The following is a 114,183-nucleotide window of genomic DNA, read 5'->3' as shown; positions in this document are numbered from 1 at the left end:
AATGTTGATCAGGCTCTGCTTTTCTGGTGAGAAGCCTCGGTCGATCATCTCCCTCACGGCAAACGGCAGCATCAGCGTTGCGGCGGAGGAGACGATCAGCGCGATGAGCGCGGCGATCGCGACGGCTTTATATCTCAGGACGTAGGGGCGAAGGAGTTGAAGCGGCTTCAGGCTCGCGCGGGAGCGGGGCTGACGTGCGGCAATTTCTCCCGGCTTGCGGTTTTCGCTGGCAGGGGCGGGAAGATTCGAGCGGCGATTGGCGAGGGTATGTAGGGTCACTTTGCACACTCTTCTGCGTAGCGCGCGCCTGTGTCACCGAATTTTCTCAATGAAACCAGCACGATGACGCTTAAACTTGTCACCATCTCACTTCGTCCTGTATAGCAACCCAAACCGCACAAATACAAGGCGCACATCGAAGCGCAAGAGGAAAGACCATGAAAAAGGATATTCATCCCGACTACCATAAGATAACGGTCGTCATGACGAACGGCGAGACGTTCGAAACTTATTCCACCTACGGTCAGGAAGGCGGGAAGCTCAACCTCGACATCGATCCCAACACCCACCCGGCGTGGACGGGCGGCAACCAGCAGATCCTGGATCGCGGCGGCCGCGTGTCGAAGTTCAAGAAGAAGTTCGAAGGCTTCCTGAAGTAGGCCATTCGGCCAGGCGGTTTGTGACGAGGCGACGCTTTCGCCGCCCTGTCACATAAATCGCAAAAAGCGAAAACTAGCGCTTGAGATGCGCGGCAACGCTTGTTATGTAGGGGTCATCGGCGGCGCGCTGAAGCGCTTCGCCAGTCCCATGCGGGGGTGTAGCTCAGTCGGTTAGAGTGCCGGCCTGTCACGCCGGAGGTCGCGGGTTCGAGCCCCGTCACTCCCGCCATTTTCCCGGACAGCCTCGTTGTTTCTCGACGGCTCGTCGTGGTTTTTCCGCTAATCACTGCTCCTCCAGATTTGAACATGACACGCTTCGTCGTCGCTTCGTGCTCGACAACGAGGCAGGAGCCGTCATACGCATGCCCTCATGCGCGGAACTATGAATCGAGATAGAAAAATTCCCATCCGGTCAGCGCATTAAGCCGCCCGATGTTCTCCGGCGAGAGGAAAACGACGGTCGCGTCGCCGTCGAGAAAAATCGCAAATCGCTCTTCGACGTCTCCCGGAAGCCGCTCGTTCAGTCGAAAAATGACGGACCAATCGAAATCCTTGCCATGGACAAGGTCGAAGGGAGAAACCTCGGCGTCCGCATGGATCGTGATCGAGACGGGCTTTCCGGGCTCGATCCGCTTGTGAGGATCGGATGCGTTCTGTGCCTCGACGCTTTTGACCGGCCACGTGTCGCTCGCCATCGCGATCATGACCGAAATCATCGCCGCATAATCCGACGCTGCGGCGACATCGTAGCAATGGTCGTTGAAATGGACTGCGTTTGCAAACGGCCTTGGGCCGTCCTCAGGGCCCGCCAGCGCAAAAAGCGCCCAATGCCCCGGTCCCGGCTCGCCTGCGAAGGAAATTCCGCGATTCTCATCGGCAATGGCTGCAGCCACGCCAGCGGGGTCTGCCATGGCTTCGGGCGCGAGACGCAAACCGACCTTCACGAGTTCGCTCATCGCAAACTCGATGTGGCGTGCGTCTTCCGGCACCACCACCCGGCGCGCCGTGGCCGCTCCCGGCACGACATCCGGAAGCGCTTTGCCGTTGCCCCTTTCGGGCGTATGCCTCCTGAACATGCGACGAGAAAACATCGTCTGGACTTCCGCTGAAAACATCCGGGCGTGTGTCGAGGCGGGGCGCGGCCCGGTCAAGCCTTGCGCACGAACTCCGACTTCAGGTTAAGCGCACCGATTCCGTCGATCTTGCAGGCGATATTGTGGCCGTCCGTCGCGTCGGGAATGAGGCGAATATTCTTCACCTTCGTGCCGACCTTGATCGCTCCCGACGCGCCCTTCACCTTCAGTTCCTTGATGACCGTTACGGCGTCGCCGTCTGCGAGCACGGTCCCGTTCGAATCGCGCACGCTCGCCGCGTCGGCGGTTTGCACCGTTTCGGCCGCCGCCGCCTCGCTCCATTCATGGAAGCAATCGGGGCAAACAAAGAGATTTCCGTCGAAATATGCGTTCTCGGACTGGCACTTCGGGCAATGGGATATGGCGGTCATGACTGGATATCCGATCCTGGCGGCGGCATTGGCTGCATGCGTCCAGCGATAAGCCCGCGTTCCGCGCCGTTACTACAAAAAAAGGCGCATATGGCGCGCCGCGAAAGAGTTCCGCACATGCTTTCACCGGCTGGCAGCTTGAGCGCGAACGACATTTCCCTAGCACGCCCGCTGGGGAAATGAAAATCGTTCGCCCCCTTTTGACACGACAGCCGCGCGCAAGGATCATGGGCAAAAAACAGGCTGGCGTGTCACGCCGGTCAGGCGGGATGATGGCGGTGCAGAAAACGGCGCAGATCTATTCGCTGGATGAATACAGGCACAGGCGAGCGAAGGAGCGCGCCCGGCAGACCGGCAATGCGGCATGGCCCACGATGGCGTGGTTTCCATTCGTCTACGTGCCTTTCCTGGTCTTCGCTCCCGCGTGTTTCGGCGCGCCGCAATCGGTGGCGGCTCAGGCCGGGCACGATTGACGTGAACGCAGGCGGTGAACAAACGCAGCGCGTCGCCGATCACGGCGGGCTTGAGCCGCCGGACTATCTGCTGAGCGGCCTCGGCCGGAATTTGCGCCGTCTGCGCACGCAGCGCGGCTTTTCGCTCGAACGTTTTTCAAAACAATGCGGCGTCAGCCGGGGCATGCTCGGGCAGATCGAAACCGGCAAGAGCATGCCGACGCTCGGCATTCTCTGGAAAATCGCCACGGCGCTCGACGTGCCCTTCGCAAAACTGCTCGGCAGCCGGGACGAGGATGGAACGCATGTTCTGCGGAAGGACGACACACCCGTCATCGTGTCGGACAGGGGCGGCCTTCAGTCGCGCGCCCTGTTCCCGAAGGCAGGCGACTGCCCGGAATTCTACGAACTGCGGCTTTCGCCTGCGCATCTGCACCTGTCGGAGCCGCATGCGCCCGGCACACGCGAAAATCTCGTCGTCGTTTCAGGTACGGTGGAAGTGACGGTCGGGGATTCGGCGCCTTTCCTGCTCGCGCGAGGCGACTCTATTTTCTTCGAGGCGGACGCCCCCCACTCCTATCGTAACGCTGACGACTACGAAGCGGTGCTCTATCTCGTCGTAAGCTATCTTCAAAAAACGCCTGCCGCGCTAAACGGGCATTCCTGAAACGGATCGCGCCGCCTCGAAGCTCTGGCTGCGGGGCGGCGCGTATCAGTGTAAATCCCTGGCGATACAGGTACACCCGGATTTACCGTGCCGAAACGCCTTCGGGCGTTTCATCGTCTCTGTCAATCAACTTGCAACTTCGACCGTATCTTGGCTGTTCCAGCTAGGCCATACAGCACATCGCCATACCGCCGCACATCATCATCATCGGCATACCGTTACCCATCATGGTGCACATCTGTTTGCAGCACTGCATCATCATGTCTTTCATCGCCGGGTCCATCGCCGTGATTTCGCAGGTCATCCCGTCCGCAGTCATGGTGCAGTTCATCTTGCACATCATCATCGGCATCATCATGCCGCCCATCGGCATTCCGCCCATCATCGGCATCATGCCGCCCATCGGCATTCCGCCCATCATCGGCATCATGCCACCCATCGGCATTCCACCCATCATCGGCATCATGCCACCCATCGGCATGCCGTTCATCATCGGCATCATACCGCCCATAGGCGTCATCGTGTTGGGCATCATGGTGTTCGGCATCATCGTGTTGGGCATTGTCATCGGGTTCATGGTCGTTCTCCGTTTTCTCTCGTTCTTAATTCCGCCTAAGAACGTTAACTCTGTCGCCACGGGCGAGCAAAACCAAAGCCCATAGCGGATGCCGTTTCCTCCAAAGAGGTGGAATTGCCGTCGCCATCTTGGACGGGCAGTCGACGCATTTTCCAATTCGGCGCGCCAAGGCGGCCTTAATTTTTTTCGCACAATTTTGGACCGAAACTAATTTTTCGTTCATTTCGCTATTTATAGAATTTATGCCCATAACGTCACCATGACCTGAGGTTTTGTAAAAAATATTTTCAGAGACTGCCATGCAGGCTATAATTGCCTTCGCGCAGAACAGATCAGGTGCCTCGTGAACGCTCCAATCGACGAAAACGCATCGGCCAGTCTTCGAACTGGCGGTTCGCTTCCCGCGGACGACGCCGTATGGACCGTACTTCAGGCCGAAGCCGAGCAGGCTCGCAATGGAGAGGCAGCGCTGGCCGCCCTCTTCGACAGCATTCTCGGCGCCGCCAGCTTCGAAAGCGCCCTCATCGAAACGCTGATCGCCCGGATCGGCCATAATTCCCTCGCAAGTCATACGCTTCGCGCGCAGTTCCGTGCGGCAGCGGCCGCGGACCCGACCATCGGCGCGGCGGGACGCGCGGACCTGAAGGCCGTGGTCGAACGCGACCCCGCCTCCGGTCGTCTCCTGGAACCGTTCCTTTTCTTCAAGGGCTACGCGGCAATCCAGACCCATCGCTTCGCGCACTGGATGTGGGAGAACGGGAAGCCCGATTTCGCCCGCTACCTGCAAAGCCGCTCGTCGGAGGTCTTCCAGACCGATATCCACCCGGGGGCGGTCATCGGGCGCGGCTTTTTCCTCGACCACGCGACCGGATTCGTCGCGGGTGAGACGGTAGTGATCGAGGAAGACGTGTCCGTTCTCCATGGCGTCACGCTGGGGGGCACCGGCAACCAGAGGACCGACCGGCATCCCACGGTGCGCACGGGCGTGCTGATCGGCGCGGGCGCGATCATCCTTGGCGACATCGAAATCGGGGCGTTCTCGAAGATCGCGTCGGGCTCGTTCGTAACGCAGAGCGTGCCGCCGCGCTGTACAGCGGTCGGCGTTCCCGCGCGCATCATCGAAGGCGCGGGCTCGACCAATCCGGCGCAGAGCATGGATCAGCATCTGGCGCTCGGCACCTACGAATCCTTCACCTACGTGATTTGACGTAGCTGCGAAGGGCGACAGTTCCTCGCGGCCAACTGCGCAGAGGGGAGCGGCGCGACCGCCCTCCGCAGCAGATGGCGCGTCCGTCTTCATCCCCCGGCTTACCGCAAAAAAAGAGGTTCTTTCCCCGTCCCGCGGAGCGCTATTCGCCACGCCGAAGCTGTCGTTTGGCTGCTGCGACGCCTTGCGGTAAATCCGAACATTTCACAACGGCAAGACCGGCCACAGGGGTGCGGCACGGATATCGGACCCACGGAAAAGAAAAAGCGCGGAGTTTGCCGCGCTTTTCCTCAGGCCCCCAAGAATGGGCGTACTACTTCAGCGGAACGTGAGCGCTGCCGAACTTGTAGCCGATACCCGCGCCGACGATGATCGGATCGATGTCGACCTTCGTGCGGAAGACATCGCCGCCCTTTGTGATCGCGGTCGCGTCGGTGTCGAGGAACAGATACTTGAAGTCGAAGTTCAGGAACCAGTTGCCCGTGAGCTTGTAGTCAAAGCCAGCCTGAAGCGACACGCCCCAAGCGTTGTCGATCTTGACCTTCTTGAAGGAGCTGCCTTCGTCGATATTGAAGAAGGCGGTATAGTTCGGCCCAACGCCGATATACGGCTTGAACGCCGTGCCGGTATCAAAGTGGTACTGCAGCGAAATGACCGGCGGCAGGAGCCATGCGTCGGCGATCTTGCCTGCGCCCGCAATCGTGCCCTTCGCGTCGATCGTATGAGGCGTAACGCCCGCGATGGCTTCGACGGCGATGTTCTTCGTCAGGAAGTAGGTGATGTCCAGTTCTGGAATGCCAGAAGTCGAGATCTCCAAGTCCGCGCCACGCGTCGTGGCGTTTGTGCCACCGTTGAGCGTCCAATCCTTCGAATTATACTGCGGGATCACGGCGAGGCCGCGCGCGCGCACGAAGATGTCGCCCGGGTTCGTCCAGGACTCGACAACCACCGGCGCGTCCTTGTAGCCGCCGCCCGCGCCGTAAAGATCGGCAGCATTGGCGCCACCCATCGCCATCACGCCCGCAATCGCGGCGTAAGCAATACGTTTCATTTATTAACCCCCGTACCCATTTTTTGAGAGTCGGCTGCTCGCCGACATAGCCCCAGCAAAGAACCTTCGGGGAATATAAGTCAATTGCGCGATTTCGAGTATTCGTCACTATCCGCGCAGAAGTGGCATCCATACAACAGCCTATTCTGACGTGTATAAATCGGGACTTGCTACGATTTCATTGGCGCCGCTCGCATAAAAATGGCGTCTGGTGCCGGGCGAACGAGATGTGATTTCAAACGCCGTCGCTGTACGCACGGTTTGTTTCGTATATTCCCGGAATTTAAACTCTCCCGTTTCGCCGCAAAGCCGCCTTGATAAATCTCAAATAGCCAAGCCACGGCTTGATAATTCGCAAAATCTGGTGTTCGCAAGCGATAGCCTTGCAGATTACCCGAAAGTCAGAGAGCCAAGACGCCGAGGCGGGCCAATCGCGATCGAGGCAAAGAGAGGCGCAACGCGGCACGCCCGCCATCATTCTCCTTCTCGGCGAGAGTGAACGGTGGCGCGGGAAACGCAATATTTGCCCTTTCCTGTCAATCTCGCGGGGCTCAAGACAAGAATAGTCCGGCGTCTTCGGGAGGACACAACCATGACGAAACCTCACCTGTTCTTTGCCGCGCTTGTTGTGGTCTGTGTCGCCGGACCGGCCGTAAACGCGGAGACGGCAGAAACACCTCCGGCAATTCCCCCGGCTGTTGCCGAAAAATCCGACTCCGTCGCGGTCAAACCCGAATTGGGCGAGACATCACCTTCCAATGCCGAGAGGCCCGGAACGCTCGCCCTCAACGCCACCGAAGGCCGTGTGCTGGACAAGATCAGGTCGACGGGGGTGATCACGCTTGGTTACCGCGAGGCGGCCGCGCCTTTTTCATACGCGGCAGACCGGACTCCCGCCGGTTTCGCGGTCGACTTGTGCGGCCTCGTCGCCGACAAGGTGAAGGAAAAGCTGGCGCGTCCCGAGTTGAACGTCGTCTGGCGCGCGACCGCCGACGCCGACAGCGCCGCGGCCGCCTCGAAAGGCGACATCGACATCGATTGCGCAGCAACACCCGACACGGCAACACTTGGCGATGCGGCCGATGTTTCCGCGCCGGTATACGTGTCCGAACTGCGCTTCCTCGTGCCGTCGAGGCTGCGCCCCGAGGCGGAAGGCTTTCGCCGCCGCCGCGCCGACTTCAAGACGCCCGCCGCCATCGACGACCTGAAGGGCAAGACCGTAACGCTCCTGCAAGGTTCGCCCGCCCTGCCCTACGTTCTCGGGCAGAGCGTTGAGCGCTATCTCGGCATCTCCGTCGTGTATGCGAAGACGCCTGCCGAGGCGTTCAAGCTCGTGGAGGCGGGCGCAGCAGCCGCCTATTTCGACGACGACGCGGTGCTCCTCAATCTGAAGGCGGGCGCGAAGTCGCCGGACAGCTTCCTGCTCCTCGGCACCGGTCGGCCGGGCGCGCAATACGCCCTCATTTTGCCGAAGGACGAACCGCTGAAGGATCTGGCCGACGCCGCCATCCTCGACGCGGTGAAGTCGGGCACATACGAAAAGCTTTACGCGAAGTGGTTCGAAAGCCCGATCCCGCCGAAAAACGTGACGCTCGCCTATCCGATGACGGAGCGGACAAAGCAGTTCGTGAAAGACCCCGCCTCCGCGACGGAATAGGCTATGGCGGCCCGCCGGCGTCTTGCCGGAAAACCGCTTCACGCTTTCCCGGACCCGCTCCAAGCGCAACCGGCGAGCGCGCGAGCTACCTCGATACGCCCCAATCCTTGAGCGCGGCCTCGCCGCCTTCGCCCGGCGCGACGGCGGCAAGCGCCTTCAGCTCCGAGCGCGAGAAGCGCGGCGCGGGCGGCGGATGCAGCGCGCCGTCGACCTCCATGAAGGTTGCGCGCGCGATGTTGTGCGGATGCGCCGCCGCCTCGTCGAAATCGAGCACGGGCACGACGCAGGCATCCGCGCCGTCGAACAGCGCCGCCCATTCGTCGCGCGGCTTCTTCGCAAAGATGCCCTCGAACTCGGCGTGCAGGATCGGCCATTGCGCGCGGTCAAGTTGCGCGGGCAAGTGCTCCCATGGGTCGAGACCCAGCCCCTTGATGAGCGCGGCGAAGAACTTCGGTTCGAGCGCGGCAACGGCCACGAACTTGCCGTCCGCGCATTTGTAGGTCCGGTAGAAGGGCGCGCCGCCGTCGAGGAAATTTTCGCCGCGCGGCCGGTCCCAGAGGCCGCCCGCACGAAGGCCGAGGATGATGGCGAGTTGCGACACCGCGCCGTCGAGGATCGCAGCGTCTATCACCTGCCCCTTGCCCGAACGCTCGCGTTCGATGAGCGCGGCGAGCACGCCGATGACGAGGAAAGCGCCGCCGCCGCCCATGTCGCCCGCGACGTTCAGCGGCACGACGGGCTGCCGCCAGCCGGGGCCCATCGCATGGAGAAGCCCCGTCAGCGCGAGATAGGTGAGATCGTGGCCCGCCGAGAGGGCAAGCGGCCCATCCTGGCCGAAGCCCGTCATGCGCCCGTAGATGAGGCGCGGGGCACGTCCGAGCGCCACGTCCGGTCCGAGCCCAAGCCGTTCCATCACACCGGGGCGAAAGCCCTCGATGAGTACATCGGCCTTCTCGATGATGCGCAAGACCGTCTCGACTGCGGCGGGCTCCTTCAGATCGAGGATCAGCGAGCGCCTGCCCCGCTCGATGGGCGCGTTCATCACCGGGAACAGGCTCGCGCGTTCGGGCCGGTCGATGCGCAGCACATCCGCGCCGAGGTCCGCGAGCAGCATCCCCGCATAAGGCGCGGGCCCGATACCGGCAAACTCAAGCACGCGAATGCCGTCGAGAGGCGCTTTGCCCTTGTCGGGCACAGATGTTGACGGCGTGTCATCTGACATGGAGGCGTCCTCCATCGAATTCGCAGCGGGCGCATATGCGCCCGCCATTCTGATATGTCGTCGCTCGATGCTGCAAGTGCTCCTTAAGCAGCAGCCTTCGGAAGCCCGGAAGCCCCTCCGAACTTCGACTGAGCATGATCTCACCATAAAACCGGCAACCGGTTTTACGGATCATGCACTATGCAGCAGCCTTTGCCGCCGGGTAGAACATCCTGTTCTCCGCCGCCATGTCGTGCAGGAGCTTCGGCGGCGAGAACCGCTCGCCATATTTCGCGGCGAGCCGCTCGCATTCCTTCACGACGTTCGGAATACCGATGGTATCGAGCATGGAAAGCGGACCGCCGGTATAGGGCGCGAAACCGAGGCCGAAGATGCCGCCCACGTCGCCGTCTTCCGGATCGGTGAGCACGCCCTCTTCCATGGTCCGCACTGCGTCGAGCGCCTGCGCGAAGAGAAGCCGCTTCTTCAGGTCTTCGATGCTCGGCCACTCGCGTTCCGGCTTCACCGGGAACAGCTCCGCGAGGCCCGGCCACAGCGTCTTCTGCCCGCCCTCGGGATAGTCGTAAAAGCCCTTGCCGTTCTTGCGCCCCGCGCGCCCGTTCTTGACGTACATGGCTTCCATCACGGGGATGGCCGCGCTCGGCTTGTATTCATCGCCGAGATCGGTTTCGGCGGCCTTGTGGATCTTCCAGCCGAGGTCGATGGCGGTTTCGTCGGCGAGCGCGAGGGGCCCGACCGGCATGCCCGCGAGCTTGCCCGCATTCTCGACCAGCGCCGCCGGAATGCCTTCCGTCAGCATGATCTCGCCCTCGCCGATGTAATTCATGCAGAAGCGCGAGGTGAAGAAGCCTCGCCCGTCATTGACGACGATGGGCGTCTTCCTGATCGCCTGCACGAAGTCGAGCGTGACTGCCAGCGCTTCGTCGCTCGTCTTCCTGCCGCGAATGATCTCCACGAGCGGCATCTTCTCGGCGGGCGAAAAGAAGTGAATGCCGATGAACTTCTCGGGCCGTTCGCTCGCTTCCGCGAGGCTCGTGATCGGAATGGTGGACGTGTTCGAACCGAAGATCACGTCGGGCCGTATCACCGCCTCCACCTTTTTCGTCACGTCGGCCTTGATGGCGCGATCCTCGAACACCGCTTCGATGATGTAATCGACATCGGCGAGGTCGGCGTAATCGGCGGTGGTGTGAATGCGGGCAAGCAGCGCCTGCCCGTCCGCTTCGGTCGTCTTGCGGCGCGAAACCGCCTTCTCGACAAGCTTGCGGGCATAGCCCTTGCCGCGCTCCGCCGCTTCCACGTCGCGGTCGAGCAGAACCACTTCAATGCCGTTCGAGGCCGCGACATAGGCGATGGCCGCGCCCATCATCCCGGCGCCCAGCATGCCGATCTTCCTGAACTTCGCCTTCGGCACGCCCTGCGGACGGCGCACGAGCTTGTCGGCGCGCCCCTTGTTCACGAACAGCGTGCGGATCATCGCGGGCGCGACAGGGCCGCGCAGCAGCGAGAGGAAATATTTCGCTTCGATCTTGAGGCCGAGGTCGATCGGCGCCTGGGTGCCTTCATATACCGCCGAAAGGATCGCCTGCGCGGCCGGATAATTGCCGAACGTCTTGTCGCGCGTCATGGCGTTGGCGGCCATGAACAGTTGCGCCGCGGCTGGATGCATGCCGCCCGCGCCACCCGGAACCTTGAAGCCGCGCTCGTCCCACGGCTGCACCGATTTCGCTTGCGGAGACAGAAGCCACGCCTTCGCCTTCGCCAGCAGTTCGCCGGCGGGCACGACATCGTGGATGAGGCCGGACGACTTCGCCTGTTGCGGCGAGAGGTGTTTGCCCTCAAGCAGCAGCGGCGCGGACGCCATGATGCCGATTAGGCGAGGGATGCGCTGTGTGCCGCCAGCGCCCGGCAGCAGGCCGACCTGCACCTCGGGCTGGCCGATCTTGATCGACTCGTCGTCGGCGGCGACACGGTAATGCGTGGCGAGCGCGATTTCGAAGCCGCCGCCAAGCGCCGTGCCGTTGATCGCGGTCGCGACCGGCTTGCCGATGGTTTCGAGGCGGCGCAACACTTCGGTGAGACGCGACGACACCTTCAGAGCCTCGGCTGGCGGCGCCTTGCGCGCGTGCTCGATCATGCCCGACATGCCGATGAGGTCGGCGCCCGCGACGAAGCTCGACTTGCCGGACGTGACGACGATGCCCTTCACGCTTGCATCGGCGGCGGCGCGCTCGATGGCCTCGCTCAGTTCCTCGGTGAATTCCGGGCTGATGACGTTCATCGACTTGCCCGGCTGGTCGATGGTGAGCGTGGCGATGCCGTCCGCGTCGACCTGATAGGAAATGCTGCTCATGTCCGTTTCCTCTTTTCCTCCCGAGGCTGCCGTCTACGGGCGCCAGCGGGGCGATTGATGAACACCGGCCGGAGTTCCGGCCTAGCGATGGTTCAGACGAGTTCGAGGATGGTGGCGGTGCCCATGCCCGCGCCGATGCAAAGCGTCACAAGGCCCGTGGCCGCGCCGCGCCGCTCCATCTCGTCGACGAGCGTGCCGAGCACCATCGCGCCCGTTGCGCCCAGCGGATGGCCCATGGCTATGGCGCCGCCGTTCACGTTGAGCTTGTCGTCGGCGATGCCGAGCACGTCGCGGAAGCGGAGCACCACCGACGCGAAGGCTTCGTTCAGCTCCCACAGGTCGATGTCGTTCTTCGTCATGCCGGCCTTCTTCAGCGCACGCTCTGCCGCGTAGCTCGGCCCCGTCAGCATGATGGTCGGCTCCGACCCGATGGACGCGAAACTCCTGATGCGCGCGCGGGGCCTGATGCCCGCCTTCTCGCCGGCCTCTTTCGAGCCGATGAGCGCCACCGCGGCGCCGTCCACGATGCCGGACGAGTTGCCCGGCGTATGCACGTGGTCGATGCGCTCGATTTCCGGGTATTTCTGAAGCGCCACGCCGTCGAAGCCGTAGGTCTTGCCCAGGTCGGCAAAGGACGGTTTCAGGCTGCCCAGCGACTGCATGGACGCATCGGGACGGATCATCTCGTCCTTGTCGAGAAGCGTGATGCCGAGAATGTCCTTCACCGGCACGACCGATTTCGCGAAGCGGCCTTCAGCCCAGGATTGCGCCGCGCGCTTGTGGCTCTCGACCGAATAGGCGTCGACGTCGTCGCGGCTGTAGCCCCACTTGGTCGCGATGAGGTCGGCGCTGATGCCCTGCGGCACAAAGTAGGTCGAGAAGGCGACAGCCGGGTCGATGGGCCACGCGCCGCCATCGGACGCCATGGGCACGCGGCTCATGCTTTCCACGCCGCCGCCGATGATGAAAGGCGACTGGCCGGACATGACCTTTGCCGCCGCCATGTTGATCGCTTCGAGACCCGACGCGCAGAAGCGGTTCACCTGCACGCCCGGAACGCTTTCGTCGAAGCCCGAGACGAGCGAGGCCGCGCGCGCGATATCCGCGCCCTGCTCGCCCACCGGCGACACACAGCCGAGGATCACGTCTTCCACGTCCCTCGTATCGAGGCCGGGATTGCGATCCTTGACCGCGTCGAGCATCTGCGCGGCGAGCTGGACGGGCGTCACCTCATGCAGCGCGCCGTCTTTCTTGCCCTTGCCGCGCGGGGTGCGCACGGCGTCGAAAACATAGGCATCGACCATGGTTCATCCTCCCTGATTATATGCGCGCGCGGGCGCATTCGCGCAGCCTCGCGACATTCTTTATGATTTCGTTGTCTCGCCCCCGTCACCCGGCGGTGCGGCGGCTCTTTACCTGCGAAGCGCCCGCTTCGCCTTCGCGCTCGGCCTTGCAGGGGGGCGAGCCCTCTTCGGCGAGATACTGCAAACACTGCGCGTGAATATCGCGAAGCTCTTCGAGCGTCTTGACGATATCCGCCTGCTTCTGCTCCAGTTCCGCGATCATCGCGGCCGAGCGTTCGGCAAGGAACGACACCTGCTGCGGGCGACCCTCGCCGCGGCTTCCGTAGAGTTCCAGAAACTGCTGTACTTCCGCGAGCGAGAAACCGATGGACTTCGCGCGCAGGATGAGCTTCAGCCGGGCGCGATCGCGCCTCGTGTAGACGCGGCCGCCGTTCGCGCGCACGGGGGCGAGCAGCTCCTTCGCTTCATAGAAACGAATGGCGCGCGCGGTGATCCCGAGTTCCGAAGCAAGCTCGGCGATACCGTAGAGCTTTTCGGACTCGGACGTCTCGGCCTTGGCTCGCTGGCGTACTGCGGTCAATGCATCCCGGCTTTCTGGTCGCCCGTTCGATCCGCGTTCGAGATGCTCCCGAACGCGGGTAAGTCGAACGAAATTTGCTCTAGACGATCTGCCCGAGCCGCATGGCAAGACCCATGTCGCCATCGACCCGCATCTTGCCCTGCATGAAGGCGGATGTCGGCTGAAGGCGGCCGTGGATGAGGTCGGAGAAGTCGCCCGCGCTCATGCTGATGGTGCACTTCGCCGGATCGGCGTTGTTCACCGTCACGGTGTTGCCCGCGCCCGTGCCGTCGATGTAGAGGTTCCCGGCGCTGCCGAGGTCGAACTTCACGCTGCCGCCGAGGGGAGACTTGCTTCCCACGCGCTTTACCAGGGCGTCGGCCACTTCGTTGAGATCCATCATGCGCTCCTTGTCCGTTTCCGCCCGAAAGGTAGCGCATCCGGTTATCATTAACAAGAGGCGGTTGACGTATACGTCAGGCTAATGCCGTTTGCGCACCTGACAAGAGAGACGCTACTGTGCGGAAGCGAACATTTTTCGAAGCAAGGCAGACAAGCTCTGTTCCAGCAACTCGCGTGTCGCTGCCTTGAGGCGAGCGTCCGCCGAAACGGCGGAAGGTTCCGGCATCCAGGAACGATCGACTTCACGTGTCGCCCCGTGCAATACGGCTGAGAAACCCACGCTTTCTCCTCTTGGGGCGTCAGAGCGAAGAATTTTACAAGTATTTCCATCCAGAATCTCCACACGATAAAGCGCGTGAAGATGGGTGTATCCCGTGTCGATTCCCTGCCGGTAAACGATACCGATTCCCTGCACGATCTGGTTAGTGTTGGAATAGTCGGACTGAGAGGGCACGATCAACACATAGTAGCTGAAGGGTTTTCCCTGAGTTTCCCGCCTCAGCACAGAACAGAAATGCGCAGCCCTGCTCTCTTCTCCAATGCCGAAAAGCGACGCGGGAGCCGCCTTCAGTGCGGATATGCCCTGTGCAGAAAGCTTGACCGGAACGACAGCATATTGCGCCTTTAGCGACTGCGCGATGCGTGCTGCCGCCACGCCATCCAAATCCCAGTTCACCGTAACCGTGTCGCGTTTGTTCCCAAATGCCAGAAAACCGATGGTTCGCACGGAGTATTCATTTCCGAGGTAGGAAATAACAGCAATGCTATCCTTGCCCACCATCGCCTGCTGGGCAGCGTCGCCCGAACGTTTCGCAGAAACCCTTGGATCGGCTGTCGCGAGCGCGGTAGCCAAAGGCAGTGAAAGCAAAACCATAATCAACCGTTTCAACATCGTTCCCTCAACGATAATGTGCCTTCGGCATTCAATGGCCTCGCTCACGCTCGCGCAAGCTTGTTCGTTGACGCGTGCACAGCTGGCGCATAGATTTCCTGACAAAAATATCAGGGGACGGAGCGCATGAGCGAGGCAGGCAGCTACCGCAGCATCTTCCGGCCCGGCCTGTTCGCCGGACAGGTGCACGCCGTCACGGGCGGGGGCACCGGCATCGGGCGCTGCACCGCGCATGAGCTGGCGAGCCTCGGCGCGACGGTGGTTATCGTGGGCCGCAAAGAGGATCGCCTCGCCGCCACCGCCGCCGAGATTATCGAAGACGGCGGCACGGCGGAGCACGCCGTCTGCGATATCCGCGACGAAGATGCCGTGAAGGCGCTCGTCTCCGGCATCGTCGCGCGGCATGGGCGCATCCACGGGCTCGTCAATAACGCGGGCGGACAGTTTCCCGCGCCGTTGATGGCGATCCCGAAAAAAGGCTTCGAGGCCGTCGTCGCGACAAACCTCACCGGCGGCTTTCTCATGATGCGCGAGGTGTTCACGCAGACGATGCGCGAGCACGGCGGCGCGATCGTGAACATGGCCGCCGACATGTGGAACGGCATGCCAGGCATGGGCCATTCGGGCGCGGCGCGGGCGGGCATGGTGAACCTGACCAAGACGGCGGCGTTCGAATGGGGCTTCGCCGGCGTGCGCGTCAATGCCGTCGCACCGGGCTGGATCGCGTCCTCGGGCATGGACCGCTACGAAGGCCCGGTCAGGGCGATCATCCCGAAGCTCAAGAATCACGTGCCGCTGCGCCGTCTCGGCACCGAGGCGGAGGTTTCGGCCGCGATCTGCTTCCTCCTGTCGGAGGGCGCGGCCTTCATCAACGGCGTAACGCTCCAGATCGATGGCGGCGCGCCGCTCGGCAACCCGCTGTTCGACATGGGAACAAGTCCGCCCTCCCCCGAATTCAACGGCTTTCACCGCGCCGCGAAGCCGAAGGTGCTCGACTCGAAGGACGAAAGCTGATGCCGCCGCTGCCCTCGAAAATCGCGCCCGACTCCGATGCCTTCAGAGCGAACGCGGCGGCGATGCTGGCGAAGGTGGAGGCATTTCGCGCCGCCGAACGCGCTGTCATCGCGCATTCCGCGAAGGCCGCCGACAAGTTCGCCGCGCGCGGTCAGCTTCTGCCGCGCGAGCGTGTGACGCGGCTTCTCGATCCGGGCACGCCGTTCCTCGAACTGTCGACGCTCGCGGGGCTCGGCATGCATGACGACGACGGCGAGGCGCGTGCGATGGGCGGCGGCAGCGTCATTGGCATCGGCGTCGTGTCGGGCAAGCGCGTGCTCGTCTCGGCGAGCGATTCCGCGATCAAGGGCGGCACCGTCTCGCCCATGGGCCTGCGCAAGGCGCTGCGCGCGCAGGAGATCGCGCTCGAAAACAAGCTTCCGCTGATCTATCTGGTCGAATCGGGCGGCGCGAACCTCCTCTATCAGGCCGAGATGTTCGTGGAAGGCGGGCGCAGCTTTGCCAATCAGGCGCGGCTTTCGGCGGCGGGCATTCCGCAGGTCGCGGTGGTGCACGGATCGTCCACGGCGGGCGGTGCCTATCTCCCCGGTCTCTCCGATTACGTGATCCTCGTGCGGGACCGCAGCAAGATCTTCCTCGCGGGGCCGCCGCTCGTGAAGGCTGCCATCGGCGAAGACACCACCGACGAAGCGCTCGGCGGGACCGACCTGCATGCAAGCGTGACCGGGCTCGGCGAATTCGTGGCGCGCGACGACGCCCATGCCATCCAGCTCGCCCGCGATCTTCTTGCAAAGCTGAAATGGGACCGCGTGCCCGCCCGCGCCAACGCCGCCCCTCCCCTATACGAAACCGAAGACATCCTCGGACTCGTGCCCGTGTCGGAGCGCGAGCCTTACGACGTGCGCGAGATCATCGCCCGCATCGTGGACGGTTCCGACTTCCTCGATTTCAAACGCGACTACGGCGCGGAAATGGTCTGCGGCTTCGCGACAATCAGCGGTTTCGAGATCGGCATCCTCGGCAACAACGGCGCGATCCAGCCGGACGGCTCGACCAAGGCCGCGCAGTTCATGCAAGCGTGCGACCAGACCGGCACGCCGCTCGTCTTCCTGCAAAACACCACGGGCTACATGGTCGGCAGCACGGCCGAGCGCGGCGGTGCGATCAAGCACGGCTCGAAGATGATCCAGGCGGTCGCCAACGCGCGCGTGCCTAAATTCACGATCCTCGTCGGCGGCTCATACGGCGCGGGAAATTACGGCATGTGCGGGCGCGGCTTCGATCCGCGCTTCATCTTTTCCTGGCCGAACGCGCGCGTTGCCGTGATGGGCGGACCACAAGCGGCGAAGGTGATGGAAATCATTACACGCGCCAAGTTCGAGAAGGCGGGCGGCGTGAACGAGCCTGTTCTGAAGCAAATGGCGCAGGCCATCGAGGCCCAGCTCGACCGCGAATCGACCGCGCTTTATGCCACCGCGCGGCTATGGGACGACGGCATCATCGACCCCCGCGACACGCGCGCCGTGCTTTCGCTGTGCCTGTCGCTCGCCGCCGAAGCCGATGCGCGCACCCTTCGCCCGAACGCTTTCGGCGTCGCCCGGCTTTAAGGAAGAACTGCCGCGAAAAGACTCGGATATGTTAGCGTTCCGTCAGCACTGGCCGCTGTTGATCGATCGCGCTAGAACTTTCTTAGAATCGTGCCCCTACCATCATGACTGGGTTGCAAGAAGACATGGCGAAGGAGAAAAACCCGGCGGGTGCGAAGCCCGACGCAAAGATTTCGCGCGATGCGGAGAAGAAAAAGCGTCTCGCTGTCGCCCTGCGTCGCAATATCGCCCGGCGAAAAGACACGAAACAGACTACTTCGGGGGAAGGCCCCGACACGGATTAAGGGCTATACCGGCTTGCTAGGGGAGCAGCGCTCGTTTAGCGTGCCGCGCTTACGCCGCTTTTTCCGGGCAAACGGCATCATCACTCAACCGACAGGCATCATGGATAGAATTCGCATAGTCGGCGGACGGCACCTGAACGGAACCATCCCGATCAGCGGCGCGAAAAACGCGGCATTGCCGCTGATGATCGCGAGCCTGCTCACGCCCGAGACGGTCACGCTGAAGAACGTGCCGAACCTCGCTGACGTCAGCCTTCTCATCCGCATTCTTCGCAACCACGGCACCGACGCGGCTTTCGACGGCAAACGCGCGAACGGCCATGCCCATCAGGGCGACACGATCCATTTCACGGCGCGAGACATCGTCGACACGACCGCGCCCTACGACATGGTGCGCCGCATGCGCGCAAGCTTCTGGGTGCTCGGGCCGCTGCTCGCCCGCGAGGGCAAGGCGCGCGTCTCGCTGCCGGGCGGATGCGCCATCGGCACGCGCCCCGTCGATCTGCATCTGACCGGCCTTCAGGCGCTTGGCGCCGATATCAAGCTCGATGGCGGCTATGTGGTGGCAAGCGCGCCCGGCGGCCTCAAGGGCGGCGTCGTGCGCTTCGCGAAAGTGTCCGTGGGCGCGACGCACAATGTGCTGATGGCGGCGACGCTCGCGAAGGGCGAAGTCGTGATCGAAAATGCGGCCTGCGAGCCGGAGGTGGTCGACGTCGCGGCCTGCCTGTCCAAGATGGGCGCGAAGATCGAGGGCGCGGGCACGCCGACCATTCATATTCAGGGCGTCGACGAACTCGAAGGCGCGACGCACACCGTTCTTCCAGACCGCATCGAGACCGGCACTTACGCCATGGCGGTCGCGGCTGCTGGCGGCGACGTCACGCTCGAAGGCGCGCGCGGCGATCTTCTGCCTGGCGTGCTCGATTTGCTCCGCGGCGCGGGCGTCGAGATCACCGAAACGAACCGCGGCATTCGCGTATCACGCAACGGTGCCGCCCTTCGCCCCGTGAGCGTCGAGACGGAACCCTTTCCCGGCTTCCCGACCGATCTGCAGGCGCAGCTCATGGCACTGATGTGCCGGGCGGAAGGCATTTCGGAGATCCGCGAGACGATTTTCGAAAACCGCTTCATGCATGTGTCGGAACTGACGCGCCTCGGCGCGGACATCGAGGTGAAGGGTGAGATGGCGCGGGTCAAGGGCGTGCCGCGACTGCACGGCGCGGAAGTCATGGCGACGGACCTTCGCGCGTCGGTATCGCTCGTGATCGCGGGCCTGATGGCCGAAGGCGAGACGATGGTAAACCGCGTCTATCACCTCGATCGCGGTTTTGAACGCCTCGAAGAGAAACTTGGGTCTTGCGGAGCGGAGATCGAACGCCTTCATTCATGAGTGAAATTTCACTCAGCGAGGCTCCGTGTCATGGGCTCTTTACCCAAAGCTCCCCTCAAGCTCATCGCCCTCGACGAAGACGATCTGAAAATCATCTCCGCCCATCTGCAGGACGCCGTGATCCGTATGGCGGACATGGCCTATGTGCCGGGAGAACACCGGTTCGCCGCGATCCTGAACCGCTTCGACTGGTTGTCCGCAGTCGAGAGCGACGGCGATCTCGCCGCACTCCACCGCTGCCGTTGCGCGCTCCGCTTCGAACGCGTCAAACGCGCGCAGGTGCTGAATATCCGCCCCGGCGCGCCTTCTGAATTCGCCGAGCTTCTTGCCGTCACCTACGAAGAATCCGAGCCGCCGGGCGGATTTATAACGCTTTACTTCGCGGGAGGCGGCGCGCTTCGTCTTCATGTCGAGTGCATCGAGGCTGAAATGCGCGACCTTGGCGCAGCGTGGAAAACGGCTATAAAGCCTGAGCATGCCTTGGGCGAGGCCGAGCCTGGGGCACCAAACGCCGAGTTGGTGCGGGATTCGAGCTAGGCGGGCGCATCCGGGGCGATCCCTGGGCAATTCCCCATCGGATCGTCGCGAGCCTTCCGGGCATGGAGCTTCGCCACACGGCGAACAAACGACATCGATAACAACATCGTGAGCGCCCGCAGACTGGGGGCTCGAAAGAGACGGGACGACTTTCTTGACACTCTTCTTGCGTTCGACGGAACCTGATTTTCAGCAGCGGTTCGATGCCCTTGTGCAGGGACGGCGCGACCAGCCGCATGATGTGCAGGATGCGGTTCGCTCCATCGTCGCTGCGGTGCGCGACCGAGGCGACGCGGCGCTCGTCGCGTTTACCGAGCGCTTCGATCATGTGAACATCGCCCATACCGGCCTTGCCATCGCACCGGAAGAGCTTGAGGCGGCCTGGAACGGCCTCGCGTCCGATCTCAAGGCCGCACTTCAGACCGCATACGAGCGCATCGAGAAGCATCACCGCCGCCAGATCCCCGCCGACGACCGCTATGCCGACGCCATCGGCGCGGAGTTGGGGCACCGCTGGACGCCGCTCGACTCGGTCGGCCTCTACGTGCCGGGCGGCAAGGCAAGCTATCCGAGTTCGGTCCTGATGAATGCCGTGCCGGCGAAGGTGGCGGGCGTGCCGCGCCTCGTGATGGTGGTGCCGACGCCAAGGGGTGAAGTGAACCCCGCCGTGCTCGCCGCCGCCCATCTCGCTGGCATTCGCGAAGTGTACCGCATCGGCGGCGCGCAGGCGGTGGCAGCGCTCGCCTACGGCACCGAAACAATCAAGCCGGTGGTCAAGATCATCGGTCCCGGCAACGCGTATGTGGCCGAAGCCAAACGGCAGGTATTCGGCATCGTCGGCATCGACATGATCGCCGGGCCGTCGGAAGTCGTCGCCGTTGCGGATGCCAAGGCCGATCCCGCCTGGCTCGCGGCCGATCTGCTCGCGCAGGCGGAGCATGACGAAGCGGCGCAATCGATCCTCATCACGGACTCTCCCGCCCTCGCCGAAGCGACCGCGAAGGCCGTAGACACGCAGCTTGGCGTCATGCCGCGCGGCGCGATCGCGGCCAGGAGCTGGGCCGACCATGGTGCCGTACTGCTGGTGTCCGACCTGCTGAAAGAAGCGCCGCCGCTTGTGAATGCGCTCGCGCCCGAGCATCTGGAGCTTGCCTGCGACGAGGCGGAAGCCATGCTGCCCGCGATCCGCAACGCCGGCGCAATCTTTATCGGCCATTTCACGCCCGAGGCGGTGGGCGATTACGTCGGCGGGTCAAACCACGTGCTGCCGACGTCGCGCGCTGCGAGGTTTTCATCGGGACTGGGCGTACTCGACTACATGAAGCGCACGTCGCTGTTGAAGCTGAGCCGGGAAAGCCTTGGCGTGCTGGCCGCCCCCACGATGACTTTGGCCGAGGCCGAGGGGCTGTTCGGCCATCGTCAGTCTGTTGCCGTCAGAACAAACGGATCGGATTGAGGCACGGCCATGCCGGAGCGAACTAAGGCAGACCCTTCGGCGCGGCTGATCGAAGTCAACATCGATGAGGCTTCGATGGGCGCGAATGCGCTCGAAATCGAGCACGAGCGCCGCGTCGCGATCTTCGACCTCTTGGAAGAGAACACCTTCGAACTCCTTGCCGGACCGCGAGGGCCGTACAAGCTCGACATCGCGATGATAGAGCAGAAGCTCGTCATCGCGGTGCGGACGAACGGCGCCGCCGAAGCCGACGCCACCTTCATCCTGTCGCTGAATCCGTTCCGCAGACTGGTGAAGGACTATTTCCTGATTTGCGAGAGCTATTTCGAGGCCATCAAGACCGCACCGCCCAGCCGCATAGAGGCGCTCGACATGGCGCGCCGCGCGCTGCACGACGACGGCAGCAAGCTCTTGCAGGAGCGGCTCGAAGGCAAGGTCCGAATGGACTCGCCAACGTCGCGGCGGCTGTTCACGCTGCTCTGCGCGCTGCACTGGCGCGGCTGAGACGCAAGCGAACGCGCGAAGCGTTGCGCTCTTGCACACGCTTACCGATCCCCAAGCCTGCACCGCCTGAAGCGCCATGTGGCGCGACCATGTCCCCACGAAGCAGCTCAACTGGCCAACGAGCGCCAAGGCTCGCGGCCACCGACCGAAGCCGAGGCGACTTTCGTCTGCGCTCCGACGAGCTTGCCGCAACGACACGCGCCCTCCGCGCGGTCGGGCATGCCGAACACTGGAACCGTCCGCGCGTCTTGCCTCTCCGCTGCCGACCGAAGAGTCGCGGCACAATCGAGCCCAACGAAAAAGGCCGGGATCGCTCCCGGCCTTCGTGTTCTGCGGCTACGATGCGCGGCGCACGGCGCCGCGAAGGTCGCGCCTAGACCGAGTAATACAGGTCGAACTCGACCGGATGCGGCGTCAGGCGAAGGCGGTCGATTTCCTCTTCCTTCAGCGCGATGTAGGAGTCGATCTGGTCGTCCGTGAAGACGCCGCCCTGCTTGAGGAAGGTGCGGTCCGCGTTGAGCGAATCGATGGCTTCGCGAAGCGAGCCCGACACGGTCGGGATTTCGCGCAGTTCCGCTTCCGGCAGGTCGTAGAGGTTCTTGTCGATGGCCGAGCCGGGGTGGATGCGGTTGATGATGCCGTCGAGACCTGCGAGCAGCAGCGCAGCAAAGGCAAGATAGGGGTTCGCCGACGGATCGGGGAAGCGGATTTCGACGCGCTTGCCCTTGGGGCTCGACACGATCGGAATACGGGCCGAAGCCGAACGGTTGCGCGACGAGTAAGCGCGAAGCACCGGAGCCTCATAGCCCGGAACCAGACGCTTGTAGGAGTTCGTCGTCGGGTTGGTGAACGCGTTCAGCGCCTTGGCGTGCTTCAGAACGCCGCCGATGTAGAACAGCGCGGTCTCGGAGAGATCGGCATATTCGTTGCCAGCGAACACGGGTTCACCGTTCTTCCAGATCGACTGGTGAACGTGCATGCCCGAGCCGTTATCGCCGAACACCGGCTTCGGCATGAAGGTGGCCGTCTTGCCGTAGGACTGGGCGACGTTGTGGATCGCGTACTTGTAGATCTGCATCGCGTCGGCGGTGCGCGTCAGCGTGCCGAACTTGATGCCGAGTTCGTGCTGAGCGGCAGCCACTTCGTGGTGATGCTTCTCGGTCGCGACACCCATCGCGGCGATGGTCGAAAGCATCTCGGAGCGGATGTCCTGAGCGCTGTCGATCGGGGGAACCGGGAAGTAGCCGCCCTTCGTGCGCGGACGGTGCCCGAGGTTGCCGATCTCATATTCCGTGCCGGTGTTGGTCGGCAGCTCGCTCGAATCGAGGCGGAAGCCGGTGTTGTAGGGATCGGCGGAAAAGCGAACGTCGTCGAAAATGAAGAATTCGGCTTCCGGGCCGAAATAGGCGGTGTCGCCGATGCCCGTCTGCTTCAGATAGGCTTCGGCCTTGCGAGCGATGCCGCGCGGGTCGCGCTCATAGCGCTCGCCGGTGGACGGTTCGAGAACGTCGCAGAAGATCGCGAGCGTGGACTGCGCGAAGAACGGATCGAGGTGGGCAGTCTCGGGATCGAGAGCGAGCGTCATGTCGCTTTCGTTGATGGCCTTCCAGCCGGCGATCGAGGAGCCGTCGAACATGACGCCATCGGCGAACGCGTCTTCGTTGATCTCGCTCGCTTCCATGGTGACGTGCTGAAGCTTGCCACGCGGGTCGGTGAAGCGCAGGTCGACGAAGCGGATGTCTTCGTCCTTCAGTTTCTTGATGATTTCGTTGGCGTTAGACATGTAACTCCCTCGTCCTGTTAGCCGTGAGATGGTTATCAGCGCTTCTGCGCCGGATGGAAGGGTGTGGTCTCGGATATTATTGGTTTGATGAGGCAGGTCAGCAGGCTAAATCGCCTCAGTACCTGTTTCACCCGTGCGGATGCGGATCGCATCTTCAACATTGAGAATAAAGATCTTTCCGTCGCCGATGCGCCCGGTTCTCGCGCTGTTCTTGATCGCTTCGCAGGCTTTTTCGACCATGTCTTCGGGAAGCACAATCTCAATCTTCACTTTGGGCAGGAAATCGACAACATATTCAGCGCCGCGATAAAGCTCGGTATGGCCCTTCTGGCGCCCAAAGCCCTTGGCTTCCGTGACGGTGATGCCCTGCAGGCCGATTTCCTGAAGCGCCTCTTTCACTTCATCAAGTTTGAAAGGCTTTATGACCGCCTCAATTTTTTTCATGACGGATCGATTCCTCCGAACGGGGCGAAATTCATTGTCTCGCGTCGCAAGCATGCCCCGTGCCAAACAGCTTCACTCTTTGACAACAAAGGTTAAGACCTGCGAAACAAGTCCATTCTGCCAAAAAAGCAGGCGCATTGCTCGAAAATTGCGCAGAAGGCATTCCGATTGCGCGCGGCAATGGGGCGCGGGGGCATCTGTGCTCAGGAAAGCTGTCGGATCTCGCGTCGAAGTGGAACCAGGCGGTTTACCAGCAGCGCCCGCCGCGCATCGCTTTTCTTTCGCCATGCGCAAATTTTCGCTACATTCGCCCGACAAGTCCCTCTAATGGTAACCGTGTAAAACCTCGCAATCGCAGGCTCGCCTTGCTTGAACTTCTGACCTCCGAAGAAATGGCCCGTGCCGAGCAACTTGCTGCCGAGGCCGGGACGTCCACGCTCACCATGATGGAGAACGCGGGCCGCGCGGTCGCGGAGGAGGTGGTGCGCCGCTACCCGCGAGGCAGCCGCGTTACCGTGCTGTGCGGTCCGGGCAACAATGGCGGCGACGGGTTCGTCTGCGCACGCTATCTGCGCGAGCGCGGCTATCAGGTCCGGCTTGCCCTTCTCGGCAAGCAGGAGGAACTGCACCGCGATCCGAAGGAGATGGCCAGGCGCTGGGATGAGGCCATCGAGCCCTTGTCGCTTCAGTCCCTCGAAGGCGCGCAGATTATCGTGGATGCGATTTTCGGCACCGGGCTTCGCGACGACATCGGCGGCGCCGTTGCACAGATCATAGAGGAAGTGACGGCGCGCAAGCTGCCGGTGGTTTCCGTGGACGTGCCGACCGGCATCGACGCGACACGCGGCAGCGTGCGGGGCATCGCGTTCAAAGCCGCCGCGACAGTTACATTCTTCCGGCGCAAGACCGGACACGTGCTGCTGCCCGGACGCCTTTATTGCGGGGATGTGCGAGCCGTCGATATCGGCATCCCGTCATCGGTGCTGGGTGACATCGCGCCGCGAACTTTCGTGAACGACCCCGATTTCTGGCTTCGCTATTATCCGAGGCTCCGCCTCGACGGGCACAAGTACGATCGCGGACACGCTGTCGTGGTTTCAGGCCCGATGGAGAGCACGGGCGCCGCGCGGCTGGCGGCGCGCGCCGCGCTGCGATCAGGCGCGGGGCTCGTCACCGTGGCTACGTCGAAAGCTGCCTTCTACATCAATGCCGCCCAGCTCACCGCGATCATGGTGGCTCCGTTCGACGGTGCGGCGGGGCTTCTCGACTATCTTTCCGACCCTCGCATCCGCTCGACGCTGATCGGCCCCGGCGCCGGACGCGACCCCGAGGTGCGAGATCTCGTTCTCAGCGTGCTGGCGAGCGACGCGGTCGCCGTCCTCGACGCGGAGGGCATCACGGCATTTGAAGACTCGCCGGTCGAACTCTTCAACACCATCAAGGCACGCCCGGTGCCAACGATCATGACGCCGCACGAGGGCGAGTTCCGCAGGGTCTTCCCGGAGCTGGAAGGCGAGGTGTCGAAGCTCGAACGGGCGCGTCGCGCTGCCGAGCTTTCGGGCGCCGTCATCATCCTGAAAGGCGCCGACACCGTGGTAGCCGCGCCGGACGGGCTGGCCGCGATCAGCGAGAACGCACCGCCATGGCTCGCGACGGCGGGCTCCGGCGATGTTCTCGCGGGCCTTGTTACCGGCCTTCTCGCGCAAGGAATGGCAGCCTTCGACGCGGCTTCTGCTGCGGTCTGGATCCATGGCGAGCTTGCGACGACTTACGGTCCGGGGCTCATCGCCGAGGATTTGACCGAAGTCACTCCGGCCGTGCTGCAACGCCTCGACAAGCGCGGGAAGATCTTTTCCTGACGACTGAAGTTTGAACGGCGCGCCGGACCGACTGCGTCCCTCCTTGCGCGACAGCCCAAGCCCGCCTGGGCGATCGCCCTGCCTCCCATCGGCAGGGAACCGAAACCGGCTGTCGCAACACCGCAACGAAGCAATCAAAAACGCACCTGCACACTGTGCGCCTGCGACAAATCACCTTTTCCGTATGTAACCGCAATGCAACAATAGCGAGCAAACATAGCCGCCTATGCCAATTTTCATCCGAACAGGTGATGCCTTCCATTGGCCCGCGCGTTATCTATCGGGCATACTTGGTTTGTAAGCACCAACCTGTAATAACGTTCCGTTTTGAAGAAATACTGCTCGGGTAACATCGTATCTATACGGCGTTACCCGAGTATATTAAGCAAGCTGCGCCTCTTACACCGCTGGAATCTCCCCAGCGATTCTTCAGCAATGGTGTGGCGAAACTGTCGGAAAAGACCCAATCGGGTAAATCGCGCGCGGCGCGGCAAATAACCGCGTCGATGTTGGATATCCCTCCACCAAACACGATGACGTCGGGATCGAGGATGTTCACAACCGAGGCGAGTGCCTTCGCCAGTCTCCGCGAATAGGCTGCGAGCGCCGCGCTGGCCGCCGCTTCGCCCACCTCCGCTCGCTCCGAAATGGTCCTGGCATCGACGTTTTCACCCGAAAGCGCCGCATATTGGCGCTGGAGCGCGGGGCCGCACAGGAATGTCTCGATACAGCCGCGCTTGCCGCAATAGCAGGACTCGCCGGGCCATTCATCGGCATCCGGCCAGGGAAGCGCGTTGTGCCCCCACTCCCCGCCAAGCGCATTCAATCCCAGATGCGAACGACCGCCGATCACGATTCCCCCGCCGACACCTGTGCCGATGATCACGCCGAAAACGGTGCCATAGCCCGCGCCCGCGCCGTCCGCCGCCTCGGAGAGGGCGAAGCAGTTCGCGTCATTTTCGACGACACAGGGCCACGGCAGACGGGCCTGAAGATCGCGATGCAGAGGCTTCCCGTTGAGCCAGGTCGAATTGGCGTTGCGGACGAGGCCGGTCGTGGGCGAAAGGCTGCCGGGAATGCCGACGCCCACGCCCGCAATGTCGTCAGCCGGCAGGCCGTCGACGCAGCGCGCGACGAGCGCTGCAATTGCATCGAGCGTACCCTCGTAATCGCCGCGCGGCGTCGCAATGCGCAACCGCGCGCGCTCCTCGCCCGCAGGTGACAGGGCCAGCGCCTCGATCTTCGTGCCCCCCAGATCCACCCCGACGCGCCACATGACAGGCTCCCTCGCTGCAAACTACGCGGCAGCAGCAAACTGGCTGACGCGGCGTGTCCGCCGCGATACCGACAGCTTTCGCGGGATGGTTACGGCTCGACGCCAGCAGGCGCAATGCCTGAACCCTGCGAGTTTATCTCTGAACGCTAGCCGCCGCGATGAACTTCTTCGTATCCGCAATCGTTTCAAGCACCTGCTGCGAGCCATTGCGCATGCCGATCACGGTGTTGCTTGCGGGATTGTGGAGGCCCGGAATCGCGCGGCTCACGTCGGTCACCTTGTTCGATACGAGGTAGATCGTATCGCCGTTGGGAGCGGTAAACTTCGTAAGCGGCAACTTCTTGCTCACTTCGGCGACAAGTCCATCGAACGGGGTTGCGATGAAGATGCGGTTGTTGCCGAAATCCACGATAGACGAGCCGTTCGGCTCATCGGACGCAAACGAGCGTCTAAGTCGCCAGATGTCGGAGTAAGGCACCGTTTGCGGGCCACCCTCGCGCAGATTGACGGTGATGCTGTCGACCTCGATCTTGACGATCTTGCCGGGATAGTTGCGGCCCAGGATATTGGTCGGGGCCCGCGTCGGCTGGCCGAAGCCTTGCGCGATGACAGCTTGTGACAGGGGCATCGTCCCGGCGACAGCCAACAGGGAAGCGAGCCAGAACGCAAAGCGAAATCTCATCCGTCTTCCTCGATCCGTCCCGCGTCGGCGCGGTTGGCATCCTCTTGCTTGTGGACTCGGCGGCGATCCCCGGGTACGCCGCTTTACGCTTCCAATGACGCGATCCCGGCTTCACGCCATCGGCGCCGACGAGCGTACGCGCGGCAAGCCGGGCATAAAAGCGAAAGGCGATCAAAAGGTGACCTCGCGAAAAGCCGGGAGTGTCAACGCCAAAATTCTTGTGAGCGGCCATCGATGCGCCACACATGAAACCTGCCACGCGGATCTTGCAGCATGCTGGCCGGCGGAAGCCCGAGCGGCAACGTGTCTCGATTAAGACGCGAATCGACGCACGACACATGGGGCTTCTCGACCCGCCCGACGACAAGACGAGGATCGGGTTCCGGGAAAACTCGCCTCCGTTCCCACGTCCCCGCTAGCGCCGGAGTTATGCTTCTCAGATGTGTAACGCCCGCTTGCCGACGGCGAGCGCGGCTTCCTTCACCGCTTCCGGCAAAGTCGGATGCGCGTGGCAGGTGCGAGCCAGATCTTCCGCCGAGCCGCCAAACTCCATGAGCACCGCCGCTTCCGCGATCATGTTGCCCGCGTCGGGTCCGAGGATATGCACGCCGAGCACGCGGTCCGTCTTCGCGTTCGCCAAAATCTTGACGAAACCTTCGGTCTGCCGGTTCACCTTGGCGCGACCGTTCGCCGTGAACGGGAATTTGCCGACTGTGTATTCGACGCCTGCCGCCTTCAGGCTCTCTTCCGTCTTCCCGACGCTCGCAACCTCGGGATAGGTATAGATCACACCCGGGATGACGCCGTAATTCACATGACCGGCCTTGCCCGCGAGGTTTTCGGCGACGGCAACGCCCTCGTCCTCCGCCTTGTGCGCGAGCATGGGCCCGCGGATCACGTCGCCGATGGCATAGATGCCGGGAACGTTCGTCTGGAAATGATCGTCGACGACGATGCGGCGCTTGTTGTCGATGGCCACGCCCGCTTCTTCGAGACCGAGCCCTTCGGTGTAGGGCACGCGACCGACGGCGACGAGCACGTGGCTCGCCTCGAACTCCTCCGCCGCGCCATCGCCTGAAGCCGGCGCGACCGCCACCTTGAGCGGGCCTTTGCCGTTCGCCTTGACGCCCGTCACCTTCTGGCTGACTCGGAAGGCCACGCCCTGCTTTTCGAGGATGCGCTGAAAGCTCTTGACCACCTCATTGTCCATGCCGGGCAGGATGCGGTCGAGGAATTCGACGACCGTCACCTTAGCGCCGAGCCTGCGCCAGACAGACCCCAGTTCGAGGCCGATCACGCCCCCGCCGATGACGACGAGATGCTCGGGAACCGTATCGAGGTCGAGAGCGCCGGTGGAGGAGACGACGCGCTTCTCGTCGATCTCGATGCCGGGCAACCGCACGATATCGGAGCCGGTGGCAATGACGATGGCCTTCGTCGCGAGCGTTTCGACCGAACCGTCGGCCGCCGTAACCGCAACCTTGCCCGCGCCCGCAACGCGGCCCGTACCGCGATATGTGGCGATCTTGTTCTTCTTCAGGAGATATTCGACGCCCTTGACGTTACCCTCGATACCCTCGGCCTTGTATTTCATCATCGCCGCGAGATCGAGTTCAGGCCTCACCTTGATGCCCATGGCCGCAAAGCCGTGGCCCGCCTCCTCGTAAAGCTCGGACGCGTGCAGCAGCGCCTTCGAGGGGATACAGCCGACATTGAGGCAAGTGCCGCCGAAGGTCGGGTTCTTTTCCACGATCGCGGTCTTGAGCCCGAGCTGTGCCGCGCGGATGGCGCAGACATAGCCGCCGGGGCCGCTTCCGATAACGATAAGGTCATACGCATCAGCCATGCGTGTCTCCATAGGTCGCCGGGCATGTGCCGCCCGCAATGTGTGTCGCCGATTACCCGCGCCTCAGGCGCGAGGCGTTGCGAAACGCCATCGGCGCGAAGAAGAGCCCGCGCGCCGATCCCGGCGCTCTAAAGGTCGAGAATGAGACGCTGCGGATCTTCCAGCGCGTCCTTCACATGCACGAGGAAGGTCACGGCCTCCTTGCCGTCGACGAGCCGGTGATCGTAGGACAGCGCGAGGTACATCATCGGGCGGATCTCGATCTTGCCGTTTACGACCACGGGCCGTTCCTGGATCTTGTGCATGCCGAGAATGCCCGATTGCGGCGCGTTCAGGATCGGCGTCGACATGAGCGAGCCATAGACACCGCCGTTCGAGATGGTGAAGGTGCCGCCCTGCATTTCTTCAAGGCTGAGCTTGCCGTCGCGCGCCTTCAGGCCAAAGCCCGCGATCTCCTTCTCGATGTCGGCGATGGACTTCTGGTCCGCGTCGCGCACGACCGGCACCACCAGGCCGCGATCCGTCCCGACCGCGATGCCGATGTGATAGAAATTCTTGTAAATGATGTCGTCGCCGTCGATCTCCGCGTTCACGCTCGGGACGTCGTGCAGAGCATGCAGCACCGCCTTCACGAAGAAACCCATGAAGCCGAGCTTCGTACCGTGCTTCTTCTCGAAAATCGTCTTGTAGCGGTTGCGCAGGTCCATGATCGTCGACATATCCACCTCGTTGAAGGTGGTGAGCATGGCGGCGGTGTTCTGGGCCTCCTTCAGACGGCGAGCGATGGTCTGGCGAAGCTTCGTCATACGCACGCGTTCCTCGCGCGCTTCGAGTGTGCGCGGCGCGGCGGGACGGGGAGCAGGGGCCGGCGCGGCGATCTTTTCGAAGAAAGCGGCTGGCGCGGCCGACGGCTGGGTGGAGGCAGCCCCGCCTTCGATCACGGAGAGCATGTCGCCTTTGGTCACGCGACCGTCCTTGCCCGTTCCCGAAACCGTTGCGGGATTGATGCCTGTTTCCTCTGCGATACGGCGGACGGACGGCGCAAGCACGTCGACGTTCGGCGAGCGGGGCGAAGCGGTCTGAGCAGGGCTGGGGGTGGCAGCTTGAGCGGCGGAAGCGACAGGGGCCTGAACAGGCTTCTCGGCGGCCTTGGAAACCCCGTTCGCGGCAGCACCGGCACCTTCCGCAATCGTGCCGAGGAGAGCGCCGACGCCGACGGTTTCACCCTCCTTCACCAGAATTTCGGCGATGACACCGGCCGCGGGCGCGTTCACTTCGAGCGTGACCTTGTCGGTCTCAAGCTCGGCCAGAGCCTCATCGGCCTTCACGGCGTCGCCCGGCTTCTTGAACCATCGGCCGATGGTCGCTTCTGTGACTGACTCGCCAAGAGTGGGAACGACGATTTCCGTGGTCATGCACTAATCCTTCAACAGCCTCGCGCCGAGGCCCTATTGCCGCTCCGAGCCCCGAAGCGCCCGGAAGCCCCCTGAAAACAGACCGTGGCCACCCCTCGATTGAAAGGCGGTCGCGCCCTCATGTCCTGTTTTGTCCCTGCCGAGCGATGCCGCTCGCAAGGCTCCAGAGGCGCCCGGCTCGAAGCCGCAAGCGGCGCCCCCGTCGATATCGGACCCGATCCGCGAAGGCTTCGTACCGCTCGCGGATCGATCTCGCGCGCCGGCTCAGCCCTGCACCGTCAGGGCCTCGTCGAGGAACGCGTGCAACTCCGCCGTGTGCTTGCTCATCAAACCTGCTGCTGTCGATGCGCAGGCAGGCCGCCCGATATAGCGGGGGCGCCGCGTATCCGCGCCGATGTGATCGAGCACCCACTCGATGTTGCTTTCGACGAATGTCCATGCGCCCTGATTCTTCGGCTCTTCCTGACACCAGACGATTTCGGCGTTCGGGAAGCGCGACAGTTCCTGAATGAGCGCACGCGCCGGGAACGGGTAGAGCTGCTCCAGACGCATCAGGTAGATATCGTTGGTGCCACGGCTCTCGCGTTCCTCGAACAGGTCGTAGTAGACCTTGCCGGTGCAGAGCACGACGCGCTTGATATCCTCGTCGCGGACGAGCTTCACCGTCTCGCTCTTGCCGACCTGCGCGCTGTCCCAGAGCACGCGGTGGAACGTCGTTCCGGGACCGAACTTTTCGAGCGAGGAAACCACGCGCTTGTGCCTGAGCAGCGACTTCGGCGTCATCAGGATCAGCGGCTTCCTGAAGCTGCGATGAAGCTGGCGGCGCAGGATGTGGAAGTAGTTCGCGGGCGTGGTGCAATTGGCAACCTGCCAATTGTCCTCCGCCGAAAGCTGAAGGTAGCGTTCGAGACGCGCGGAGGAGTGTTCGGGCCCCTGGCCTTCATAGCCGTGCGGCAGCAGGAGAACGAGACCCGACATGCGAAGCCATTTGCGCTCGCCGCTCGCGAGAAACTGGTCGATGACCACCTGCGCGCCGTTCGCGAAATCGCCGAACTGCGCTTCCCAGAGCACGAGCGCGTTGGGCTCCGCGAGGCTGTAGCCGTATTCGAAGCCGAGCACCGCCTCTTCCGAGAGCATCGAATTCACGATCTCGATGCGCGACTGCTTGTCGGAGAGGTGATTCAGCGGCGTGAACTGTTCCTCGTTCTCCTGATCGGTGAGCACGGCATGTCGCTGGGAGAAGGTGCCGCGTTCCACGTCCTGACCCGAGAGGCGCACGGGATAGCCCTCATCGAGGAGCGTGCCGAAGGCGAGCGCCTCCGCCATCGACCAGTCGATGCCCTTGCCGTCCTCGATCATCTTGCGGCGGTTGGCGAGGAAGCGTTCGATCGTCTTGTGCGCGGTGAAGCCCTTCGGCACCTCGGTGAGCTTCTCGCCGATGCGGCGCAGCGTGTCGAGATCGACGCCGGTATTGCCGCGACGCGGGCCTTCCTCGGGAAGCGTGATCGACGACCAGCGGCCATCGAGCCAGTCGGCCTTGTTCGGGCGGTAGCTTTCAGACGCGATGAATTCCTGTTCGAGCTTGTCCCAGAAGGTGGACTTCAGCTTCTCGGCCTCTTCCTCCTTGACGAGGTTTTCATCGGCGAGCCGCTTCGAGTAGATCGCCACCACGCTCGGCTGCTGGCGGATCTTCTTGTACATGAGCGGCTGCGTGAAGGACGGCTCGTCGCCCTCGTTATGGCCATGCCGCCGGTAGCAGATCATATCGATCACGACCGGCTTGTGGAAGCGCTGGCGGAACTCGGTCGCGACGCGCGCGCAATAGACCACGGCCTCGGGGTCGTCGCCGTTCACGTGGAAGATCGGCGCCTCGATCATGCGCGCGATGTCCGACGGATAGGGCGAAGAGCGCGAGAAGCGCGGCGCCGTGGTGAAGCCGATCTGATTGTTGACGATGAAATGGATCGAGCCGCCGGTGCGGTGCCCTTTAAGCCCCGACAGGCCGAAGCACTCCGCGACGACCCCCTGCCCCGCGAAAGCGGCGTCGCCATGCAGCAGCAGCGGCAAGACCTCGGTGCGGGACTTGTCGCCGAGCTGATCCTGCTTCGCGCGCACCTTGCCGAGCACGACCGGGTCCACGATTTCGAGATGCGACGGATTCGCGGTGAGCGACAGGTGCACCGAATTGCCATCGAATTCGCGGTCGCTGGACACGCCAAGGTGATACTTCACGTCGCCCGAGCCTTCGACGTCCTCCGGATTTGCGGAGCCGCCCTTGAACTCGTGGAACAGCGCGCGGAAAGGCTTGCCCATCACATTGGTCAGCACGTTGAGGCGCCCGCGATGCGGCATGCCGATCACGATTTCCTTCACGCCGAGCTGGCCGCCGCGCTTGATGATCTGTTCGAGCGCGGGGATCGCCGCTTCGCCGCCTTCGAGGCCGAAACGCTTCGTGCCGGTATATTTCTTGTCGAGGAAGCGCTCGAAACCCTCGGCGTGAACGAGCTTCGTCAGGATCGCGCGCTTGCCGAGCGCTGTAAACTCGACTTCCTTGTCGGGGCCTTCGATGCGCTCCTGAATCCAGAGCTTCTGCTCCGGCGACGAGATGTGCATGAACTCGAAACCGATCGTCCCGCTATAGGTCCGCTTCAGGATCTCGATGATCTGGCGCAGGCTCGCGGTTTCGAGGCCGAGCACGTTGTCGATGTAAATCTGGTGATCGAGGTCGGCTTCGGTGAAGCCGTAGGTCTTCGGATCGAGTTCGGGGTGCGAGCCGGGAGGAGAGATGTGCAGCGGGTCGAGATTGCCGATGAGATGGCCGTTGACGCGATAGGCCCTGATGAGCATGAGCGCGCGCACGCTTTCGCGCGTGGCCCGGAACGCTTCCTCGCGGGTGATCTCGACGCCGTGCTGCTGAGCCTTCGCCTGAATGCGGCGATTTATCGGAAGCCCCTCTTCCGGTCCCCAGTCGGCGGCAAGAGCGTTCAGCAGGTCGCCGTCTTCGTCGCTGTGCCCGTTCTTCGGCTTCCACGAGGGCCCGAGAGCTTCGGCGTCCACCGTGTCGCGGCGTTCTTTCAGATCGGTGAAAAAGGCGCGCCAGTCTGCGGTAACCGCGCCGGGGTTCTCCTGAAAGCGCTCGTAGAGGTCTTCGATGTAGGCCGCGTTAGCACCGTGCAGAAACGATGTCCTCGCGAACGCTTCGTTGAGGTTTTCCCGTCTCACTTCGATCACCAATTACCCAAAAGGCATTTAGAGCGGACATAGAGCAAATTTCGCGCGCACTTGCGCAAAATTTGCTCTCACATTCTGGTTACCGAATAGGCGGCATACCCCAAAACGAGGAGCCATGCGCGCCATCGGTGAATGGCTGTCCGCCCCACCTTTCGGCGGATCAGCCTTTGAGAACCTCGACGAGCGTGCTCCCGAGTGCGGCGGGCGAAGGAGACACGACGATGCCGGCGGACCTCATCGCCTCGATCTTGTCGCCAGCTGAGCCTTTGCCGCCAGCAATAATCGCGCCAGCGTGGCCCATACGACGGCCGGGAGGTGCGGTGACGCCCGCGATGAAGCCTACAATCGGCTTCTTGCGCGAGGATGTCTTGTAGAATTCCGCCGCTTCCTCCTCCGCCGAGCCGCCGATTTCACCGATCATGATGATCGATTGCGTCTCGTCGTCGGCGAGCAGCATTTCGAGCACATCGATATGTTCGGTCCCCTTCACAGGATCGCCGCCGATGCCGATGCAGGTCGTCTGCCCGAGGCCGGCGAGCGTCGTCTGATGGACAGCCTCATAGGTAAGCGTGCCGGAGCGCGAGACAATGCCGACGCTGCCGCGCTTGTGGATATGACCGGGCATGATGCCGATCTTGCACTCGCCGGGCGTGATGACGCCGGGGCAGTTCGGGCCGATGAGGCGCGACTTCGAACCGTCGAGCGCGCGCTTAACCTTGATCATGTCCTCGACCGGGATGCCCTCGGTGATGGTCACGATGAGCGGGATCTCCGCATCGATCGCTTCGAGGATGGCGTCGGCCGCGAACGGAGGCGGCACGTAGATCGCGGTGGCGTTCGCGCCGGTCTTCTGGACGGCGTCGAGCACGGTGTCGAACACGGGCAGGCCCAGATGGGTGGAGCCGCCTTTGCCAGGCGTTACACCGCCCACCATCTGCGTGCCGTATGCGATTGCCTGTTCGGAGTGGAAGGTGCCCTGCGCGCCGGTGAAGCCCTGGCAGATCACCTTTGTGTTTTTGTCGACGAGGATGGCCATAATCTATTCCTTGAAATGGGGCGTCTGGGAGGTGGGGCGCGCCGTTCAGGCGGCCTTCTTCACCTCGGCCACGATCTTTTCGGCGGCGTCCGCGAGGTTGTCGGCCGGGATCACGGCGAGCCCCGAATTGCGAATGATCTCCTTGCCGAGTTCGACGTTCGTGCCTTCGAGACGCACGACGAGCGGCACCTTGAGGCTCATTTCGCGGGCAGCAGCGAGCACGCCTTCCGCGATGATGTCGCAGCGCATGATGCCGCCGAAGATGTTGACGAGGATGCCCTTCACGTTCGGGTCGGACAGGATGATCTTGAAGGCTTCCGTCACCTTTTCCTTGGTCGCGCCGCCGCCGACGTCGAGGAAGTTCGCGGGCTCCGCGCCGTAGAGCTTGATGATGTCCATCGTCGCCATGGCGAGGCCCGCGCCGTTCACGAGGCAGCCGATGCTGCCGTCGAGCTTCACGTAGGACAGGTCGTAGCGGGACGCGAGCACTTCCGCCGGGTCTTCTTCTTCAAGGTCGCGCAGAGCCACGATCTCGGGATGACGGTACAGCGCGTTACTGTCGAAGTTCAGCTTCGCGTCGAGGCAGACGAGGTCGCCCTTCTCGGTCACGATCAGCGGGTTGATTTCGAGCTGGCTCATGTCCTTCTCGACGAAAGCCTTGTAGAGGCTGCCGATCAGCTTCACGCACTGCTTGACCTGATCGCCTTCGAGGCCGAGCGCGAAAGCCACCTTGCGACCGTGGAACTGCGAATAGCCCGACGCCGGATCGATGGAGAAGGTGAGGATCTTCTCGGGCGAGTGGTGAGCCACTTCCTCGATGTCCATGCCGCCCTCGGTCGAGGCGATCACGGCCACGCGGCTCGTCGCGCGATCCACGAGGAAGGAGAGATAGAGTTCGCGCTTGATGGCGGCGCCCTCTTCGATGAGGAGACGCTTCACGACGCGGCCTTCCGGGCCGGTCTGCACGGTCACGAGCGTGCGGCCAAGCATCTCGTCCGCGAAGGTGCGGACGTCGTCGAACGACTTGGCGATGCGAACGCCGCCCTTCTCGCCCGCTTCCGGCTCCTTGAACGAGCCCTTGCCGCGACCGCCCGCATGGATCTGGGCCTTCACGACGCTGATGGGACCGCCGAGTTCCTTCGCAACCGCGAAAGCTTCCTCGGGCGTGAAGGCTGCATGGCCCTTCGGCACCGGCACGCCGTATTCTTTCAGGATGGCTTTCGCCTGATATTCATGAACGTTCATGATGCACTCTCGAATGTGTGGGAGTGGGCTGTCGGCGTGTGCGCCGCAAAAACTTGGCTTACACAGCCGGAAAAAAAAGCCGCCTGCAAGGCGGCTTTCGTCTAGGTCAGGCGGTTTGGGCAAGACCGGGCGCGATGCGCACACAGGCTTCGACGAGGCCCTTCACCGCTTCGACGGAACGGTTGAAATCGAGGCGCTCGTGCGTGTTGAGATCGATTTCGATCACGCGTTCCATGCCCTTCGCGCCGATCACGGTCGGCACGCCGATATAGAGCCCCTTCACGCCATATTCGCCGGTCAGATAGGCGGCGCAGGGAAGCACGCGCTTCTGGTCCTTGAGGTAGGATTCCGCCATCGCAACCGCCGAGGCAGCCGGAGCGTAATAGGCCGAGCCGGTCTTGAGCAGCTTCACGACTTCGGCGCCACCGTCGCGCGTGCGCTGCACAATCTCGTTCAGGCGCTCATGCGTGATCCAGTTCAGCTTGACGAGGTCGGGAAGCGGGATACCCGCGACCGTTGTATAACGCGTCAGCGGAACCATCGTGTCGCCGTGGCCGCCGAGCACGAAGGCCGTCACGTCTTCAACCGAGACGTCGAACTCGCGCGCGAGGAAGTAGCGGAAGCGCGACGAGTCGAGCACGCCCGCCATGCCGACGATCTGGTTTTTCGGGAGACCCGACACGCGCTGCAACGCCCACACCATGGCGTCGAGCGGATTGGTGATACAGATGACGAAGGCGTCAGGGGCATACTTCTTGATGCCCGCGCCAACCTGCTCCATCACCTTCAGATTGATTTCGAGAAGGTCGTCCCGGCTCATGCCGGGCTTGCGCGGCACGCCTGCCGTCACGATCACGACGTCGGCGCCCTTGATGTCGGCGTAGTCGTTGACGCCCTGAAAGCCCGCGTTGAAGCCGTCGACCGGTGCGGATTCGGCGATGTCGAGCGCCTTGCCCTGCGGCAGCCCTTCGGCGATGTCGAACAGCACCACGTCGCCAAGTTCCTTGAGGCCGATCAAATGGGCAAGCGTGCCCCCGATCATGCCTGACCCGATGAGTGCGATTTTGGCCCGTGCCATGCCGTTCTCCTGTCTTTAGTGTGGCTCGCGTGCGTCTCCGCCGCGGGAAAATGCTGCGCTCGCGTTCCGTTACTCGCATTTCACGCTTGCGGCAAGACAAGTGACGGCAAGTTTACCACTCCGCGCGGGTCGCCCGGTAGGACCAATTGAAGCCGCGCACTGCGAAGATCGCAGCGGATTTCACAATTAAATTGCAAAAGAGTTTATTCGATTCCCGAATTCCGCCGAAAATGTCTGCGATTAGCCCCGTATTGAAGGCGAATGCATGCGGAGCCGCCGAACGGACGGTTTCCGAATATGATTATATGTCTTATGCGGCGAGGGTGCCGTGCTCTGGCTCGGCGACGTGGCCCGCGCCATCTCTTTCCTCGCGGGTAGAAACCGCGCAGCACATCGGAGACCGCAAACGAACGCCTTGGAGCGCGCCGAGCCGAGGCACACGCTTCTCCGCAACAGAACCTCGCCGGAGAAGGCAACGGCGAAACAGACGTAGTCGGAGCATAAAAGCGGCGTTCGTTTTGCCGCAAAAGGTTGCAACAGCCGATTTCGTGCTTGTCGGCGGTTCGCGGAAAGCCCATGTAAGGCGCGAAATTTCCGGCGGTCGATCCGCCGCTCATCAAGTGCACATTTTCGGGTGATTCAACGATGGCGATTTCGCTTCTCGGCGGCGGTGCCGCTAAACCGGCGGACAACACGAGCGACATCATCAAGAACACCACCACGGCAACCTTCGTGGCGGACGTGATCGAGGCATCGCGGAAGGTACCCGTGATCGTCGATTTCTGGGCGCCCTGGTGCGGCCCTTGCAAGCAGCTCACACCCATTCTCGAAAAGGTCGTCCGCGCCTCGAAAGGCAAGGTGCGGCTCGTCAAGATGAATATCGACGAGCACCCGGAAGTGGCGGGCCAGCTTCAGATTCAGTCCATCCCCGCGGTCTTCGCATTCTCGCAGGGCCAACCCGTTGACGGCTTCATGGGCGCGTTGCCGGAAAGCCAGGTGAAAGCGTTCGTCGAGCGGCTCATCGGTCCCGACGCCGACGATCTGGCGGGTATCGACGAGGCGCAGCGCTTGTTTGACGAAGGCGACATCGCGGGCGCAGCGCAACTTTACGGAGCCGTGCTCAAGAACGACCGTGAGAACGCGGATGCGATCGGCGGACTGGCGAAATGCTACGTGCGCCTTGGCGACATGGCGCGGGCCGAGCAGGTTCTGGCCATGACCCCGCCCGCAAAGCAGACCGCAGCTGCCTACCTTTCAGCGAAAGCGGCGCTCGAACTTGCGAAGAAGGCCGAGCCTTCCGCCGACACCGCGCCGCTGGAACAGGCGATCGCCGCAAATCCGCGCGACTGGGACGCCCGCTTCAAGCTCGCGCTCGCGCTCGTCGCGAAAGGCAAACGCGAGGAAGCGCTCGACCAGCTCTTCGAGATCGTGCGGAAGGATCGCAGCTGGAACGACGATGCGGCAAGACAACAGCTTGTGGAACTTTTCGAAGCATGGGGGCCTAAGGATCCGTTGACTCAAAGCGGACGCCAGCGCCTGTCGTCGATTCTTTTCGCCTGAGACATGAAGAGGGACGTTCCCGTGGGCATCACCGAACGATACCGGACGCTCTCCGATCTCCCGGCGACTATCCCCGTGTTTCCCTTGCAGGGATGCATCCTGCTGCCGCGCTCCAACCTTCCGCTGAATGTCTTCGAGCCGCGTTATCTGTCGATGGTCGAGGATGCGATCGCGGGGAACCGTCTCATCGGCATCGTCCAGCCTCTGCCCGCCGAGGAAGAATCGCCGCCCGCGAAGGGTTTTCCGCTGCGGGCGACGGGGTGCGTCGGGCGCCTGTCGGCTTTCTCCGAAACCGACGACGGACGCCTTCTCATCACGCTGACCGGCGTCTGCCGTTTCGATATCGTTGGCGAAACGCAGACTTCAAAGCCGTATCGTATCTGCGATGCAAGTTACCGCCCGTATGAAACCGATCTTATTCGCGGATACGGCCAAGACGCCGTCGACTGGCCGAAATTCGTCGACGTGCTCCGGGCTTATCTCGACGCAAGGAAACTCACCGCCGACTGGGAGAGCATCCAGCGGTCGCCGACGGAGCTTCTCATCAACACGCTGTCGATGATAAGCCCTTACGGCCCGGAGGAGAAGCAGGCGCTGCTGGAAGCTGCCGATCTCAAGGCGCGCGCAGAGGTGCTGATGGCTCTGGCGGAGATGGAAATTGCCGCACCCGGGTCCGGCACCGGAACCAGTCTGCACTGAAACGCCCCACACCATGCACATCGCGGACAAAACGATCTGCCAGTTTTCAACGCTTTCAAGCGATGCAGGGGCGCGTTAAATACGAGCGACTGGAAATTTGCTCGCAAAATTGCGTAACTTGTGTCCAAGAGCTATTCTAATCCCGCCTCGGGCTTCGCCCGACCGAACTGACTGAAAGGTTAACGATGGACGTCGCGCCAAAAGAAGAACTCGATCCCGTTCTCCTCGAAATCCTTGTGTGCCCGATCACCAAAGAGCCGCTCGTTTACGACCGGAATGCGGGCGAACTCCTGAGTCAGTCCGCCGGGCTCGCCTACCCGGTTCGCAAGGGGATTCCGGTGATGCTCCCGGAAGAGGCCCGCAAGCTCCCGGCCTGACACAAGCCTGCAAGGCGCACGACAAGCGGTCGCACATCGCCGATGGCGCCCGCTCGACTATACCTGCGGCGATTTTGGCTGAAACAGCCCCTCGTGAAACTCGCCGCTTGTTCAACGCTCCAAGCGTTTCAGTAGAAGGTTTCCGCGCTCCGAGCCGATTTCGCAGACTTTCAGCATCCATGGCGAGCGCGCCGTCGCGCGCTGGTCATCCTGCGGTCTCGAACCTCCCGCTCATGCCCGAAGCCCCTCCGCACACTGCCCAAGCCCGACACATACCACGCTGATGTCACAGATTTGCGACGTCGCGGGCATCGTTTGGATTCAGGCCGAAGACACACCCGCCAACGCCGCCCCGGATTTGGGAGTCCGACCGCCCTCGACCGTCGCCCGCAATCCGCCGAGCGCCGGCGACGCCTCCAGCGAGAGTCCCCAGCCATAGGCATCGAGCACGTCCTGCACGATGGCCAGCCCCAATCCGGCGCCGCGCTCGCGCTCGTCCAGGCGGACGCCCCGCTCCATCACCCGACCGCACACCTCCGGCGCGATCCCTGCGCCATCGTCCTCGACCGTGATCCGAAGGCGCCCGCCGCCCTCGTCCGCCGCCGCCGAAACGAGAACGCGCGCGGTCGCATGCCGCGCCGCGTTTTCCAGCAGGTTTCCGAGCACTTCGGCAAGATCGGTTCGATCCATGGGAACCGCGAAATCAAAGGCAACGGTCGTCTCGAAATGGACGCGCGCACCTTCGGGCGTTCGGCCAAGCGTTGCGATCAGAGAGGCCAGAAGCGGTGCCAGCGGCGTGGAGCGGCTCGAGCTGCGACCGCCGACGCCACGGACCCGCGCCCGCGCCAGTTCGCGATCCACGTGACGGCCCATCGCGGCGACAACGCCCTCTATATCATCCGCGATCTGGCTCTCGCCCTGCTCTCGCAAGCGGCGCGCATCGGCCGAAAGCGCGGCGAGCGGCGTCTTGAGGCCATGCGCAAGGTCCGCCGCGCGCCCGCGCGAGCGCTCGATCTCACGTTCCTGACTGTCGAGCAGTGCATTCATTTCCTCGACAAGCGGCTGCACCTCGGAAGGCACTGCCATAGGCAGGGTCATGACGCGGCCCGCGCGAATGTCGGCGACGCCCCGGCGCAGCCGGTCGAGCGGTCGAAGCCCGAGACTCACCTGAAGGATGGTCGCCCCCGTCAGGACTGCGCCGAGGATCGCAAGCGCGACGGCGAGGTCGCGCGTGAAGGCCGCCGCCGCCTTCGAGACGCCGGCAAGGCTCGCCGCAACGGCAACCCGCACCATCATCTTGCGCTCACCCAAGGTCAGGACGACGCTTCGCTCCGCGGCGAGCACCTCGGCGCTTCCCGGCCCCTGCAGGATATGCCGATGTTCCTCGCCCGGCGCGATGGCGTCGGCGGCGATGGGCAGCGTCGCATCCCACAGCGAGCGCGACCGCAAGAGTTGCCCGCGATCGTCGCCGACCTGCCAGTAGAGCCCCGACAGTGGCACCTCGAAGCGGGGATCGCCCGGCTTTCGCGTAAGGACAAGCGTACCGTCCGGGTTCACGTCGAGCGCGGCGAGGATCTGGCTCAGATGAAGGTTGAGATCGTCGGCGATGGTGCGCGCGACATGGCGCTTGAAGAGATGGACGAGCCCGCCGCCCGCAACGGTCAGGGCGAGGAGAATGGCCGCCATCCCGCCTATGATCAGTCGCAGCCGAAGCGACGACCCCGTCATGGCGACGGTTCTTCGACAATGTAGCCGAAGCCGCGCCGAGTCCCGATCAGGGGCACACCGAGCTTGCGCCTCACCCGCCCGACCAGAACCTCAAGGGCGTTCGAATCGTGGTCCTCGTCGTGGCCGTAGACGGCCTCCTCAAGCTCATGCTGCGGCACGACGCGGCCGCGATGCAGCACGAGAAAGGCTATGACGCGATATTCCAGCGCCGAGAGCGCCACGGGCACGCCCCGCACGCTCACGCGCATCTGGCGGTCGTCGATCGTCACATCGCCGACGGCGACGAGCGAGGACGCCGCCCCAGCCGACCGGCGAATGATCGCGCGCAGCCGGGAGAGAAGCTCTTCCATGTGGAACGGCTTCGGAAGATAGTCGTCCGCGCCCGCGTCGATGCCGTCGACACGCTCCGCCCAGCTTCCGCGGGCTGTGAGAATGAGCACCGGCATGCGCCGGTCGGCGGCACGCCAGCGCTTCAGCACGGAAAGCCCGTCCATGCGCGGCAGGCCGAGATCGAGAATGACGGCGGCGTAATCTTCCGTATCGCCGCGAAACCAGGCGTCTTCGCCCTCCTCCGCCCTTTCCACGACATAACCGCTCGCCTGAAGCGCGCGCCCCACATCGTCGGCGATGCGCCGGTCGTCCTCGACAAGAAGCACGCGCATCTATTTTTCCTTGATCCTTGCGATTTCGGCGGTCTTCGCATCGACATAGACCTCGAAGATCCGGCCCGACTTGTCCACGGTGCGAAGTTCATAATACCACACGCCGTGCTTGCGCTCGATTTCGATGCCGACAACCTCGCCCGGCAGCCTGTCCTTTACCGCGCCCAGGATGTCGGCCAGTTGCAGGATGTCCTTCTTTTCGACGGCTTCCAGCGCCGCGTCGTGGTCATCGTCGGAATGGGCGAGCGTCGACGCGGGCGCGCCGAACGCGATCAGCGTAGCGAAGATGATCCTCAGCGGCACACGCATCGAAAGCCTTCCTTTTGCGCCAACTATCTCATCGCATCGCTGACAGGTTGCTGACATCGCTCAACAGGCTGCCGTCATGGCCTCTCTGCCATGGATTGATCATCGGCCGGGCAATGGTGCCCCGAGCCAATCCAATCCCGGAGACTTCAGATGCGGAAACTTCCCCTTGTTCTGTCAGCCCTTGCCGTCTGCGCGGCAGCGACCGCTGCAAACGCGAGCGATCCGTCCCGACCCTGCACGAGCGCGCCCGAGGCTCAATGGCTCAAGATCGCCGATCTTCAAGCGAAGGTCGAAGAGCAAGGCTACAAGGTTCGCAAGGCCAAGCTGAAAAAGGCATGTGGCGAACTTTACGCCGTCGACAAGACCGGTGAGCGCATCGAGTTGTTCGTCGATCCGACAAACGCGAAGATCGTCGAGACCAAGAGGGACGACGACTGATGACCATCGCCCAACAGGCGATCGAATCCGGCGGCGCGACGCCGCCGGCAACGGTCAAGGTGTGGGATCCGTTCGTGCGGGTCTTCCACTGGTCGCTCGTCGGCCTGTTCATCGCGGCCTTCGCGACGGGCGACGAGGTCGAGCGCGTGCATGTCGTGGTCGGCTATACCATCGCGGCGCTCGTCGGTTTGCGCATCGTGTGGGGCTTCATCGGGACGAAACATGCCCGCTTCACCGATTTCGTGAAATCCCCGGCGACGGTCGTCGCCTATCTCAAGGACGCATTGTCCTTCAAGGGCCGCCGCTATCTCGGCCATAACCCTGCGGGAGGCATCATGATCCTGCTGCTCATCGCGGCGCTCGTGGGCACCTGCACCACGGGTTACATGATGACGACGAAAACGGGCTGGGGCTCGCATGATCTGGAAGAGGTGCACGAAGCCTTTGCCAACGGCATGCTGGTGCTGATCGGTCTCCATATCGTCGGCGTTATCTGGGCGAGCATCGAACATGGCGAGAACCTCGCCCGCGCGATGATTACCGGGCGCAAGAGAAGCGAAATCGGCACCGACGCACCACGGGCGTAGAGCGTCGGATCAGCCCTGCTTGAATCGGCATCGATTTGACGCAACCAAAGCCGATCGACACCATAAATCTGCAGCGTCGTATGGCATGACGCTGCAGCATCCTTCGGGATATTCTGTATATTGCTGTTTGCCGCTCAGGTCGCCTTGCGCATGAGCGCCTCGGCTCGAACGCTTCTACCGCAGGGCGGTCGCAACCTGCATCCGCTGGCGGATAGTGCGCAGGCGTGACTTCAGCGAAAGCACGTGACGCCAGGCGTCCTCGACCCGCGCGCGCGACAGCCGCCCCGTAACCACCGCCGCTTCCACCGCCTCGTAAACGGTCTCGTCGAGATCTTGCGGGACGTCGGGCGTGGCCCGCACAAGCACGAGATCAGCGCCCGCGGCCAGTGCGGACACGACCGCTTCACCGTGGCGCAACGGCGCGCCCCCCGTGCCGAGGTCGAGATCGGCGATAATTGCTCCGCCGAACGCCATGTGGCGCCGAATTCTGCTCTCGCCTGGTCGGAGCGATTGATACAGGCTTGCGACCGCGACCGGCAACGCTCCCTCAGCAGCCTTCATGCGCAGGATCGCGGCATCGGCCGTATCGACCTTCGCGACGGCTTGCAGCATGGCGGTGCTCGCGCGCTCGCGCCGCCACGCTGCCGTCGCGCGGCCTGCGCCGAACGGCTCGGCGCGAAGCGCAGTCAGAACCGCGCGGTCATGGTGGCCGCGCGTGAATGTGGCCGCGAACGCCCTGGCGCGCGGCTCCGTCGCGGCAAAGCACGGAGCCGAGAAATCGGCCCGCTTGTCGCCGCACGCCCCTAGCGCCGGACCGAAGTTGAGACTGATGCCGAGCGAAGACATTTCCCCCGCCATCTCCCGATAAAGCGCGCGCGCTTCGCCAAGGTTTCGGCCCTGTCCGACATTCCTGGCAGAAGGATAGAAGGTAAACCCCTTCTCCTCGGCGAGCGCGGATTCGGGACCGCCTTCCTGATCCACGGCGATAAGGGCGGGCTCCGCTGCGGTGTCGCCCAGATGACGAAGCAACTCCCCGAGCTGGGCCGAGGATGAAATGTTGCTCGTGGCGACCACGACGCCCGCAAGACGCCCGGCCGCCAAAGCCGCACGAACGCGGCTGACGTCCGGATCGGTCGCGCGCCGCCCGGAAAAGCCGGAAAGCAGCAGTTGACCGGTCATCGCGCGCAAAGAGGCGGGTGCATTCGGCAGAGAGGCTTTCGCGGCATCGCCTTTCTGCGCGTCGGCTTTTGGGACGCTGGCCTTCACCACGTCGGTTTTCGGCAGCCCGTTGACGATCCGCGAAGTCTGCATCCCCACCGGCTTCGCCGCTGGCGGAACCCCTGCGTTTTCGTTCGCGGCACGCGGGGCGCTTGCGGCTGGGACGTTCGGCGCGGTCGGCGTGCGGGGCGGCGCCGCAGCCTTCGAGGACGAAGCCGGAGCCGCCGTTTGCGGCTTCGGCTGGGGCGCGAGCGCAGGTTTTACCGACGGGGAAGCGGGCGGCTTCACCGGCGATGCGAGCGGCGGCTGTTCGACCGCCACACACGCGCCGCCACTATATTGCAGCGCGCGGGCGCGGCATTCGGCGGGAGTGGCGCGAGGACCAGGTGGCGACGCCGTGCCGGAGAACGCGTCATCGAAATCGTTGACAAATATGACGACGGCGGAAGAAGACACCACCGGCAAAGGAGCGGGCGTGGCGATCGCCGCCCCCGAAAAACCGAAAACTCCAAGCGCGACGAGTCTTGATCGCACCGCTGCCCCCAACGCACGCACCCAAATCAGCCGGTTGCAAGATATTGCATGGCTGGGTTGCGTTCCAGCACGCGGGACGCGAGATGCATGCTTCTTTCGCCGCAGATGCATTTGGGTTTCGCTTCGACAGAAAAGATGAGGGAGGCGGCAATCCCTGCATTGCCTTTCTGCGCGGATCATCTTGTTGCGGGCTGACTTGCTTGCCGGACGCCCATCGGCCCGAGGCGAAATGCGGCGCCCCGAGACACGCTGTCTCACCGGCTTTTTCATGATCGCGCGCCATGAGACGGACACCATCGCAATGGCAATGACCTCCTGGAACGTGGACGGGAAACGCTTCGGGTCATTGCGCAGCAGGGGTTGTGGTGGACGAGCCACAAGGCGGGGGAAAACTCGATAATACCCCCGGTATCGGCTCGGCTCGCCTTGCGTTTTGCACGTTTGGCATTTGTTATCGGCGTTAAAGACGGGGTAGGGGTAATGGCGCTCAATTCACAACGCAGCGCGGGCGTGCCCAAACAGTGATGGGCAATCCGCATATGGATCAAGAGACGCTGCAAGCGCTGATCAAAGTCTACAAGACTCGCGCAAGCGGTGACCTCCTCTCGATCATCATCGACGAAGCCGAGGGGCAGGATGGGCAAGCGGCAGTTCTCGAACTGCTCCGCACGCTTCCACAAGACACGCTGACAGGCGTGTCTTTTGCCGCAGCGAGACGCAAGGCCTGCCGTTTCAGCCTCAATGCCGAGGATTTCGACCTCGCGGAAATGCTTGCCCGCTCATCGGAAGATCCCGAGGAACAGGCGCTCAGGGCGCGCGCATTGTTCGCGCTCAACCGCGAGCAGGAGGCGCAGACGCTGTACCGGCAAGCCGTTCAGCAGGACGCAACCATACGCAACCGCGATCTGGAGCGTCTTCTCGGCATTCGTCCCGGCACCCCGATCATCGCCACACCCGCCAAGGTGATCTCGCTGAACACCTACACCCTGCGCCGGGATGCGAAGACCGAACAGGAGCGCCGCGACGTTTTCTCTGACGTCTTCCTCGACGATTTCGACGATGTCGCCTTTACGTTCGGCGACGTCGCCGGCCTCGACGATGTCAAGATGGAAGTGCGTCGCCGCATCGTGCTGCCTTATCTGAAGCCGAGCATTTTCGAGCGCTACAAGCAGAAAGCCGGGGGCAACATCCTGCTTTACGGCCCTCCCGGCTGCGGCAAGACGCTGGTCGCACGCGCCACCGCGGGCGAAAGCGACGCGCGCTTCCTGTCCGTGAACCCGGAAGACCTGATCGACAAATATCCGGGAGAGGCGGAAAAGCGGCTTCGCGTGATGTTTGACGAGGCGCGTTCCGACACGCCTGCCATTCTGTTTTTCGACGAGTTCGACGTCGTCGCTCAGCGTGCGAAGTCACCGCGTGAAAGCGTGAATGCCCTCATCTCTGCCTTCGCCTCGGAAATCGACGGGACTCAGCGCAACAATAGTGGCGTTTTGGTCATCGTCGCGTCGAATGCGCCGTGGCTTCTCGACCGCGCGCTTTTCCGCTCGATGAGGCTGCAGAGCCTGTTTTTCGTCCCGCCCCCGGATTACGAGGGCAGAAGAAAGATCCTCTCAACGGCTATCGCGGGCATCCCTGGAGCCGAGGCGGTCGCCACAGACCGTATCGCGAGAAAGACCGATGGATTTTCGGGAGCGGACCTGCGCGCTCTGGCCGACCACGTCAGTAACGCCTCGTTAACAAAGGCGTTATCGGGGTCGGGCGAGGGTGCGCTGACGACCGCTGCCTTCGAAGACGCCTTGAGGCACTTTGCGCCGTCGACCCTTTCCTGGTTGTCTCACGCGCGCGATGAGTTGAAGCCGCTTCAACGCCATGACGTTTTCTCGCGGCTCTTCGCGCCCCTCGCCAGAATTTGATTTAAAGGTTTTACGACACGGTTCCGAGATGGTTACCGTTTAGTCGCTCCTGTTGCCCAAACAGCACGGGATGAGACGCCCCTGCCCCGTTTAGGCCATAAACAGGAACCACATTGTTCTAAGTCGAAAGTGAAAGCAATTCGGCTGGTTTCTGTAGAAGAGGCTTAGAGTTTGTCGAAGTTGCCGTCAGTTAGGCGTATGCGGTGCTTCCCTCCCGATAAATAACTGACTTTCCGGAGCACCGGTTACTGCCGGTGAAGGATGGTTGCCGTGACCGCTCGCACATTACACGCCATGACCGCCCCAAACCCTCGCGTCTTCTCATCCGCGTCTGCGGCACGTGCTGGCCGGGGCTGCGCGATATCGTGGGGAAAAGGGCTCTGCCGTCAATATGCCGGGACTTTGCCTCAAAACGACTACAACTTACGAGTATCAAGACTACACGCTCAGCGTGTCGAGCGGGTACTGCATCAGCTTGTCGGGCGCCCGCTGGCGTCGGTTGAAATCATTTGCCATGAAGATCTCTAAAGTAATGCGCGCGCTGAGGGTCTTGTCCATTCCGTTGCTGTTTTGCGGCGTAGCCATCGCCATGGTCGCCTTGCAGACCGGCATGCAGCCAAAGCGCGCCGCCGTGAAATCTGTGCCGGCATCGGCTTCTTTCGCGCCGTTCCAGGCTGCGCAAGCCGCCCCCGCGCTTCATGAGACAAAATATGGCGATCTCGCCGCAGCCGCTGACAGGGGCGATCTCGCCGCGCGGCTCGAACTCGGCAGACGCTTCGCCAGCGGTAATGGTGTCAAGAAAAGCGAAGGCCGCGCCGCCGATTACTTTCAGGGCATCATTGCCGAATTCGGCGAAACGGGCTCGCGGGACGTCCGCGCCCCCTTGATCGCCTCGGCCTTCCTGCAGATGGCCCGGCTATACAAGCAGGGCATAGGCGAAGCCGACATGGATCCCGATCCGGCATACGCCTTCAGCCTTGTCCACCATGCCGCGAGCTATCTCGCCGATCCTGCCGCCCAGTTTGAACTGGCAAGGCTTCTCATGGAAGGAGAAGGCGTAACGAAGAACACCCGCGCGGCCGCTCAATGGCTTCTTTCGGCCAGCCGCAAGGGCTATGCCCCCGCTCAGGCAATGCTCGGGGAAATCCTTTGGACCGGTCGCGACGGCGTGAAGCGCGTCCCCGGCGATGGACTGGGCTTGCTGGCGATCGCGCACCGCAACGCCTCGAACGAAGACAAGGCATGGGTCGGACCGATCTTCGAGAAAGCTCGGGCAGAAGCTGCGCCGAGTGAAATTCTGGAAGCGAACGCCTTCATCGTGCAGGAGGCGAGCGCCGCCCGCTTCCCCATGTCGAGCGATATCCTGATCAATGGCGGGATACGGAACGAGGCTTCCGCCGCGACGGTGCCTGTCGCCCCCTCGGCCATCGCGCCGCTCACGCAGGGATCGCTCGCCGCACCTTTGGTCGGCACGCCGATCATGGGAACGTCCAAGGCCCTGACCGAGCTTGACGCCACGCCGATGTCCGCGACCGAGGCAATCACCCCTCACTTTGGTGTGGACTCGAAGGAAGGCGGCTCCGCCGGCATCATCGAAATGTATCGCGCTCGTATGACCGACGCACGAAGCGACCTCTCATCCAATACGAAGTTTGCGGGCGTCGACGAATAAACGCGCCCGGCGCGCGACTCGTTTGAGATCGCGGGCTGCTCCCTGCTCACCTAAAGCGTCTTGCTGCTAATCAGACCAATGGTGAGTCCCGGTTGTCGATCAGCTTCTCAAACCGAGTCCGCCGATCCGGATCTCTGGCGGCCTTTCGATTTCCGCGCGCCGCCGCTTTCGATGCGCTGAGGATTATCGAGATAGCCGGCCCACGGATCGCTCTTCAACGAATCGAGCCGCCTGCCCACGGTCTCGACGGTAAATCTTCGCGGCGCAAGAGCGGGCGTGAGTTCTTCCCAACGGAGGGGCGTTGCAACAGGCGCTCCCTCTCGCGCTCGCGTTGAATAGGGCGCAATGGCCGTCGAGCCGCGACCATTGCGGAGATAATCGACATAGATTTTTCCGTCGCGCGCCTTCTTCGCCATCGTCGAGACGAAGCGTTGAGGTGAGTCGCTCTCCATCGCCTGAGCGATGCCTTGGGCGAAAGCCTTCACCTCGCTCCAGCCGAGATCGGGCACCAGCGGCGACACCACATGCAGCCCCTTGCCGCCCGTCGTCTTGACGTAGGACTCGATGCGGAGATCGGCGAGTCGCTGCCGAACCTCGCGGGCGCCATCCATCACGGCGCCGAAGTCGACGCCATCGCCCGGATCGAGATCGAAAATCAGCGTGTCGGGGCGCTCAAGGTCATCGATCCGCGCGCCCCAGGGATGAATCTCCAGCACGTTCGCCTGCACGAGGTTGATAAGGCCGCGCAAGTCGTGGATGACGAGTGCCTCCGTGTCGCCGTCCTTGTCGGCAATCGGCACTACCTCGACGGCGTCGGAGAGACCCGCGAAGGATCGCTTCTGATAGAAGCAGTCGCCCCCCTGCCCGTTCGGGCAGCGGACGAGCGCCAGCGGGCGACCTGTAATGAACGGCATCATAAACCCGGCGACGTCCGCGTAATATTCGGCAAGGCCGAGTTTCGTCAGCCCCTGCCCCTCCCACAGCACGCGGTCTGGATGGGTCAGGCGAATCCCCTCGAAATCGACGTTGCCGCCCTTGGCGGGTACGGCTCGGGATGTCGACGGGGCGTTTCGGCGCGAACCTGGGCGCGGGCGCCCGGCATCGGGGTCTGTCTGCGAGCGCGGCATTTCGAAAAGAACCTCCGTTGCGGACTTGTCTTCTCGCAACCCCTTGAATGCGGCGTGACGCAGATGACGATCGCCGGTCCAGCCGCGAAACTCGACCTCGGCGACGAGCTTCGGCTCGACATAAATGAGCCCGCGCTTTTCCTCCGACGACAACGCATTGGCGAAGGGCGAGGTTGCACGCCGCAAGGGCTGAAGCTGCTTGAAAAGCGCCTTTGCCGTGCCTTGCGTGAAACCGGTTCCGGCGCGCCCCACATGCAAGAGTTTGCCATCGTCGTAAGCGCCGAGCGCCAGGCTGCCGATGGCGCCGCGCATCGCCGTCGACGGCGCATAACCGCCAACGACGAATTCCTGCAGGTTCGTGCATTTCGTCTTGAGCCATGCCCCGTGCCGGCCGGAGCTATAGGGCGCGTCGATTCGTTTCGATACAATGCCTTCGAGGCCGAGGCGGCAGGCGTTTTCGACCATGGCGGCGCCGTGACCCACGACATGATCCGAATAGCGAAGCGCCCGCGCTTCGGCCGCTTCGATGAGCGGCGCGAGCACGTCTTTGCGCGCTTCAAGGCTCGCGCCCCTCAGGTCGTATCCGTCGAGATAGAGAAGGTCGAAGGCATAGAAGACGATTTCGGCGGTGCTTTTGCGCGTGGACAAAGCCTCCTGCAGCGCAGAGAAATTCGACACGCCCGCCTGGTCCTCGACTACGGCCTCGCCGTCGACGATGGCCGCTGCGACGGGGAAGACGGCGAACGCGGCGGCGATGGCGGGGAAACGCTCGGTCCAGTCGAGGCCGCTTCGCGTCATCAGGCGAACGCGTCCGTTTTCGACCAGCGCCATCAGTCGGTAGCCGTCGAACTTGATTTCGTGCAGCCAGTCGTCGCCGTCGGGGGCCCGCTCGCAAAGCTTGGCGAGGCATGGCGCGACGAAGCCGGGGAACGGCGCTTTTTTCACGCCCGCGATGCCGTTTGCTGCGCGTGTCGCGGCCTCGGCCTTTTCTTTCGCATCAGCCGGTTTGCGTGAACCCGCACGCGTCGATTCGGAGCGTTCGGCGCGGATGGCTCCCACCGCACCGGTTGCATCGGCCATCGTGCGGGTTTGCTTGCGTTTCGGCGGCGCTTCCGCTTCCTCCGCGCCGTCGGCGGGCGATAGATCGCCTTTCACAAGCCCGGCCTTGCCGGACCAGACCGCCTCGCCGTCGCGCGCGATTTCATCCATGCTGCGCCCGGTCGCCACCGAATCGGGCGCGTCTTCGAGGATGTCGCCGTCGGCTTCGGCGTGCGCATAGTCGTCGTCGGACTTGAACAGCAGCCACTGCTGGTCCTTCTCGCCCGGCCTCGGCTTGATGTGGATGAGATGCCAGCGGCCTCCGAGCTTTTCGCCATGCAGCGTAAAGGCAAGATGGCCCTTGGCGTAACCTTTTTCGGGATCGCCTTCCGGCTCCCATGTGCCGCGATCCCATATCATCACCGTCCCCGCGCCATACTCGCCCGGCGGGATGATGCCCTCGAAATCGCCGTAGTCGAGCGGGTGATCCTCGACATGCACCGCGAGCCGCTTTTCGGACGGATCGAGGCTCGGCCCCTTCGTCACCGCCCAGCTCTTGTAAACGCCGTCGAGTTCAAGGCGTAGGTCGTAATGCAGCCTCCGGGCCGCGTGCTTCTGGATGACGAAGCGCAGAGCCGGGATCTTCGCCGCTCGCCTGGTGCCGGATGGCTCCGGCGTTTTCGTGAAGTCGCGCTTTTGGCGGTAGCGCGTAAGGTCGCCCTTCGCGGAGACAACGGGCGCGCTCCGCTTCGATTTCGCCGGTGCTGAAGCGGGGGCTCTCTGCATCAGTGTATGCCCGCCCTCTTGCGTTCAGGTTTGGAACGCGGCGGCGGGGGAACGGCGGCGGCCTTCGCCTTGGCGGCTCGCGGCTTGCGCTCCGGTTCGGCCCGCGCTTCGGCACCGGCGCGCGGTGCGGCCTTCGCTGCGGATTTCTTCGCCTTCGGTTCCTCTTTGGAAGCGGGCCCAGCCGTAATTTTCGTTCCCTTTTCGGCGGCGACCGATTTTCTGAGAGCTTCCATCAGATTGATGACGTTCGTCGGCTGCGCGGGCCGGGCGGCCTCGACAGGACGGCCCGCCTGCTTGGCCTTGATCATCTCGGCGAGCGCGTTCTCGTAGCGGTCGTCGAAGGCGGCGATGTCGAAATGTCCGCGCTTCGTGCCAATGATGTGCTTTGCCAGATCCAGCATTTCGCCGGGGATCTTGATCTCGGGGATGTCCTCGAAATAGGCTTCGTCGCCGCGCACCTCGTAATTGTAATGCAGCGACGTCGCGAGAATGCCCGCATCTCTCGGCTCCAGCATGAAAAGCCGCTCGCGCCGGTTGATGACCGCGCGGCCGAGCCCAGCCACGCCCTCCGCCGCCATGGCGTCGCGGATCACGGCGAAAGCTTCCTCCGCCACCTTGTCGTTCGGCGCGAGATAATACGGGCTGTCGAGATAAACGAGATCGATTTCAGACTTCGGCACGAAACGCTCGATCTCGATGGTGTGCGAGCTTTCGATTTCCACCGCGTCGAGGTCGTCGTCCTCGATGAAGAGGTAATCGTTCTTGGCGACCTGGTAGCCGCGCACGCGGTCCTCACGCTCAACCGGCTCGTTCGTGTCCGAGTCGACCATGAGTTGCTTGAGCCTGTTGCCGGTCGCGCGGTTCAGCCAGTTGAACGAAATCCGTTCCGAACCCGAAGTCGCCGGATAGAGCGCGACAGAACAAGAGACGAGCGAAAGCTTGAGATAGCCTTTCCAGTAAGGGCGCGGGGCCATACGCGGAACTCCAAAGGCTTGCCGTGAGTATTCGATGCCGGGTGGCACGTTTCACGGTGAATCAAAACGCCGCTGACCTTCAAGAAGTTCCGTTTCAGCTCGCGTTCAAGGCGTAAGTTTCAAGAACAAAAGAAGATCATAAAGCACTGCTTCGCTTTGAATTCTGCGCTAAGGTGATGACACATAAGAAGCCCGTGCACAGATGAAGCCCAAAGCGGACTCGCGTGTTGTTCGCGGGTGAAACGAACGCCAAGGAGAATGCGATGACGCTGCCCATCGATCCGATTGCGGGGAAAGTCATTCTGTTGACCGGCGCCAACAGGGGCATCGGCCTCGCCACGGCGAAGGAACTTGTGGCGAGAGGCGCGAAGGTCGTCGCGGGGGTGCGCGAACCGTCGAGAATGCCCGCGCTCAAGGATGTGTTGGTTTTTCCGCTCGATGTGGCGAACGCCGAAAGCAGCCGCACTTTCGTGGACAGCGCTGAGCAGCGCGAGGGACGGATCGACGGCCTCATCAACAACGCCGCAATTTTGCTGAACCCGAGATCGCCCGTGCTCGACATGACGGAGAGCGACCTGCTGAGCACGCTCGAAGTGGATCTCGGCGGCCCGATCCGCATGACGCAACTCGTCGTCCCGCGCATGCTGGCGAAGGGTTATGGGCGCGTCGTGAACGTGTCGTCGGGCCTTGGCGCGATCACGGACATGGCGGGGGGCTACGCAGCCTATCGCATGGCGAAGCTCGCCCTGAACGGCTTCACCAAAATCCTGGCCGCCGATCTCGGCCCGAACAGTCCCGTCAAGGTGAACAGCCTTTGCCCCGGCTGGGTGCGCACCGACATGGGCGGCGCAGAAGCGAACCGAGATCCGGCGGAGCCTGCGCGGGAAATCGCCGATCTCGTGGCGATCTCGGCGGACGGGCCGACGGGCGGCTTCTTCCGGCGCGGCGAACCCGCCGACTGGTAAGCGCGGGGGAGTGAAACTACCCGAACGCTCCGCATGCAACCGCCGGTCCGGTGACGGCGGGCGGCTCCGTTTCGCGCGCGCTCGCTCTGTCGGCGACGCGGGCATACCAGTCGAGAAGATGCGGCGATGACTCCAGCATGGCCCCGCTTTCGGGCTTCAACCGCATGAACCACATCACCGGAAAAAGCATCATGTCGGAGAGGTTGAACGTGTCGCCCGAAAGATAGCGACTCACTGCCAGCCGCTCGTCGAGCACCGCGAAGCATTTGCGCATCTTCGGAAGCAGCGCGTCAATCGTGGCAGCGGCGGGCTTGCCGTCGGGCGCGGCGAGATAGGCGCTGATATATTGGCGGGCGAGAACGGGATCGATGGTGGTCAATACGAGCGCGATCCATTGCTCGGTGATCGCCGCCCCGCGAGCATCGCGCGGCACGAGCGGCGGCCCGTCGAATGCGCCGTCGATATAGGTGCAGATCGCGCGGCTCTCGAACAGCACGAGGTCGCCATGGCGTGCGCAAGGCACGAGGCTGAAAGGGTGGATCGCGGCGACGAGTGGATCGGTCGGGCGCACGATGGTCTGCGTGTAGGGGACGCCCTTTTCACGGGCCGCCATGCAGACGGTGCGGACGAAATTGCCCCACGGCGCGCCAATGATTTCAAAGTCTGCCTTGTCGTTGGTCGCCATGTCGGTGCGTCTCTTCATTCTGGTTTTGATGAGCAACAGTCCGCCTGCGTCGGAGTTCCGTTCAGGCGCCTCGACGACATGGCTCGCGCGCGGTGTGCGGCGCGCATGGCTCCGGGAAGTCCTTTGAGGTAACGTCAAAGGAAAAACGACGATCCGCGAAACAACGCGCTACGAGGAAACCCATGTGCAAGACTTCTGACGCCGTCGTCATCGCATCCGCCGCGCGAACACCCATCGGCGCTTTCCAAGGTGCATTCGCGACCCTCGCCGCCCCCGAACTCGGTGCGGTGGCCCTACGCGCGGCGGTGGAACGCGCAAAGGTCGCGGCATCCGATATCGATGAGGTCGTCATGGGGTGCGTGCTCGGCGCAGGTGTCGGACAAGCCCCGGCGCGGCAAGCCTCCCTTCGCGCCGGGCTGCCGGTCTCAGCGGGCTGTACCACGATCAACAAGGTTTGCGGCTCGGGTCTCAAGGCCGTGTTGCTCGGCCACGATTTGATCATTGCTGGCAGCGCGCGCGTGGTCGCCGCGGGCGGCATGGAGTCGATGACGAACGCGCCGTATCTGCTGCCGAAGGCGCGAGGCGGCCAGCGCCTCGGCCACGACCGCGTTCTCGACGCGATGTTCTTCGACGGGCTGGAAGATGCTTACGCTCCTGAAACCAGGGGGCGGCTGATGGGCACCTTCGCGGAGGAGTGCGCCGCCGCCTACGGCTTCACGCGCGAGGCGCAAGACGCTTACGCCGTGGCCTCGGCGACGAGGGCGAAGGCGGCGGTGGAAGGCGGCGCGTTCGATTGGGAGACGGCGCCCGTCACGGTCGAAACGCGCAATGGCGCGGCGATTATAGAGCGCGACGAGCAGCCGGGCCGCATCGACATCGCGAAGATCCCGGCGCTGAAGCCGGCCTTCGCCAAGGACGGCACCGTGACGGCTGCCAATTCGAGTTCGATCTCGGATGGCGCAGCCGCAGTCACGCTGATGCGCCGCTCGACAGCGGGCGCGAAGGGCCTCGCGCCGCTGGCGGCGATCCTCGGCCACGCAACCTATGCAAGCGAACCGCGCCTGTTCCCGACCGCGCCGGTCCATGCAATCCGCGCCCTCCTCGACAAGCTCGGCTGGGAGGCACACGACGTGGACCTGTACGAAATCAACGAGGCCTTTGCGGTGGTCGCCATGGCGGCGATGCGCGATCTCGGGCTTCCCCATGGCAAGGTCAACATCCACGGCGGCGCGTGCGCGCTCGGCCATCCCATTGGCGCATCCGGCGCGCGCGTGCTCGTGACGCTGATCGGCGCACTGAAGCGGGCGGGCGGAAAGCGCGGCATCGCGAGCCTTTGCATCGGCGGCGGCGAAGCCGTGGCGATGGCCGTCGAACTCGACTGAGGCAGCGCCATTCTCCCGCATCGCGCTTCTTCTCGTCACGATATGAACGCGAAGCTGCGAAGCGGGGACACGGCTATTTCTCCTTCGTGATATACTCGGGGATGGAAGAAAAAAGCCGGAGGAAGGAAACATGCTTAAGGAAAGCGCTCCAGCAGGTCGAATATCGCTGCTTGCTATCGGCGGCGGCGTTGTTCTTGTGCTAGCCGCCATCGGCGCGTATGCCGTCGCGGCCGTGTCGGAAGACTTCGCGCGCATGCTCGTCATAAGCTATGGTCTGGCCATCGCACTGCTCGTGGCAAGCGTCCTCGCGATGCGCCGCCTGCTGCCACGGGATCTGCGTTTTCTGGCGCTCGCCGCTGGCGTGCCTGCGGCTCAGGTCATTTCTCTTCTGATGTCGCTCGTCGCGTTTGGACCGGACGCGGTGCCGCAGGTGGCCGCCGACCTCGTAGCCCTTGTCATCGGCCTCGTCTGGCTGTTCCAGCGCCCCGGGCGAGCGCCGCTGCTGTTTCTGTTCGCTTATCAAGCGCTCGCACTCGCCCTGAAAACCTACATCCTCTTTACTCAGGACTTCACGCTCAGCTTCATTCGCGGCGTGATTACAACGATCCTCGTCCAGATTCTGGCGCTGTTCGTGCTTTACGACGCGGCTCTGAAGATGAAAGCGCGGGCGGAGCGCGTGTAAAACCCCGCATCGCCATCTCCCTGACACTCGCTCAAAGGGCGCGGGCGAGTTATGGAGCTGTTTGTCCGGAAAAAGCGGGCCGAGGCCGTCAATCGCGCGCGCCGGACGCGGAGCGCGGGGCATGCCGGGAAACGCTTGAGCGCGGCGCTGCCAGAGATTACGAAATTCAGATGACCTTTTACTTCCGCCGCGCGTGGGCGAACATCGTTGATCGGTATTGCGCCGGACGCGGATGCCGGACCCGTTCACGCGGCGAAGACGGGTGGGAAACCCTGTCGGTCTCACCCCGATCGATGGCGCGCAGCTTGCGGCATGGGTCGAGTGTGTTCGCCGGGCCTGGCGCGACGAGCGCCGCGATCCCCTCGCGTCTCGCAGGCCGCTTCCACAAGGCGGCGGCCGTCTGCCTGCTGGCCGCGCTGGTTGGCGCCTCGCCGTCGCATGGGCAGTCGCGGAGAGCCAATACCCCCGGCTGCGACCTGAGAAGCGCGGGCGAAAGCGCGGTTGCCGCCGTCGTCGGGCCTCAGACGCTGCGCCTCGCTGATGGCCGCACGATCCGCCTCGCCGAAATCATCTCTATCCCCGCCCTGCCGCAACATGCTGGAGACGCGGGGCTCGATGCTGTCTCCTTCCTCAGGAGCACGCTCGGAAAAAAGGTTGAGGTGAAAATTGGCGGCGCGGAGCGTGACCGCTACGGCATAACCACCGCGCATCTCCTGGTCGTGGACGATCCCCCGCTCTGGCTGCAGGAAAGACTCGTATCCGCCGGGCTGGCGCTCGTCGCGCCGCAACCCGACAACAGGGCCTGCTTCGACGCGCTTCGGGCTGCCGAGACAGCCGCCAAGTCCGCCGGACGCGGGAATTGGGGGACGGCCGTTTTCAAGGTTCTGCCAGCATCCGACCCGCGTCTCATCGCCAATCTTGTCCAGACTTATCAGATCGTGGAGGGCGAGGCGAAAGCCATCGCCCGAAGCGGCGCGCGCGTCACGCTGACATTCGGCGAGAATGCCGGTTTCGGCTTTCGTGTCTATGCGGAGGGAGGCGCGGCGAAGCGTTTGAACGGCGACGGAGCCGCCGCGCTGGCCGGAAAGACCGTGCGCATCCGCGGCTGGGTGGAGCGCAAGGCCGGACCGTCGATCACGGTCGTTTTGCCCGAACAATTGGAAGTCGTGAGCGGGGCGGAAGGAACCAAACATCCCTGATCCGGATCGCGCCGGTCGGGATGTTTCCTGTCATGGCGGAGAAAGAGCCTATGTCGCGGCATCGCGGCTCCGAGCGAAAGAGCGCGCGACGCTGCGAAAACGCGAAGCCGATCAGGCGGCTTCCTTCTTGTCTTCTTCGTCGTCGACGTCCTGCTTGCGAAGACGTCCGCCCTTGGTCAGCGCTTCGGCGACCCGCTGGATGGCGATGGATTCGTCGACGTCCTGCGCGGCCGCGATTTCGCGGGCCATGCGGTCGAGAGCCGCTTCGTAAAGCTGGCGTTCGGAATAGGACTGCTCGGGCTGAGCATCGGAGCGGTAAAGGTCACGCACCACTTCGGCGATAGTGATGAGGTCGCCGGAATTGATCTTCGCTTCGTATTCCTGCGCGCGGCGGCTCCACATCGTGCGCTTCACGCGCGCACGGCCACGAAGGGTCTCCATGGCGCGGGCGAGCACGGCAGCATCGGAGAGCTTGCGCATGCCGGCGCTCTGCGTTTTGGACGTCGGGACGCGAAGCGTCATCTTGTCCTTTTCAAAGTTGATAACGAAGAGTTCGAGCTTGCAACCCGCGATTTCCTGATCTTCTATTGCAACGATACGCCCTACGCCGTGCGTCGGATAAACCACGTATTCGTTGGTTTTGAAACCGAAGCATTGATCCTTATTATTATCAGGCATACTCGCTCTCACTTTTCTTTGTCTTGGTTAGAGGGTTCTCATCCACTTGCCGCCGCCTCGCGCCTCGCATGACCAGAAACAAATAAGCCACCCAGCCCTCTCTAGAGCCGACTTGAAGCCATGCTTTAATCGTGATCCTTTGCGGGCTGCTCGATACTCGTCCGCTGTTCGGGTCGTTGCCGAGGCCGATCAGACTCAATCGCCGCAGTGAGTCTTCTCTACCGACAGGGAAATATTATCAAAATGCGCCGATTTTAGGAAGCATTCAAAGAGCTTAATCGCTCTCTTTCTGGGGATTTCTCCTCTTTCCTCCGAGTAGTGTTAACAGGGCAACGGTCAAGCCGTCGAATTTGTTCTTGCAATGTTCTGCACGCGAACCCTGAAGCCGGGTGCAGGCCGCTCAAGAAGCACACTTTTCCGGAAGCGGTAAAGTCGCGCCGGGCGACCGCCCGTTCTCGACGCCTGCTGACCCGTCAGTTCGACGAGCCCCGCGTTTTCGACAAGCCGACGGAAGTTCTGCTTGTGCAGATAGCTACCGAGGATGGCTTCGACAACCCGCTGAAGATCAAGCAAGGTAAACGTCTCCGACATCAACTCGAAGATCACGGGCCGATATTTGAGTTTGCCGCGCAGCCGGCTCATGGCCGTCGCAAGGATGCGCCGGTGATCGAACATCATGGGCCGCCCGAGTTGGGGCAGGTCCGACCATGCGCGCGCCGCCTCGCGGCCGTCGCGGGCCGCTTCCGCGATCAACCCCGCCTCATAAAGCAGTTCGTAGCGATCGAGCACCTTTTCGTCGTCCCATGGCACTGACTGACCGAAGCACATGCGAAAGCGGTCCCTTCGCGCCAGCGGCCGCCTCGGCGTTCCAGCGCTTTCGCGGCGATGGGCCCATTCCTCAAGCCTCGGCTCGATCTCCTGCGTGAGGATCTGCGGCTTGCCATTGCGCCAGTCTTCCCATGGCAGATGCCGATACCATGCGTTCCAGTGAGCGCCGCCGCCGGCTGGCGCCTCCTCATTGCGGGTCAGCGCGAGGTAGCCGATCGATACGACATGCATGCCTTCGTCGCCGGGACGCGCGTGGCGGCCGCGGTCGCCGAAGGTATAAAGCTGTTCGACATAGCCGAGATCGACGCCGGTCTGATCCTTCACCCAATCGCGCAGGCCGATTTCGAGCGTGCGATGCTTGAGCGGCGTGAAGAGCCCGAACGGCAGAGCGGGCGGCGAGTCGCCATTTGTCGCGCCGCCGGTCGATACGGTGAGGATCTGGGGTTCGCCGCAAATCATCGAAACGATAGCCGCATTCAGTCCGATCTCGACCGCAGCCGTTTCTTCCCCGGACGCGGCGACCGGCTGGCCGTCCTGCGCTGTGTTTTCCCGTATGAGAAGATCCTCGGGCGTCATCGCAACCAATGGAATACCAGATCGGGCTTCACTACGCCATGCCATCGGCTCGCGAATCATGAGCGCGATTCCGATGCATGGGCGCCACAGCGGCGTGCGGCACGACGCTTTGACTCCTGGTTATCGATCAGTCTCTGCGTAAATCGCGTCGATTTAATGCATACCGATCTGAAAACACCAAAGGCGCCGCGCGTGATGACGGCGCGGCGCATAAGAGCAAGAGCACCGATCCAGGGAGGCGATGAGCCCGAGCGAGGCTTTCGGCCGGATCGGCTAGATGTCTTCGCGCGGCTCCAGAATCTGGCGACCGCGATATTTGCCCGACTTCAGATCGATGTGGTGCGGACGGCGCAGTTCACCCGACTCCTTGTCCTCGACATAGGTCGGGGCGGCAAGCGCGTCGGCCGAACGGCGGAAACCGCGCTTCATGGGCGAGACTTTTCTCTTGGGGACTGCCATCGTCGTTCTCCGGATAGAAATGCGACAAGCCCCGTCCTTCGACCGCATGGGCCGAAGAAGCGAAGCCTATCGAGAGTTAATCGATGTCAGATATACATGCCCTTTCGACGCTTGGCTAGCCCGCTTGGCAAAAAGTGCGATGTTTTCAGGGTCGTTTCAATTGGCGCATTGCACCCCGTTCCGCGCGCTGGCTCTCGCGTCTCGGGCGGCGTTTCGACGCGCCAGGTCCAGGCAGCAGGGTCGCGCTTCATGCATCCCCTTGTTTCTGCGTCGGTCGCCCAGGCCACACCCCAGGATGCAGAACTTTAGTCGAGTGGCGCGATCCCGCGCCCTGGACTAGGCACCGGCAGCATAACATTCTCGAAACGATGGACATATAGCGAGAGTCATTCCTCGCGAAGTGACGACAGACAGAACGGCATCCTTCGATCGTGAATAGGGCGGATACGAATCGAGGAGACGTGCCTCAGTGGCGGAGAGAAACCGCTGTCGCTGAACACATGTCAGGTCGACATTCGATAGAGGAATTCAATGGACCAGCGAGTAGACTCGAAATTTGAGAATTTTCAACTCACCACCTCCCCGTGGGCTAATCCGACCCCCGCAGGTCTGGTAGGCCTGGCCGTAGCCTGTTTCTGCTTTTTCGCCCTGTTGAGCGGCCATGTCACAAAGGAAGCCATGCCGTTGCTGGGCCTGTGGCTGTTGGGCGGTTTCATCATCCAGTTCACCGTCGCGATCCTGGACTACAAGTCGAACAATTCGACCGGCGGAAACACATTCCTGTTCTTTGCGGCCTTCTTCATGTTCGTCGGCGGCGTCGAGATGCTGATGAAGTACGACATGATCGTGCGGCAGGTGCCCTTCGACGCGCGAATCGATGGATGGGCGTGGGTTGTCCTCACCCTCGTTCTCTGGCTGTGGACACCCGCGTTCCTCAAGAACACGGCGCTGCTTTTCGCCATTGTGGCGCTGCTCGACGTGGCCCTGCCCTTCGTGGCGCTGATGGATCTCGGCCTGATCGGGAAGTCCAACGCCTACATCCCCGCCTGGGCCTTGCTTGGCGCCGGCATCGTGGGGATTTATCTCAGCGGCGCTCTGGTGGTGAACACGGCTTTCGGCAGGCAGGTCTTGCCGTTGCCGGGGCCGCTCGTTGAATAAGAGAATGCTCGTCGCCTCGTCGCGACGGCCTCCCTATGACAGAGCGCCGGGCAACCGCCCGGCGCTTTCATTTACAGGCGATCCCTGTCATCGGACGGCGGCGGCGGTCTCCTCGCGCCACGCTTGCGCCTCGCCTTCCGCCTTCTTGCGCTCGTCAGGTTTCAGCGACATCACGAACAGGTCCATCCTGAAATCGCTCTGCCCTGCTGCCCGCGCCAGCAGATGCCACTTCGACGCGGCGATTCGGTCCTTCTCGATGCCGAATCCGGCGGAATAGGCGCGCGCGAGGCGATTTTGCGCGATAGGATTGCCGCGCTCGGCCGCAACCCTCAACAGCTTCACCGCACCCGCCTCGTCCTTCGGCACGCCCTTGCCATTGCCGAGCATGATTGCATATTCGACCTGCGCTTCGAGGTTCCCCAGTTCGGCCGCCTTCGCCATCAGCTGAGCTGCCTTTGCCTCGTCCTTGGCGACGCCGTCCCCATGGCGAAGGAGCGTCGCGAGGTCGTATGCTGCCTGCGCGTGGTCCTTTTCCGCGGCAACGGCGAGCCAGTAGGCGGCCCGCCCCATGTCCTGCGGCCGCGCGAAGCCCTCCACATAAACCTGCGCGAGATTATAGGCAGCGACAGTGTGGCCCTGCTGCGCGGCAGCCTCGAAAAAGTCCGCCGCCTTTCGGCGATCCTTCTTGAGCCCTCGCCCCTCCGCCAGCATCAACCCCAGACGGAACTGCGCGTGCATGTCTCCCGCGACCGCGCCCTTGGTGAACCATTCGGCCGCCTTCTTCAGATCCTGATGGACGCCAAGGCCTTGCTCGTAAAGCTCGCCGATGAGCGTGTTCGCCTGCGGTTCGCCACGTTGTGCCGCCGCACTCGCGAGCCGATAGGCCTCCTCATAATTCCCGGCCTCGAAAGCCGCATAAGCCGGATCGCCGGGGTCCGATGGCGCTTCGCTCGTCGACCAGCCGCCTTTGGATGCAGACGGCGCTTTTGGAGCGGCGTTGCAGTCGGGCAAAAAGGCTCCGGTAAGGAGAGCCGTAAAGACGAAGGCAAGAACTCGCATGCTTTTCACAGAAGCAAAACCCCGAAGACATCGCCTGCGCGATGGATTGCCCGTCAGGCCGAACCGGGAGGCAAGTCCGCACCGGAGGCTAGGTCTGGCTTTGCAAGCCGAACTCTGTTGCGAAAATAAGGCTTTCGCCCGCTGTCTCCGTTTCTTCGACAAAAAGAAAGTCGGGCCGTGCATCGAGGACGCGAGCGCGATCGGGTTTCTTCGCTCCGACGATGAGCGCGACGGGTATTTCCGCGACCTCATCCCACCAGGCCGAGACATCGACGGCGGCGTCAAGATCGGTGGCGGCGTCGAAGGCGAGGAAATCGACGCCAGCTTCCGCCGCTTCCATCGCCGCGTGACGGCTCACCCCGCACCCTGCGCCTAGGATCGCCTCGGCGCCAAGCGCCTTTCTTGCGCCGGCAAAATCCGCCGCTTCCGATGATGGGAACCAGACGCCGCTGGCTCCGGCACGCGCAGCTTCACGGACCTCGCCCGCGACGAGCACGGCGAGTTCGAGCGGTGCCGCCGCCTTTACCAGCGCTGCGTTCTCTCGCGACGGGTGAATGATCAGCGCAGCGGGACGGAAACTTGCCACGAGTTCCGAAAGGCGCGCCGCCCACTCCGTTTCCAGAGCGGGCGGGATGGCAACGATAAGCCCGCAAGGCTTTTCGCTCATGGTATCATCGCTTTCTCCAGAGCCCGTTCCGATCCGATTGGCTCGCAATCGGATCGGCAAGACGGTCTCTTCCTGAAGTTCAGAGGCGGATCTTCCTTTGATGGGATCAAAGGCGCGCTCCGTCTCTCTGCCTTGGCGAGCGTCGTGATGGAAAACCGCTTCGCGCGCTTTTCCGTACGGACTCTAAAGCAGCTTGCCGATGGCGACGGCCGTGTCGACCATGCGGTTGGAGAAGCCCCACTCGTTGTCGTACCAAGACAGCACGCGCACGAGCTTGTTGTTCACGATCTGCGTCTGTGTCAGATCGAAGGTGGACGAGTTCGGGTTGTGGTTGAAATCGACGGAAACGAGTTCTTCGCTGGTCACGCCGAGCACGCCCTTCAGTTCCTCTTGCGAGGCGCGTTCGATGGCGTGGTTGATTTCCTCGACGCTCGTCTCACGACCGGGGATGAAGACGAGGTCGACGCACGACACGTTCGGCGTCGGCACGCGCACCGAAGTGCCGTCGAGCTTTCCCGCCAGTTCCGGCAGCACGAGACCGATCGCCTTCGCGGCGCCCGTCGTGGTCGGGATGATCGAGAGAGCGGCGGCACGGGCGCGGCGCAAATCCTTGTGGGGCAGGTCGAGAATGCGCTGGTCGTTCGTGTAGGCGTGGATGGTCGTCATGTAGCCCTGGTTGAGGCCGCACAGATCGTTGATGACCTTGACCACCGGCGCGAGACAGTTCGTGGTGCAAGACGCATTCGAGATGATCTCGTGCTTGGGCTCAAGCTGCTTGTGGTTGACGCCGTAAACGACCGTGAGATCCGCGCCCTTCGACGGCGCCGAGACGAGCACCTTCTTGGCGCCCGAACGAAGATGGATCGCCGCCTTGTCGCGGTCGGAGAACACGCCCGTGCATTCCATCACGAGATCGACGCCGAGGTCGCCCCACGCAAGCTTCGACGGATCGCGCTCGGCGAGAACCTTGATCGGGCCGTAGCCGACGTCGATGCCGTCGCCGGTAACGTTAACCTCGCCCGGAAACTTGCCGTGAACGGAGTCATATTTAAGCAGATGCGCGTTCGTCTTCACGTCGGTCAGATCGTTGATCGCGACGATCTGGACGTCCTGACGCTTGTATTCGGAAATGGCCCTGAGAACGTTTCGACCGATACGGCCAAAGCCGTTGATAGCTACCCTGACAGTCATTGTGTGTTTTTTCCGCTGGAAACGAGATTCGCAATCTTTTGCATCTGTTGCGCGCGCGCAACCTTGATCGCTAAAGCCAGGGAACGCAAGAGGCAAACGATTTTGCCCTCCGTTAAAGATTTTTTCTTGCGCGGAAACAGAGCAATCATCCGCGATGCGTCGCCCCCGATCACTATCGGGTGCGCATTTTTGAATAATCGCGCAACAGTTGCAATGAGCGAATTGATTTCCTCCAATTATTGGCAACCTAAAAGGCATGAAAAAGCTGACGTTAACCAATCGCTGCTATGAAAAAGGCAGAAAAAGATGTGCGCGTTGACCCGTTAACCTTCCTTTAAGGAAACGTCATGCCCAGCCAATACCTCAATTACATGCTCGGGGCCTTGAGCTTCGGGCTGTTCGTCGCTTTTGTCGCCAGCACAGCCGAGAAGCATGAGCTTCTTCAGGCCAATCTCGCAATGTCGAGCCAGCTCATCGAGGCGAAGGACAAGGCGAATACGCTCCGCGACAAGTACGCTGTCGAGGTCCGCGCCCGCGAATTCGCCGAAGCGGCCCGCGATATAGCCGAGGCCGCCGAGAAAGACGCGCGCGGCGAAGTCGGGATGCTCAAGGCGAAGCTCGACGAGGCGAACGCGGCGAAGGAAACGGCGGAATTCGCGCTTATCGGCACCCAGGAACTTGTGTCGGACCTGCTCGGGCGGCCGGCTGTCGCCTCGGCACGTCTGGCGCCTTCCGCCGCACTCGATGCCACGAAGGCCACCCCCGCTTCGCCCGCGCAGGCGACGCCGCTGCCGTCGACCGAAGCGGCTAAGCCTTCCGAGGCGTCGCTGCCCGGCGGCGTGCTTCTCATTATCGGCGCGCTTGGCGCGCTGGGGTTTGGCCTGACGCGCTTCGGACGTTTCGTTCGCTGAGGCGAGGGACAAACGGCATGGTCACCCTTTTCGACAAGGGCGGGGAGCCTTCGGGTTCCTTCCTTATTTGACGGCCTATTTTTTGGCCGCCGCCCCTGACCAAACCGCAAGCGCTCCGTCGGCGCTTGCCTTCCCGGGCGCGCGGTCTACCATTTCCAACGCCTGTATCCCTGCGTCCGCGCCATCGGAGAGAATATGAGAGCAAGATCCGTCGTCGCCGTCGCCCTTGCCGCGGTGCCCATCGCCATTATCGCCGTATTCCTGATCGCGGGTCCGGAGCGGATCTGGTCGCTCGCCGGTCCTGCCGATCAGGGGCCGGTGGATTTCGAAACGCTGAGCCGCCGCGATACGCCGAATGACTCGCTCGCCTGCCCGCCCGGCGCATGCAAGGCGCGCAGCGATATCAGGCCGCCCATCTTCGCGGTCGGCGCGCACGAATTGAGGAAGGCTTTCGCGAGTGCTGTCGCTTCCGAGGCGAATCTCGAACTCGTCGATGTCGACGAAGGCAAGCTCAGCGCGCGATATGTGCAGCGCTCCCCCTTCTGGCGTTTTCCCGACACCATCGAAGTGCGCTTCATCGATGTGGAGGATGGCCGATCGACGATCGTGATCTACAGCCGCTCGCTCGTTGGTCGGGGCGACTGGGGCGTGAACAAGGCGCGAATTCAGCGCTGGCTCGACAAGCTGGCAAAGGTCGCGCCCGTGGTGCAGATCGCCTGAGCCGTTATAAAGCCGCGCTTCCCGCCGAAGAGACGTTTGCACCCCGGGCGTTCCTTGTTAATGTCCGCGCTCATCTCCAGACGATACGAGCTTGGCAAAGACATGACGGGACACGCCCCCTCGAACCTTCAATTTCCCCACCATCTCGTCGCGTCTCTCATCGAGGAAGCGCTAGCGGAAGATCTCGGCCTCGCTGGCGACATCACGACCAACGCCATCATCGAGGCGAACCACATCTCCGAGGCCGTCCTCGCTCTTCGCGAAGACGGGTGCATCGCGGGCCTTCCGCTCGCCGAAGCGGCATTCCGCGCGATCGATCCCGGCATTTCCTTTGAAGCGGAGCTTCGCGATGGCGAAAGCGCCCATGCCGGAAGCGCCATCGCCCGCGTATCGGGCAGCACGCGGGCCATCCTCTCCGCCGAACGCGTGGCGCTGAACCTCGTGCAGCATCTCTCCGGCGTCGCCACAGCAACGCGCCACTTCGTGGAAGCCGTTCACGGCACGCATGCCCGCATCGTCTGCACCCGGAAGACGACGCCCGGCCTTCGCGCCTTCGAGAAATACGCGGTGCGCGCCGGCGGCGGACACAATCACCGCTTCGGCCTCTTCGACGCAGTCCTCATCAAGGACAACCACATCGCGGCGGCGGGTAGCGTTTCGGCGGCGATCGAACGCGCACGGACAGCCAACGGCCACATGGTGAAGATCGAGGTGGAGGTCGACACGCTGACGCAACTTGAAGAAGCCCTTCAGCATGATGTCGACGCGGTTCTCCTCGACAACATGGCCGTGCCGGAACTCAAGAACGCGGTCGCTCGCGCCAAAGCCGCGAAGCCGGGCATCCTGTGCGAGGCGTCCGGAGGCGTGCGGCTCGTTACCGTGCGCGCCATCGCCGAGACGGGCGTGGACATGATTTCCGTCGGCGCCTTGACGCATTCGGTGAAGGCGCTGGATATCGGCCTCGACTTCTGAAAAGGAAAGCGAAAACAGGGAATTGAATCGCGCGGGCGTTTTCCGGATGCAAACGCAAGCCATGCAATATATGCATGGCACCCCGCTACTTTCGGCGAGAGACTTAAAGCCAATTGGACCGTCGCGGTCGAAGCAGTAACGTGCGCTGGTCGACCATCAACACCACTGATTTGCGACGTGTCATACAACGCCAGACGCTTTCTTCACACGCTCTTTGAAACGGCTGTCGCAGTGGCGCAGCCGGGCCGTTGTCTGCCGCATCATTTTCCTGAATGCCCGACCGACGGCAAGATCGTCATCATCGCCTGCGGCAAGGCGGCGGCGGGTATGGCGCGCATCGCTGAAGACCACTTTTCGCGGATCTGTCCGTCGCATGCCCTGACGGGCGTCGCCATCACCCGGCATGGCGAGAAGTCCGAACCCTTGAAAAAGCTGAAGCTGATCGAGGCGGCCCACCCGATCCCGGACGAGAGCAGCGTCGTCGCCGCCGCGGAGGCGATCAAGGCCGCGCATTCGGCGAAGGCGGGCGACCTCATCCTCACCCTGATTTCGGGCGGCGCCTCCGCGCTGCTCGTCGCGCCCGCCGGCAAGATCACGCTGGCCGAGAAGCAGGACTTGACCCGCACACTTCTCAAATGCGGCGCGCGCATCCATGAAATCAACTGCGTCAGGAAGCATATTTCGCGCATCAAGGGCGGACGCCTCGCCGCCTGCGCCTCGCCTTCGGCGATCCTCGTCACGCTCGCCATATCGGATGTGCCGGGCGACGAGCCGCAGACTATCGCTTCGGGCCTCACATGCCCCGACACAACGACGCTCGCCGATGCGCGGCGCATTCTGGCGAAATACGGCATCACGGCGCCGCGTTCCGTCGTCGAGGCGCTCAACGATCCCGTGAACGAAACACCGAAGCCGGGGCACGCGATCTTCGCCAATGCGCGTTACGAACTCGTCGCCACCGGCCGCGATTCGCTTCAGGCGGCGGGCGAAGTGGCGCGCGGCCAAGGCTTCGAGGTGATCATGCTGGGCGACTCGCTCGAAGGCGAGGCCCGCGACGTGGCCGAGATGCACGCACGTCTGGCCCGGCGCTGCCTTTCGGACGGGCGGCGCGTCGTGATCCTCTCGGGCGGCGAACTCACCGTGACCGTGCGCGGCAACGGCAGGGGCGGCCCCAACCAGGAATATGCGCTCGCCCTCGCCGCCGCCCTCAACGGCGAGCAAGGCATAGCCGCGTTCGCGGGCGACACCGACGGCATCGACGGCGGCACCGGCGATTGCGCGAACGATCCCGCGGGCGCGATCGTCGATCCCGGCACCGCGAGGCGCGCGGCGGCGCTCAATCTCCTTCCAGCCACATTTCTCGCCAATAACGACGCTACCGGCTTTTTCCGGCTCACAAACGATCTCGTCGTCTGCGGCCCCACGGGAACAAATGTGAATGACTTCCGGGCTATTGTTGTCGACAGCTCAATCAGAGATTAGTGTGAGCCAGCGACTCACGTGATTCCTGGAACACACGGATGATCTTGCAACGGCTTCCCATATCGTCAAGGCTGGCTCGCATGACGGCCTTGGCGGGCGCTTTTTGCATCGGGCTGGCCCTGCCGGCTCCGGCGAATGCCGAACTCAAGCTTTGCAACAGCACGTCCAGCCGCATCGGCGTCGCCATCGGCTACAAGGACAAGGACGGCTGGGTCAGCGAAGGCTGGTGGAACGTCGACAGTCAGTCTTGCGCCCTTCTCATCCAGGACAGGCTCCGCGCGCGCTTCTATTATGTCTACGCCTTCGACTACGACAAGGGTGGCGAGTGGGGCGGCGCCATCGCCATGTGCACCAACGACGTCGAATTCACCATCAAGGGCATCGATAATTGTGACGGGCGCGGCTTCAAGAAAAGCGGGTTCTTCGAAGTCGACACGCAGGAGCAGACGGACTGGACGGTAAAGCTCACCGATCAATCCGAAACGGCGCCTGCCGCGCCGATGGATACGAGCGGCGGGCCGCCCGCCGCCGACGCTCCCGCGCAAGCCGCAGCAGCCACCGCGCCGGGGACACGCCGCCGATGAAAAGAAAACGCCGCGTCAAGATCATAGCCACCCTTGGACCGTCGACCAGCACTCCGGAGCAACTCGAACGGCTTGTCGTGGCCGGCGCGGATGTCTTTCGGATCAACATGAGCCACTCCGGCCATGACGACATGCGCACCTACGTCGCCGCGCTGCGCGAACTCGAAAAGAAATACGGCCCCATCGCGATTCTCGCAGACCTTCAGGGGCCGAAGCTTCGCATCAGTTCCATCGCGGAAGGCAGCATCCAGCTCGAACGCGGTCAGACCATCATCTTCGATGCGAATCACACGCCGGGTACCGTTGATCGCGTGGGCCTTCTGCACCCCGAAATCTACGCGGCGGCCGAGCCGGGCCACACCCTTCTCATCGACGACGGCAAGCTTCACATGCGCGTTCTCGAAGCGCGCCCGGGGCGCATCGTCGCCGAAGCGATCACCGCCGGCGTGCTGTCGAGCCGCAAGGGCGTGAATCTGCCCGACGCCATCCTGCCGCTCGCATCGATGACCCCCAAGGACCGCAAGGATTGCGAAGCGGCTCTCGAAGCGGGCGTGGACTGGGTCGCCATTTCCTTCGTTCAGCGTGTCCATGACGTGCGCGACGTGCGCGCCATCGTGGGTGATCGCGCAGCCATCATGGCGAAGATCGAGCGCCGCTCCGCCATCGCCGAAATCGACGACATCCTGCGCGAGAGCGACGGCGTGATGGTCGCACGCGGCGATCTCGGGGTGGAGATGCCGCTTGAACAGGTGCCGGGACTTCAGAAGCAGCTCCTGCGCGCGGGGCGCGATCTCGGCAAGCCGGTCGTCGTCGCAACGCAGATGCTCGAAAGCATGACGTCATCTCCCGTCCCCACGCGCGCCGAGGTTTCCGACGTCGCGACCGCCGTTTTCGAAGGCGCTGACGCCGTGATGCTGTCCGCCGAATCCGCGACTGGCGCCTACCCGGTCGAGGCCGTGGCCACCATGGACCGCGTTGCGCGCGAAGTGGAAAAGGACGTGAATTACGAAAGCATCCTGCATTTTCGCGGGACCCCGTCCGACAAGACCGCCGCCGACGCCATCAGCGCGGCCGCTGCGTCCATTGCGGAGACGCTGAAGCTGAAGGCGATTTTCTGTTACACCGCGACGGGCAAGACAGGCCTTCGCGTCGCGCGGCAGCGACCGGCCCAGCCGATCGTTGTGCTGACGCCCGTGATCGAGACCGCGCGGAGGCTCAACCTCGTCTGGGGGCTGCACTGCGTGCAGACGTCAGACCCTGCAAACACGGGCGAGATGGTGCGCGGTGCCGAGGAAGTTGCGCGCGCTTCCGGCTATGCCGACGATGGCGACCGCGTCATCGTCTGCGCGGGCGTGCCGTTCAAGCGGCCCGGCAGCACGAACATGCTTCGCATCTTCACTATCGGCGAGGACAGCGGCAGACCGCACTGAGGCGCGGCGGGGGTGTACCGAGACCGCCTAGTCTGAATCGACGCCTAGATGGGAAACGCTGTATGGGTAATCCACAGCACTTTAGCCTCGAACTTCCGCAGCGTTGCCTGCAGTTGCTGGAAGAGCTTTGGCCGCACGCTAAAAATTGTCTGAATGCTAAGAATCCTGAGCTTGGATCGCTTACAACTACTTTTTTAATTTCCATGTCAATACCTATTATCGTTTTCCCCATTGAGAGAATCGAGCGGCATCGTTACGCTCAAGCTAAAAATTATGCCGATGATCGGCACAAAAATCCTGAAGTCGCACAAAGTATTATAGAGACCTTAGCGGGAAATAAATTTGAAGACGCCCCATTTTTTGCAAAGGATTGTTGGAGTTTTGTACGCTCGCCGATTTTCAATATCTCTGATAGGCTTCCGGACGACACCGCAAATTCACTCGCAGCGGATGATGCCTTTCTTGCAGCAAAGAAGATGCCGACATCTCAATGGTGTAGCATCTTAAGGAATGCGATGGCGCATGGCGGTATCGGATATCTTGATAATTCTGGGAGAACTAGCGAAGATCAACCGGTTACGATGCTGGTGTTTGCAAGCGGCAAATACACAGGCAAAGGTAAATATAGAACACTGACCGAAATCAATCTTTTAAGAATTAGCACAGAGAATTATCGCATTTTCCTGCGTTCGTGGGTGACTTGGCTAAAAAAAGAAAATTTTATATTCAATAAGCCGTTCGATCTCCCGCAAGCTGGATGGTTGGGCGGCGATTTTGCCGCCCTTGATACAGAAATTATAGAACCGTAAGCTTCTGCAGATTCACGAGTTCGGCGATCCCCTTCTTCGCGAGCGCGGTCAGCTCGGCCATGCGTTCCTCGGAGAACGCGCCCTTCTCCGCCGTCGCCTGAATTTCGACGATCTGACCCTTGCCGGTGAAGACGAAATTCGCATCCGCCTCGGCATCCGAATCCTCGGGATAATCGAGATCGAGAACCGCTTCCCCCTTGTAGATGCCGCAGGAGACCGCCGCGACGTTGTCCTTCATGGGCTCGCCGCGCAGCATGTCGCGTGCGCGCATCCACTGGAAGCAATCGTGCAGCGCGACCCAGGCGCCGGTGATCGACGCGGTGCGCGTGCCGCCATCCGCCTGCAAGACGTCGCAATCGACCATGATCTGGCGTTCGCCGAGCGCCTGAAGATCGACCACGGCGCGGAGCGACCGCCCGATCAGACGCTGGATTTCCTGGCTGCGTCCGGACTGATGGCCGGTCGTCGCCTCGCGGCGCGTGCGGTCGGAGGTTGCGCGCGGCAGCATGCCGTATTCGGCCGTGATCCAGCCCCGTCCCTGCCCTTTCAGCCACGGCGGCACGCGGTCTTCGAGGCTCGCCGTGCAAAGCACATGCGTGTTGCCGAACTTGATAAGGCACGATCCTTCCGCGTGATGCGAAAAGGCGCGCTGGAAACTCACGGGGCGAAGGTCGCCGGCCTGCCGTTTCGAGGGGCGCATGCAATTTCTTTCTTTTCGGGCGCGCTGCTTGCGCGAGGCCCTTTTATAAGTCTCACCTTACCGCAGCCGGGCGGTTTAACCCGGCTCGATTGTGAAGTTGGGCATCCTTATTCGAACGCCGTAGCGGACAGTAGGCCAGCGTTTTTCGGGTATCAACGGCTTTCGGCCGCCCCCGCGTCGCTTTGATCCTTCGCCAAATGCCGCAGACGCACGCGAGCGAAGTCGCTTACATTGCGTTCGCTTCGGTAAGCGCGGGCCTCAGACCGTTCAAGCTGCCTCTCCGATCTTCAAATTTTGCGCCGTCGCCGCCAGTCGTGGGCACCTGCGAAACGCGTCTTTTGCTTCCGAGTTTTCGGTCCACGAGCGAGGCGCGGCGCCGCCGCACAAAGCCGCGTCTAGCCGAACCACCACCACCAGTTCACGACGAGCACGAAGGTAACAAGGATCAGCGCGAGGATGATCAGCGTCTGGATATGAGCGGCGACCCAGTTGCGCCATGTCTCCGGCGCTTCGCCCGCCTCCTGCCCCATCGAGCCGAGGATCAGAAGCCCGAGAACCCCAAGAATGTAAATTCCCGCCGGATATTGTTTGCATTGCCCGCAGGACCAGCTGTCGAGCCACATCAGCCCGATAAGCGTGCCCGCGACCAGAAATGTGATGAAAGCCAGTACGCCGAGGCTGATGATAATTACAAAACGCGTGATATCAGCACACGTCATGCCTCCCACTCCCTTTGACGCAACAGTACTTTCGGTTTCAGCGCCTGCCATGCCAGCGCCTCCCTCCACGCAACGAGACGATTTTCGTAAAACTAGCAGGGCAGCGTTAATCATGCGTTTCATGCGGCGCCCCCCAAGCGGCAGCGGGCGCCGTTGGAGCTACGGCTATTTGCGCCAACTGTTGCATGCTTGAACAGCTTGTGGCCGACGCGCCACAGCTTGCGCGTAACATGCCGAATTGCGGCATTTGCGTGATTGCGGCGCAAGCTTCATGCAAGCTATGCCTTAAGCCGATGGTCCTCCGATGAGGATAATAGGGAACGCGGTGAGGGACGACGTCCGTAATCCGCGGCTGCCCCCGCAACTGTAAGCGGCGAGCGATGCGCCAAAGGCCACTGGGAAACCGGGAAGGCGGCGTTGAGTTTTGACCCGTGAGCCAGGAGACCTGCCATCAGCCGTGGTCACGCGCGAACACGTCGGGCGGGGTGTCCTGATGGGGGCTTGGAATCCGCTCAACGCGGCGTTCCTGACTTTGGTTCGTGGTGACGTGTCACGTTCCACGAGGCCCAATATGCCCGCTCTATACCCGCGCGCCCGCTCCTGTGTCGCTTTCGTCAGCCTTGTCGCGTTTGCCGCGAATGCGCAGGCGCAAACCGCCGCCCGTTCCGATACCCTGCCGCCCGTCGTCGTGAAGAAGGACGGGGCCGAAAAGCAGAAGAAGAAAGCCGCCGCTCCGAAGAAAAAGAAGGAGGCTCCAGCCGTTGCGCAGGGTGCCGCCGAACCCGCGCCGGATGCCATTCCCGGCGAGCCGTCGAAGGACGTGATCTATTCCGCGAACCGCGTCGCAACCGACATCTCCAGGGTCGGCTCCGCGGTGACGGTCATTACGCGCGACGAGATCGAGGCGCAGTCCCGCACCTACGTGCAGGATTACCTCGCGCAGGTGCCGGGCGTTTCCGTGGCGCAGACGGGCTTGGGCGGCACCAGCACCTATTCGATCTGGGGCGCCTACGGCCGCAATGTGAAGGTGCTCGTCGATGGAATCGACGTATCGGATCCGACCGGCACACAGGTTTCCACGGCTCTTGAGCACGTCCTCGCGGGGGACGTCGCACGCATCGAAGTGCTGAAGGGATCGCAGAGCCTGCTCTATGGCGGCCAGGCGGTCGGCGGCGTCATTGCAATCGATACGGCACGCCCCGTACTTGGAGCATCGCTCTCGGGCTCAGGCGAAACAGGCGCTTATAATACACAGCGCGGAACCGCGAGCGCGGCTTACGGCACCGAAAACGGCTACGCCCGCTTCACGGTCCAGAGCGTGCGCAGCGACGGCTTTTCGGCCGCCGCGCTTGGCAGCGAAGACGACAGCTATCGAAACCTGACCTTCAGCGGGTCCGGCGAATATAAGGTGTCGAACGAGGTGAAGGTATTCTTTGCCGCGCGTTCTGTTGATGCAAACCTCAAATACGACAGTTCCTATGACGGATATGGTCTGGCGAAGGATGGATGGCCCGGGACACAGGCTCTCACGAGTCAGCAATCCGGCCGTCTGGGGACCGAGGTGACGCTCTTCGATGGCGCTTTGGTCAATACCGTTTCGCTTCAGGGAATGCGGCTTGATCGAGATACGAGATATTGGAGCGCCGCATACGATAACAACTGGAACGCCATTCCCGGCATGGGCTCCATCGTTGCCGACTCCTATGACGGGGACCGCTGGAAGGTCGATTATCTGGGTACTGCGAAGGTGACGAGCTGGGCCACAGCAGCCGTTGGGGCCGATTATCAGGAAGAAACCGCAAAAACCGCTTCCACCGTTCAGCATGAAGCTGATCTTGCCGGCGTGTTCGGCCAGCTTTCAGTCGAGCCGCTGAAAGGACTTACGCTGACTGGCGGCGGTCGTAACGACCATCACAGCACCTTCGGCGACTTCGACACCTACCGCTTCACCGGCGCATATTTTTATGAGCCGACGCAAACCAAGTTCCGCGCAAGCACCGGAACCGGCTTCCGCGCCCCGAGCCTTTACGAGCTCTACGCGCCGTCCGGTCTCGGGAATACGGCGCTCAAGCCCGAACAAAGCGAGAGCTGGGACGTTGGTTTCGATCAGTGGTTCGAAAACCGGCGCTACCGTTTCAGCGCAACCTACTTCCAGTTGGATACGACGAACGAGATCGGTTACGACCCATTCGCTGGAACCGGGCCGTGGGGCCAATATGTACAGCTTTCAGGCACGACACATCGCGAGGGCGTGGAGTTTTCCGGCGCAGCAGTTGTGAGGCCATGGCTCACGCTGTCGGCGGGCTACACCTATGTCGATGCAAGGGCGGAGGATGGCTCGCGTCTCGTCCGCATCCCGCGCAACAGCATCACGCTCGGCGCGGACGCGCTGCTGTTCGACACGGTGAAGGCGAACGTCACCACGCGTTTCGCGCTCGATACGATCGACTCGAGCAATTACCAACTGGAAGACTATGTGCTTCTGAACGCGAAGTTCAGCTACGACATTCGCCCCGGTTTCACCGCTTACGTCAGGGGTGAAAATCTGCTCGACGAGAAGTACGAAACGGTGCGCGGCTACAACACGCCCGGCCTGTCGGTCTATGGCGGCCTCACCTTCAACGTCGACGCCAACACCTATGCGTCGCTGAAATAGGGTCGGGCGCAGCCGCCGCAGGGCAGGACGCATTCCGCAGCGGCAAAGCTGAACGAGCGGCCGGGCTTCTTCGCACCGATGAGACGCGAAGAAGCTCGGTCTCGCCGCCATCGCATATTGCCCAGCGACGGCGCATTTGTTATCCATCGACGTTGAAGGCTGGCGCGTTCGACGTTCGGCATGCGTCGGCGCACGAGACGTTAAGGCGAGCGAGCCGCGCCTGCGGAGGGGTGCTAGAGTGGTTTAATAGACCGGTCTTGAAAACCGGCGTGCGGGCAACCGTACCGTGGGTTCGAATCCCACCCCCTCCGCCATCCGTCATTTTTTTCTTAAGTAAATCAGGCCCTAAAGTCGAACTCTGGCTAACGGTTGCGAGCCTGTTAGCCAATCGTGTGTTCGGTTTTTCCGAAGCGCCGTCGCGCTTCCGCGCCAAGGCAAGGATCGCGCTGTCGGCGAGCCACGCGCGATTGGCGGCTTTCGTGTAGCGCTCCACTTCCCTCAACGTCTCGTGACCGCTCACCGACATGATTTCGTGCGGCGAGCATCCGGCTTCGGCAAGCCTGCGGCAGCAGGCTTTCCGCAGGCCGTGCGGCGACCGCCCCTTGGGAACGCCTGCCATCCGGGCCTTCTCGGTAAACCAATTATAGAAGCCCGTTTCCGTGAAAGCCTTGCCGAACTGCGTTTCGATGAGCAGTTCCTGCCCTTCGCGCACAGGCATCGCCTCGATCGCCACCGCGAGCTGCTGCAGAATCGGGATGTCGATTTCCGCGCCGGTCTTCTTCTGCCGGTAGACGAGCCTGCCGCCGCAAAGGTTCGAGCGTTTGAGCCGCACGACATCGCTCCGGCGCGGCGCCGCACAGAGCATCAGTTCGAAAGCCAGCCGCTCGCGCGTTCCCATCGGGTAACGGGCGGCAAAGAGTTCGATTTCGTCGTCCGACCAGTCCTTGAAGCCCTTGACCTTGTAGCGGATCGGTTCGATCTCGGTCATCGGATTGACCGAGATCATCTTGCGTTTGCGCGCGAGTTTCATGATGGCGCGCAGCATCCGCCGCAAATTGTTCGCGGCTGCCGGCGTTGCCGCTTTCTTGTCCAGGATCGCCCCGATATGCTGCTCTTCGAGCTTTGCCACCGGGAGTTCGCCGTAGTCCGCCCGGAAGCGTTCGAGGATGCCGCGATAGGTTTGACGCGTGGCGTCGGATAGACGCGTGAACGCGGCGGTCTGATAATAAAGCACGATGACGTCGGCGACACTTCCCGGCTTGACCCTGCTCTTGCCGGGCTCGATTTTTTCGCCCGCCATGGCCACCTCATAAGCCGCCATGAATTCCGGCGACCAGGGCAGACCCGGAAGAGGCACGCGCTTGTGCCCCGCGCGTCTCAGATACCAGCGCGGCTTGCCCCGGCAGTCGATATAGCCATGGCAATATCTGGGAGGCCGCCGCATCAGCGAAGAACCGCGTCCCATGGATTACCTTCCTTTTCCCCGCAGGCGACATCTTCAGTGGCTCCAAACAGGCCTTCGGCCTCTTCCTTCATGCGGTCCCAGTCGGCGGCGAGGTTGGCCGCATCGAACAGCACGATGGTCCTGCTGCAACGGTAGGGTCTGTGCACCTTGCCTTCGGTCACCCATTTGCGCAACTGGCTCTCGCTGACGCCGAGTTTTGCCGCGGCCTGGCTGGCTCGCAGTGCCAGCGGTACCGCCACATCGCCGATCCGGGACATGAGCTTTCCTGAGAGTTGGGTATATTTGCTAGCACATTATCTGCTATGTATTCAGACTATATCGCTCGCAACGCTTCCGCCAAGGACTTTCTTGTCTAGCGCATAACTTTTCGGCGATGCCGTTGACGGCGGCAACACCGCCGGTATCTCGCGAAGATCCGCAATGAACCTGATCTCCCGTATGGCGCGCCCTACGCATGCGCGCCGTCGTGCTGGCCTGAAGGCAACAAATCTGCTAGCAAATGAGCGTGACCCGATGAACCGGGCGCCGGAAGGATCCATGACGACCATCACGATCGCATCGACGAAGGGAGGCGTGGGCAAAAGCACGCTCGTGTCTGCACTGTCGGTGCTTGCTACGCAGGAAACGCGCCGCATCGGCATCGTCGATCTCGACGAGACGCTTGGCTCTTTGAGCCAGTGGTGGGCGCTGCGCGGCGAGCCGGCTGCTCCCTATCTCATGTCCCGCGAGGGCGCACTCGCCGACGACGTGCAGCGCTATGCGGCGATCTTCGACTGGATCTTCATCGACACCTCGCCCTACGACCTCGCTCTCATCGAAGAGGCGATCAAAATCGCCGATGCGGTGGTGATCCCGACGCGGACGAGTTTCTTCGACGCGATGGGAGCACGGCAGGTGTCCGATCTGTGCCGCGAGCATGGGAAGCCGTTCGGCTTCGTCATAGTCGGCTATCACAAGAGCGTCGATGATCTCGCACAGCAGACCGAGGCGGCGCTGTCGGCGTTCGGAACGGTTTTCAAGACGAAGATCATGTTCGACCGCTGCTTCATGGAAGCGCCGATCCACGGCAAGACCGGGCCCGAGCTGAATGCGAAGGCGCAAGCCGAGATGGCCGCGCTGTGGCGCGAGGTGAAGGAGCTTGCAGGAGCCCGGGGAGGCGTGGAATGAGCGAAAGCGGGCGCACCATGAGCGACGCGATGCGGATCGCGCTCGACAAGGGCTTCGGGACAGGGAAACGGCAGACTCCGAGAGCAAGCGGCCGGCTCATCCGGCGCGCGGGCGAGGCCAGGCCGAAGGGTCCGCAGGCCCAGTTCAACGTGCGCATCGCCCAGGATTTGAAAGAAGCCGTGGCAAGGGCTGCCGAAGTAGAGGGGATCTCCGTCGTCGAGTGGGTCGAGCGGAGCTTCCGGGCCTCGCTCGACGGCGATGAGGCCGTGAGTGATTAGCGTCGAGGCGCTAGCTTCGCGCGATCCGGGCGAGCGGCTTCGCTCATCCATCGGTCCAGGGGTTGAGCAGCGGAACGCCCATCGGCTCGAAGTCGCGGACGTCGCGCGTGACTACGATCAGGCGGTGAACGAGCGCGGTCGCCGCAATCAGGCTGTCGCGCTGCGGACGCGGATCGGGCACATGCAGCGCCGGGCGACGGCGGCGACGGGAACGATCCGGCTCTGAAAGCCGGGGATCACCTGCGCATCGACCCAGGCGCGCAGCACCGCTCCCCTCGGCACATCCTTGCGTTCGGCCTGGGCAACGCCAAGCTCGATCTCGAAAAGGGTGATCGCGGAGATGAACAGCTCCTCGTGCGGAGCGCTGGCGGCCCATGCCGTGAGGCCGGCGTTTGCCCTTTCCGGCCGGCGCAACTCCGAGAGGACCAGATCATGGGGACCGATCACAACTCAAGATCGCATTCGCAAATCTGCCGGTCCCGATGGAGTCCGTCTTCGCTGACGGATTGCGCCGATGGTCGACCGTATTTCCAGGTGGCATTCTGGGATCGAAGTTCGCTGCCTTTTCTAGCACCTTTCGCCAACTTCATTCTAGTAGGTCGGAGGCCGTTCCATCTAGCATATTGCTAGAAGGAACGATCTCCCGGATCCAAAATATGCTAGAAAGGTGCTAGAACAAAAGCGTCGCAAAGTGCTAGAAAACGTCTAGCACCTTTCTAGCATATTTTCCCGCCGGGAACAGACCCTCGCGAAAAGGCTCATCCCCTCGTAGAAAGTGATGGCAAGATGTGTGAAAGCGGACCCACTAGCGGGCCGTTTCACAGGCGCTTACTCTCCTTCGGATCGACGCGGACGACGCACAACAGGCCGGATTTTTCGCGCAGATCACGCTTCTGCACGCCGCAGGATGAGCGCGCGCAGATGGCAGACACGCCACCTCGGTATGCGCAGCGTTTCGGCGGGGTATCTGACCCTATAACGGGCTCACGGCACATGGAATGGGAGGACGAAGCGCGCATGAAGGGATGCGACATGCATGTCTTCGATAAGAGAGAAGACCTCGAACCGGCGCGATCTTCTCGTGATGGCAGCAACAGCCCTCATCGCTCCAGCCGCAACCCAGCATTGTCGCAAACCCGATCCCGGCCTCCACAAAGACCGCCCGATGATCGCGCAACATTCGCCTTGCGGCGCTCGAAATCCCTGCCAGGGGAAGGAGGCGCGCCGCCGCCTCCCAATCCTGTCCGAAAGCCCGCATGCGGCTCGGAAGACTGCGCCGGGACATTGCCTTTTTCCCATGAACCTCAGACGTAAGACACGGTCTAACGAACGGCCTTGTCCGCGGCCCCTGTCTTCGCTTCAAGCCATTCCTCTAGAGCGTTTCATGTTTTGACAGAACCGTATCCATCGTTCTCGAAGTAGCTTTTGCACTCGGTGGGGACGATTGTTTCGACGAGGGCGCCGATCTGGGCGCAGACGTCCTCGATGGTTCGCTTCCGGGCGCATCGCATCCAGTGTTTGATCTTGGCGAAGGCTTGCTCGATCGGATTAAGGTCAGGGGAATAGGGAGGCAGGAACAGGAACCTCGCCCCGGCCTTGCGGATCGCCATCCGCACGGCCTTGCCCTTATGGCTGCCGAGATTATCCATGACCACGATGTCGCCGGGTTTGAGGACCGGGACCAATTGCTGTTCGGTATAGGCGCGGAAGCACTCGCCGTTGATCGGGCCGTCGAAGACGCAAGGCGCGGTGAGCCGGTCCAGCCGCAGCGCCCCGATGAATGTCAGCGTCCGCCAATGGCCGTGCGGAGCATAGGCGCGCAGGCGCTTTCCCTTTGGCCCCCAGCCGCGCAGGGGAGCCATGTTGGTCTTGATCCAGGTCTCGTCGATGAAGACGAGCTTCGCCGGATCAAGGCTTGCCTGCCGCGCCTTCCAGCGCCGGCGCCGCCGCGCGACGTCCGGGCGAGCCTGTTCGAGGGCGAGCATCGCTTTTTTTGAAGCGCAAGCCCTCGTGCCGCAGGAACTCCCACACCGCGTTGTGCGAGACAGACACCCCGCGCGCGGCAAGCTCTGCCTTCAAGGCGTGCAGCGAGAGATGCGGGGTCTGTTTGAGCCGCTCCTCGATGAACTCGCGATGCGGCAGGAGAATGCGCTTGCGGTGTCCGCCCATCTTGCCCGGCGCCACCGAGCTGGTCGCCCGATAGCGCTGCATCAGCTTCACCACACTCGAAACCGCGACATCGAAGCGGGCCGCCGCCTCCCGGCAGCTTGCGCCGCGAAGAACCGCCGCAACAACGCGCTCACGAAGATCGTTCGAAAGGGGTCGTGTCATCGATGCCGGCCTCCGCCCGGCCAGCATCATGAATCACTGTTCGCACAAAAACGGAATCCCCCGCGATTCGGTGAAGTGAGGAAACGCTCTATGACGATAGCTGCAAGCTGCGCCGGAGATATCTTGTCAGCCTTGGTTGGTCGCACGAGCAGCGCCTTTTGGGAAGGCGTCAGGCGGATGGTCAGGGTTTCGGTCTTCTTCTCGTCCATGAGCACGCTGTATTCGACTGTGCGCCATAGGTTCATCGTGTAAAAAAATTATACGAGTGTCGTGAACACGGAGTTGCGCGATGGAAAGTGAAATCCGTGTTCTATGACATTCGGATAAGCCATTGACCTGTCGTCCAAGCGAGGCCGATGACAAAAACGAAGTTTCATCCTGAAACGCCGCCGCCTCGCGACTGGGGAAAGCACACCGTCCTCGGCGGAACAAAAAAGTTTCATTCGAAAGACCAGATCGAACAGCTGACCAGAACCAACCCCACGTTGCCAGCCACCATCAAGCCGCCCAGCCGCGCCGCGCCTTACGAAGCACCAGTAAGAACATTGGAATGCCGAGGCATTCGGTGACGATGCCGATGGGGATTTCGGCACTCGCGACCATACGCGCCAAAAAATCCGCCGCGAGAAGGAAACTGGCGCCGAGCAAGGCGCTCGCGATCAGAAGGCGGCGGTTCCCTGGACCGAGCAGGATGCGCGCCGCGTGGGGAACGAACAGGCCGACCCAGCCGATCATTCCGACCATCGAAACGGTAATGGCCGAAAGCAATGTGGCGATCACTATGACGGCATACCGCAAGGTATCGACCGGGATGCCGAGGGCACGCGCCTCGTCATCGCCCATGGAAAGAGCATCGAGACCACGCCCCAGAAGAGCTAGGGATATGATTCCTGCAATGATCGGCCCGGCAAGCCATAACGTCTGTTCGAGACCCGGCATGCCGAGATTACCCATCATCCAGTAAACAATCGAAGGCAATTGGTTCTGCGGGTCCGCCACATATTTGATGATGGACAGCAATGCACCGAACATTGCGCTGCTGATCACCCCGCCAAGGACGAGCGTGATCATGGATGCACCGCCGAAGGACGTAGCCACGCCCACCCCGACCGCTACGGCCGCAAGCCCCATAACGAAGCACAGGAGCTGAATGAGTGCCCAGGATCCGTCCAGCACCATTCCGAGAGCCGCACCGAAAGCCGCTCCGGCAAGCACACCAAGAAGGCCCGGCGATACGAGGGGATTTCTGAAAACCGCCTGAAAAGCAGCACCCGAACACGCGAGCGCCATGCCGACTAGAATCGCCGCGAGCACCCGTGGCAGCCGGACGTCGACAAGGACGTTGGAGAGGACAGCCCTTCTCGCCGGGTCCATTTCAGTCAATCCCGCTGTGGCAGCGAGGAAGTGCAAAATCTCGCTCACTCTTATCGGGTAAGCGCCGACAGACAGCGCCAGAACCGTCATTGCCAACATGAGCACGATACAACCGAACAGCCAGCCCGGAACCGGGATACCGCGCCCGATCATGTCGTCTCTCGCAAGGGACCAAACGGAGAGGGTGCCAAACGCCCGGTTCCGGCGACGCGAACGCCGTACAAACGCCAGATCGCCTCCCCATCCAGGCAGTCCTCAGGCGCACCGTCGACCATGACGCGGCCGTCCTTCAGCAGGATAGCTCGCGTCGCCGCCATGAGAGCGTGATCCGGGTGATGTGTGCTCATGAAAACACCGTAGCCGTCGTCAACCAAGGCCATGAGATGGGTCATCAGCCGATGCTGATGGCCGAAGTCGAGAGCTGACGCCGGTTCGTCGAGGATGAGAAGTCGCGCGCCTTGCGCGAGAGCGCGGCTAACCAGCGTCAACTGTCGTTCGCCGCCCGAAATCTCGGTGTAAGGCCTTGCCGCCAGATGAACGATGCCCAGACGCGCGATAGCGTCGTCCACTAGGCTTTCATCGTTGGCGCTCGGGCTTTTCATCATGCCCGTTTCACCGAGCCTTCCCATCATGACGACCTCGCGGACAGTGTATGGAAAGGGGCTGACATGTGTTTGAGGCACGTAGGCAAGATGACGGGACGTCACGCGCCGGCTCAGTCTGGCGATGGGCTCCCCGTTCAGAAGCACGGCTCCGGCGGTCGGCCGGACAAGGCCCAACATCACGCGCAACAAGGTGCTTTTGCCCGCGCCATTGGCGCCGAGGAGCGAAACGAACTCGCCGCATTCGAAGGCGAAATCGATTCCTCCAAGTACCTCGCGCGCCCCATACGCAAAACGCACCGCGCGGACTTCGAGCCTTGAACTTCGATCGCTGGAAGTCATGCTTCAGTTTGCGGGACGAAGGAAATCGGCGGTTTCTGCTTCTGTCAGATCATAGCCGTAAAACTGCTTGTAAAACGCACGCGTCTCAGCTGCCATGTCCACGTTGAGCCGGTCGGGGTAAAGGATCGAAGCGAGCCACAAAAACTGCAAGGCTTCCTCCGATGTCTCCCGGCACCACCAGAACATACCGCGCGGGTTGGCGTAAACACGCCCTTCCCTCACCGCCTTGATGCCTTTCCAGCGGGGGTCGCTGCGGATCTCCTCGGCGTCCGAAGCGCGCATGGCTATGATGACGTCTGGATCCGCCTCAATGACCCGCTCTACCGTGACCCGTCCCGTTGCATTGCCGATTCCCTCGAACCAGTGTTCGGCGACGTTGATCGCGCCTCCGAGATCCATCCAGTCCTGATTGAGCGAAGGACGCCCGGATGTTGCTGTCGGCGAACCTTGGGCCAGGTAAATCTTGAGCCGCTTTTCAGCGGGCAGGCCAGCGAGCGCTTTTGCAACGCGCGCCTTGTTTGCCTCGAAATAATCACGGAAAGCATGCGCTTTCGCCAAAGCGGCGGGGCCGAACAGCTCGCCGGTGATCAGCGTCCGTTCGAGCAACGCGTCCATCGAATTCGCCCGAAACGCAGCAACGGCGATGCCCCCGCTTGCCAGTTGCGTCTGCTTCGCCGGAGGCAGCGCACCCGCGATAAACAGAATGTCGGGGCGCAGGAGCAGCAGACGTTCCACATCGACATCCGCCATGCCTCCGAGGCTTGCCAGTTCGGCGTCCTTGATCGAGGGCACAAACTTCCGAAAAACCGGCATGTCGCGGACGATCCGTGTCGTCGCCACGATCTTGTCGCCGTAACCAAGCATCGCAATGATGGAGTTCTGGGCCTCCCAGGCGGTGGCGATGCGGGTGACGCGCTCGGGGACCGTGAGCGTGGTGGAGCCGTAATAGGTCACACTACGCTTGCCCGAAACCTCATCGGCCTGCGCGCAGAACGAAACGGTCAGTACACCGAAGGCAAGCACCGCACGGCGAAGCGCGGCAGACGTAATTCCCATCACAGCCTGTCTCCTTTCGCCCACCATACAACTGCAGTCCGAGTTTCCATGCGAAGCTGCAAGCCTCCAGAGGAGTCAGTCAAATAGGGTGAGATGTTCTGTCGAAAGCGGTCTTCCGCAGTTTCGGGCAGTTCGAGCCACGCGAAATCGGACCAGACCGCCGCCCAGTCCGCATAGGTCCGGGAAAAGCCGTCTACGACGTAAGACACATTGGCCGCATAGCCCATGTTTATGACGCGATTGAAAAGCAGGGCGAAGCCGGGCATAGGCGACGGCCTTTGAGGGGGCGCGGCGGTCAACGGCTTCGGATTGATCCCCTCTACAAGTGTGTCATGGAAGTGCTTGAGGCTCGGCCCGCAGAACAGCATAATGTAAACGTATTTGCGAGCCAAAGCGTTAAGCTTCGCGAGATCGCTCGCGGCCGGGGAGCGCGATGCAATAACCACATCGTGCACTGGCACCGTCTCACCGGGCACGACCTGATCCCATTGAAGATGCAGCGTTTCAATATTCGCGAGCGCAGCCTTTTCCGCGTTCTTGCGAACCCGCTCCAGCATCGACGCCGAAATGTCGAGCGCGATCACCGATCGCGCCCGCCTCGCCACCGGTATGCTGATGCGACCCGTTCCCGCACCCACATCGAGAACGGTATCGGCTGGTTCGATGCGCAAGGCATCGATCTGATGCCAAGTATACTCCTGTTCGAGGCTGGAATAGCCGTCGTAGCGGCTGGCGAAATCGTCCCACATCTGGGGCTTGCTCATGAGCGGCGATGTCGTCAGCGCCCAAAGCATTTCCCAGTCGATCAGTCCGGCCATATCGCAGTCCTCTCGCAGATCAGATATCAGAACTTGACGCTAGCGCTGAGGCGAGCTTCCAGTGGGGTTCCAAGAAACGCCGTGTTGGAGCCTACAACGCCGTTGATGCTTCCGGGGAAGATGGACGCCCAGTATTTCTCGTCGAAGACGTTGTTCACGGCCAGACGAACTGTCGTCTTTTTCCCCATGACCTGCGTCTCGTATCGACCGCCGAGGTCGAGCGTCGTATACCCGTCGGCCCAAGTGGTGTTCAGGTTGTTTGCCGCACGCTCGCCGGTGTAATGGATGTTGAGGTTGACATACAGCCCTTCGACCCACGGCAAGGCATACTCGGCGAGCAGATTCGCCTGATAGAGCGGCACACCGACGACCTGTTTGTTTTCGGTCGTCGTAACGCCCGTATCCGTGAGGATCGGATCGAGAACCGTGACACCGGCATAGATCCTCAGATCGGGCAGCACCTCGCCGTTGACACTCGCTTCAACGCCCTTGTTGCGCTGATTGCCCTGCACCTTATAGACGTTATCGGTATCGGTGAAGGCGAACGGGCGCTCGATCTGGAACAAGGCGAGCGCGGTGCTGAACTTGCCGAAGTCGGTCTTTATGCCCACCTCGTACTGTTCGCTGCGGAATGGAGCGAGCGTCTCCCCGGCGTTTGCGGCGGTGGTGGGTGCCGTTCCTCCGGCTTCGAGGGTATCGGCGTAGGCGGCGTAGACCGAAACCGGCTTGATCGGTTTGTAGGTCAACGCCACGGTCGGGCTCAATCCCTCGTCCTGATACGCGCCCGTCTGCACACCCGAAGTATTGTAGTTTGTGGTGTCGATCCAGCTATAGCTGGCGACCGCCATCGCCGACCACTGGTCGTCGAACTTGATCGTGTCTCCGACCACAACTGTTTGCTGGCGGTTGTCGCCGGACTTGAATCGAGGGCCCATCGCCAGGCTCATGTTGGGGCTGGCAAAAATGTCAGGGTCGTAGTAGTTCGACGAGCCCAAAGACCAGGTGTTATTGGTCTTGGCTTGTTGAATTTCCCAGATATAGCCGGTTGTGCCAATCACCAGCTCATGGCCGATCGGTCCGGTGTTGAAGCGCCCGTTCAGATTGACAGTGTTGCTGGTGACTATAAAGCGTCCGGCCGCCGAAAGGCCCATGGTAGATTTATAATCGTAGTTGTTGTTCTGGAACGTGTTCGTAACGGTCAGCAAACTCCGGTCGACGACCTGATAAAGCATCCCGCCGGAAACTCTCCAGTTTTGAGTCAGGTCGTGCTTCACCTTGAAGCTGAGGGTCGATGTCTCCAGGCTCATCCCTGCAAAGCTCTGCCCGTACCCGACAGTTGTCGGATCTGCGGCATCGGGCAGTTTGATGGTCGAGCCATACGAGAAACCGCCTGGATAGCCGAACTTGTCGAACTTGTAGTAATAGGCGTTGAGTTCGACGGTCGTGTCGCTTCGCGGCTTCACATCGACTGCCGCGCTGATGAGCTGACGGTCGAGAGAACTGTTCTTGACGAAGCCATCTCCCTGCTCGTTCAGCGCGTTGATGCGGTAGCCGAGGCGGTGGGCGTCGTCGACATAGCCGCCGACATCGGCGTGTTCGAGCCAGCCTCCATTCGTGCTGAAGCCGGTCGTGAACTCGTTCAACGGCACATCCGTCGGCCGCTTCAGCACATAATTGAAGATGCCACCGGGGCTTGCCGGACCGTAATAAGCTCCGGCAAGGCTGTTGATCACCTCGACGCGCTCAAACGTTTCCAGCGGAAGCGCCGTGGTACCGACGGAATTCAAACCATCGGTGTGGTTGGTATCGACCACGCCCGCTTCCATGCCACGGCTTTGCGCGCGCCCCACGTCCAGGCCGCCGCGCGCTTCCATCTGTGTCGACGGCATGTATTTCAGGATATCGACCAGCGACGAAGCCTGCCGGTCCTTGATCATGTCGCTGTTTGCGACGCTCACCGAATAGGGAATGTCTTGCAGAGAGCGGCCGTCGAACGGTCCGATCTGCGCCGTCTTGGGCTTGAAGCCGCCCTGTTCGTCAACCTTGCCGTTCGCCGTGCCTCCTTGCTGAGCACTCTGCGAGGCTTCTCCCGCAACACCGCTTCTTTCACCGCCGGCGCGCTTCGGTTTCGGAGTGTTTGCCGCCTTCGCCTTTTTCGGCTGGTTGACTACGACCGGGGGCAGCGTCGACGGATTGTCGCTCCGCTGACTTTCTTGAGCATGTGAACCAGCAGCCGATATTGCCAGGAATGTAAATGCTGCGGACGCCCGGATGAGCGCATTCTGCGAAACGACGTTGACGGAGTGGCAATGCGCTGCTGCCTGCCCCTTGAACGAGCGCACAGCAATTCCCGTTGCGGGAGCGGCGGCCAGCCAGCCGCTCGCCCGCATCCTGCGGGTAGTTATCATGTTTTTCCCCCAACCCAGAAAACAGGCGGGACATATCGAGCCCGAGTCCCAACCCGAAGATATATTGCGAAGGATACAACTTCGGTGGAAGAAAAATTCCGGCCGCACGTCAGCGCGTGAGAGGGTTGTGACGAAATCGCAACTTTTTACAATTCGGGTGCAAAATGAAAGCGCAATGCACAATAAATGCGCAGGTATGCATGCAATCCATTAGAATTTTTCTTACTTTAATCGCCGGGGATTCCCATTCTGGGCGAGCATTCAAGTTCCATGCTGGGCGGAGGCAGCCTGTATGGCGCGAGCTTATTCTCTGGATTTGCGTGAGCGTGTGGTGGCGTTTGTTGCGAGCGGTCAGACGATGCGAGCGCGGCAACGGTGTTCGATTTCAGCGTGGCAAGCGTTGTAAAGTGAACGCAACGCAAAAGCGCAACTGGCAGCGCTGCCCCAAAGCCCATGGGTGGCAAACGCCCTTTGCTTTTAGAGGCGGAGCGCGATTAGCTGTTGGCGTGACCGGATGAGAAGCCCGATTTGACGCTTCATGCCTTCGCGATGAACTGCGCAAGCGCGGCGTGACCGTGTCCCGCGACACGCTATGGCGCTTCCTCAAACGCCGGGAGATCAGCTTAAAAAAACCTTGCTCGCAGCCGAGCAGGACCGTCCCCGATATCGCCCGGCGCCGGCTGCGCTGGAAGAAATATCAGGTCCGATTTGATCCATCCCGCCTTGTTTTCATCGATGAAAACCGGGCTAAAACCAACATGACCCGCACGGCCGGCTGGTGCCGACGCGGCAAGCCGCTCGTCGCCAAAGTCCCGCATGGCCACTGGAAAACGGCGAGTTTTTCGCCGCACTGCGCCATGACGCGATCACCGCGCCCTTCGTGCTGGACGGCCCCATTAACGGCGAGGACTTCCCGGCCTATGTCGAACAGATCCTTGTCCCGGCCACTCACAAAAACCGGGCCATTCGCAACGCGATCCGCGCCGCCGGCGCAGCAGGCGCGCCATTCTGCATGATATGCCCCTTGAATTCGATGATGACCCGCCCGCCTGCGAAGGGTGGGCACCTGCTTTCGCGCAGTGTACTTCAATCGAGTTGGAATTATTATAAATATAAATTCTGTAACGCAAATGCACCCATCGGCTTGATTTCCATTATAGCCAATAAGCGACGAATATCCTTGTGGGGTAACTTCGACCTGATCTACCTTGGGCCTCGCGAGAATTCGGAAAATCACGGAGAACGAATCCCGGTGCTCAAGGTCACACATGTCACAGCGGGTTACGGGCGGCTCGTCGTCCTGCATGCATTGTCCGCAAGCTTCGCGCGTGGCCGGGTGACGGCGTTGGTTGGGCCGAACGGCTGCGGCAAGTCCACGCTCCTGAAGGCCATCATGGGGTTCATGCCCGTAAGCGGTGGCGAGATCCGGCTAGAGGGGCAGCCAATCCGGACGTTTGGGCGCAAGGCGCTCGCGAAAAGGATCGCCTACCTGCCGCAGGAGTGTCAGTGTCCCGACTACATGACGCTCGGCGAGTTGATCGAACTGGCGGGATACTCGCGCTATTCGCTCGTCGGCGGCCCGTCCGCGCGCGACCGGCAGCTTTTCGCGGAGATTCTCGACCTCGTCGGTCTCGCGGATAAAGCCGGCTGTCAGGTCAACGCCTTGTCCGGCGGTCAGCGGCAGCGCGCCTGGATTGCCATGGTGCTGGCCCAGGAGGCGGACGTCATCCTGATGGACGAGCCGGTGAACCATCTCGACATGAAATATCAATATGCGGTGCTCGGCCTCGTGCGCGTGCTTTCTGCGAGTCACGGCAAGACGGTGATCGTCGTGCTGCACGATCTCAATCTGGCGTCGGCTTTCGCCGATGACGTCGTGATGCTGCGCGATGGCAAGGTCGTAGCGGCGGGGCCTGCGCAGGAAACCATGACGGCGGCCAACGTGGAGCAGGCGTTCGATTTCGAAGCCGACATCTTCTCGCGTGATGGCCGCGTCGTCTGCCTGCCGCGCATGTTCCACGCGGAAGCGGTCACGGCATGACGCGGCGGAGCTTCGTTCTCGCGAGCACGCCGTTTGTCCTCGCGCTCGCCTTCCTCGCCAATATCTCCCTCGGTCCCGGCTCCATTTCTCTGTTTGACGCGATCGGCGCGCTTTTTCACATGGAAGCCGACAGTTACGAAGGGGCGGTTGTCCTCTACCAGCGGCTCCCACGCGCGCTCATCGCGATCTACGTCGGCGCCACCATGGCGGTGAGCGGCGCGGTGCTGCAGGGGCTTGTGCGCAATCCGCTCGCCTCGCCTTCGACGCTCGGCATGAACGCGGGCGCGACAGTCTTCGTTGTCGCCGGTGCATATCTCTTCGATTTCGGCATGACGGCGCAGGGAATGGCCGCGCTTGTCGGCGCACTTTTCGGGTTTTTCGCCTGCCTCGCCGTCGCGCGACTGGCTGGCGGCTCGGCTGATCCGCGCGGACTCGCCCTGATTCTATCGGGAGCGCTCGTGTCGATCCTTTTCATCGGCATCGCGAATGCGTTCCTTCTGTCGGACCCGGCTCGGCGCATGGATTTCCTCGGCTGGGTGACGGGCAACATCAACCATGTCTACGGCGACCGCCTTTACGCTTTCTGGTGGATCGGCGCCGCAGCGCTGCTGCTTCTCGCGGCGCTTTCCCGCTCCTTGACGCTGATCCTTCTCGGCCATGAAAAGGCAGCTTCGGCGGGTGTGAGGGTCGGTCTCGTCTCGAATCTCGCCATCGGGGCGACGGTTCTGGCCTCTGGATCGGCGGTCGCGATCTGCGGGCCGATCGGCTTCGTGGGGCTCGTCGTGCCGCATATCCTGCGCCCGCTCGTCGGCTCCAATCTCTCGGCGCTCCTTCCGGCGTGCATGGTCACGGGTGCGAGCGTCTGCCTGATTGCAGACCTTTGCGCCCGCGCGGCCTTCCACCCTTATGTGCTCCACACGGGCGTCCTGATGGATCTCCTTGGCGGCCTGGTGTTCATCGTCATCGTGAGGCGGTTCTATCTGTCCGGCTCGGCGAGGGGGCTTGCATGAGGCACGAGCGAGCGACAGACGGAAAGGCGGTGTTCCGCTTCTCGACCGGCCTGGAAATCCCGACGGGCAATCTTCTGGCTGCGGCTGGTCTCGTCGTTGCGGCGGTTCTGCTCGCGGCCCTTTCGACGGGGCTCGGCAGGACAGACGCTGGAATGTCGGATCTCCTGCGCCTGTTCTTTGGGAAGGAATTGAGCGACGAACAGGCCTACGCCTTGTGGACGGTGCGCCTGCCCCGCATCGTCATGGGCTTCATGGCGGGCTGGTGCGTTGCGCTCGCGGGCGCGATCCTACAATCCATCGCCCGCAATCCCTTGGCCGACCCTGGCCTATTCGGGCTCAGCCAGGGAGCCATGACGATGATCATGCTGCTTGCCGTCATCGCTCCCGGCGCACCCCGGGAACTCGTCGCGTTCGCTGCGATGGGAGGCGGGCTCGCCGTTGCGCTGCTGTTGATCTGGCTCGTGGGCGGTGAGCGGTCGAGCGGGCTTTCGATCCTGCTGATGGGCATCGCGATTCAGACCGTGCTCTCATCGGTCGACACGCTTCTTCTCCTCTATACCCCGCCAGAAACCTCCTATGCCTTGTCCGACTGGGTGGCGGGCTCGCTGTTTGGCGCGAGTTGGCCCGGCATCGCGAGCTTTGCGGTCGTATTCGTTGCAAGCCTCGTCGGCATCTTGTTCGCCGGGCGCGCGCTTCAGGCCTACGATCTCGGAAGCGAAATGGCGATGGCGCTGGGCGAGCCGGTCGGCCGGTCGCGGCCGGTGCTGCTGATGTTTGCCGTGATGCTGGCGGCGTCGGCCGTCACTGCCGTCGGTCCGCTGACATTCCTCGGAGTGCTGGCCCCGCACCTCGCGGGTTTCGTATCCCCGGCGGTCGGTCGGCCGCGGCTGCTGCTCTCGGGCCTGATGGGCGGCATTCTCGTCGTGGCGGCGGACGCTCTTGCACGCGGCTTGCTCGGTAATATCCCCCTGCCTATCGGCCTCAGCCTGACGCTGATCGGCGTGCCGATTTTCATCGTCACGCTGTCCGTTTCAAGCAGGCGAAGGTGAGGATAGATGCTGATTGGCACGCTTGCACTGAAAAATGCACGCGCAGAGCGCTTTAGCGCTTCTTTTTCGCCCAGGCCTCGATGGCGTCCAACGTGTGCAGCGCGCTGGCAACCGTCGGGGTCGTAACCTTCGACGAATCGAGAAACACCACATTTCCCTCGCGGACCGGCTTCGTGAACCGATCCCAACCCGGCACGATGCGGTCGAGGGCGGCGCGCGTGCCGGCTTCGTCGCGGGCGCCGATATAGGTGTTCATGACGATCAGAAGATCGGGGTTCGCCCGCGCGAAGACCTCGGGATTCATCGGTGCGAGCAGCGTCGAGCCCATGCCGGATGCAGACGATTGGGGCAGCTTCAGCGGCGTGAAGCCAAGATCGTCGATCGCCTGAATCGCGCCAGATAGATCGCTAACCGCGTTAAGCTGATCGGTGAGGAAGACCGCGAGATAGGTCTTGCCGGTCGGATCGGAGGGCAGAACCTTTCGAACCGCCTCAAGGCGCGCGCGATAGACGGCCACGCGCTCCGCGAACGCCTGCTGCCGCCCCAGGAGCTGCGCGAGGTCTTTTTGCACGCCGATGCCGCGCGCTTTACTGCCGTTGATTTTCTGAAGGTAGACGGGCGCAACCGTCGAAAGCTGGGCCACCTTGTCGACGTCGATTTCAATACCGATGATAAGGTCCGGATTGAGCGCAAGCAAACGTTCGAGGTCGACCTGCCCAACCGGCCCGATGCCCTTCGGTTTGGGCAACCCGTCGCCGAGAACCGTGTCGATGAAATCGATGCTGACGAACTTGCCGTCATCAGTGCGACCGTAACCGCCGACGACGCCTATTCCAAGTTCCATCAACGGCACGCCGAGCAGCGGCTCATGCATGACGACGATGCGTTTGGGTTCGTCTGGGATCGTGACGGTTCGCCCTGTGTCGTCGGTGACCGTGCGTTCTCCCGCGAAGGCGGCGGCGTTGATAGCGAAAAGAAGAGCGAACAGGATCTGCAATCGCATGGATGGTTCCTTTTGAATGAGGACGATCCGGAGCGCTCTGAAGCACTCCGGATCCTCCCCTGAAAAGTCCCGCCGCACGCATCACCTGAACCGGCGGAAAACCTTACTGCGGCGTCAGAACGTGCCCTTGATACCGACGCCGATCATGCGCGGTTCCAGCATGTTTGCCGCTACGCCGCCGATCGACCGATCCTGATACTTCCAAAGCGGGGTGCGCTCGTCGAAGATGTTGTTCACATAGGCGTAGAGTTGGGTGTTATCGGTCCAGTCGTAGGAAATCCGACTGTTGGCGACGGTAAAATTATCGACGTGGTAGAGTGGGTTATTGTCGTCGGCGGAATAGTAACCATCCGTATGGCGCACATCGATGCTCCACTTGACCTTCTCGATGATATCCCAATCGATGCCCGCGCTCAGCGTGTAGCCGGGAGCGTTTCCGAATTTGTTGCCTTCGTTGACCGCGTCTCCGGCCGCGTCGGTATATTCGCTGATCCGGGTGTGAAGCAGGCCAGCGCCCGCGCGAATACGGAAGTCGTCTCGAAGTTGATAGGTTCCAGAGACTTCAAGGCCGTACGCCTCGGCGCTATCGGCGTTAACGACTATGGCACCATACAAAATGCTTCCAAGGTAATCGTCTTGAAGTCTTTGGGCGTTGGAATAGTCCGCGTAGAAAATGTTGCCGGTCAACGTAAGCTTGTTGTCAAACAGCTTGGCGCGAGTGAAAAGTTCGTAATTGTTAACCGTCTCCGGATCGAACGTAAGATACTTACTGTTCGCAAAACTCAGATTTACGCCACCGGGGGTATAGCCCTTGTTGAACAGGACGCCGACCGTCACGTCCTGGATAACCTCATAAGCGAGCGACACTTTCGGTAACCATGCGTCGTAAGTTTCATCGAAGTTGAGATACACACCAGGCGCGAATCCTGCCGAACTGCCCCAACGTTGGGTATTGTCGCGCTGGTAGCGCAGACCGCCGGTTAGCGTCCAGCGATCCGTAAGCTTGTAGGTCGACTCGGTGTAGATACCGACATTCAGCTTCTCGTCGTCGAAGCTGGATATGCCCCGGTTGTTGAGCCAGTCTTCCGACGTGGTGTGGGCGATAAAGACACCTGTGACGCCGCTGAGCCGCGAGCCGACGTCGCCGTAAGTCACTCGCGCTTCGTTCGTGATGTTTTCCTGATCGATGGTCGCTGCGCCGAGAGTTTCCGGTATGATCGTGCGTGCGATATGCGAACTCGAAATCTGCGACTGATTGAAAAGCTTGATCCCTCCGCCAAGATCGTAAGACAGGTCGAGGACGCCGCTGTCGGTATCCTGCTCGTAGGCCGGCATTGATCCTGTCCGGTTCTTGAGGTCTTCATACGGAACCGAGGCGGCTTCGTAGGTTGGACGGCTGTTATAGGTGTGTGCATATGTCAGCTTAGCCGTCAGGCTTGGGATGTCCGTCGGTGTCCAGAGGAGTTTGGCGCGACCGTTCAAGGTTTTGAAATTGACGCCGTTGTCACCCGTTGCAAAAGTCGGATTGGTATAGTCGATGAAAGTCGAACGACTCCAGTAATCGAGAGTAAAGCGCGCGGCGAGTTCGTTGTCGATAATGGGACGGTTAACCATCAGCGACGTGCGGCGCTTGTCGTAGTTTCCGACTTCGACCTGATATGCCCCTTCCGTATTGAAGGTCGGATCGTTGGTGTTGACGATAATCGCGCCAGCGATGGCATTCGCGCCCTGAGTGGTCGTCTGCGGACCGCGAAACACCTCGATGCTCTTGACATCCCAGATCGAGGTTCCCCCGTATACAAGCTCATAGAAATTTGAATAGTGGCCGTCGAGATTGACGGTCGCGCGCGGTATGGTGCCGCCGAAGAACGCCGTCGACCCGAAATTCGACCCTTGTGTATCCTGCCCGCGGATGATCGGTGCACCGACTGTGCCGGGATAGACAACATTGGGAATGTCGTTGATTGCATCGGCGACGGTTGCTGCGCTTTGCTTTTTGGCGAGATCCTCCGCACTTATCACGCTTACCGAAGACGCCGTCTCCATGATATCGCGCTCGATCTTTTCGCCGGTGACGGTGATCGTGTCGAGGGCGACCGTCCCTTCCTGCGCGAACGCTTGTTGTCCGCTTGCCGATACAACAACCAACGTCGACGCAAACGCCATCGTTGCGGCATAAACCGCCCTGCTGCCCCACAACATGCCCAGTTTTTCTCCCCGGTGCCCATTAGAATGCCCGCACAAAGGATGAATTAGGCAGAGACGTATTTCAACTCTGGTCGATACAATTCGGGCAAAATTTGTCCGTAACTGTGTCTTATATAGTTATAATCATTCTATATTATGGAAGGCCTAGAATTATACGCATTCTAGGCGCAAATAGGCAAACGTTAGCAGATTGCCGGTTCTCGCTGTTCCGCGGCAAAATATGCAGATCGGCGGAGTCGGCCCGGTCCGCCGATAGCCTAATTACGCGAGTTTTTGCAGGGAGTGCGGTGCCCGCTCCCGGTTGGTGCCTCAGTCGTCACGCTGGGGCGTTTCCGCGACTTCTTCATCGCTCGCGCCTTTCCGCCAATAGGCGACGACGAGTTGCTGGCCTTTCTTCAACCCGCGCTCCTTGCGCAAATGGGCGCGGATGGCTTTGAACGCATCGAATTCGCAGCCGACCCATGCGTAAACGGAGGAAGGATCGGCGGGGAACTCGACGCCCCGAACGGCGTCAGGCAGTAGGGTCGTCGTGCCGGGAGCCTTACCGCCTCGGTGCTGCCATCGCAGCTCGATGCCCGTGCGGTTCGCGATTTCCACTTCGCACGCTTCGTCAGCGACCTCGATCAGCGCTACGCCGCGCGCGGTCCCCGGCAGAAACTCAAGCATCCGCGAAATAGCGGGAAGCGCCGTTTCGTCGCCCGCGAGAAGATACCAACCGCGATCCCGAGGAACCGAACTGCCGAAGGGCCCCGCGACACCGAGCACGTCGCCCGGCTTGCAGTTTGCAGCGAAGGCCGCGCCAGGCCCGGCGTCGTCGTGAAGCACGAAATCGACCTCCATCGTGCCGGCCTGCGGATCGCAGCGCCGCGTCGTGTACCGCCGTATCACAGGGCGCGCCATCCCTTCCGGCCAGCACAGCAAACCGTCCTTGCCGATCGTCGGCACAACCATCGTCGTGCCCGGCTGCGGGATGACGAGGCCCATATGAAGATCCTCGTCTGAGGCGAAGCGGGCGAGGTCCGACCCCGCGAAGACAACCCGCCGCATGTGCGGAGTGATGTCGCGGATTGCACGAACCCGGATCAGTCGGAAATTTGGCGGCGTCATGATAGCGCTTCCGTCGCCAGACCAGACGATGTCCGGCTCGGGCGCGCCAGCCAGTTCCTTGACGTGGCCGGCAAGCGCCATCCGCATATAATAAAGCCCCAGCATCTCATCGGCTTCTGCGCGCAACGAGATCGCGTTCGCCTTCGGTGCCAGATAGCCGATGCCGAAGGGAAAGGTTACGACATAGGCGGCCTCTTCGCGTCGCACCTCCGCGTCATGATCCGAAAAATGGTCGCAAGCGCTTTCGATGACGCGGATTGGATCTTTGACAGTAGCCACTGCTGTCGCAACGAGGCGCATTCTTCGACCTTTCCAGAGATTTGTCGAATAAAAACGGGCGCTCATTCAGGTGAATGAACGTGACGAGCGATGCTACTGACAGGTCTGTCTTGCGACAAGGCATATCTCAAGTATTTCGGTATTTTTGAATTATTTTAGTTATAATTATTGATTGTTGCGACGCTGGGCTGTGAGTTAATTGCAGCGCGCGCCAACATATCCATTGATAGAATGTATGAAAAGCGATTATACGTTCAGGCATACATGACGCCCAATCGTCGTCTTTGCCTGAGTTATAATGATAACAAGAAGGTAAGGCAGTTGTAGGAACGGAAGCTGCATGATGCGTGACGTTGAGTGCTTGATGACGACTGCCGAACGCGCGAAATTTGCCAAAGAACTTGCAAATCTCGCAAAAGAGCTCGTGCCGACTGACACGATCAGAGACGTATCTGCAAAAATCTCGGAAATTAATCGTCATCCAACTGAGCATGAAGAGCGGATGTGGCTACTCCAGCAGCAGGAGCCTGATGCAGTCTGCGTCCGAAGCGCGATCTATCGTTTAAGCGGAAGCCTCAACGTATCTAAGCTTGTATCGTCGATCTACAAGACCATACTGGCGATGCCAGATTTGAACGCCCGCTATTACTTCGACGAAGAGGGGGGGCTTCGCAGACAGATATCTGCTCGGGAAAGCGAATGCGTGGCTATCCGGGTCGTCGGCTCACGATATGAGCTCATCGAAGCCGTGCTGGCGCGGCAAAGTGAAACTTGGGATCCCGAGCGCGTGCCGCCTTTTCGAGCGGAGCTGTTTCTGACTCGCAGCGACGCTTATATCGCCCTGTTCCTCAATCGCATTCTTGACGAGGCTTATACGCCTGAGTTTCTTGTTCGCGCCCTTATGGGCGCGTATGAAGGTAGACGGCCTGAAACCGCACAACGGTACTATTCTCCTTTCTCTTTCGACGAAAATCGTGCGGCGCCCATAGGCTGGATCCGGCGAACGGAGAAGAACCTTTCGATCGAACACGCTGATCTCGGATCGTCGGGGGTGAAGGCGCCGTCTGGAAGAAACACGACCACCTGCTGCCGTGCTATCGTCCACGCGGAAGTGCTGGGCTCTTCTCCGTTCGCTGATCCGCTCATCGCGACAATTTCCGAGCGTTTCGCTCGATTCGTATGCCGCCTCGGCTGTCACGCGAAAATTGGCTTGGTCCTTCATCATCGGAAGGAAGATCTGGACGGCTCATCGTCGGCTGCGCTGAATCGGCATCGGTTTGATGCAGACAAGCTGATCGAGAACACAAATTCGCAGCGTCGTGCTGCGTCTGATTTGGGGCATGAAACTGTAATAGCTTTCGATAGCGGCTGTTCCGCGAAAGAAGCTCTCGACCTTATTCTGGCCCGGCTGGAGGGAGGGACGCCTGGCTCTCCACTGCCTCCAGACCCAAGCGTACCAGAGATCCATGTCACACGACTTGATGATCCAGCCACGTCCCGTGGCGAAATCATCTTTGAACATCTCCTGATTCCAACTCTGGAACCGCGGCCTGATTTGGAATTGGCTACCGGCTTTGACGCTGACGGCAATGTCGTGCTTGAGCTTTCAACCGGGCAAGCGATCTCCCGCTATGCCTGTGCGTTTCTGTTGGAGCGCTTTGTCGCCTTCCTCGGTGGCGAGAGAGAGATAGAGGAGTGGGCCCCTCCGCTTATCACCGCGCATATCGCAAAAGCGCAGGGGACGAGCCCTATTGTTCGGCCGGTTGAAGCTGTCGCTGTCGAAACGGAAAGCGTCACCGCTCTTATTCTCGCCGAATTTCGCGAAGCCCTCGCATTCGCCACGATGGGCCCCGACGACGACTTCTTCGATCATGGCGGTCACTCGCTGACTGCTACCCGGATCATCGGTCGCCTTCTGAGCAAGCATGGGATCGAAATCCACTTCAACGAGTTGTTCAGCCATCCGACTGCGGCTTCGCTTGCGCGATATGCACGCCTGTCAGACGCCGCAGTTTCGCATTCGAAGGATAAGAGGGATGAGAAGCCTCTGACTGCGCCTCTATCGCTGGCACAGGCTTCGCTTTGGAAAGCCTGGAAAGCCTTCGACTTCGGCGAGGTCTTCAATATTCCATTCGCGCTCGATTTTATCGATCCAGTCGACGAGCGTGTCTTCGAGCGAGCGTTCCAGGATATTCTCGAGCGTCATTCCGGCTTGCGTACACTCTTCACTCCGGAGGACTGCGGCATACTCCAGCGAGAGGTGCCCCCCGAGGAACTGCATCGTTACAAGTGGTTCTGGACCAGTCTAGACAGCGCAGGAATAAGCCGTCAGTCGGAAGCGTGTTACCGTTTCGACCTTGCCAGAGAACTTCCGATCCGTTTGCGCTTCCTGATCGATCCTATTACGGGACGGCAAACCCTGTCCTTCCTGTTTCATCACATTGTTCTTGATGAATGGTCGGTCAATCTGATGATGGACGAGTTGGTGCATGCGTATCGCGCCCGAGCGACAGGAGAAGTTCCCGTCTGGACGACAGCGCCCATTCCGTTCGCGAAATTTGCGGGCCGGCAAATGACCGCCGGGGTGAACGGCACACACCTCGATTATTGGACGGAAAGGCTCCGGACGGCACCGAAGGAACTCAAGCTCTTCGACGTCGCCGCTCCCGTTCCGCATTTCTCAAGCGACGCCTCACCTGCGGGCGGTTGGGTCGAATTCAAGCTGAAGCGCCACGTTTCAGACGGCCTCTATGGACTTGCGAAAGAAAGCGGCGCCTCTCTTTTCAATGTCGTCTACGCGGCGATCGTGACATCGCTTCACAAGATCGGGGGACTGACCGACATCGTCATCGGGACTTCGGCTTCGGGGCGCACCGATTCGAGTTTTTTCGATACGATCGGCTATTTCACCACCGTTGTCGCTCACCGTTTGCAGTTTCAGGCCGCCACCAGCGTCGGGGAACTGGTCGATACCGTGAAGCAAACGATCAACGGATCCATGCCGTATACGGATATTCCGATCGATCTGGTGGAAGAGGTGCTCGGCATGGAGCCGGGGCGTGATCACCTGTTCGAGGTTTTCATCCAGATACACGCCAAGAACAAACTGAACGGAGCGATAAACAATCCCGGCGGGTCTCAAATTCGTTTTCGTCAGATCGATCCCGACAAACATGAATCGCTTCTGGGGCTGCAGTTTGAGGTGATGGAAGAAGAGATCGACAAGGAGCGGTCGATCCGCGTGCTTATGAGCTATCGGAGCGATCATTATACGCCCCAGCAGGTCGAGCGCTTGCGCAAAACGACGAGTGATGTCTTTGCCTCGTTTTCGAAGCCGGGCGTATCGATCCGGCCGATCTCCAAGCTGTCATGACGAGCCCGACATCAGCGCAGTACGGTTCGATGTGCCGCGCTGATCCGGTCTCGATCAGGGTGATCCCAATCGAGACCGGTATTGATTGAACGGCTCTGTGTCAGTCGGACTGCCGCAACAACTCGCTCATCGGAAGCGTCGCTGCTCCCGGAGCGACGGCGGTCGCCAGAAAACTCCGCAATGCTCGCCGATGCCTATCAAAACGATCCCTTCCGATAATCGCCGCGTCGGCATCGATCTGCACAGTCAGTTGGCTTCCGTCGTTCTGGCCGCGATAGGTGATGTTGAGGCCGTCCCCGGGGCCGCTGGCAAGGACGTGCCTGGCTGTACGGCATCCGCGAAATTCCGGCGAGCCGAAGGGCAAAACATTGATGAGCGGCGAGAAGAAAAAGCGTTGTCCCTTTGCAAGACCATAGTCGGCCGCAATCTGCTCGATACGAAACCGACCGTGGAGCCGCTGTTCTCTGAGCACCACAGCGTTGCGCGCCAGAAAATCCAATAAAGTTTCCTTCGGGTCGCAGGCGATGTGAAAGGGAATGATATTCACCAGCATCGCCGGGGTATAGGCGCCGACGCTGCCCCAGCGGCTCATGAACGGCAACCAGAGCGTAAGCCTCGTTCTGCCTCCGCCTTCCTCGGGAGAGAGGCCATGGTACAGATAGGCGCCCGTCAGAAGGTTCAGAGCGTCCGGCCAGCCAAGATCGATGGATGAGGCAAGATCCGACAGGTTTCGAGACACTTCGTCCTCAAGCTTGTCATCGGAATGGTGGCCGCCACCTCCGTAATCCTCCTTGCTCTTGTCGAGGACCGAAACGGGGACCTCCTGGGCGAGATAGTTTGTCCAGTAGGCCCGATCGGCGTGCCATCGAGCGCTTTCCCTATAGGCTGTTTCCTCTTCGATGAAGCTGGCGAAAGAGTGGAAGGGAATGCCGGGGTCCTCCAACCCTTGATAATGGCGATAGAGATGGCCGCATCGTTGCTCGATCAGGGCAAGGCCATAGCCGTCCACGATGATGTGATGAGCGCGACTATACCAAAGGTATCGTTTGGCCCCGACGCGGTACAGCGCTTGTGTGGAGAGCATGTCAGTTCGGAGGTCGAGCTTCGCCGCGACATCGCCATCCATCCGCCGGCGCGCCTCTGCGACCGGATTTGGAAACTTGCGTAGATCAAAGTACGTGGGTGTGGGAATGCGATCCGGATCGCAGCGCTGCAGCGGCGCCTCTCCTTTCGCCGGTATGCGAAACCGCATCGACAGAACCTCGGCTTCGCGAGCGCTTTGGGCGATAGCTTTCAGCAAGGCCACCCAATCGACTTCACCATCCATTTCGAGACAGTGGGCAACGGTCGAAAGCGGCTGATTGGGATGGAACAGGAACTCTTCCCAAAAATCGAGCTGAGGCAGGGTCAGCGGCATCCAGCCGGCGCCCGGGTCGATATCATGCATGAAATACCTCATCGATGATGAGCGTGAGGACTTGCAGCATCGTGCCGCAAGTCAGACGCGCCACGACGCTGTAGATTGTGTTTGCGATCAGTTTACCTGCATCAAAGCGATGCCGTTCGACGCAGGCTGATCCAGAGCGTATCCACTTTTGATTGAACCAAAAGTGCGCTCTATCTTTTTGTTCTGTCGCGCGTTCTTATCGGAAAACCGCTTCACACCTTTCCGGCCGCGCTCCAGGTGTTGCAATCTGGCAGGATTTTCTCAGGCTGAGGTAGCAACAAGCTTGCGACCTGCCTCGCATTCCGACACTTCAGCAACTGCTTCGGTAAGAGTTCCACGCCGAATTCCTCACGCATTCGCCGCGACACCGCATGCAGATGCAACGGCAGCAGGCCAAGCGACATGAATTGCGTTCCTGAATCCGGCCCATCTGCCGACGCTCCGAGAACCTCAAGATAGATGGCAAGCACGCGCCGCTCCCTGTCGGAGGTCGTAGATAGCGTTGAAGCGCTCCCGGTTTTCCGCTCGCGGTCTCTTTCCGAAACGAAAAGCTCGCGGGCGCGCCGCCGATCAGGCTTGCCGTTCGGCGAAAGCGGCAGGTCGTTTACTTGCGTGAAGACTGTCGGCACGTGAGACTCGGGCAATCGCCTTCTGGCAAATGCACGAAGTTCGGCAGCCGTTACATCCGCTCCTGATCTGGCAACGTAGAGCGCGCCGATAGCTGCTTCCCCCCTATGCTCGCTCCCATAGTCTACGACGAGCGCGCGTTGCACGGAACGGTGCTCGACCAGTTCGCTTTCAATGTCTGGCAGGGAAACGCGCACACCACGGATCTTGATGTAGCCGTTGACGCGATGCGAAAAAAGGATCGTGCCGTCCTTGCGATAACGGCCACAATCGCCGGTACGAAAGGCGCGCACCTGAAGCCCGTTTTCATCGGCAACGGTGACAAAATCTGTCTGATGCAGGCCGCCGTTCTCAATATAGCCGAGCGCGACATTTACGCCGGCAGTATGGATCCGTCCGGTGACGCCTGCCGGACAATGGTTTCCCATATCGTCGATTATGAAATAGCTGTTTCCCGGCAGAGGCCGTCCATAGGGGATCTGGCCAATGTCGTCTGATCCGATCTCGTGCCAGATGCTCCAGATCGTCGTCTCCGTCGGTCCTCCAAGGGAGATCAGGCGCAAGGTTGCGTTCATCTGGCGAAGCTCGTCGACCACCGACGGCTTGATGTAATCGCCGCCCTGCGCAACGAGCCGCAAAGATTTGAGTTCGTCGCTTCGCCGACAAGCGAGGAGCATTTCGAGAATCGCAGGCACGGAACACCAGATGGTGACACCGTGCTTGGCGATGAGCCGGTTCCAGTCGATTGCATCCTTCTCCTTGGCGGCTTCCGGATAGACCAGGGTCGCGCCTGCGGTCAGGCAGCCAAAGATATCGAAGACCGACATGTCGTGATGGAGCGGCGTCACCGACATGAAAACGTCTCGCTCGGTTACACTCCAGGCATCGATGGTCCGTTCGATGACGTTCGACGTTGCCTTGTTCGAGAGAACGACGCATTTCGGTTTGCCGGTAGTCCCGGATGTGTAGAGGTAATAGCCTGCCTCCTCGCTCGAAGAGAGTGCAGTAAGCGGTTCCGCGAGGGCATAGGGATCGCGCGGCGCTTCTTGGGCCATCATCTCTTCGACGCTCAAAGTCTTGAAGCCGGCGATTAGGCTGGAAGCGATCACGATGTCGGGCCTGCAATTTTCGAGCAGATAGTGCAACCGATCCGGCGGCGACGCGGCGTCGATCGGCACCCAGATCGCTCCTGTAAAAGCGCTGGCCAGTGTGACCGCCATGTGCTCGGGAGAGCGGGGCAAGCAGATTGCAACAACGCTGCCCCTGCCGATTGTCTGCGCCCTAAGGGACGCCATCGCTTTGGCGACATCAAGCCCGAGATCCCGATAGGAAAGACGTCGCTCGCCGCAAACCATCGCCGTCTTTGAAGTGAGAAGGCTGAAGAGGTTGTCGGCGATGCGTTGCAGGTAGTTACTGCAAATGAGTTCCTGCCGGGCCGTGTTGTGCCGGTAGTGCTGGAGATCGACGACGTCGCTGTGTTCGAAAGTTAGTGCGCCAGCCGAGCAAATCGCCTTGATCGCGCGCTCCAGCGCCTTGAGCAGATCGAGCACGATTTCCCTGTCAATAGCTTCGCGGGTGTGATCGATATCGATGACAAGGTTTTTCGCCGGATCAAGCGTCAGGCGTATATCCATCGCAACTTGCGGGGTTTGGGTAAGCCCAGCGTGCTGTCGCACGAGTGTTTGCGCAGGGAGGGTCGGCCAGGAGAGACCGTTGGTCACGACGACGGGGAGCGCCGGGCTTTGGCGATGGGCATTGACGAGAAGCCGCGCTATATCGACGCCCGAAAACGAGAGATGAGCCAGCCCTTCATGTATGTCGGTTTGCAGCATCCGCGTTCGGTCGAGTATCGAGCCATCCCGTCTGTCCCAACTGATCGCGATGAAGCTGGATTCGTTGCTCAAGGATCTCGATGCGGGAGGTGCCACCGGCACGCCGACGCAGAGAGCCCCCTCCTTTTGCCATTTTGAAAGCACCTCAAGGATGACGGCCATGATCACCGTGTTCTTGAAAAGGACGTGGCGTGCTCCGATTGAGGACAATTTCGCGAAGCTGTCGCGGTCTATGATGAGGGTTGCTCGGTCGTATCGCGACGAAGCGATGGTTTCGAGAGGCTTTTTCCAAGGCAACTGCGCCGGATCGGTAATATGGGCGAGTTTTTCGCGCCAGTAGTTGCCATCCTTGGCCCTTGCGGCTTTTTCGGGCGAAGACGAAGCGATAGCTGGCGATTTTGTTCCCTCCAAGTGGAACGCTTCCGCGCCGAACAATTCGATCATCAAGGTTGCGATCGACTGACCATCGAGAATGAGCGCATCGAAGCGGACGAAGACAACCCCCGAGTCACGGCACGGATCGCCATCATCGGGCTCTGACAGCCGAAACGCGGTTACGCGCCAAGGAGGAGCGGCAAGGTCGAACAGCTCATGAGCGAAATCGCTGCGAAGTTCATCAATCCGGTCGAACGCCTCCGAACGTGCACAGGACCGAAGGTCGACTTCCTCGTAATTGATTGCCGCGTCCGGAAGAACCTGCTGGACGAGCTTGACGCTATCAATCCGCGTCCGCAGACACTCATGGCGCCTTACGAGTTGCATGAGGCGCTCGGGAAGCCTGTCGAGATCGATTCGGCCGCGATATTCCCGGAACTCCTGCATCGCCACACCGCCGAGGGGCAGATGTCTTTCTCGCCCAAGCAGATAAGCTTGTTGCAGCTTCGTCAATGGCCGCACGAGGACGCTTTCCTCTTCACTCATCGTGATCACGACCTTGGTCTTGGAGTTTTGCATCTCCTGTCCGAGCGTCGGAGCACACGGATTTCAGGAAAGCGCCCGCAATCATCTCGGAGACTTCATTCGTTCGCAGGCGCATCAAATCGGCGATACGACGAGGGGTATTATGTGTTCGAAGGTCATCCCGAGACAGCGCGCAAGAGGTGATGTAACGATTTATAAAGTTACGAAAATCGGCAAGTTCGTTCTCCGCCATGATCGTTACCATGTCTGCATCGGTCTCAGGGACGGCCCGATCGCCGCAAAGCCTATTCATAAGATGGATCACCATTTTTTCTGTTTCGCTGGGCGATCTCGATACATGTTCGTCCGAGCGACGCGAGGGCTGAACCTCGTCGTTCAGACGGCTCAAGCTGGCGCTCAGAAGGTCTGGCTGATCGCTCACCTTTCGCAGCAATCGCGAATAGGAGCTGAAAAGATCGATGACCCAGTCGCGCGCGACTGCGTCGATGCGCACATCCCAATTTATCAGGAGCCCCCCGTCGACGACTGCCACTTGAACATCCAGGGCGACTTGCGAACCTTGCGACGTCACCCAGTTCAGCTTGCCGAACACACGGCGGACACGCTCGGAAAACAACTCCCCCACCGTTGAGCCGAGCCCGGATGAGAACACCACGGGCGAGACCTCCAGATCTCCTCGCCTCCGGGATAGATCACGCATGACGTTAACGCCCGGATAGGCCGAGTGAGCAAGAAGTTCGAAGATCTGTGTCTGAAGCCCCTGGCAAAGCGCCCCTGCGGTATCGACTGTGTGAAGATTGATGGCCACGATGAGCAGGTTGGAAAATTCCCCGACGAGCTGGTCCTCGTTACCGACAGCCGGAGCACGCCAGAATATCGGCAGATTAAGCCGGAAACGGTCGCATTGCGTCGCGCGCCCAAGCGCTATGGCGAAAAGCCCGAGCAGCAGGGTCGTCGGCGTGACCCGCAAGGCTCGCGCGGCGTTTTCAAGAGCGTGTCGTTGCGCGCAAGAGAGTCGTGTAGCCAGGCGGCGGTTCTTGCGCCGTGCTCTTCCATCGGGGCGTAAGGGAAGGAGAGGAGCCGGGGGGAGGGCGGCCAATTTCTCCTGCCACCAAAGCCGGTCCCGCTCGCGCTGCCTGATGTGTTCGACTTCAACGCTCATGCTGTCAAGCCAGTCGAAGAAGCGCGTGTCTCCAGTGCGGTTCGACTGAGGTTCCAGGTATAAAGCCGCGAGATCATCCATCATGACGCGAAAGCTGACTGGATCAATGGCAATCATGTCGACGTCGACATGCAATCTCGCTCGCCCCCCAGGCAGAAGACTGAGGCTGAAGGCTGTCGCCTGCCCCTCGATCAGATCCAGCGCCTGCTCGGCCCAAGCGCGACGCTTCGCTGCCAGGTGCCGATGCAGCGAAGTGCCCGGCAAGGCTCTTAAATCCTCCGTTTCCAAGACAGGCATCTCTCTTCCTTCGCGGATGCTTTGCCGACCGTCGGCATCAACCGCAAGCCGAATCATAGGATGAACTGAACCAAGGCGGTCCAGTGCGCAGCGCAGGCGATCCGGTACGAGTTCGTTGCCGTCAAATTCCGCGTAAAGATGCGCCGCTACCCCTCCAAGAGGTCCACTGGAAGCTCTGCCAGCCCAGTAAGCAGCTTGCATTGCGGTAAGCTCTCTCATTACGCATGCACCTTGGTCAGATTAGCAGACTGACGATCAATCGAGTCGTCTCGTCAAATTCAAATGCTTCCAGAAAGCAAACCCAAGATAATGTAACTCGAGTCAAGCAATGATCGCAAGTTATATATTTCAAATTTAGAATGATTAAAAGAGTGGAAGGATTATATTTATTACAAAAACAAAAATATCATTTTTGATTTTATCGATATTTCGTTGCAATAGTATTTTTGATCTGGTATGTAATTCGTCAGTGTATGGGTGGCTCGCTATGAATATAGAATATTGTCGCTGGCCGGATGATATGGCTGAACTCTACGTTACGGAGGGGCTTTGGCTGGGTCGTCCTTTAAGCCGAATAATAGAGGATAAAGAAAAAGACTGCACGAAGGATCTGGCTATTATCTGTGGCGACCGTCGGTTCAGCTATGGCGATCTTGATCGACTGTCGTCAAATCTTGCTGGGCGGTTGGCTGCGCAAGGCATGAAGGTCGGTGATGCGGCGCTCGTACAGCTTCCGAATGTCGCCGAATTCTACATCGTCTTCTTCGCGCTGTTGAAGATCGGCGTTGCACCGGTCAATGCGTTGTTCGTTCATCGCAAACTCGAATTGACTGCCTATGCGAGACAAATCGCGCCCCGCCTTCTGATCGGCACCCGTGCCAATCCGCTGTTCTCGGACGATGCCTTCGTGGGTGTCCTCAAGGAGATCTCGCCGAATCTCTCATTGGCCCTGTTCCTGGGAGAGACGAATTCCAGCTCAAGCCTTGACTACTGGATCAATACGCCGTTCGAGGGGGCGAGTTGTTATGCTCCCTCGGCGCCCGACGAGGTCGCTTTCTTCAATCTGTCGGGGGGGAGCACTGCGACACCGAAGCTGATCCCGCGAACCCACAACGACTATGACTACAGCGTCCGACTAAGTGCGGAAATCTGTCAATTAACGCGAAAGACGCGCTTTCTCTGCGCTCTGCCAGCGGGACACAACTATCCGATGAGTTCGCCCGGTGCTCTTGGCGTCTTTCACGTCGGGGGTTGCGTCGTCATGGCGTCGAGCCCCGAGCCTTTGAGCTGTTTCGACCTTATCGAAAGGCACTCCGTTAACATGGTCGCTTTGGTGCCTCCCGCCGTATCGCTTTGGCTTCATGCACTTCCCGGCAGAGAGGCATCGCTCAAGTCTCTTGATCTGCTCCAGGTCGGGGGAGCGAATTTCGCCGAAGCCATAGCACGCCGCATACCCGAAGCCATGGGGTGTCGTTTGCAGCAGGTCTTCGGCATGGCTGAAGGGCTCGTCAACTACACCCGGCTAGACGATCCCGGCGAGCGTGTCTTCACGACCCAGGGACGGCCAATGAGCCCTTACGACGAGATCAAGATCATCGACGAAGAAGGGTGCCCCGTCGCTAAAGGCGAGGTCGGCATGTTGGCGACCCGTGGCCCCTATACCTTCCGGGGCTATTATCGGAGCCCCGAGCACAATGCTCACGCCTTCGACGATGAAGGCTTCTACAAGACCGGCGATCTGGTGCGGATCACTGATGAGGGTGATCTGCGCGTGGTTGGGCGAATGAAGGATCAGATCAACCGGGGCGCGGAAAAGATCGCCGCCGAGGAAGTCGAGAACCTGCTTCTGACGCACCCGGACGTAGCTCACGCGGCCTTGATTGCCATCAAAGATCCATCGATGGGTGAGCGGAGCTGCGCCTTTATCGTAACGCGAAATCCCGGCCTCAAATCTTCGTCGCTCAGGCGTTACCTGGCTTCGCTTGGAACTGCTGAATACAAGCTGCCGGATCGCATTGCGTTCATCGATGCAATGCCGCTGACCGCTGTCGGGAAAATCGACAAAAGGCGGTTGGGCGAAGAGCGTGGTTCCGCGGGTAACGCCGCCTCCAACTGAACAGGTCTACTCTCATGGCTATTCCTCGATTGGCTGATTATCCCATGCCGCTTCCACCTTCGTTTCCAATGAACAAGACGAATTGGCGGCCTGATCCGAAGCGGGCGGCCTTTCTGATCCACGATATGCAGCGCTATTTTCTCGGATTTTACGAGGATGAAAGCATCCTAAAAAATAAACTGATCAAAAATCTGGCGTCGCTGCGCCGCTGGGCCAAGGAAAACGGTGTTCCTGTGATTTACACCGCGCAACCGCACACACAGTCCACCGTTGATCGTGGTCTTTTGAACCACATGTGGGGTGCCGGCCTTACTGAGGCCGATCCCGATCTACAGCAGATCGTTCCAGATCTCGCCCCGAATGAAGAAGACATCGTGCTCACCAAATGGCGCTATAGCGCTTTCCGGCGGACAAGCCTTCTTGAACAAATGAAGAGTGCTGGACGCGATCAACTTCTGATAGGCGGCGTCTATGCTCATATCGGCTGTATGGTGACCGCAGTCGATGCCTTCATGAGCGACATTCAGCCGTTCATTATTGGAGATGCTGTCGCCGACTTTTCGGAGGCAGAGCATCGGATGGCTCTGGACTACGTCGCAAGGCGCTGTGGATCGGTAATTGCGACCGAAGCGTTGATCGAAACGTCGGCGGCGAGCACCGTCACGCGGGATTGGCTTGAGGCTCGCGTGCGCGGGCTCCTCGAGGATGCGACGGACCTCGATCCGAACGAGAACCTGCTCTTTTACGGGATCGATTCCCTACAGGTCATGAGGCTTGCGAGTGAACTGAAAGCGCGTGGCGTTCTTGTCAGTTTTGAAGACTTGGCGCGAGCCCCGACGCTAAACGCGTGGTGGGAGTTGATCGATAGGAAGTGCATGGCGGCTTGATGAGAGGGAGTAGCGCCATGTCGCTTCGCCGTTTTCGCGGCAAACGCGTCCTCGTAACGGGCGCCGCACGCGGTATAGGACACCAGGTGGCCGAGCGTTTCGCGGAAGAAGGGGCAAACGTCATCGGCCTCGACATCGCAGCGAGCGCGCGCGCACTCAACTTCACGCTTCATCTGGTCGACATCAGCGACCCTGATCAGGTCGGCGCGATAAGCAACCGGCTCAAGTACGACGCCGAGCGGCTCGACGTTCTCGTTAACGCAGCGGGTGTGCTCGAAATGGGACCTGTGGAAAGTCTCGCCACCGAAGCCTGGAAACGGTGCTTTGACGTGAATGTAGCTGGCCCATTCTACCTTTTCAGGGAGTGGATACCGGTGTTCAAGAAACAACGGGGCGGCGCTATCGTAAACATCGCCTCCAACGCGGCGCATGTAGCCCGCACACACATGGCCTCTTACTGCGCCTCGAAAGCCGCTCTGACGAGCTTGAGCCATTGCGTCGGGCTTGAGGTCGCGCCCTACGGCGTGCGTTGTAATGTCGTTTCCCCCGGCTCGACCGATACGCCGATGTTGAGCGGGATGCTGACGAGCGGCGCGGACCGCGACCGGTTGCTTGGCGGCTTTCCCGACCAGTTCAAGCTAGGCATTCCCCTCGGAAAGATCGCAACTCCCGATGATATCGCCGATGTCACTCTTTTTCTGGCGTCGAATGATGCAGGCCACGTGACCCTTCAAGACATCGTCGTCGATGGCGGGGCAACGCTCGGTGCGTAGCCACTTGCGGAAATTGTCAGGATTATGAGCTGGAACACGTAGCAAGTGACGTCATGTATCGAGAACATGAAACATCCCAATATTCTAGTCTCTTCGAGAAAATCCATCCATGGGACGACGACGAGGCTGAGTGCAGATGCCTTTTCACCAAATTCCGATGGAACTCTGTTGAAGAGTTATTTCAAGCAGATGGAGATATGGGCATACCCCAACAAATCGCTCGGGCGAGACCAAGCAGGCGAGTGGAGTTCATCGCGGGGCGGCGCTGCGCCGGCCAGGCGGTGAGGCTGCTTATGGGCGGCGATGGCTGCGGAATTATCGGGGGGTTCCCTGTTCCGAACTGGCCCGAAGGTCTCGTGGGAGCGATATCACATAGTCAGAATTGCGCTGTCGCGCTGGTCGGCAGGTCGCACCGGTATGTTGGAGCAGGCGTCGATATCGAGAAAGTCCTGACGGCGTCCGAGGCACGAGACATCTCTTGGCTTGTCTTGAGCGAAAGCGAGCGGAGGCGGTTGGAGACGCAGATTGCTGTCTTCACGATTTCACTCGCCTTCTCCCTGAAGGAAAGCCTGTTCAAGTCGCTTCCTGCCGATGCTCAGGCCGATTTCGGCTTCGATGCGTGCGAACTTGTGAACTGGGGTCGGAGCGGAGACGCCATGTTGCGCGTCACGAGAGACCTTGGATCCCATTGGCGCGCGGGTACGGAATTTGCCGCGCAATTTCTCCAGCGAGAAAGACTTCTGCTGACCCGCATCCTGCTAGAAAGATAAAAGGTAACACTTCTGATGAAATCCAGCGAAAGCAACGGAGGAAAGGGTAGTCCATGCAAATGGAGAAGCAGCCAATAAAGGTTTCCGGGACCGAAACACCGCCGATAAAGCTGATACAACAGATCATCGGCTATCGCACGTCTCAGTGTATACGTGTCGCGGTCGAGTTTGGTATCCCTGCGATGCTCGAACACGGCGCGATGAGCGTGGACGAAATTGCGCAGCGCGCAGGTGTACACGAGGATCTCATCGGAAGGATTTTAGATCACCTTGCTAGCGTCGAAATCATCGGCAAGGATGATGCTGGCAAGTATACGAAGACGTCGACTTCGAAATTCCTTGTTCCTGGGCATGATAACAGTCTCTGTCAATGGATTTCCTGTGAGCTTCATCCACTGTATTGGCGCTCATGGGAGTACATAAATGATCAGATGCGAAGGGGCGATACAGCCTTCGAACTCGCGCATGGGCTCCCGCACTTCCAATACCTTGCCAACGATTTCGAGGCGCAAGTGCGCTTCGATGAGCAGATGCGGGGCGCGTCGATGGCTATGGGCGCCGTTGTCATTTCTCATCTGGAGTTTCAGGAAGGAGTAACCATAGTTGATGTCGGCGGCGGAGATGGGTCTCTGCTTGCTCAGATTCTTGAGCGGAACCCTACGGCGAAAGGGGTGCTGTTCGACCTTCCTCGCAAGGGTAGTACCCTCAGTTCCGCTTTCGAAAAACTGCGGTGTGAGGGACGAGCCAGCATTGAGCGCGGCTCCTTCTTCGAGGCGATTCCTCCAGCAGGCGACATCTATATTTTTAGCAGGGTTTTTCACGACTTCAACGATCAGGCCGTCAAACGGATACTCGATAACACGAGAGCTGTAATGCGGGGCGGCGAACGTCTCGTCATCGTGGATATAATGCTCGATGACACTGCTTCAACGCAACGTCGATCTTCTCAAGACGTTTTCATGATGGTCCAGCTTGGAGGGCGGGAGCGTACCTTCGATGATCTTTCAAAGATGCTCAGCATGAGCGGTTTTGATACAGCGTCCTTCACAAAAACCGAAACGCCTCTCTCCATCTTGGAGTGTTCACCGCAGAAACGGTGATAATTATCAGCATTATGGCAATTGCGATGTCCATTTATATCGTGTCGTCAACGATGACATCATAAGCATCGTGCAATTTTTAGCTGAAGAGAAATCGTCAAAACGCGGGTGTGCCATGAAGTACGAGTATTTTTTCGAAGACGAATTGCCATATGCGCGACGATTTGACGCAAATGCGCTATTCTATTCGTCCAGCTGGAAAACGATCAGTGGACCGATACGCGGCTCAGTGCTGACCTCAGGCGCTTCGGATCAACCAACGCTCAAGTCGGCAATTGCGAGGGCTCTTGCTGATACCAGAGACGCCCATCAGATAGTAGCTGGAGCCGTTCCGTTTTCGCGCCACTCATCGGCTAAGCTATATTTATTGCGCGATTTCGTCGATCTGCGCCCAAAAGGCGACGAAATAGCGGCTTATCGGCCAATCGCCGTCGATATGTCGCCTCACAAAAAGGCATTCGCGGAAGACGTCGCGCGAGCCTTGGAGCTATTTGGCCCCTCTCTCTCCAAGGTTGTTCTCGCCCGAGCACTCGACATAGCGCTTGCCGAAGAACTCAGTCTATCCTCATTGATTGCGAACCTTCTCAGAATCAATCCTTCGGGCTACACTTTTGCCGTTCCTGCTGGGATCGAGAGCCACCCATACGTCTTCGTCGGTGCCAGTCCCGAGCTTCTCCTTCGCAAGAAAGGCATGACCATCACTACCAATCCGCTGGCAGGCTCGATCAAGCGGGGGAAGACGCCGGAGGAGGACGAGGCCAGTGCGAAAGCGCTCTTGCACTCCGCCAAAAACAGACACGAGCATGCCCTCGTCATATCGGCGGTCAGGGATGCGCTGGCGCCGTTCTGCGAGACGCTGGACGTGCCGGATACCCCTTCTTTGATCAAAACCCCGACAGTGTGGCATCTTTCGACAACGATAACGGGATATCTGTCCGATCCGCGATGCTCGTCTGTCGATCTAGCGTTTGCGCTGCATCCGACCCCTGCGGTTTGCGGTTATCCGACTGAATCTGCTATGAGCGCGATAAGCAGCATAGAGACTTTTGATCGCGAGCTTTATGCGGGATTTGTCGGATGGATGGACGCATCCGGCGATGGCGAATGGGCCGTTGCACTTCGCTGCGCCAACGTTGCTCGGCAATCGGTGAAACTGTTCGCCGGCGCAGGTATTGTTGCGGGATCCCGGCCGCTTGATGAGGCCGCGGAAATCGAAGCGAAATTCGGCACAGTGCTGGGTGCGCTTGGATTTGTTCGGTAGCGATCGATTTACTATAAGCCGCGCACTTTATCCGATTGAAGGATACGCAAACCGTATAGCTCGCTTGAGCAGCGCCGCTAGTGCACTGACTCATTCAGAAGGTACAGATTGAGGCGGTTGAGCTTGTCGAAGATTTCATCGGCGGTTTTGGTCCAGACGAAGGGTTTTGCCTTCCGGTTGTGATCGGCGATGTAGCGCTTGATGGCGTCTTCGAGGTCGGCGACGGATTTGAAGACGCCACGACGGATGCGCCGCCGGGTAATGGCGGAGAAGAAGTTTTCGACCGCGTTCAGCCAGGACGCCGAGGTCGGAGTGAAGTGAAAAACCCACCTCGGATGATCCGCCAGCCAGGCGTCCACCTTGGGATGCTTGTGGGTTCCGTAGTTGTCGAGAATGACGTGGATGATCTTGCCGGCCGGGACCTTGCGCTCCACGGCGTTGAGGAATTTGATGAACTCCTGATGGCGGTGGCGCTTCATGCAGCGGCCGAGCACGGTTCCATCCAGCACGTTGAGTGCGGCGAAAAGCGTGGTGGTTCCGTTGCGCTTGTAATCGTGGGTCATGGTCGCGCATTTGCCGGGCTTCAACGGCAGGCCCGGTTGAGTGCGGTCGAGCGCTTGGATCTGGCTCTTCTCGTCGATGGACAGGACCACGGCATGGCAGGGCGGGCTCATGTAGAGGCCCACCACATCCTCGACTTTTTCGGCGAAGGCGGGATCGTTCGACTTCTTGAACGTGCGCAAGCGGTGCGGCTGAAGGCGGTGGGCTCCCCAGATGCGCTGCACCGTGCGCAAGCAACGCCCGCCGCCTTGGCGACAGCGCGTCCGGTCCAATGCGTGGCGTTTCCGGGGCGCTCGGAACACGGCAGCGCCAGCACTTTCGCGACGCTCTTCGCTGACAAAGGCGGCTTGCCTGGCTTGCGGGTCTGGTCGCGCAACAGCCCGTCCACCCCTTTTTCGGCGTAGCGCCGCTGCCAACGCCATACGGCTGGCCGGCTGACGCCGCTTAAGCGGGCGACGTCGAAAACGGAACGGCGCTCAGCAGAATGAAGCACGATCTTTGCCCGCTGCGCGTGCTTCAAGCGATCTTCCCGCAATGGCAGCAACAGCCCTCATCGCTCCAGCCGCAACCCTGCATTGTCGACAAACCCGACCCCGGCCTCCCGAAGGACCGTCCGATGATCGCAATACTCGCCTGCGGTGGCTCGAAATCCCTGCCAGGGGAAGGAGGCGCGCCGCCGCCCCGTCACCCGGCGTCCCAATCCTGTCCGAAAGCCCGCATGCGGCTCGGAAGACTGCGCCGGGACATTGCCGGTTTTTCCATGAGCCTCAGACATTAGACACGGTCTAACGAACGACCTTGTCCCCTGCCCCTGTCTTCGCTTCGAGCCATTCCTCGATGACGATCCCCGCGAGCTGCGCCGGAGGTCTCTTGTCAGCCTTGGCAAGTCGCACGAGCAGCGCCTTTTGCGAGGGCGTCAGGCGGATGGTCAGGGTTTCGGTTTTCTTCTCGTCCATGAGCACGCTGTATTCGATTGTGCTCCATAGGTTCATCGTGTACAAAAAAATCATACGAGTTTAATGAACACGGAGTTGCGCGATGGAGAGTGAAGTCCGCCAGATCGCCAGCGATCTCATCGAGGTCATCGTCAGATTGCAGTTTCTTGCGGTGAGGCTGGAAAGAGCGGTCAGAGAAGCTGGGATGAACCCGAAGCAAACCGATCCGGTGGCATGACGCCCCCCCCCCCCCCCC

Annotated in this window: 102 protein-coding genes, 2 tRNA genes, 2 pseudogenes and 1 riboswitch (1 of these 107 only partly in view); of the genes and pseudogenes, 49 read left to right on the top strand and 57 right to left on the bottom strand. The window is 61.4% G+C overall.

The features are described from left to right. A protein-coding gene (locus EK416_RS01240; protein ID WP_181952106.1) for an ABC transporter transmembrane domain-containing protein crosses the window boundary here: on the bottom strand, positions 1–279 show its 5' portion. The gene continues 1,587 nt to the left of window position 1, outside the view; 279 of the gene's 1,866 nt are visible here — the first part of the coding sequence; its start codon is at positions 277–279; its stop codon lies beyond the left edge, outside the window. 158 nt (positions 280–437) lie between these two features. Between EK416_RS01240 and rpmE the strand changes: the two genes are divergently transcribed. Next, the gene (gene rpmE / locus EK416_RS01235; protein WP_127075518.1) at positions 438–659 is read left to right on the top strand and encodes a 50S ribosomal protein L31; all 222 of its coding nucleotides are present in this window, start codon (positions 438–440) and stop codon (positions 657–659) included. Positions 660–811: 152 nt separating this feature from the next. Next, positions 812–888: transfer RNA gene (locus EK416_RS01230), tRNA-Asp, on the top strand. A gap of 151 nt (positions 889–1,039) precedes the next feature. On the opposite strand, the gene EK416_RS01225 is transcribed toward EK416_RS01230, so the two are convergent. Next, complete coding sequence (locus EK416_RS01225; protein ID WP_127075516.1) at positions 1,040–1,750, bottom strand: hypothetical protein; 711 nt, start codon at positions 1,748–1,750, stop codon at positions 1,040–1,042. Between the two features lie 56 nt (positions 1,751–1,806). Further along, positions 1,807–2,163: a zinc ribbon domain-containing protein YjdM gene (locus tag EK416_RS01220; protein ID WP_127075514.1), complete on the bottom strand. Its 357-nt coding sequence runs from the start codon at positions 2,161–2,163 to the stop codon at positions 1,807–1,809. A gap of 227 nt (positions 2,164–2,390) precedes the next feature. Between EK416_RS01220 and EK416_RS17620 the strand changes: the two genes are divergently transcribed. Together EK416_RS17620 and EK416_RS01215 are read left to right on the top strand one after the other, a co-directional pair. Beyond that, positions 2,391–2,636: a hypothetical protein gene (locus EK416_RS17620; protein ID WP_164729791.1), complete on the top strand. Its 246-nt coding sequence runs from the start codon at positions 2,391–2,393 to the stop codon at positions 2,634–2,636. Between the two features lies 1 nt (position 2,637). Beyond that, entirely contained in the window at positions 2,638–3,282 is a 645-nt protein-coding gene (locus EK416_RS01215) for a helix-turn-helix domain-containing protein (protein ID WP_210210958.1), read from the top strand. A 163-nt stretch (positions 3,283–3,445) separates the two neighbouring features. On the opposite strand, the gene EK416_RS01210 is transcribed toward EK416_RS01215, so the two are convergent. Continuing rightward, entirely contained in the window at positions 3,446–3,859 is a 414-nt protein-coding gene (locus tag EK416_RS01210; RefSeq protein ID WP_164729802.1) for a hypothetical protein, read from the bottom strand. Positions 3,860–4,202: 343 nt separating this feature from the next. Here EK416_RS01210 and epsC point away from each other — a divergent pair, with 343 nt between their 5' ends. Next, positions 4,203–5,066 carry a serine O-acetyltransferase EpsC gene (gene epsC / locus EK416_RS01205; protein ID WP_127075510.1) on the top strand — a complete coding sequence of 288 codons (864 nt, stop codon included), beginning with the start codon at positions 4,203–4,205 and terminating at the stop codon, positions 5,064–5,066. Positions 5,067–5,379: 313 nt separating this feature from the next. Here epsC and EK416_RS01200 read toward each other — a convergent pair whose 3' ends face one another. Further along, positions 5,380–6,117, bottom strand: a complete 738-nt coding sequence (locus EK416_RS01200) for an OmpW/AlkL family protein (RefSeq protein WP_127075508.1) — start codon at positions 6,115–6,117, stop codon at positions 5,380–5,382. A gap of 592 nt (positions 6,118–6,709) precedes the next feature. Between EK416_RS01200 and EK416_RS01195 the strand changes: the two genes are divergently transcribed. Then, the gene (locus EK416_RS01195) at positions 6,710–7,774 is read left to right on the top strand and encodes an amino acid ABC transporter substrate-binding protein (RefSeq protein WP_127075506.1); all 1,065 of its coding nucleotides are present in this window, start codon (positions 6,710–6,712) and stop codon (positions 7,772–7,774) included. An 85-nt stretch (positions 7,775–7,859) separates the two neighbouring features. On the opposite strand, the gene EK416_RS01190 is transcribed toward EK416_RS01195, so the two are convergent. From EK416_RS01190 to EK416_RS01165, 6 genes are all read right to left on the bottom strand, one after another. Further along, positions 7,860–8,996 carry a CaiB/BaiF CoA transferase family protein gene (locus EK416_RS01190; protein WP_127075504.1) on the bottom strand — a complete coding sequence of 379 codons (1,137 nt, stop codon included), beginning with the start codon at positions 8,994–8,996 and terminating at the stop codon, positions 7,860–7,862. A gap of 178 nt (positions 8,997–9,174) precedes the next feature. Next, on the bottom strand, positions 9,175–11,349 hold the full coding sequence (locus tag EK416_RS01185) for a 3-hydroxyacyl-CoA dehydrogenase NAD-binding domain-containing protein (protein ID WP_127075502.1): 2,175 nt from the start codon (positions 11,347–11,349) through the stop codon (positions 9,175–9,177). Positions 11,350–11,441: 92 nt separating this feature from the next. After that, positions 11,442–12,653: an acetyl-CoA C-acetyltransferase gene (locus tag EK416_RS01180; protein WP_127075500.1), complete on the bottom strand. Its 1,212-nt coding sequence runs from the start codon at positions 12,651–12,653 to the stop codon at positions 11,442–11,444. An 85-nt stretch (positions 12,654–12,738) separates the two neighbouring features. Beyond that, on the bottom strand, positions 12,739–13,233 hold the full coding sequence (locus EK416_RS01175; protein ID WP_210210957.1) for a MerR family transcriptional regulator: 495 nt from the start codon (positions 13,231–13,233) through the stop codon (positions 12,739–12,741). Positions 13,234–13,312: 79 nt separating this feature from the next. Then, positions 13,313–13,615 carry an SCP2 sterol-binding domain-containing protein gene (locus EK416_RS01170; protein ID WP_164729801.1) on the bottom strand — a complete coding sequence of 101 codons (303 nt, stop codon included), beginning with the start codon at positions 13,613–13,615 and terminating at the stop codon, positions 13,313–13,315. Positions 13,616–13,726: 111 nt separating this feature from the next. Continuing rightward, entirely contained in the window at positions 13,727–14,506 is a 780-nt protein-coding gene (locus tag EK416_RS01165) for a hypothetical protein (RefSeq protein WP_127075494.1), read from the bottom strand. A gap of 126 nt (positions 14,507–14,632) precedes the next feature. On the opposite strand from EK416_RS01165, the gene EK416_RS01160 reads away from it, so the two are divergent. The 7 genes from EK416_RS01160 (at position 14,633) to EK416_RS01130 (ending at position 21,298) form a co-directional block, all read left to right on the top strand. Beyond that, positions 14,633–15,520 carry an SDR family oxidoreductase gene (locus EK416_RS01160; protein ID WP_127075492.1) on the top strand — a complete coding sequence of 296 codons (888 nt, stop codon included), beginning with the start codon at positions 14,633–14,635 and terminating at the stop codon, positions 15,518–15,520. Continuing rightward, positions 15,520–17,127, top strand: a complete 1,608-nt coding sequence (locus EK416_RS01155; protein WP_127075490.1) for an acyl-CoA carboxylase subunit beta — start codon at positions 15,520–15,522, stop codon at positions 17,125–17,127. Before EK416_RS01160 ends, EK416_RS01155 begins: the two co-directional genes overlap by 1 nt. 125 nt (positions 17,128–17,252) lie before the next feature. Beyond that, positions 17,253–17,411: a hypothetical protein gene (locus tag EK416_RS01150; protein WP_164729800.1), complete on the top strand. Its 159-nt coding sequence runs from the start codon at positions 17,253–17,255 to the stop codon at positions 17,409–17,411. A gap of 100 nt (positions 17,412–17,511) precedes the next feature. Continuing rightward, complete coding sequence (gene murA / locus EK416_RS01145; RefSeq protein WP_127075486.1) at positions 17,512–18,801, top strand: UDP-N-acetylglucosamine 1-carboxyvinyltransferase; 1,290 nt, start codon at positions 17,512–17,514, stop codon at positions 18,799–18,801. A gap of 30 nt (positions 18,802–18,831) precedes the next feature. Further along, positions 18,832–19,338: a DUF2948 family protein gene (locus EK416_RS01140; RefSeq protein ID WP_127075484.1), complete on the top strand. Its 507-nt coding sequence runs from the start codon at positions 18,832–18,834 to the stop codon at positions 19,336–19,338. 154 nt (positions 19,339–19,492) lie between these two features. Next, positions 19,493–20,794, top strand: coding sequence for a histidinol dehydrogenase (hisD, locus tag EK416_RS01135; RefSeq protein ID WP_127075482.1), 1,302 nt, complete (start codon positions 19,493–19,495; stop codon positions 20,792–20,794). Positions 20,795–20,803: 9 nt separating this feature from the next. Beyond that, complete coding sequence (locus EK416_RS01130) at positions 20,804–21,298, top strand: UPF0262 family protein (protein WP_127075480.1); 495 nt, start codon at positions 20,804–20,806, stop codon at positions 21,296–21,298. Between the two features lie 373 nt (positions 21,299–21,671). On the opposite strand, the gene glnA is transcribed toward EK416_RS01130, so the two are convergent. Then, on the bottom strand, positions 21,672–23,081 hold the full coding sequence (glnA, locus tag EK416_RS01125) for a type I glutamate--ammonia ligase (RefSeq protein ID WP_127075478.1): 1,410 nt from the start codon (positions 23,079–23,081) through the stop codon (positions 21,672–21,674). 105 nt (positions 23,082–23,186) lie between these two features. Beyond that, on the bottom strand, positions 23,187–23,525 hold the full coding sequence (locus EK416_RS01120) for a P-II family nitrogen regulator (protein WP_013418230.1): 339 nt from the start codon (positions 23,523–23,525) through the stop codon (positions 23,187–23,189). A 365-nt stretch (positions 23,526–23,890) separates the two neighbouring features. On the opposite strand from EK416_RS01120, the gene EK416_RS01115 reads away from it, so the two are divergent. Beyond that, positions 23,891–25,384 (top strand): NAD(P)H-hydrate dehydratase, encoded by a 1,494-nt coding sequence (locus EK416_RS01115; protein ID WP_127075476.1) that lies wholly within the window; start codon positions 23,891–23,893, stop codon positions 25,382–25,384. Between the two features lie 358 nt (positions 25,385–25,742). Here EK416_RS01115 and EK416_RS01110 read toward each other — a convergent pair whose 3' ends face one another. The 8 genes from EK416_RS01110 to mdh all read right to left on the bottom strand — a co-directional run bounded on the left by EK416_RS01110 (position 25,743) and on the right by mdh (position 37,193). Next, complete coding sequence (locus EK416_RS01110) at positions 25,743–26,660, bottom strand: ROK family protein (RefSeq protein WP_127075474.1); 918 nt, start codon at positions 26,658–26,660, stop codon at positions 25,743–25,745. 133 nt (positions 26,661–26,793) lie between these two features. Beyond that, the gene (locus tag EK416_RS01105; protein ID WP_127075472.1) at positions 26,794–27,342 is read right to left on the bottom strand and encodes a hypothetical protein; all 549 of its coding nucleotides are present in this window, start codon (positions 27,340–27,342) and stop codon (positions 26,794–26,796) included. A 436-nt stretch (positions 27,343–27,778) separates the two neighbouring features. Continuing rightward, positions 27,779–29,188: a dihydrolipoyl dehydrogenase gene (gene lpdA / locus EK416_RS01100; RefSeq protein ID WP_127075470.1), complete on the bottom strand. Its 1,410-nt coding sequence runs from the start codon at positions 29,186–29,188 to the stop codon at positions 27,779–27,781. 128 nt (positions 29,189–29,316) lie between these two features. Next, on the bottom strand, positions 29,317–30,603 hold the full coding sequence (odhB, locus tag EK416_RS01095; protein ID WP_127075468.1) for a 2-oxoglutarate dehydrogenase complex dihydrolipoyllysine-residue succinyltransferase: 1,287 nt from the start codon (positions 30,601–30,603) through the stop codon (positions 29,317–29,319). A gap of 264 nt (positions 30,604–30,867) precedes the next feature. Beyond that, positions 30,868–33,825 (bottom strand): 2-oxoglutarate dehydrogenase E1 component, encoded by a 2,958-nt coding sequence (locus EK416_RS01090; protein ID WP_127075466.1) that lies wholly within the window; start codon positions 33,823–33,825, stop codon positions 30,868–30,870. 169 nt (positions 33,826–33,994) lie between these two features. After that, a complete protein-coding gene (gene sucD / locus EK416_RS01085) occupies positions 33,995–34,870 on the bottom strand; it encodes a succinate--CoA ligase subunit alpha (RefSeq protein WP_127075464.1) in 876 nt (291 codons plus the stop codon). Positions 34,871–34,915: 45 nt separating this feature from the next. After that, positions 34,916–36,115 carry an ADP-forming succinate--CoA ligase subunit beta gene (gene sucC, locus EK416_RS01080; protein WP_127075462.1) on the bottom strand — a complete coding sequence of 400 codons (1,200 nt, stop codon included), beginning with the start codon at positions 36,113–36,115 and terminating at the stop codon, positions 34,916–34,918. Positions 36,116–36,221: 106 nt separating this feature from the next. After that, positions 36,222–37,193 (bottom strand): malate dehydrogenase, encoded by a 972-nt coding sequence (gene mdh, locus EK416_RS01075; protein ID WP_127075460.1) that lies wholly within the window; start codon positions 37,191–37,193, stop codon positions 36,222–36,224. 645 nt (positions 37,194–37,838) lie between these two features. On the opposite strand from mdh, the gene trxA reads away from it, so the two are divergent. The 3 genes from trxA (at position 37,839) to EK416_RS01060 (ending at position 39,829) form a co-directional block, all read left to right on the top strand. After that, positions 37,839–38,753 carry a thioredoxin gene (gene trxA / locus EK416_RS01070; RefSeq protein ID WP_127075458.1) on the top strand — a complete coding sequence of 305 codons (915 nt, stop codon included), beginning with the start codon at positions 37,839–37,841 and terminating at the stop codon, positions 38,751–38,753. Positions 38,754–38,756: 3 nt separating this feature from the next. Continuing rightward, on the top strand, positions 38,757–39,452 hold the full coding sequence (locus EK416_RS01065; RefSeq protein ID WP_127075456.1) for an LON peptidase substrate-binding domain-containing protein: 696 nt from the start codon (positions 38,757–38,759) through the stop codon (positions 39,450–39,452). 185 nt (positions 39,453–39,637) lie between these two features. Beyond that, positions 39,638–39,829: a Trm112 family protein gene (locus tag EK416_RS01060; RefSeq protein ID WP_127075454.1), complete on the top strand. Its 192-nt coding sequence runs from the start codon at positions 39,638–39,640 to the stop codon at positions 39,827–39,829. Between the two features lie 321 nt (positions 39,830–40,150). Here EK416_RS01060 and EK416_RS01055 read toward each other — a convergent pair whose 3' ends face one another. From EK416_RS01055 to EK416_RS01045, 3 genes are read right to left on the bottom strand one after another with little or no spacing between them, the layout of a single operon-like run. Continuing rightward, a complete protein-coding gene (locus tag EK416_RS01055) occupies positions 40,151–41,557 on the bottom strand; it encodes a sensor histidine kinase (RefSeq protein WP_127075452.1) in 1,407 nt (468 codons plus the stop codon). Next, positions 41,554–42,219 carry a response regulator transcription factor gene (locus EK416_RS01050; RefSeq protein ID WP_127075450.1) on the bottom strand — a complete coding sequence of 222 codons (666 nt, stop codon included), beginning with the start codon at positions 42,217–42,219 and terminating at the stop codon, positions 41,554–41,556. Before EK416_RS01050 ends, EK416_RS01055 begins: the two co-directional genes overlap by 4 nt. Continuing rightward, positions 42,220–42,528: a PepSY domain-containing protein gene (locus EK416_RS01045; RefSeq protein WP_127075448.1), complete on the bottom strand. Its 309-nt coding sequence runs from the start codon at positions 42,526–42,528 to the stop codon at positions 42,220–42,222. A 150-nt stretch (positions 42,529–42,678) separates the two neighbouring features. Here EK416_RS01045 and EK416_RS01040 point away from each other — a divergent pair, with 150 nt between their 5' ends. Together EK416_RS01040 and EK416_RS01035 are read left to right on the top strand one after the other, a co-directional pair. Next, positions 42,679–42,966, top strand: coding sequence for a PepSY domain-containing protein (locus EK416_RS01040; protein ID WP_127075446.1), 288 nt, complete (start codon positions 42,679–42,681; stop codon positions 42,964–42,966). Next, positions 42,966–43,553, top strand: a complete 588-nt coding sequence (locus EK416_RS01035; protein WP_127075444.1) for a cytochrome b/b6 domain-containing protein — start codon at positions 42,966–42,968, stop codon at positions 43,551–43,553. Before EK416_RS01040 ends, EK416_RS01035 begins: the two co-directional genes overlap by 1 nt. 174 nt (positions 43,554–43,727) lie before the next feature. Here EK416_RS01035 and EK416_RS01030 read toward each other — a convergent pair whose 3' ends face one another. Further along, entirely contained in the window at positions 43,728–45,305 is a 1,578-nt protein-coding gene (locus EK416_RS01030; RefSeq protein ID WP_164729799.1) for a glycoside hydrolase family 3 N-terminal domain-containing protein, read from the bottom strand. A 539-nt stretch (positions 45,306–45,844) separates the two neighbouring features. Between EK416_RS01030 and EK416_RS01025 the strand changes: the two genes are divergently transcribed. Then, positions 45,845–47,218 carry an ATP-binding protein gene (locus EK416_RS01025; protein WP_164729798.1) on the top strand — a complete coding sequence of 458 codons (1,374 nt, stop codon included), beginning with the start codon at positions 45,845–45,847 and terminating at the stop codon, positions 47,216–47,218. Positions 47,219–47,656: 438 nt separating this feature from the next. Here EK416_RS01025 and EK416_RS17615 read toward each other — a convergent pair whose 3' ends face one another. Continuing rightward, positions 47,657–47,809 carry a hypothetical protein gene (locus tag EK416_RS17615; protein WP_164729797.1) on the bottom strand — a complete coding sequence of 51 codons (153 nt, stop codon included), beginning with the start codon at positions 47,807–47,809 and terminating at the stop codon, positions 47,657–47,659. Here EK416_RS17615 and EK416_RS01020 point away from each other — a divergent pair. Then, positions 47,808–48,890 (top strand): tetratricopeptide repeat protein, encoded by a 1,083-nt coding sequence (locus tag EK416_RS01020; RefSeq protein ID WP_164729796.1) that lies wholly within the window; start codon positions 47,808–47,810, stop codon positions 48,888–48,890. The two genes, EK416_RS17615 and EK416_RS01020, sit on opposite strands and share 2 nt — an antisense overlap. A gap of 107 nt (positions 48,891–48,997) precedes the next feature. On the opposite strand, the gene ligD is transcribed toward EK416_RS01020, so the two are convergent. Together ligD and ku are read right to left on the bottom strand one after the other, a co-directional pair. Further along, a complete protein-coding gene (gene ligD / locus EK416_RS01015) occupies positions 48,998–51,841 on the bottom strand; it encodes a DNA ligase D (protein ID WP_127075437.1) in 2,844 nt (947 codons plus the stop codon). After that, the gene (gene ku, locus EK416_RS01010) at positions 51,841–52,815 is read right to left on the bottom strand and encodes a non-homologous end joining protein Ku (RefSeq protein ID WP_127075435.1); all 975 of its coding nucleotides are present in this window, start codon (positions 52,813–52,815) and stop codon (positions 51,841–51,843) included. The genes ligD and ku overlap by 1 nt, the downstream gene beginning before the upstream one ends. 263 nt (positions 52,816–53,078) lie before the next feature. On the opposite strand from ku, the gene EK416_RS01005 reads away from it, so the two are divergent. After that, positions 53,079–53,780 (top strand): SDR family NAD(P)-dependent oxidoreductase, encoded by a 702-nt coding sequence (locus EK416_RS01005; RefSeq protein WP_127075433.1) that lies wholly within the window; start codon positions 53,079–53,081, stop codon positions 53,778–53,780. A 16-nt stretch (positions 53,781–53,796) separates the two neighbouring features. Here EK416_RS01005 and EK416_RS01000 read toward each other — a convergent pair whose 3' ends face one another. Then, positions 53,797–54,483 carry a glutathione S-transferase family protein gene (locus EK416_RS01000; protein WP_127075431.1) on the bottom strand — a complete coding sequence of 229 codons (687 nt, stop codon included), beginning with the start codon at positions 54,481–54,483 and terminating at the stop codon, positions 53,797–53,799. Between the two features lie 164 nt (positions 54,484–54,647). Here EK416_RS01000 and EK416_RS00995 point away from each other — a divergent pair, with 164 nt between their 5' ends. The 3 genes from EK416_RS00995 (at position 54,648) to EK416_RS00985 (ending at position 57,728) form a co-directional block, all read left to right on the top strand. Further along, the gene (locus EK416_RS00995; protein WP_127075429.1) at positions 54,648–55,847 is read left to right on the top strand and encodes an acetyl-CoA C-acyltransferase; all 1,200 of its coding nucleotides are present in this window, start codon (positions 54,648–54,650) and stop codon (positions 55,845–55,847) included. Between the two features lie 130 nt (positions 55,848–55,977). Beyond that, entirely contained in the window at positions 55,978–56,529 is a 552-nt protein-coding gene (locus tag EK416_RS00990) for a hypothetical protein (RefSeq protein WP_127075427.1), read from the top strand. Positions 56,530–56,699: 170 nt separating this feature from the next. Then, positions 56,700–57,728, top strand: coding sequence for a thermonuclease family protein (locus EK416_RS00985; protein ID WP_127075425.1), 1,029 nt, complete (start codon positions 56,700–56,702; stop codon positions 57,726–57,728). A 111-nt stretch (positions 57,729–57,839) separates the two neighbouring features. Here EK416_RS00985 and EK416_RS00980 read toward each other — a convergent pair whose 3' ends face one another. The 3 genes from EK416_RS00980 to rpmF all read right to left on the bottom strand — a co-directional run bounded on the left by EK416_RS00980 (position 57,840) and on the right by rpmF (position 60,269). Beyond that, a complete protein-coding gene (locus EK416_RS00980) occupies positions 57,840–58,406 on the bottom strand; it encodes a CarD family transcriptional regulator (RefSeq protein WP_127075423.1) in 567 nt (188 codons plus the stop codon). A gap of 336 nt (positions 58,407–58,742) precedes the next feature. Further along, positions 58,743–59,810, bottom strand: a complete 1,068-nt coding sequence (locus tag EK416_RS00975) for an NUDIX hydrolase (protein ID WP_127076319.1) — start codon at positions 59,808–59,810, stop codon at positions 58,743–58,745. Positions 59,811–60,083: 273 nt separating this feature from the next. Then, on the bottom strand, positions 60,084–60,269 hold the full coding sequence (gene rpmF / locus EK416_RS00970; protein ID WP_013418306.1) for a 50S ribosomal protein L32: 186 nt from the start codon (positions 60,267–60,269) through the stop codon (positions 60,084–60,086). A 531-nt stretch (positions 60,270–60,800) separates the two neighbouring features. Between rpmF and EK416_RS00965 the strand changes: the two genes are divergently transcribed. Then, positions 60,801–61,427, top strand: a complete 627-nt coding sequence (locus EK416_RS00965) for an acetate uptake transporter family protein (protein ID WP_127075421.1) — start codon at positions 60,801–60,803, stop codon at positions 61,425–61,427. Positions 61,428–61,514: 87 nt separating this feature from the next. Here EK416_RS00965 and EK416_RS00960 read toward each other — a convergent pair whose 3' ends face one another. The 4 genes from EK416_RS00960 to EK416_RS00945 all read right to left on the bottom strand — a co-directional run bounded on the left by EK416_RS00960 (position 61,515) and on the right by EK416_RS00945 (position 64,580). Continuing rightward, a complete protein-coding gene (locus tag EK416_RS00960; protein ID WP_164729795.1) occupies positions 61,515–62,486 on the bottom strand; it encodes a tetratricopeptide repeat protein in 972 nt (323 codons plus the stop codon). A gap of 88 nt (positions 62,487–62,574) precedes the next feature. Further along, entirely contained in the window at positions 62,575–63,153 is a 579-nt protein-coding gene (locus EK416_RS00955) for a thiamine phosphate synthase (protein WP_127075417.1), read from the bottom strand. Between the two features lie 183 nt (positions 63,154–63,336). Then, positions 63,337–64,344, bottom strand: a complete 1,008-nt coding sequence (gene gap / locus EK416_RS00950) for a type I glyceraldehyde-3-phosphate dehydrogenase (RefSeq protein ID WP_127075415.1) — start codon at positions 64,342–64,344, stop codon at positions 63,337–63,339. Then, on the bottom strand, positions 64,341–64,580 hold the full coding sequence (locus EK416_RS00945) for a hypothetical protein (RefSeq protein WP_127075413.1): 240 nt from the start codon (positions 64,578–64,580) through the stop codon (positions 64,341–64,343). Before EK416_RS00945 ends, gap begins: the two co-directional genes overlap by 4 nt. Before the next feature lie 111 nt (positions 64,581–64,691). Between EK416_RS00945 and EK416_RS00940 the strand changes: the two genes are divergently transcribed. From EK416_RS00940 to EK416_RS00910, 7 genes are all read left to right on the top strand, one after another. Beyond that, positions 64,692–65,255, top strand: a complete 564-nt coding sequence (locus tag EK416_RS00940; protein ID WP_127075411.1) for a hypothetical protein — start codon at positions 64,692–64,694, stop codon at positions 65,253–65,255. Between the two features lie 195 nt (positions 65,256–65,450). Continuing rightward, on the top strand, positions 65,451–65,975 hold the full coding sequence (locus EK416_RS00935) for a DUF1499 domain-containing protein (protein ID WP_127075409.1): 525 nt from the start codon (positions 65,451–65,453) through the stop codon (positions 65,973–65,975). A 102-nt stretch (positions 65,976–66,077) separates the two neighbouring features. Then, positions 66,078–66,947: a carboxylating nicotinate-nucleotide diphosphorylase gene (gene nadC, locus EK416_RS00930; protein WP_127076318.1), complete on the top strand. Its 870-nt coding sequence runs from the start codon at positions 66,078–66,080 to the stop codon at positions 66,945–66,947. Between the two features lie 177 nt (positions 66,948–67,124). Beyond that, on the top strand, positions 67,125–68,429 hold the full coding sequence (locus tag EK416_RS00925; protein WP_127075407.1) for a glycerate kinase type-2 family protein: 1,305 nt from the start codon (positions 67,125–67,127) through the stop codon (positions 68,427–68,429). Between the two features lie 80 nt (positions 68,430–68,509). Continuing rightward, positions 68,510–69,013 (top strand): DUF1036 domain-containing protein, encoded by a 504-nt coding sequence (locus EK416_RS00920; protein ID WP_245433898.1) that lies wholly within the window; start codon positions 68,510–68,512, stop codon positions 69,011–69,013. Then, complete coding sequence (gene pyk / locus EK416_RS00915; protein ID WP_127075403.1) at positions 69,010–70,443, top strand: pyruvate kinase; 1,434 nt, start codon at positions 69,010–69,012, stop codon at positions 70,441–70,443. Before EK416_RS00920 ends, pyk begins: the two co-directional genes overlap by 4 nt. Before the next feature lie 62 nt (positions 70,444–70,505). Beyond that, positions 70,506–71,252: a hypothetical protein gene (locus tag EK416_RS00910; protein WP_127075401.1), complete on the top strand. Its 747-nt coding sequence runs from the start codon at positions 70,506–70,508 to the stop codon at positions 71,250–71,252. Here the strand turns inward: EK416_RS00910 and rph are convergent. Next, complete coding sequence (gene rph, locus EK416_RS00905) at positions 71,239–71,952, bottom strand: ribonuclease PH (protein ID WP_127075399.1); 714 nt, start codon at positions 71,950–71,952, stop codon at positions 71,239–71,241. The genes EK416_RS00910 and rph overlap by 14 nt on opposite strands. A 395-nt stretch (positions 71,953–72,347) precedes the next feature. Continuing rightward, the gene (locus EK416_RS00900; protein WP_127075397.1) at positions 72,348–72,671 is read right to left on the bottom strand and encodes a hypothetical protein; all 324 of its coding nucleotides are present in this window, start codon (positions 72,669–72,671) and stop codon (positions 72,348–72,350) included. A 277-nt stretch (positions 72,672–72,948) separates the two neighbouring features. Then, positions 72,949–73,138: riboswitch (cobalamin riboswitch) on the top strand. A gap of 104 nt (positions 73,139–73,242) precedes the next feature. Here EK416_RS00900 and EK416_RS00895 point away from each other — a divergent pair. Both EK416_RS00895 and EK416_RS00890 read left to right on the top strand, forming a co-directional pair. Next, a complete protein-coding gene (locus tag EK416_RS00895) occupies positions 73,243–75,327 on the top strand; it encodes a TonB-dependent receptor plug domain-containing protein (protein ID WP_127075395.1) in 2,085 nt (694 codons plus the stop codon). 224 nt (positions 75,328–75,551) lie between these two features. Then, positions 75,552–75,641, top strand: a tRNA-Ser gene (locus EK416_RS00890). 215 nt (positions 75,642–75,856) lie between these two features. Here the strand turns inward: EK416_RS00890 and EK416_RS18200 are convergent. Next, positions 75,857–76,192: pseudogene (locus EK416_RS18200) on the bottom strand (tyrosine-type recombinase/integrase); the annotation flags it as partial. A 578-nt stretch (positions 76,193–76,770) separates the two neighbouring features. After that, positions 76,771–77,049: a helix-turn-helix transcriptional regulator gene (locus EK416_RS00880; protein WP_127075393.1), complete on the bottom strand. Its 279-nt coding sequence runs from the start codon at positions 77,047–77,049 to the stop codon at positions 76,771–76,773. Positions 77,050–77,329: 280 nt separating this feature from the next. On the opposite strand from EK416_RS00880, the gene EK416_RS00875 reads away from it, so the two are divergent. Together EK416_RS00875 and EK416_RS00870 are read left to right on the top strand one after the other, a co-directional pair. Then, the gene (locus EK416_RS00875; protein WP_164729794.1) at positions 77,330–77,959 is read left to right on the top strand and encodes a ParA family protein; all 630 of its coding nucleotides are present in this window, start codon (positions 77,330–77,332) and stop codon (positions 77,957–77,959) included. Then, complete coding sequence (locus EK416_RS00870; RefSeq protein ID WP_127075389.1) at positions 77,956–78,237, top strand: toxin-antitoxin system HicB family antitoxin; 282 nt, start codon at positions 77,956–77,958, stop codon at positions 78,235–78,237. The genes EK416_RS00875 and EK416_RS00870 overlap by 4 nt, the downstream gene beginning before the upstream one ends. Before the next feature lie 43 nt (positions 78,238–78,280). Here the strand turns inward: EK416_RS00870 and EK416_RS18155 are convergent, their stop codons facing one another. The 9 genes from EK416_RS18155 to EK416_RS00830 form a co-directional block, all read right to left on the bottom strand. Next, positions 78,281–78,418 carry a PIN domain-containing protein gene (locus EK416_RS18155; protein ID WP_342634617.1) on the bottom strand — a complete coding sequence of 46 codons (138 nt, stop codon included), beginning with the start codon at positions 78,416–78,418 and terminating at the stop codon, positions 78,281–78,283. Continuing rightward, the gene (locus EK416_RS00865) at positions 78,385–78,684 is read right to left on the bottom strand and encodes a PIN domain-containing protein (RefSeq protein WP_342634616.1); all 300 of its coding nucleotides are present in this window, start codon (positions 78,682–78,684) and stop codon (positions 78,385–78,387) included. The genes EK416_RS18155 and EK416_RS00865 overlap by 34 nt, the downstream gene beginning before the upstream one ends. A gap of 935 nt (positions 78,685–79,619) precedes the next feature. Then, positions 79,620–80,568, bottom strand: a protein-coding gene (locus tag EK416_RS00860; protein WP_127075387.1) for an IS630 family transposase whose coding sequence is annotated in 2 segments (ribosomal slippage) — positions 79,620–80,222 and positions 80,224–80,568 — 948 coding nt in all. Because the reading frame shifts where the segments join, the coding sequence is not laid out codon by codon here. Positions 80,569–80,594: 26 nt separating this feature from the next. Continuing rightward, complete coding sequence (locus EK416_RS00855; RefSeq protein WP_127075385.1) at positions 80,595–80,777, bottom strand: hypothetical protein; 183 nt, start codon at positions 80,775–80,777, stop codon at positions 80,595–80,597. Between the two features lie 289 nt (positions 80,778–81,066). Beyond that, positions 81,067–82,095 carry a FecCD family ABC transporter permease gene (locus EK416_RS00850; RefSeq protein WP_127075383.1) on the bottom strand — a complete coding sequence of 343 codons (1,029 nt, stop codon included), beginning with the start codon at positions 82,093–82,095 and terminating at the stop codon, positions 81,067–81,069. Further along, entirely contained in the window at positions 82,092–82,886 is a 795-nt protein-coding gene (locus tag EK416_RS00845) for an ABC transporter ATP-binding protein (RefSeq protein WP_127075381.1), read from the bottom strand. The genes EK416_RS00850 and EK416_RS00845 overlap by 4 nt, the downstream gene beginning before the upstream one ends. Before the next feature lie 3 nt (positions 82,887–82,889). After that, positions 82,890–83,942, bottom strand: coding sequence for an ABC transporter substrate-binding protein (locus EK416_RS00840; protein WP_181952105.1), 1,053 nt, complete (start codon positions 83,940–83,942; stop codon positions 82,890–82,892). Further along, positions 83,942–84,760 carry a class I SAM-dependent methyltransferase gene (locus tag EK416_RS00835; RefSeq protein WP_127075378.1) on the bottom strand — a complete coding sequence of 273 codons (819 nt, stop codon included), beginning with the start codon at positions 84,758–84,760 and terminating at the stop codon, positions 83,942–83,944. The genes EK416_RS00840 and EK416_RS00835 overlap by 1 nt, the downstream gene beginning before the upstream one ends. A gap of 26 nt (positions 84,761–84,786) precedes the next feature. Then, complete coding sequence (locus EK416_RS00830) at positions 84,787–87,351, bottom strand: TonB-dependent receptor (protein ID WP_127075375.1); 2,565 nt, start codon at positions 87,349–87,351, stop codon at positions 84,787–84,789. A gap of 1,069 nt (positions 87,352–88,420) precedes the next feature. Here EK416_RS00830 and EK416_RS00825 point away from each other — a divergent pair. From EK416_RS00825 to EK416_RS00815, 3 genes are read left to right on the top strand one after another with little or no spacing between them, the layout of a single operon-like run. After that, positions 88,421–89,209: an ABC transporter ATP-binding protein gene (locus tag EK416_RS00825; protein WP_127075373.1), complete on the top strand. Its 789-nt coding sequence runs from the start codon at positions 88,421–88,423 to the stop codon at positions 89,207–89,209. Then, positions 89,206–90,219: a FecCD family ABC transporter permease gene (locus EK416_RS00820; protein ID WP_127075371.1), complete on the top strand. Its 1,014-nt coding sequence runs from the start codon at positions 89,206–89,208 to the stop codon at positions 90,217–90,219. Before EK416_RS00825 ends, EK416_RS00820 begins: the two co-directional genes overlap by 4 nt. Next, positions 90,216–91,268: a FecCD family ABC transporter permease gene (locus EK416_RS00815; protein WP_127075369.1), complete on the top strand. Its 1,053-nt coding sequence runs from the start codon at positions 90,216–90,218 to the stop codon at positions 91,266–91,268. The genes EK416_RS00820 and EK416_RS00815 overlap by 4 nt, the downstream gene beginning before the upstream one ends. A 52-nt stretch (positions 91,269–91,320) precedes the next feature. On the opposite strand, the gene EK416_RS00810 is transcribed toward EK416_RS00815, so the two are convergent. From EK416_RS00810 to EK416_RS00800, 3 genes are all read right to left on the bottom strand, one after another. Beyond that, positions 91,321–92,271 carry an ABC transporter substrate-binding protein gene (locus EK416_RS00810; RefSeq protein ID WP_127075367.1) on the bottom strand — a complete coding sequence of 317 codons (951 nt, stop codon included), beginning with the start codon at positions 92,269–92,271 and terminating at the stop codon, positions 91,321–91,323. 114 nt (positions 92,272–92,385) lie between these two features. After that, positions 92,386–94,437 carry a TonB-dependent receptor gene (locus EK416_RS00805; protein WP_245433896.1) on the bottom strand — a complete coding sequence of 684 codons (2,052 nt, stop codon included), beginning with the start codon at positions 94,435–94,437 and terminating at the stop codon, positions 92,386–92,388. A 351-nt stretch (positions 94,438–94,788) separates the two neighbouring features. Then, the gene (locus EK416_RS00800) at positions 94,789–95,865 is read right to left on the bottom strand and encodes a siderophore-interacting protein (protein WP_164729793.1); all 1,077 of its coding nucleotides are present in this window, start codon (positions 95,863–95,865) and stop codon (positions 94,789–94,791) included. Between the two features lie 364 nt (positions 95,866–96,229). On the opposite strand from EK416_RS00800, the gene EK416_RS00795 reads away from it, so the two are divergent. Beyond that, the gene (locus tag EK416_RS00795; RefSeq protein WP_245433895.1) at positions 96,230–99,238 is read left to right on the top strand and encodes a condensation domain-containing protein; all 3,009 of its coding nucleotides are present in this window, start codon (positions 96,230–96,232) and stop codon (positions 99,236–99,238) included. A 100-nt stretch (positions 99,239–99,338) separates the two neighbouring features. Here the strand turns inward: EK416_RS00795 and EK416_RS00790 are convergent, their stop codons facing one another. Continuing rightward, on the bottom strand, positions 99,339–100,685 hold the full coding sequence (locus EK416_RS00790; RefSeq protein WP_245433894.1) for a condensation domain-containing protein: 1,347 nt from the start codon (positions 100,683–100,685) through the stop codon (positions 99,339–99,341). Here EK416_RS00790 and EK416_RS18065 point away from each other — a divergent pair. Beyond that, entirely contained in the window at positions 100,684–100,815 is a 132-nt protein-coding gene (locus EK416_RS18065; protein WP_281023845.1) for a hypothetical protein, read from the top strand. The genes EK416_RS00790 and EK416_RS18065 overlap by 2 nt on opposite strands. A gap of 82 nt (positions 100,816–100,897) precedes the next feature. Here the strand turns inward: EK416_RS18065 and EK416_RS00785 are convergent, their stop codons facing one another. Together EK416_RS00785 and EK416_RS00780 are read right to left on the bottom strand one after the other, a co-directional pair. After that, the gene (locus tag EK416_RS00785) at positions 100,898–104,098 is read right to left on the bottom strand and encodes an amino acid adenylation domain-containing protein (protein ID WP_127075363.1); all 3,201 of its coding nucleotides are present in this window, start codon (positions 104,096–104,098) and stop codon (positions 100,898–100,900) included. Continuing rightward, positions 104,058–105,743, bottom strand: a complete 1,686-nt coding sequence (locus EK416_RS00780) for a condensation domain-containing protein (RefSeq protein WP_127075361.1) — start codon at positions 105,741–105,743, stop codon at positions 104,058–104,060. The genes EK416_RS00785 and EK416_RS00780 overlap by 41 nt, the downstream gene beginning before the upstream one ends. Positions 105,744–106,011: 268 nt before the next feature. Here EK416_RS00780 and EK416_RS00775 point away from each other — a divergent pair, with 268 nt between their 5' ends. From EK416_RS00775 to EK416_RS00750, 6 genes are all read left to right on the top strand, one after another. Further along, positions 106,012–107,640 (top strand): (2,3-dihydroxybenzoyl)adenylate synthase, encoded by a 1,629-nt coding sequence (locus EK416_RS00775; RefSeq protein ID WP_127075359.1) that lies wholly within the window; start codon positions 106,012–106,014, stop codon positions 107,638–107,640. Between the two features lie 14 nt (positions 107,641–107,654). Next, entirely contained in the window at positions 107,655–108,527 is an 873-nt protein-coding gene (locus EK416_RS00770; protein ID WP_127075357.1) for an isochorismatase family protein, read from the top strand. Further along, positions 108,524–109,300, top strand: a complete 777-nt coding sequence (gene dhbA, locus EK416_RS00765; protein ID WP_425376106.1) for a 2,3-dihydro-2,3-dihydroxybenzoate dehydrogenase — start codon at positions 108,524–108,526, stop codon at positions 109,298–109,300. The genes EK416_RS00770 and dhbA overlap by 4 nt, the downstream gene beginning before the upstream one ends. Positions 109,301–109,353: 53 nt before the next feature. Continuing rightward, positions 109,354–110,070 (top strand): 4'-phosphopantetheinyl transferase family protein, encoded by a 717-nt coding sequence (locus EK416_RS00760; protein WP_127075353.1) that lies wholly within the window; start codon positions 109,354–109,356, stop codon positions 110,068–110,070. 53 nt (positions 110,071–110,123) lie between these two features. Further along, entirely contained in the window at positions 110,124–111,170 is a 1,047-nt protein-coding gene (locus EK416_RS00755; protein WP_127075351.1) for a methyltransferase, read from the top strand. Between the two features lie 115 nt (positions 111,171–111,285). After that, positions 111,286–112,431: an isochorismate synthase gene (locus EK416_RS00750; RefSeq protein WP_127075349.1), complete on the top strand. Its 1,146-nt coding sequence runs from the start codon at positions 111,286–111,288 to the stop codon at positions 112,429–112,431. A 77-nt stretch (positions 112,432–112,508) separates the two neighbouring features. Here the strand turns inward: EK416_RS00750 and EK416_RS00745 are convergent. Both EK416_RS00745 and EK416_RS17610 read right to left on the bottom strand, forming a co-directional pair. Further along, positions 112,509–113,509 (bottom strand): annotated as a pseudogene (locus EK416_RS00745) (IS630 family transposase); the annotation flags it as partial. A 268-nt stretch (positions 113,510–113,777) separates the two neighbouring features. Further along, entirely contained in the window at positions 113,778–113,948 is a 171-nt protein-coding gene (locus EK416_RS17610; protein WP_164729792.1) for a hypothetical protein, read from the bottom strand. 82 nt (positions 113,949–114,030) lie between these two features. On the opposite strand from EK416_RS17610, the gene EK416_RS18060 reads away from it, so the two are divergent. Then, the gene (locus EK416_RS18060) at positions 114,031–114,165 is read left to right on the top strand and encodes a hypothetical protein (RefSeq protein WP_281023844.1); all 135 of its coding nucleotides are present in this window, start codon (positions 114,031–114,033) and stop codon (positions 114,163–114,165) included. Positions 114,166–114,183: the final 18 nt, after the last annotated feature.

Origin of the sequence: Rhodomicrobium lacus (assembly GCF_003992725.1) — a bacterium.
Classification (GTDB): Bacteria; Pseudomonadota; Alphaproteobacteria; order Rhizobiales; family Rhodomicrobiaceae; genus Rhodomicrobium; species Rhodomicrobium lacus.
The sequence above is the reverse complement of the archived record's forward strand: the minus strand, read 5'-3'. Positions and strand labels throughout refer to the sequence as shown.

What these genes read in the sequence shown, in the direction of transcription:
- EK416_RS01225 (WP_127075516.1), bottom strand. Translation starts at nt 1,750, where the DNA reads ATGTTTTCTCGTCGCATGTTCAGGAGGCATACGCCCGAAAGGGGCAAC.
- murA (WP_127075486.1), top strand. Translation starts at nt 17,512, where the DNA reads ATGGATAGAATTCGCATAGTCGGCGGACGGCACCTGAACGGAACCATC.
- EK416_RS01020 (WP_164729796.1), top strand. Translation starts at nt 47,808, where the DNA reads ATGGTCGCCTTGCAGACCGGCATGCAGCCAAAGCGCGCCGCCGTGAAA.
- odhB (WP_127075468.1), bottom strand. Translation starts at nt 30,603, where the DNA reads ATGACCACGGAAATCGTCGTTCCCACTCTTGGCGAGTCAGTCACAGAA.
- rpmF (WP_013418306.1), bottom strand. Translation starts at nt 60,269, where the DNA reads ATGGCAGTCCCCAAGAGAAAAGTCTCGCCCATGAAGCGCGGTTTCCGC.
- glnA (WP_127075478.1), bottom strand. Translation starts at nt 23,081, where the DNA reads ATGTCTAACGCCAACGAAATCATCAAGAAACTGAAGGACGAAGACATC.
- EK416_RS00775 (WP_127075359.1), top strand. Translation starts at nt 106,012, where the DNA reads ATGAATATAGAATATTGTCGCTGGCCGGATGATATGGCTGAACTCTAC.
- EK416_RS00810 (WP_127075367.1), bottom strand. Translation starts at nt 92,271, where the DNA reads ATGCGATTGCAGATCCTGTTCGCTCTTCTTTTCGCTATCAACGCCGCC.
- EK416_RS00790 (WP_245433894.1), bottom strand. Translation starts at nt 100,685, where the DNA reads ATGCATGATATCGACCCGGGCGCCGGCTGGATGCCGCTGACCCTGCCT.
- EK416_RS00760 (WP_127075353.1), top strand. Translation starts at nt 109,354, where the DNA reads ATGTATCGAGAACATGAAACATCCCAATATTCTAGTCTCTTCGAGAAA.
- EK416_RS00780 (WP_127075361.1), bottom strand. Translation starts at nt 105,743, where the DNA reads ATGAGAGAGCTTACCGCAATGCAAGCTGCTTACTGGGCTGGCAGAGCT.
- EK416_RS17620 (WP_164729791.1), top strand. Translation starts at nt 2,391, where the DNA reads ATGGGCAAAAAACAGGCTGGCGTGTCACGCCGGTCAGGCGGGATGATG.
- EK416_RS00815 (WP_127075369.1), top strand. Translation starts at nt 90,216, where the DNA reads ATGAGGCACGAGCGAGCGACAGACGGAAAGGCGGTGTTCCGCTTCTCG.
- EK416_RS01110 (WP_127075474.1), bottom strand. Translation starts at nt 26,660, where the DNA reads ATGTGGCGCGTCGGGGTGGATCTGGGGGGCACGAAGATCGAGGCGCTG.
- EK416_RS17615 (WP_164729797.1), bottom strand. Translation starts at nt 47,809, where the DNA reads ATGGCGATGGCTACGCCGCAAAACAGCAACGGAATGGACAAGACCCTC.
- gap (WP_127075415.1), bottom strand. Translation starts at nt 64,344, where the DNA reads ATGACTGTCAGGGTAGCTATCAACGGCTTTGGCCGTATCGGTCGAAAC.
- EK416_RS01025 (WP_164729798.1), top strand. Translation starts at nt 45,845, where the DNA reads ATGGATCAAGAGACGCTGCAAGCGCTGATCAAAGTCTACAAGACTCGC.
- EK416_RS00880 (WP_127075393.1), bottom strand. Translation starts at nt 77,049, where the DNA reads ATGTCCCGGATCGGCGATGTGGCGGTACCGCTGGCACTGCGAGCCAGC.
- rph (WP_127075399.1), bottom strand. Translation starts at nt 71,952, where the DNA reads ATGCGCCCCTCGAAACGGCAGGCCGGCGACCTTCGCCCCGTGAGTTTC.
- EK416_RS00955 (WP_127075417.1), bottom strand. Translation starts at nt 63,153, where the DNA reads ATGAGCGAAAAGCCTTGCGGGCTTATCGTTGCCATCCCGCCCGCTCTG.
- EK416_RS00965 (WP_127075421.1), top strand. Translation starts at nt 60,801, where the DNA reads ATGGACCAGCGAGTAGACTCGAAATTTGAGAATTTTCAACTCACCACC.
- EK416_RS00895 (WP_127075395.1), top strand. Translation starts at nt 73,243, where the DNA reads ATGCCCGCTCTATACCCGCGCGCCCGCTCCTGTGTCGCTTTCGTCAGC.
- mdh (WP_127075460.1), bottom strand. Translation starts at nt 37,193, where the DNA reads ATGGCACGGGCCAAAATCGCACTCATCGGGTCAGGCATGATCGGGGGC.
- EK416_RS01195 (WP_127075506.1), top strand. Translation starts at nt 6,710, where the DNA reads ATGACGAAACCTCACCTGTTCTTTGCCGCGCTTGTTGTGGTCTGTGTC.
- EK416_RS00850 (WP_127075383.1), bottom strand. Translation starts at nt 82,095, where the DNA reads ATGATCGGGCGCGGTATCCCGGTTCCGGGCTGGCTGTTCGGTTGTATC.
- EK416_RS00840 (WP_181952105.1), bottom strand. Translation starts at nt 83,942, where the DNA reads ATGGGAATTACGTCTGCCGCGCTTCGCCGTGCGGTGCTTGCCTTCGGT.
- EK416_RS01200 (WP_127075508.1), bottom strand. Translation starts at nt 6,117, where the DNA reads ATGAAACGTATTGCTTACGCCGCGATTGCGGGCGTGATGGCGATGGGT.
- EK416_RS01160 (WP_127075492.1), top strand. Translation starts at nt 14,633, where the DNA reads ATGAGCGAGGCAGGCAGCTACCGCAGCATCTTCCGGCCCGGCCTGTTC.
- EK416_RS00785 (WP_127075363.1), bottom strand. Translation starts at nt 104,098, where the DNA reads ATGCAAAACTCCAAGACCAAGGTCGTGATCACGATGAGTGAAGAGGAA.
- ku (WP_127075435.1), bottom strand. Translation starts at nt 52,815, where the DNA reads ATGGCCCCGCGCCCTTACTGGAAAGGCTATCTCAAGCTTTCGCTCGTC.
- EK416_RS00995 (WP_127075429.1), top strand. Translation starts at nt 54,648, where the DNA reads ATGTGCAAGACTTCTGACGCCGTCGTCATCGCATCCGCCGCGCGAACA.
- EK416_RS01150 (WP_164729800.1), top strand. Translation starts at nt 17,253, where the DNA reads ATGGCGAAGGAGAAAAACCCGGCGGGTGCGAAGCCCGACGCAAAGATT.
- EK416_RS00805 (WP_245433896.1), bottom strand. Translation starts at nt 94,437, where the DNA reads ATGGCGTTTGCGTCGACGTTGGTTGTTGTATCGGCAAGCGGACAACAA.
- EK416_RS01045 (WP_127075448.1), bottom strand. Translation starts at nt 42,528, where the DNA reads ATGCGTGTGCCGCTGAGGATCATCTTCGCTACGCTGATCGCGTTCGGC.
- EK416_RS00875 (WP_164729794.1), top strand. Translation starts at nt 77,330, where the DNA reads ATGACGACCATCACGATCGCATCGACGAAGGGAGGCGTGGGCAAAAGC.
- ligD (WP_127075437.1), bottom strand. Translation starts at nt 51,841, where the DNA reads ATGCAGAGAGCCCCCGCTTCAGCACCGGCGAAATCGAAGCGGAGCGCG.
- EK416_RS00870 (WP_127075389.1), top strand. Translation starts at nt 77,956, where the DNA reads ATGAGCGAAAGCGGGCGCACCATGAGCGACGCGATGCGGATCGCGCTC.
- EK416_RS00795 (WP_245433895.1), top strand. Translation starts at nt 96,230, where the DNA reads ATGACGACTGCCGAACGCGCGAAATTTGCCAAAGAACTTGCAAATCTC.
- EK416_RS01065 (WP_127075456.1), top strand. Translation starts at nt 38,757, where the DNA reads ATGAAGAGGGACGTTCCCGTGGGCATCACCGAACGATACCGGACGCTC.
- EK416_RS00960 (WP_164729795.1), bottom strand. Translation starts at nt 62,486, where the DNA reads ATGCGAGTTCTTGCCTTCGTCTTTACGGCTCTCCTTACCGGAGCCTTT.
- EK416_RS00770 (WP_127075357.1), top strand. Translation starts at nt 107,655, where the DNA reads ATGGCTATTCCTCGATTGGCTGATTATCCCATGCCGCTTCCACCTTCG.
- EK416_RS00900 (WP_127075397.1), bottom strand. Translation starts at nt 72,671, where the DNA reads ATGACGTGTGCTGATATCACGCGTTTTGTAATTATCATCAGCCTCGGC.
- EK416_RS01120 (WP_013418230.1), bottom strand. Translation starts at nt 23,525, where the DNA reads ATGAAAAAAATTGAGGCGGTCATAAAGCCTTTCAAACTTGATGAAGTG.
- EK416_RS00750 (WP_127075349.1), top strand. Translation starts at nt 111,286, where the DNA reads ATGAAGTACGAGTATTTTTTCGAAGACGAATTGCCATATGCGCGACGA.
- EK416_RS01210 (WP_164729802.1), bottom strand. Translation starts at nt 3,859, where the DNA reads ATGAACCCGATGACAATGCCCAACACGATGATGCCGAACACCATGATG.
- EK416_RS01155 (WP_127075490.1), top strand. Translation starts at nt 15,520, where the DNA reads ATGCCGCCGCTGCCCTCGAAAATCGCGCCCGACTCCGATGCCTTCAGA.
- trxA (WP_127075458.1), top strand. Translation starts at nt 37,839, where the DNA reads ATGGCGATTTCGCTTCTCGGCGGCGGTGCCGCTAAACCGGCGGACAAC.
- EK416_RS01050 (WP_127075450.1), bottom strand. Translation starts at nt 42,219, where the DNA reads ATGCGCGTGCTTCTTGTCGAGGACGACCGGCGCATCGCCGACGATGTG.
- EK416_RS01040 (WP_127075446.1), top strand. Translation starts at nt 42,679, where the DNA reads ATGCGGAAACTTCCCCTTGTTCTGTCAGCCCTTGCCGTCTGCGCGGCA.
- EK416_RS00975 (WP_127076319.1), bottom strand. Translation starts at nt 59,810, where the DNA reads ATGACGCCCGAGGATCTTCTCATACGGGAAAACACAGCGCAGGACGGC.
- EK416_RS17610 (WP_164729792.1), bottom strand. Translation starts at nt 113,948, where the DNA reads ATGGACGAGAAGAAAACCGAAACCCTGACCATCCGCCTGACGCCCTCG.
- lpdA (WP_127075470.1), bottom strand. Translation starts at nt 29,188, where the DNA reads ATGGCTGATGCGTATGACCTTATCGTTATCGGAAGCGGCCCCGGCGGC.
- sucC (WP_127075462.1), bottom strand. Translation starts at nt 36,115, where the DNA reads ATGAACGTTCATGAATATCAGGCGAAAGCCATCCTGAAAGAATACGGC.
- EK416_RS01000 (WP_127075431.1), bottom strand. Translation starts at nt 54,483, where the DNA reads ATGAAGAGACGCACCGACATGGCGACCAACGACAAGGCAGACTTTGAA.
- EK416_RS01035 (WP_127075444.1), top strand. Translation starts at nt 42,966, where the DNA reads ATGACCATCGCCCAACAGGCGATCGAATCCGGCGGCGCGACGCCGCCG.
- EK416_RS01190 (WP_127075504.1), bottom strand. Translation starts at nt 8,996, where the DNA reads ATGTCAGATGACACGCCGTCAACATCTGTGCCCGACAAGGGCAAAGCG.
- EK416_RS00910 (WP_127075401.1), top strand. Translation starts at nt 70,506, where the DNA reads ATGGGTAATCCACAGCACTTTAGCCTCGAACTTCCGCAGCGTTGCCTG.
- EK416_RS00935 (WP_127075409.1), top strand. Translation starts at nt 65,451, where the DNA reads ATGAGAGCAAGATCCGTCGTCGCCGTCGCCCTTGCCGCGGTGCCCATC.
- pyk (WP_127075403.1), top strand. Translation starts at nt 69,010, where the DNA reads ATGAAAAGAAAACGCCGCGTCAAGATCATAGCCACCCTTGGACCGTCG.
- EK416_RS00980 (WP_127075423.1), bottom strand. Translation starts at nt 58,406, where the DNA reads ATGCCTGATAATAATAAGGATCAATGCTTCGGTTTCAAAACCAACGAA.
- EK416_RS01055 (WP_127075452.1), bottom strand. Translation starts at nt 41,557, where the DNA reads ATGACGGGGTCGTCGCTTCGGCTGCGACTGATCATAGGCGGGATGGCG.
- EK416_RS00920 (WP_245433898.1), top strand. Translation starts at nt 68,510, where the DNA reads ATGACGGCCTTGGCGGGCGCTTTTTGCATCGGGCTGGCCCTGCCGGCT.
- EK416_RS00835 (WP_127075378.1), bottom strand. Translation starts at nt 84,760, where the DNA reads ATGGCCGGACTGATCGACTGGGAAATGCTTTGGGCGCTGACGACATCG.
- EK416_RS01140 (WP_127075484.1), top strand. Translation starts at nt 18,832, where the DNA reads ATGGGCTCTTTACCCAAAGCTCCCCTCAAGCTCATCGCCCTCGACGAA.
- nadC (WP_127076318.1), top strand. Translation starts at nt 66,078, where the DNA reads ATGACGGGACACGCCCCCTCGAACCTTCAATTTCCCCACCATCTCGTC.
- EK416_RS00755 (WP_127075351.1), top strand. Translation starts at nt 110,124, where the DNA reads ATGCAAATGGAGAAGCAGCCAATAAAGGTTTCCGGGACCGAAACACCG.
- EK416_RS18060 (WP_281023844.1), top strand. Translation starts at nt 114,031, where the DNA reads ATGGAGAGTGAAGTCCGCCAGATCGCCAGCGATCTCATCGAGGTCATC.
- EK416_RS01220 (WP_127075514.1), bottom strand. Translation starts at nt 2,163, where the DNA reads ATGACCGCCATATCCCATTGCCCGAAGTGCCAGTCCGAGAACGCATAT.
- EK416_RS01005 (WP_127075433.1), top strand. Translation starts at nt 53,079, where the DNA reads ATGACGCTGCCCATCGATCCGATTGCGGGGAAAGTCATTCTGTTGACC.
- EK416_RS00845 (WP_127075381.1), bottom strand. Translation starts at nt 82,886, where the DNA reads ATGACTTCCAGCGATCGAAGTTCAAGGCTCGAAGTCCGCGCGGTGCGT.
- EK416_RS01170 (WP_164729801.1), bottom strand. Translation starts at nt 13,615, where the DNA reads ATGATGGATCTCAACGAAGTGGCCGACGCCCTGGTAAAGCGCGTGGGA.
- EK416_RS00940 (WP_127075411.1), top strand. Translation starts at nt 64,692, where the DNA reads ATGCCCAGCCAATACCTCAATTACATGCTCGGGGCCTTGAGCTTCGGG.
- EK416_RS01165 (WP_127075494.1), bottom strand. Translation starts at nt 14,506, where the DNA reads ATGTTGAAACGGTTGATTATGGTTTTGCTTTCACTGCCTTTGGCTACC.
- EK416_RS00855 (WP_127075385.1), bottom strand. Translation starts at nt 80,777, where the DNA reads ATGGACGAGAAGAAGACCGAAACCCTGACCATCCGCCTGACGCCTTCC.
- EK416_RS00990 (WP_127075427.1), top strand. Translation starts at nt 55,978, where the DNA reads ATGCTTAAGGAAAGCGCTCCAGCAGGTCGAATATCGCTGCTTGCTATC.
- EK416_RS00985 (WP_127075425.1), top strand. Translation starts at nt 56,700, where the DNA reads ATGACCTTTTACTTCCGCCGCGCGTGGGCGAACATCGTTGATCGGTAT.
- EK416_RS01180 (WP_127075500.1), bottom strand. Translation starts at nt 12,653, where the DNA reads ATGGTCGATGCCTATGTTTTCGACGCCGTGCGCACCCCGCGCGGCAAG.
- EK416_RS00820 (WP_127075371.1), top strand. Translation starts at nt 89,206, where the DNA reads ATGACGCGGCGGAGCTTCGTTCTCGCGAGCACGCCGTTTGTCCTCGCG.
- EK416_RS01060 (WP_127075454.1), top strand. Translation starts at nt 39,638, where the DNA reads ATGGACGTCGCGCCAAAAGAAGAACTCGATCCCGTTCTCCTCGAAATC.
- EK416_RS01185 (WP_127075502.1), bottom strand. Translation starts at nt 11,349, where the DNA reads ATGAGCAGCATTTCCTATCAGGTCGACGCGGACGGCATCGCCACGCTC.
- EK416_RS01130 (WP_127075480.1), top strand. Translation starts at nt 20,804, where the DNA reads ATGCCGGAGCGAACTAAGGCAGACCCTTCGGCGCGGCTGATCGAAGTC.
- EK416_RS18065 (WP_281023845.1), top strand. Translation starts at nt 100,684, where the DNA reads ATGAAATACCTCATCGATGATGAGCGTGAGGACTTGCAGCATCGTGCC.
- rpmE (WP_127075518.1), top strand. Translation starts at nt 438, where the DNA reads ATGAAAAAGGATATTCATCCCGACTACCATAAGATAACGGTCGTCATG.
- sucD (WP_127075464.1), bottom strand. Translation starts at nt 34,870, where the DNA reads ATGGCCATCCTCGTCGACAAAAACACAAAGGTGATCTGCCAGGGCTTC.
- EK416_RS01105 (WP_127075472.1), bottom strand. Translation starts at nt 27,342, where the DNA reads ATGAGATTTCGCTTTGCGTTCTGGCTCGCTTCCCTGTTGGCTGTCGCC.